Source organism: Mycolicibacterium agri (assembly GCF_002553505.1).
Classification (GTDB): Bacteria; Actinomycetota; Actinomycetes; order Mycobacteriales; family Mycobacteriaceae; genus Mycobacterium; species Mycobacterium agri.
The window spans coordinates 115,072-215,439 of the sequence record NZ_PDCP01000003.1; the positions used below are offsets into that span (position 1 = coordinate 115,072).

Sequence of the window (100,368 nt, forward strand, 5' to 3'; positions counted from 1 at the left end):
CTGGTCGACGGCGGCTATCGGGTGCTGCTGTGGGACCGGCCCAACTGCGGCAAGTCCGATGTGCAGTTCTACGGCCAGAGCGAATCCCACATGCGCGCCGAGACACTGCACGCGTTGATCACCGGACTCGGCATCGGGCCCTGCATCATCGCGGGCGGCTCGGGCGGGGCCCGCGACTCGATGCTGACCACGATGCTCTACCCCGAGATCGTGCGAAAGCTGGTGGTGTGGAACATCGTCGGCGGCGTATACGGCACGTTCGTGCTCGGCTCCTACTACATCGTGCCGAGCATCCTGGCCGTACGCGGCACAGGCATGGAGGGCGTGATCCGGGTCCCCGAGTGGCGGGAGCGCATCGCCGAGAACCCCGCCAACCGCGACCGGCTGCTGTCGTTCGACGCCGACGAGTTCCTCAAGGTGATGCTGCGCTGGCTCAACGCGTTCGTCAGCAAGCCGGGTCAGACCATCCCCGGTGTCGACGACGAGATGTTCGACAACATCAAGGTGCCGACGCTGATCATCCGCGGCGGCGAAAACGACCTGGACCATCCCAAGCGGACCTCCCTCGAAGTGAGCTGCCTTATCAAGGGGTCGACGTTGATCGACCCGCCATGGCCGGAGGATGCCTGGGAGCGCGCGGGCGAGGCCCGCGCCCGTGGAAAAGTCAAGCGCTTCAACATGTTCGACACGTGGGTGCAGGCCGCACCGGCGATTCTGGAGTTCCTGGGCAAGCGATGAAGCTAAGTCGTCCGAATGCGCACTTCGCAGTTGAGGGAGGCCTCGAGCGCGGTGTGGATGCGGCTTTCCGGAATGCGGTCCAGGTCGGCCTTGCGCAAGGTGACTTCGACGATGTCGAAGCCGTCGTCGCCGGCCGTCCGAGTGATCTCGCCGGTGAGGCCGAACCCCGCGAGCACCCCGTGCGCGTCGTCGTCGGTGCCCCTGCTGATGTAGGTGAGCACGCCGGGCACCGGGGCGGTGCCGAAGGCACCAAAGGCCTTGGTGCACAGTTCGACAGCCAGCGTCTTGAGCTGATCAGCGTCGTCACCTTCGATGAGGAGTTCGGCCTCCCGGCGGCTCGCGGCCATGGCGGCGATGTTGTTTGCGACCACCTCGATGCCGGCGTCGTCGGCCAGACCGCGGAGGGCGACCATGCCGTCCGTTAGCTGCTCGGGGGTCAGCCGCCCGGCTGGATCCACCAGCACACGCACCACCGCGGTTCTCATGTCTGCAACCCTATCCGCGGGCAGGAGGACGCCATGACCGCCACAACCGATCTCGCCGTTGCGATCTGGCCGGGCCTGCAGCCGCGGCTGCTGCACGACGGAGTCGAGGACTACGCCGACTACCGCGGCTCGGGTGGCTATCAACGCGTCGATGACGTCGACGCCCTGCTCAACCAGGTGGACCTGTCCGGTCTGCTCGGCAGGGGCGGTGCCGCGTTCCCGCTGGCGGTCAAGCTCAAGACCGTCCGCGACAACGGCCGACAAGCCGCCGGGGCGGTCGTCGTCGCCAACGGCGAAGAGGGCGAACCCACCTCGATCAAGGATCGCTGGCTGCTGCGCAACCGGCCCCATCTGGTCATCGACGGGTTACGGCTGGCCGCGCGGATGGCCGGGGCCAACAACGCCTACATCTACGTCTCCGACCACGCTGCAGCCGATGTCGTGCAGGCCGCGCTCACCGCGGTCGAGGCAGACGTGCTCGACGGCCTTACGATCTCCATGCTGACCGTCGATCCCGGCTACGTGGCAGGTGAGGAGACCGCCGCGGTGCGGGTCATCAACGGCGGGCCTGCCAAGCCGACGGACAAGCCGCCGCGGCCGTTCGAGGAAGGCGTCGGGGGGCTGCCGACGATGGTCAGCAATGTCGAGACACTCGCACTCATCCCCTATCTGCATCGGCACGGCGCCGAGGCGTTCCGCGCCGAAGGCACCTCGACATCGCCGGGCACATTCCTGGCCACCATCACCGGTGCGGGCAAACCGGCTGTGCTGTACGAGATTCCGCACGGTCTGGCCTTCACCGAGCTGTTGGAGTTGCACGGCGTGGCCGCCGATGATGTGCAAGGCGTGCTGATGGGCGGCTACTTCGCCGGGCTGCTCAACCGCGACGTCCTCGACATCACGCTCGATCACGAGTCGCTGCGCCGACTCGACAGCGGGCTCGGCTGCGGCGCGATCACCATCCTCACCGACGACTGCCCTGTGGCCGTCGCCGCATCGGTGATGGCCTATTTCGACCGGGAGAACGCCGGCCAGTGCGGGTCGTGCTTCAACGGCACCGCCGCGATGTCGGCGGTGACCGGGGCACTGCGCGACGGACTGGCCACCACGGAGGATCTGGCACGACTGGAGCGGTGGTCGGTGGTGCTGCGCGGGCGGGGCGCCTGCGCGACGCTGGACGCCGCGACCAACGTGGCGGCCAGCCTGCTGTCGGCGTTCCCGCAGGTAGTCCAGCGCCATCTGGAAAACGGCTGTGAGAGATGCCGACTCGGTGCGTTCACGGCGGTGCGACCCTACGAAGTCGAGGCGGTGGTGTCGGCATGAGAATTCGCCTCGATCGGACGATATGCGACGGGTTCGGCCAGTGCGCCAAGCATGCGCCGGAGTACTTCTCGCTCGACGACTGGGGATACGCCTCGCTGGTGGGCAACGGCGAAATCCCCGAGAAGGACCGCGACAAGTTGATGCGGGCGCTGTTGGACTGCCCCGTGCACGCCATCATCGAGATGGGTGCACGAACCGACCAGACGCGCGACACACCCGCGCAGGATGCGAGGAGTTGAGGTGGACATTCCACGCCGCCCGCTGCCAGAAGTCAACGCGCAGAACGAGTTCTTCTGGACCGCCGGGGCCGACGGGGTGCTGCGGATCCAGGAGTGCAATGACTGCAAGGCGCTCATCCACCCACCGCAGCCGGTGTGCCGGTACTGCCGCAGCCGCAACATGGGGGTGCGAGACGTGTCTGGCGAAGCCACCCTGTCGGCGTTCACCCTCAACCACCGCTTCGGGTTCCCCGACCTTCTGCCGCCCTATGTGGTGGCGCAGGTCGCCATTGTCGAGGATCCGCGGGTTCGGTTGACCACCAACATCGTTGATTGTGACCCCGACGAACTGCGGCTGGGTCAGACGGTGCAGGTCCAGTTCGAGAAGGCCGAGGACAAGATCGGCGCGGTCTGGTTGCCGGTGTTCAAACCCACCGCCGAGGCGAAGACCGGCCCGATGCCCGCCGACGAAACCGCACCGCAGGACTTCGGCAAGCATGTCCGCCCTATGCTGACCGAGCGCAAATTCGAAGAAGCCGCGGCGATCACTGGCATCGGCATGTCGAGGATCGCCAGGCGGCAGATGGTTCCGCCGCTGTCGCTGACCATCGACGCCTGCCAGCAGGCGGTGGCCGACGCGGGCTTGACGTTCGACGACATCGACGGGCTGTCCACGTATCCGGGTCTCGACATCGCCGGCATGGGCGAAGGCGGCGTCACCGCACTGGAGGGGGCGCTCGGTCTGCGGCCCACATGGATCAACGGCGGGATGGACACTTTCGGTCCCGGTGGCTCGTTGATCGGCGCGGTGATGGCCATCGCCACCGGCATGGCCCGCCACGTGTTGTGCTTCCGCACGCTGTGGGAAGCGACGTTCCAGCAGTTGATGAAGGAGGGCAAGGCGTCGCCGCCCGGCGGTTCGCGCACCGCGAGTTGGCAGATGCCCTTCGGCGCGACGTCGGCGGCTCACGTGCTTGCGCTGAACGCGCAGCGGCACTTCGACCGCTATGGCACCACCAGGGAGACGCTCGGCTGGATCGCGTTGAACCAGCGCGCCAATGCGGCGTTGAATCCCACTGCGATCTACCGCGATCCGATGACGATGGACGACTATCTGAATGCGCGGATGATCACGACACCGTTCGGGCTCTACGACTGCGACGTGCCGTGCGACGGCGCCGTCGCGGTGGTGGTGTCGGCCGTCGACGCCGCCAAGGACATGCCGCGCAAGCCGGTGTTCTTCGAGGCGGTCGGCACGCAGATCATCGAGCGCACCGACTGGGACCAGACCACGATGACGCACGAACCGCAGGTGCTCGGCCAGTCCGCGCATATGTGGACGCGAACGTCGCTGCGGCCCGAGGACGTCGACGTGGCCGAGCTCTACGACGGCTTCACGTTCAACTGCCTCTCGTGGCTGGAGGCGCTCGGCTTCTGCGGGATCGGCGAGGCGAAGGACTTTCTCGACGGCGGCAAGGCCATCGCCCGCGACGGCGTGATCCCGCTGAACACCCATGGCGGCCAGCTGTCGCACGGACGCACGCACGGCATGGGCCTCATTCACGAGGCCGTCGTGCAGCTGCGCGGCGACGCGGGCGAACGTCAGGTCAAAGATGCCCGTGTCGGCGTGGTCAGCAGCGGCGGGCTCACACCGAGCGGGGCGATCCTGCTGCGGACAGACGGGTGAGCGGGCCGCGCCCCCGCGTCGTCCTGGTCAACGGCGTGCCGATGTCGGCGTTGGTCGCCGAGGCGGCCGAGCCGAAGGCCGTCATCGTCGCGATCCACGGCGGCGCCACGTCGGCGGCGTACTTCGACTGTCCCGGCCATCCCCGGCTGTCGCTGCTGCGGCACGCGGCGGCCAACGGCTGCACCGCGGTCGCGTTGGACCGACCTGGCTACGGCGCCTCGGCCTTTTATCACGACAAGATGGCCGAGCCTGACGACCGGGTCGGTTTCGCGTGGGGCGCCGTCGACAAGATTCTCGGCGAGAGTTCCCGTGGTGCAGGTGTTTTCATTCTCGCGCATAGCGCGGGCTGCGAACTCGGTCTGCGCATGGCGGTGGAGCCGCGGGCCGGCGGCGTCCTCGGTGTCGAATTGTCGGGCACCGGCCTGCGCTACAGCGAGGAGGCCAAAGGGATCATCGGCGAGGCGACGGCGACGTCGCGGCCTGCGGGACTGCGCGATCTGCTGTGGCAGCCCACCGAACTCTATCCGCCCGAGGTGCTGACCGGAGGCCTGTCGGCGCCGGGGGTGCCGTACGAGGCCAAGGTCACCGCGAACTGGCCGCGCCGCGACTTCCCTGAGGTCGCCGCGCGGGTGACGGTTCCGGTCGAGTTCAGCGTCGCCGAGTACGAACGCGTGTGGGAGAACACACCGGAGGCGCTCCATGCCATCGGCGCGCTGTTCACGTCGTCACCCAACGTCGTGATCAACAGGATGCCCGGCAGCGGCCACAACATCAGCGTCGGTCTCAACGCCGACGCCTATCACGAACGCGTGCTGACGTTCCTCGACGAATGCGTTGCGGCACGAGAAAATTCAGAACGGGAGGCGGGTTGATGCGCGTCGGGTTCATCGGACTGGGCAGCCAGGGCGCCCCGATGGCGCGGCGGATCGTCGACGCCGGTTACGACCTGACGGTGTGGGCGCGCCGGGCCGCGACCCTGGAACCGTTCGCAGGCACTGCCGCCAAGACCGCGCAGTCGCCCGCCGAACTGGCCGCGGTCAGCGACCTGGTCTGCCTGTGCGTGGTGGGCGACGACGACGTCAGGGAAGTCGTGGGCGGCGACAGCGGCGTGCTGGCCGGGTTGGCCGCGGGCGGCATCGTCGCGATCCACAGCACCGTGCATCCCGATACCTGCCGTGAGATCGCGGTTGTGGCTGCCGCACAGGATGTTTCGACGATCGATGCGCCGGTGAGCGGCGGCGGGCCTGCCGCCGAGACGGGACGATTGCTCGTCATGGCAGGCGGCGAGGCGGACATCGTCGAGCGCTGCCGCCCGGTGTTCGCCACGTACTCCGATCCGGTCGTGCACCTCGGGCCGCTGGGCAGCGGCCAGGTCGCCAAGGTCTTGAACAACCTGTTGTTCACCGCCAATCTGGGCGTCGCCGACAGCACCCTGCAATTGGGTGAAGCGCTGGGCATCCCGCGGGACAGGTTGTGCGAGGTCATCACCCGCGGTTCAGCGAACAGCAAGGCGGTGGGCAGCATCGCCGGGTTCGGCGGCTCACTGGACCGGCTCGCGTCGATGGCCGGGGCGTTGCTGCAGAAGGACGTTCGTCATGCCGCGAGCATCGCCGAAGCCGCGTCGGCGCCGCTGGGAGCGGTGTTCGACGCCGCCGAAGCCGCGCTGGTCGCAATGGAACACCCTCGGTGACGCGGGTCGGCTTCGTCGGAGCGGGGCGGATGGGCGCGCCCATGGTGCGCCGCCTTGTCGAGGCAGGCCATGAGGTGAGGGCACTAGGCCGCACGCCCGAAAAACGCGCTGACATAAGCGCTCTGGGCGCTGACGCGGCCACGAACTTAGCGACTGTCGCCGACGGAGCAGACGCCGTGATCGTCTGCGTGTTCACCGACGACCAGGTGCGACGGGTCTGCCTGCAGAGCGACCTGGTCGATGCGATGCCTGCAGGGGCGGTTCTGGTGGTGCACACCACGAGCAGCCCGCGCACCGTCAACGCGATCGCCGCCCGCGGTGTCGACGTCATCGATGCCCCGGTCAGTGGGGGCCCGCACGACATCGCCGGGGGTGAGGTGACGCTGTTCGTCGGCGGCGACGACGACGCGGTGGCCCGCGTTCGCCCGCTGCTCAGCGCGTACGGGAACCCGATTCTGCATGTCGGCAAGCGCGGCGCGGGTCAACTGGTCAAGCTCGTCAACAACACATTGTTCGCGGCGCAGATCGGGCTGATCGCCGAAAGCGTGCGCCTCGGCGCGGGACTTGGCATCTCCGAGGCGGCACTGCTCGAGGCCTTACCGCACGGCAGCGCGAGCAGCAGGGTGCTGGGCAACGTCGCGCGGGCGGGCTCCGCGGAGGCATTCATCGACGCTGTCGACGACTTCATAGCCAAGGACATCGAGGTGGTGCGGCAGACGGTCGCCGAGCTCGGCGGCGATCTCGGGGCGCTCAACGAGCTCGTGAACGCCGGTCTCAAGGGATGAGACACATCAGGCGAGTGTCTCATTCTCTTTTGTGAAAACGGCATTACCGCTATGGTTACAACTCAACAGCCTCTCGTAATGCGTTATGAACCATTCCCACAGCTCAGGAGCCATTAATGACCAAGGCGAAGCTCGTTTTTGACCCGTTCTCCCAAGATTTCTTCAACGGGGCATACGAGACGTACCGCCGCATGCGCGACGAGGCACCGGTCTACTACAACGAGGAGCACGACTTCTACGCGCTGACCCGCCACGAGGACGTCGCGCCCGGCTTCAAGGACTTCGAGACCTACTCGTCGAGATACGGCGTCGACCTCGCATCGATCCGCAACGGTCTGCCCACCGAGGCGGGCCCGCGAATGATCATCTTCATGGATCCACCCGAACACCGGAACATGCGCAGTCTGCTGAACAAGGTGTTCACCCCGCGGGCCATCCAGGCGCAGCGGCAAAACGTCATCGACAAGGTCGAGAAGTACATCAGCCGCCTCGACCCCAACGGCTTCGACGCGGTGCAGGAATTCACCGCGCCGTTTCCCGTCGAGGTCATCACCACCATGCTCGGCGTCCCCGAGGAGCATGCACAACAGGTCCGGTACTGGATCGACGAGTCGCTGACCCGCGAGGTCGGCCAGGTCGAAATCGGCGAAAAGGCCATGCAGGCCAACGTGGAACAGGCGATGTTCTACTACGAGCTGGTGGCCAAGCGGCGCGCCGAACCAGGTAACGACCTCTTCACGAAACTTGTCGAGGCCGAACTCGAACGCGAGAACGGCGAGAAGGACAAGCTCGACGATATCGAGATCGCCGCATTCGCAGCCCTGCTCGGCGGTGCGGGCGCCGAGACTGTCACCAAACTGCTCGGCAACGCGGTGTACGTGTTCGGCAAGAACCCCGACCAATGGCAGAGGCTGCAGGAAGACCGCAGCAAGATCCCGGCCGCAGTTGAGGAGTTGCTGCGCTACGAGGCACCGTCGCAGTACCAAGTGCGCCGGGCGATGAAAGATGTGCATCTGCACGGCACCACGATTCCCGAGGGCAGCCCGGTGTTCCTCATCGGCGGGTCGGCCAACCGCGACGAACGCGCGTGGACCGACCCCGACACGTTCGACATCGACCGCGATCGCACCGAAGCGCAGAATCTCGGCCTGGGCTACGGGATTCACAGCTGCCTCGGCGCGGCGCTGGCGCGTTTGGAGAGTTCGATCGCGCTGGAGAGGCTGCTCGATTTCATGCCGCGGTTCGAAGTGGATTTCGGCAGTTGCACGCGTGTGCAAATGCAGAATGTGGTGGGTTGGAAGAACGTTCCGGTGAAGGTCCTGAAATGACGCAGAAAGTAGAAGTCGATTTCGGCTTGTGTGAGAGCAACGGCGTCTGCATGGGCATCATCCCCGAGGTGTTCGACCTCGACGAAGAGGACTACCTGCACGTCCTTCAGGACGAGGTGACTCCGGAGAACGAGGAGCAGATCCGCGAAGCGGTCCGACAGTGCCCGCGCCAGGCCATCTCCATTCGCGACGAGTGACGCGCCGCACGAACGCTTCAGATCCCCAACGCCCAAACCGACATTTGGGTCGCGACACGCCGCGAATTCGCGCCCAAATGTCGGTTTGGGCGTAAACGGACAGACAGGTAGGCGGGCGCTAGCCGAGGCCGTGCAGGATCGCGCCGTTGCAGTCGGCGGCGGCCTGCCTGAGCTTGGCCGCCTCCTGATAGGCGTCGGAGTTGTACCACTCGCGGGCCGCCTCGGGCGACTCGAATTCGAGCAGCACGGTCTGCGTGCCGTGCCACTGGCCCTCGATCTGCTCGGCGTTGGTGTCAAACGCGAGGATCTTCGCGTTCGCCATCGTCTTGCTGGCCAGCTTGGCGTATTCGGCCATGCCCGCGGGATCCTTGACATCCTCGGTGATGACCACGTAACCCTTCGGCACTGAATCTCCTAATCTGTCAATCTGTTTCGACGATGGCTTGTTCGGGACAGTTCACGATGGCCTCCTTGGCCGAGTCTTCCAGCCCGGCGGGCACTTCTTCGGGGTCGGCGACGGCATATCCGTCGTCGGTCATGCTGAACACATCGGGGCACAGCGTCAGGCACATGCCGTGCCCGCGACAGCGGTCCTCGTCCACCTTGACCCTCATCACGCACCTCCCGCGAGGTCGAATTCCAGATGCAGTTCGGTCAGGCCGCGCAGGATGTAGGTCGGAATGTATTGGTAGCGGCGGCTTCCCGTTGACCCGTGATGCGCCTCGCTGATGCGGATGTCGGTGGTCCGGTCGAGCAGCCGCTCCAACGCGACACGGGTTTCGGCCCGCGCGAGCGGCGCCCCGGGACAGCTGTGGATGCCGCGGCCGAACGCCAGGTGCTGGCGCGCGTTCTTGCGTTCGGGGTCGAACGTGTCGGGGTCGTCGAACCGGCGCGGGTCGCGGTTGGCTGCACCGTTGATCACCATCACCGTGCATCCTGCCGAAATCGCTTGCTCGCCAACGGTGGTGGGCACCCGTGACAGCCGGAAGTCACCTTTGACGGGGCTCTCGATGCGCAGGCATTCCTCGATGAAGTTGGGCAGCAGGCTACGGTCCTCGCGCAACCGCTGCTGGATGTCTGGGCGGTCGCCGATCACCTTCAACGCGGTGCCGAGCAGCCGCACCGTCGTCTCCTGCCCGGCAGAGAAGACGTTGGTGGCCACCCGCACGACGTCGCCGACATCGGGCGTCGAGCCGTCCGGGAAGTTGGCCGTCGCCAGCCCGGTCAACACGTCGTCACGGGGTTCGCGCCGACGGTCCTCCACATAGGTGGCGAAGACCTCGTAGAGATACTCCAGCGGGGTCTTGGCCAGGGTCTTGTCGGCGTTGCCGAGGCCGCTGCCGTGCGTGCCGCGCGCCAGCCGCTCCAACAGCTCGGGGCGATCCTCCTCCGGCACGCCGAGCAGATCGGCGATGACGCGCAGCGTGAAGGGACCCGCGAAACCCGAGATGAACTCGCCCTCGCCGGGTGCGAGGAAGGAGTCGAGCATGTCGTCGGCGATCTGCCACATCGCGTCCTCGTTCTCCTTGAGGCGCTTGGGCGTGATCAGCCGCATCAACAGGGCCCGGTGATTGGTGTGTGTGGGCGGGTCCAACGTCGGCAGCTGGTCGCTGAACGGGATCTCGTCGCGGTGCTTCTCGATCAGTTCGGTGACATCGTCGCCCTCGAGCGGTGCCGGAAAGCCGGGAAACGGCCCGGTCACCGAGATGCAGGAGGAGAACGTCTCCGCATCGTTGTAGACGTCGACGGCTTCCTGCCAGCCGGTCACCATGGTGACCCCGTAGTGCTGCTCGCGGGTGACCGGGCACTTGTTGCGAAGCGCCTCATAGAACGGGTACGGATCGTCCGTCAGCCGGCTGTCCCGAAAGAAGTCGACCGCGGTGAGGTCCTCCGCCATTGCTACTCCATGATCTCGATTTCAGAGAACGGGATTCTCATCTTCGGGTATTAGATTTCCATAGCGTGTCGTCGCCGTCAACGACGGGGGTCGCTACTCGATCGGCTCGTCACCCAGCACGGTTGTCCGCAGCAGCTCCCGCGCCGAGGAGGGGTCGTAGGGGGCCGCGCGGTGCAGCACGCCGCGGTTGTCCCAGATGACGGTGTCGCCGACGGACCAGGTGTGGCTGTACACCCTCTCGGGCGCGGTGGCGTGCTCGAGAAGGTCATCCAGCAGCGCCCGTCCGGATTCGTGATCCATGCCGACGACGTAGTCGGCCGAGGCGCCCAACACCAACGACTTGCGGCCGCTGCGATGGGTCCACACCAGCGGATGATCGTGCGTGCGCCGCGAGCGCCACTTCGCCAGCACCTCGGGCGACGGATGGGCCGTGACGCGGCGCTGCGACGCCTCCAGCGAGTGCACCACACGCAAGGCTCCGTATCGGTCCTTCTCGTCGGCGCTCAAGGCGTCGTAGGCCGCATACGAACTCGCGAACTCGGTTTCCCCGCCGCTGTCGGCGACCCGCATCGCGGTGAGCACGGTGGCCTTCTGCGGGAAGGTGTCCTCGATCGGAGTGCACCCGTCGATGTGCCAGTCGAATGTCGCGCGCAGGTAGTCGGCCGAGGCGTTCTTCGACTTGTCGAGCGTGATCGGATAGATCCCCGCGACGGGATGATGTCCGTCGGAGGAGTGGTCGACCTCGCCGAGGCGCCGGCAGAACGCCACCTGCGCTTCGGGTTCCAGGCCGAGCTTCGGAAACACCAGAACGCCGTTGTTTTCGAGCGCATCCAGCACCGCCGCGGCGAGCACGTCGTCGCCGACGAGCCGGTCGGCGTCCACGCCGATCACCTCGGCGCCGACGCTGTCGGTCAGCTTGTTGATCGTCAGCACACTCACGGCACCGGCTCCCCTACTCGATCGATTACGGCGTCAGCGGAGTCGGTGGGCTTCTGCTGGCCGAACACCTCGACGGCCATCGACACCATGATCATCGAGTAGACCAGGTGCAGCAGGTTGAGGACGTCGTCGGGCAGATCGTCGAGCGGGAACTTGTCGCAGTAGTCGATCGCCTCCTCCAACCGCGGCGCGAATGCGTCGTAGAACTCCCGCATTTCGAGCATCGGGGTGGCCATCCGCATGTCCCAACGCTCCCGCTCGGTGGCCAGGCACCATTTGTCGGCGAAAGGCTCGAGTTCGGCGAACGCGCTCGGTAGCTTCTTGTCGGTCACCGTCACACCTCCGCGGGCACGCGTTCGGACTGGTATTCCTCGACCCAGTCGACGACCACCTTGTGCAGGTGGCGCACAAGGATCTCCTGATCATTGAGCGGAAAGTCGTCCACCACACCGGTTTCCAACGCCGCCTGCGTGCCGCCGAGCATGCCTGCGTCCTGTAGGGCGAACTCCTTGAGCACGACGGCGGCCACCTCGTGTTCGATCCGCTCTCGCGCCGTTCGCGCCGGATGGAAAGCCGTGTACGCCTCGAACTTGTGTGTGTTGTGCGACGTCGGCCAGTAGCGATACAGCAGGTACCAGCCGCCGTAGATGAGGATCTCGAGGTTGGGGAAGATCTGGAAGTTGCTGATTCCCCACGATTCGATGTTGCCCGGGTTCAGTCCCGCCGGCAGAGGGGTTTCCGGTGTGCGCCACGGGCCGACCAGACCGCTGCGCGTCACGCGTTCGATCGGATACATGAATTCGGGCGGCATCTTCCAACGTCGTGTGCCCGACGTGCTCACCAGCCGGTGCGGTCCGTCGATCTGGAAGTGGGCGCACTCGAACGCCGCGTTGGGTTGACGCACCGCCGACGGCACCTGCTGGGGATGCAGCGATGGCACGTGGTAGTACTCCTGGAAGGCGTCGGCGAAGATCTTCCAGTTGCTGTTGTTGTGGGCGACGAAATCGTAACGCTCGGTGAGCTTCTCGAACGGGTAGCCGTCGAGGCCGGTGATCATCGGGCCGAGGAACTCGCGCAGGCTCTGGCGTGGTTCGGGGTCGAAGTTGATGAAGATGAACCCGTTCCACACGTCGCAGTGCACCGGCTTGAGCCCGTAGCGTGCGTTGTCGAGGCCGAAGAACTCGTCGGGCTGCTGGACGAACGTCAGTGCGCCCTCGAGGTCATAGCGCCAGCCGTGGTACTTGCAGGTGAACTGCCGACACGTGCCACTGGTTTCCTCATTCGGAAAGTCGTTCCACACCAGCTTGTTTCCACGATGGCGGCAGACGTTGTAGAAGGCGCGGATCTGCTCGTCCCTGCCTTTGACGACGATCACCGACACCTTGGCGGCGTCGATCTCCTTGGTGAAGTAGCTGCCGACGCGGGGCACCTCCTCGACCCGGCCGACGTTGAGCCACGCCCGCTTGAAGACCGCCTCGCGCTCCAGTTCGTAGAACTCCGGCGACGTGGAGTCCCGGAAGGACACCGGCCCGGTGCCGAGCTCCGGGTAGTGCTCGGTCCAGCTGCCCTCCGCCGGTTTAGGAAACCGTCCCATGTGAACCTCCCTGTCGTTTCACAGCACCTGCCCGCCGTTGACGCCCAACACCTGCCCCGTGATGAAGCCGGCCCGCTCCGAGCACAGAAACCCGACCGCGGCGGCGATGTCGTCGCCGGTGCCCAGGTGTCCGACCGGGATGCTGCCCGCCATCTGCTCATTCGGCGGCAGAAAACCGGCCGCCTGCGACTTGTGCTGCATCGGCGTCTCGATGCCAGATGGCGGAACGTTGTTGACCGTGATGCCCAGCGGGCCGTATTCGCGGGCAAGGGATTTCGTCAGCGACAGCAGCCCGCCCTTGGCGGCGGCGTAGTGCGCCATCTTCGGTGAGCCGCGCTGGGCGCTTGACGACGAGATCATCACGATGCGACCCCAGCCGGCCTCGACCATGTCGGGCACCGCGACCTGACAGCAGTGGAACGTACCGGTGAGATTGACCGCGATCAGGCGATCCCACGCCTGCGGGGTGATCTCGGTGAACGGCGCGAAATCCACCAAGCCCGCGCTGGTGACCAGGATGTGCACCGGCCCCAGCTCCGAGCGGACCTTGGCGAACGCCTCCTCGACGGCGGAGCGGTCGCTGACGTCGGCGACCACCGCCAGCGCGCTCGCACCCTCGTCACGCAGTTGACTGCAGACCCGTCGCGCGGCTTGGCCATCGATGTCGAGTACCGCGAGCTTGTGACCGCGACCGCCGAGTTCGTGGCAGATCGCTTCACCCATGCCGGACGCGCCGCCGGTCACCACCGCCACCCGACTCGACACCTCGGCCTCCTAGTAGTCGTAGGTGAACCGCACCGTCGGACTGGTCGGCAGCGCCTGACAGGTCAACACATAACCCTCGGCCACCTCGTCGTCCTCGAGTGCGTCGTTGTTCACCATCCGGGCACTGCCCGTGACGATGCGCGCCATACATGTTCCGCAGGAACCGGTTTCGCACGAATAAGGCGCCTGCAGACCGGCCGACCGCGCGGTCTGCAACAACGTGTCGCCCTTGCGGTAGGTCGCCGTCGTGGTCCGGCGGTTCAGGTCGATGACGATCTCCTCGGTCTCGTCGACCGCCGCCACCTCCTGGGCCGCCTCGACCGTCACGCCGGCCCCGGTATCCGCGCTCATCGCCACCAACATATCAAGTAACTTGTTATTAGTATCAACTACTTGTCACTCCGGCCCGATGTGGTCGGTGTGCAGCTTGTGCCCCGTGCCCTGCTCGATCACCCGGCCGAGCAGTTCGCGCAGCGTGTCCTGCTCAGCGCTGCTGAGCACGCCGAAGACCTTGGCGTGCGCGGCGATCGCGTCACTGACGACGGCTTCGGCGACCCTTCGCCCCTGGTCGGTGAGGAAGGCCTGCAGTATCCGGCCGTGCTGCGGGTCCTGTTTGCGTTCGACGAGGCCGCGTCGCTCGAGTTCCTTCAACGCCAGCTGCACCCCCTGCGGGCTGATCAGCAGGCGGCGGGCCAGGTCGGCGCCGGACAGGCCCGGCTCGGCGGCCAGTTGGCGAAGCATGCCGATCTGCGCGGTGCTCACGCCGTGCTCGCTGACCGCGTCGTTCACCGTCGTCAACGAGAAGTACCACGCCTGCTTGAGCAGCCAGAGAAGGTTGTCGGTCTGTTCCATGCTCGCCTCCTTCCTCTATCGCTTGTGCACCACGCCGTTTTTCATCACGAACCGCACGTCGAGCGTGGCACCGATGTCACGCGAGGGATCGCCGCCTACGGCAACGATGTCGGCGAGATATCCGGGCGCGATGCGGCCCAATTCATCGTCGGCCTCGATCAACTCCGCGCTGGTGATCGTCGCGGCCTGCAGCGCCTGCATCGGCGTCATCCCCCGCTGCACCAACGCGCATAGCTCTTTCGCGTTCTGCCCGTGCGGAATTGCCGGGGCATCGGTGCCGCAGGCGATCCGCACGCCCGCCGCGATCGCCTTGGGCAGCATGGCCTGCGCGCGCGGAAAGACCTCCTCGGCCTTCTTGCGCAATTCTGGGGCGATGCGGTCGACGGCCATCGCCTCGGTGAGGTAGGTCGTCGAGACCAGAAACGTGCCGTGGTCGACCATCATCTGGATGGTTTCGTCGCTGGCCAGGAAACCGTGCTCGATGCAATCGATGCCGGCGCGGATGCAGGCACGGATCGCGCTGTCCCCCACCGCATGCGCGGCGACGCGGACACCTGCCCGGTGCGCCTCGTCGGCGATCGCGGCGAATTCCTCGTCGGAATACTGCTGTGCGCCCGGCGCGGTGCTGTGCGACATCACCCCACCCGACGCCGACACCTTGATCAACTTGGCACCGTGCCGAATCTGGTAGCGCACGCACGCGCGGACGTCGTCGACGCCGTTGGCGATGCCCTCGGCGACCGACAGCGGCATGATGCCCGGCGCGAGCCGTTGAAACACGGTCGGATCGAGGTGTCCGCCGTACGGCGTCACGGCGTGGCCGGCCGGATAGATGCGCGGACCGGCGTGCCAACCCTGGTCGATGGCGCGCTGCAACGCCACGTCGAGCAGGTAGCCACCGGTCTTCACCATCAGCCCGAGGTTGCGCACGGTGGTGAACCCCGCCTCCAGCGTCGTGCGCGCGTTCACCGCACCGCGCAGCGTGCGGTAGGCGGGGTCGTCCTGCACACCGTGCATGGGGTTGGGCAGGCCTTCCGGTCCACCCGGCCCGCCGATGAGCAGGTTGAGCTCCATGTCCATCAGCCCGGGCAGCAGGGTGACGTCACCCAGGTCGATTTCGGTCGAATCGGGCGGCACCGCAGACGGATTGACCGCTGCGATCCGCTCACCGTCGACCACGACCACCGCCGGCGAACGCACGTCGCCGGACCCGACGTCGGCCCAGCGCGCGGCGCGCAGGACGATGGATTCGCTCACGGCACGGGTTCAGACAGGCAGTCCAACGTCGCGGCCCCGGAGTCGGGGACGCGCGGTTGTTTCCAGCACTCGACCGGGAACGACACCATGATCGTCGAGTACAACAGGTGCATGAGGTTCAGGACGTCCTCGGGCATGTCGTCGAGCGGGAACTTGTCGCAGTAGGCGATCGCCTCCTCCGCCCGCGGCGTGATGGCGTCGTAGAACGCCTGCATCTCGGCCATCGAACTGGCCAGCCGCTTGGCGTAACGTTCGGCCTCGGTGGCCAGGCACCAATCCGAAAACCGTTCCAGATCGGCGAATTCGGTGGGCAGCTTCGCGGTCATCGTTTTCACACCCCCGCCGTCTTGCGCTGGTAATCCTCGACCCAGGCCGCGGTTTCCTTGTGCAGGTGGCGAATCAGCACTTCCTGGTCGCACAGCAGGAACTCGTCGATGACCTCGGACTCGATCATCGTCTGCGTGGCCTCCAGCGTGTTGGCGTCCTGCAGCCCGTATTCCTTGAACGACACCGCCGCCAACTCCTGCGCGATGCGTTCCCTCGGCGTGCGCGGCTGCGGGAAGTACAGCGTGCCCTCGAAGATGTGCGTGTTATGCGACGTCGGCCAGTAGTGGTAGGTCAGATACCAGCCCTGGCCCCAGATCAGGATCACGAAGTTCGGGAACAACTGGAACGAATCCAGGCCCCACGGATCGCATTTCGCGGGATTGACGCCGACCGGCATCTCACCGAGATCGGGTTTGTCCCACGGCCCGAACAGACCGCTCTGGCAGATGTCCTCGATGGGCTTGCGCATATCGGGATCCATCTCCCAGGCGCGCACGCCCGAGGTGCTGACCAACCGGTGCGGTCCGTCGATGCGGTAGTGCGGCGCTTCGAAGCCGGCCTCCGCGGCGGCCTTCGAGTACTTGGCCGGCGACTGGTTCGCGTGCAATACGGGCGCGTGATAGAACTCCTGGAACGCGTCCAGGTAGAGCTTCCAGTTCGCCTTGACCTCCGAGCGGTAGTGCCACCGCGAGTTCATCTGGCCGAACGGATACCCCTCCAGATCCGTGATCATCGGGCCGAGGAAGTCGCGCAGGCTCTGTTCGGGTTCGGGCGCGAAGTTGACGAAGATGAAGCCTTCCCACACGTCGCAGTGCACCGGGACCAACCCGTAGCGGCCCTTGTCCAGGTTGAAGAATTCCTCTTCCTGTTGGACGAAGGTCAGATTGCCGTCCAGGTCGTAGCGCCAGGCGTGGTACTTGCAGGTGAACTGCTTGCAGAAGCCGCTGGTCTCCTCCAGCGGCATGTCGTTCCACACCAGCTTGTTGCCGCGGTGGCGACAGATGTTGTGGAAGGCCCGAACCTCGCCGGCGTTGTTGCGCACCACGACGATTGACGTGTTGACGACCTTGAGCTCTTTGGTGAAGTAGCTGCCCTTGCGCGGAAGCTGTTCGGTGCGGCCGACATTCAGCCACGCACGCTTGAACACCGCTTTGCGCTCGGCCTCGTAGAACTCGGGGCTGATCGAGTCCTGGTAGGACACCGGATCGGTGCCCAGCTGGGGGTAGTGCTCCGTCCAACTGCCTTCAGCGGGTTTGGGGAATCGCGCCATCGCTACTCCTGTCGACTCGTGCGGAGCCTGCAGCGCCGACCGTATCCCCTCCGCCGAGCAATCGCAAGTAGTTGATATTCCTCTGGCGCCGCCTCCGCCCGCGCATGAACTCGCATGAAATAGCCGCCGCGCGAAATCGCGTTGCGCTCGGTATGAGCACAGCGCAAGGCGACATCTCGCAGTTCGGCCCCAACGCGCCCGGCTACACCTGGGTGTCGGCCGATGACGTCGAACCGAAGCGGCCGTTCCCCGGCATCACGGTCAGACTGCTGTGGGAGGGCGACAACGGCGCCAAGGCCGTCGTCACCGAGATCGGTCCCGGGGCCGTTTGGGGCAAAGAGGATCACCACAGTCCGGGGCCCGAGGAGGTCTACGTCGCCTCAGAGGTGTTCAACGACGGCGTGAACGACTACCCGGCCGGCACGTTCCTGCACGCTCCGGCGGGTTCCTGGCACGTGCCGCAGTCGAAAGAGGGCTGCGTGTTGTTCCTCTTCTATCCAGAGGGCTGACTGCGCGGTCTATCACGAACGCTGACTGCGCCGTGATCTCGCTCGAAGGCCAAAACCCCTCAGTCGAAATCACAACCGGGGCTGGGAGTGCTGTCCGACGTGGGTGCGCCAGTCGGGTCGACGTAGGTCACCTCGAGCACCAGGGGCGTCGCACCTTCGTTGCGACCGATGTGAACGTGATCGGGGCCGGTGGGATCGGTGATCGGCGTCCCGGCCCTGAACACGCCGTCGCGCCGGCAGTCCGCCCCGTAGTGGGTGAGCACACCACTTTTGACGATGCCGTAGATCAACCCCTGATGGGTGTGCCATCCGGTGCTGCCGCCCGGGGCAATCGTGATGTCACTGACGATGTAGTCCTTGCCGTCGGCCGTCTGCTTCGACAGCACCACCGCGCTCACGCCCCTCGTCGGGGTGGCGTGTGCGGTCGCCGCAAACCCCGCCGCGCAGGCGAACAGCGCCGAAGCGGCGAACAGCGACGGCAAGGACAGCGACGAAACCTTAGACAGTGTTCCCACAGAGAGCCTTTCGCGTCGGACGGTCACGCACTTCTGCAGGTATAGAACGTCTGTAGAGAACGAAACCTTCGGATCAGATGACGGGCAGCAGCGCGCGCAACACCGCACACGACGCCGCGGCGACCTCGCCGGCGAACTGGTCGAATTCGAAGCTGGAATCCTCACCGGCCAGATCGGACAGCGCTCGGATCACCAGCCAGTCGGCTCCGAACGCCTCGGCGACCTGGGCCACGGCACCGCCCTCCATCTCGACGGCTCGGCCGCCGAACTGGGCATGCAGCCGGTCCCGAGTCGACGCGCTGTGCACGTATTGATCACCCGAAAGTACTGTGCCGTAGGCGATCTGCGCGGGCCGACCCCGCCCTCCCGCACGCGCGGACAGCGCGGGCAGGCTCAAGCCGTCCAGCGCGCCTCTGACCTTGTCGAGCAGCACCTGGGCCACGTCGTAGCCAAGGCGGTCGGTCGGGTTGATAAACGGCACGTGACCAGCTTGATAAGTCTGCAGCTGTTCGTTCTCGATCAGGCCCGTATCGTGCTGAATCACCCGATCGGCGACGACGACATCGCCGACGTTCAGCTTCGGGTCCAGGCCGCCGGCGACACCGGAGAAAACGATTGTGCGGCAATCGAAGCCGTGGACCAGCAAGGTGGTCACGAGAGCGGCATTGACCTTGCCCATGCCGGTGCCAGCAAGCACGACATCACAGCCGTCAAGCACGCCGATCTGGAAACTCGTGTGGGCGTGGCGAACAACGTCGACATCGCCCATAGCGTCGCGGAGGTGGGCCAGTTCCTGCGGCAGCGCGCAGATCAAACCTATTGGCACAAAAGAAGTTTACGCCGCTAAGTATCTTCCGCTCCGGGGGGAGAATTCCGACGCTGATCGACGTTCAGCGCCGGTCGCAGACCTCGCGTGCGCGCTCCCCCACGGATCGTTTACGAAGTGGTTACGCGCAGGGGTTGTCGACGACCCACCCGCGCTCTAGGTTGTTTGGCATACCAACTCGGTATACCAAATGAAGGGGATTGGTATGTCCAACACCCGGTGGCGGATGTTCGCCCTACTGCTCCTGTTGGTCACGGTCAACTATGTCGACCGGGGTTCTCTGTCGGTGGCGCTGCCCAAGATCAAGGAAGATTTCCACATCAGCGCCGAGGTCACCGGCCTGCTGCTGTCGGCGTTCTTCTGGGCGTACGCCGCGATGCAGATCCCGTCCGGGTGGCTCATCGACCGCTTCGGGCCGCGCAAGCTGATCACCGCCGCATGCACGGGATGGGGCACCGCGACCGCCTTTTCGGGCATGTCGCCGAACATCGGGACCATGGCCGTCGCACGCGGCCTCATCGGTGTCACCGAGGCGCCGATCATGCCCGCGGGCGGCAAGCTCAACGCGGCGTTTCTCACCGAGAAGGAGCGCGGGCGCGGCGCGACGATTCTCGACGCCGGTGCGCCGTTGGGTTCCGCCGTAGGCGGCATCGCGATCGCCGGGCTGATCGGTCTCACAGGCAGTTGGCGCTGGTCGTTCATCATCGCCGGCGTCGTCACCGTGCTGCTGGGCATCTGGGCGTGGCGAGCGATCCGCGACACTCCCGAGGAGCATCCGAAGGTCAATGACGCCGAACGCGAATACCTGGTGTCGGCGTTGCGCGAGGAGAGCGAACGCCACCAGTCCACCGGTGAGCGCGCAGGCCTCATCTACTACATGAAATACCGCAGCTTCTGGGCGATGTGCGCCGGCTGGCTCGGCTTCAACGGCGTCTTCTACGGCCTGCTGACATGGGGCCCGCTCTTCCTCTCGGAGAGCAAGGGTTTCGAGCTCGAAGCCATCGGGTGGTCCACCTTCGCGATCTTCGGTTCCGGCTTCGTCGGAGAGATCATCGGCGGCCAACTCGCCGACCGCCTCAAGGAGAAGGGCTACGGCACCAATCGCGTGATGCGCTCCCTGTTGGGCTTCGCCGGGACGTGCGTGGTCGCCGGCCTGGTGGGTGTGGTGCTCATGCCCAGCCCCCTCGCGGCGGTGCTGCTGTTGTCGACCGTGCTGTTCTTCCTGCGCTGGGTCGGCCTGTTCTGGTCGGTGCCCGCGACCCTGGGTGGCCGCGAAGACGCCGGCGTGCTGGGCGGCGCGATGAACCTGGCGGGCAACATCTCCGGTTTCGTCACCCCGATGGCGGTCGGGTTCATCGTCGGCGCGACCGGCGCATACACGTGGGCCCTGCTGTACTTCGTCGGCGCCGGAATGATCATGACCGCCGCGGTCCTCGTCCTCGACTACTCGAAGCGGCTGGCGCCCAAGGCCACACCGCTGTCCACCGCGAAGGGAGCGTCCGTATGACCCGCATCGGCATGATCGTCCCGTCCTCGAACACCTCGCTCGAACCGGCCACCACCCGGCTGCTGGCGAACCGGCCCGACGTCACGATCCACTACACGCGAATTCCCGTGCGGGCCATCACGCTCGACGGCACCGGCGCGGCGTTCGACGCCGACACCATGGTCGCCGCGGCACGGCTGCTGGCCGACGCCGAGGTGGACTGCATCGCGTGGAACGGAACGGCGGGCTCATGGCTCGGCCTCGAGCACGACCAGCAGTGCTGCGCCGCGATCAGCGAGGCCACCGGAATTCCGGCGACCACGTCCACCCTGGGGATCCTGCAGGCGTGTCACGATTACGGGATCTCCGCGCTGGCCTGCGCGACGCCGTACACCCGTGACGTCGTCGACGCGATCATGCGGGAGTACGCACGCCATGACGTCACCGTCGTCTCGCACGCGGAATGGGAACTGACCGACAACCTTTCGTTCGCGAAGGCGGGCGCAGACGCCGTCGCCGAACTGTTGGTGGCGGCGACAAAGAACGCGACCGCCGAACCGGCGCCGCAGGCGGTCGCACTCATCTGCACCAATGTCGACGGCACCACAGTGCTGAATGAGGTGGAGAAGACCCTCGGCACCCCGGTGTTCGACAGCATCGCCGCGACGCTGTGGTGGGCACTCGAACTCACCGGGTCCGACGCGCGCATTCCAGGAGCCGGGCTGCTGTTGGAGCAGGGATCGCTGCGCCACCGCGTCAAGGAGATCGTCACCGAACTGCGCGAACGCACCGGATGCGACCGGACGACCGCGCGTATCGACGACGCAGAACTCGGCCTGCATGTGGACCTGTGTGCGGCCGAATCCTGCGCTCCTGGAGTGCGTTCCATCCAGCACGATCCGTCGCTGGACCAACGCAAGCTGGAGACCGTCAGCTGGTTGGAGGCCAATCGCAAGGTGCTGGTGCAGCCCACCTTCGCCGAACCACCGTACCCGCCACAGGCGTTGCGGGAGGTGTACGGGGTGAGCGCGCAGGTGCTGGGCCCGGTCGAACGCGGCGACGAGATGGCGGCCTGGTTATCCGCGCACAGCATCAGCGAACGGCCTTGGTCAGATGACGATCTCGCGGCGATGACCGATGCGCAGCACAAGCTGCACGCAGTGCTGAACAACAAGTGAGGAAATCACATCGTATGACAGACAAGAAGATTCAGGTTTGTGTCGGAATCGACGTCGACTCGTGTGCGGGCTGGCTGGGTTCCTACGGTGGCCAGGACTCGCCGAATGACATGCAGCGCGGCGTGTTCGCAGGCGAGGTCGGAGTTCCGCGCCTGTTGAAGCTGCTCGAACGCCGCGACATCGTATCCACGTGGTTCTGGCCGGGTCACTCGATCGAAACTTTCCCCAAGCAGGCCAAGATGTGCTTCGCGGCCGGACATGAGATCGGCGCCCACGGCTACAGCCACGAGAACCCACGGTCGCTGTCCCCCGAACAGGAACGCGCCGTGATGGCCAAGAGCGTCGAACTCGTCGAAGCGCTCACGGGCGCACGCCCGAAAGGCTATGTCGCCCCGTGGTGGGAGATGAGCGAACACACCGCATCGATTCTGAAGGAATACGACTTCTCCTACGACCACTCCCAGAACTACAACGACTTCGTGCCGTTCTATGCGCGCGTGGGTGACGAGTGGACCCCGATCGACACCAGCAAACCGGCCGAGCACTGGATGAAGCCGCTCAAACACGGCCACGAAATCGACCTCGTCGAGTTCTGCGGCAACTGGTACGTCGACGACCTGCCGCCCATGATGTTCATCAAGAGCCACCCCAACTCACACGGTTTCGTCAACCCGCGCGACATCGAGCAGATGTGGAACGACCAATTCGATTGGGTGTACCGGGAACTCGACTACGCCGTCATCCCCATGACGCTGCACCCCGACGTCTCGGGTCGCCCTCAGGTGCTGCTGATGCTCGAGCGTCTGCTGGATCGGTGGGCGGGTTTCGACGGCGTCGAGTTCGTCACGATGGCCGACGCCGCCGACCAGTTCCGGTCGCGCTTCCCGCTGGATCAGCCGACACGCCCTGATTGCGTAGGACGCTGAGGTTCGCATCGGCGTCTGCCTGCGACGCCCGATGGCTAAGCTGAGGGCACCATGTCCTCGACGCCGACAGCCGATGAAGGCTCGCCCAGCAACCTGCTGCTGCGCGCCCGGCTCATCGACGCGCTGCGGTCCGACGTCATCCGCGGCCGGTACCCAGCCGGGTACCGGCTGGTGGAGCGGGATGTGGCGGACACTTACGGGGTTTCGCGGCTCCCCGCGCGCGAGGCACTGCAGGCCCTGAAGGCCGAAGGCTTTCTGGAGGTGCGCAAGACGCGCGGCCTTGTGGTTCGCGGCTGGACCGAGCGGGATGTCATCGAACTTTTCGACATCCGGCAGGCCCTCGAGGCGATGGCATGCCGCGAAGCGGCAGGAAACCGGACCGACGAGGATATCGCCGCACTTCGCGGCGCGGCCGATGCCGCGGACCGCGCCGTCGAGCGCAACGACGCCACGGCGGCTCACGACGCGAACGCGCTCTTTCACCAGTTGCTGGTGACGGCGTCGCACAACCGGACGCTCGGCGAGATCATGGCGCCGATTCACTACCGGGTGCAGTGGCTGGTCCGACAGATCCCCGACCCCCACGCCGTCTCGGACGATCACCACCGCCTCGCCGACGCCATCGCGGACCGCAATGCGCGCGCCGCGGAGAAGCTCGCGAAAGAACACGCCGACCGCAACCGCACCACGACACTGCAGACCTTGTTCGGCACGCCTCGGTCACGGTTGGGCTGAGCAGCCAGCAGAACTGACCTTCGGATGTCGCGGTGTCAGCCGCTCAACGCGCCGGAAGGCCGAGAACGTGCTGGGCGATGATGTTGCGCTGGATCTCCGAGGTGCCCCCGGCGATGGTTCCCGCGAAGCTGCCGATGTAGCGGGTGAACCAGCCCGCGGTGAATTGCCCTGGGCTGTAAGGGTTGTAGGGCGCCGTCATGGCCCGGTCGCCAAGGCCGTCGCGACCCGCGTCTTGCAACGCCTGCAGGTAGGCGTTCTGCTCGGCCTCCGCACCGAGTACCTTCAGCACCGAGAGACCCGGCACGTCGGTGTCCCCGCGCGCCGCCTTCGCCAGGGCCGCCGATCCGAGAAGGCGCAACGCCTGATAGTCCATTGCGATACTCGCGTAGGCATCGCGGCCCAGAGCTTTACCGGGCCGGAAGCTTTCGAGCGTCTGCCCCAACCGGTTGGCGAACTGCAACCACATCATCGTGCGCTCATGTCCGAGCGAGCCGTTGGCCACCTTCCAGCCGCCGTTGACCGGCCCGACGAGATTCGCCGCAGGCACCGCGACATCGGTCAGGAAGACCTCGTTGAAGTCGAGTTCGTTGCGGTCGTACACGCACGCGAACGGGCTGCACGTCACGCCGGGACTATCGGTCGGAATCAGCAGTGCGCTGATCCCATTGTGCTTGGGCGCCTCGGGGTCGGTGCGCACGAACGTCAGGATCACATCGGCGTCGTGCGCACCGGAGGTCCACACCTTCTGGCCGTTGACGACGAAATGGTCCCCGTCCAACACCGCACGCGTGGCGAGCCCGGCCAAATCCGAGCCCGCGCCCGGTTCACTCATGCCAAGCGAGGCCGTCATCTCGGCGCGCAGGATCGGCACCGCCCATCGCCGCTTCTGTTCGTCGGTGCCGAACGACAGCAGTGAGGCCGCGATGATGCCGACGCCCTGCGGGTTGAACGCGTGGTAGATGCGCCGGCGCGCGAGTTCCTCACGGTGCACGAGCTGTTCGAGCACACCCGCGTTGCGCCCACCGAATTCCGGCGGATTGCCCGGCAACAGCCAGCCGTGGTCGAACTGCAGCCGCTGCCACCGCCGCGCCCATTCGGGCACGTGGGACGTGGACCGCGAGCGCTCCGCGGCCGCCTCGGCTTCCGCAGGAAGATGCTGGTCGAGGAACGCGATGAACTCGGCGCGGAAGGCCTCGACGTCGTCGTCGAACCGCAGCTGCACGCCCCCAACATATCAAGTACTTAACATTTGGGCGCGGATGCGTTAAGACTGATGGGTGCTCGACGGAGAGAAGGTGCTGATCACCGGCGCCACCGGCAAGATCGCCTTTCCGATCGCGCGCGTGCTCGCCCCACACAACGAGGTGTGGGGCGCGGCTCGCTTCACGGATCCCGGCACTCGCGACAGACTGGTCGCGGCGGGCATCACGCCGCACACGCTCGACATGGCCGATCCCGACTTCGCCACGTTGCCAGACGATTTCACATATGTCTTCCACGCTGCGGTCGATCCGGGGACCGGCGACTGGACGCGATGCGTGCAAACCAACGCACACAATTCCGGTGCGCTGCTTGCCCATTGCCGCGCGGCCAAGGGCGTCGTGTTCTGCTCGACCGGATCGATCTACGGCTACCAAGGCAGACGTCCGCTGCGCGAAACCGACCCGCCAGGTGTCCCGCTGCGGCCCAATTACAGCTTCTCGAAGGTCGCCGCGGAAGCGGTGTGCAGTTGGGTCGCCGACCGCTACGACATCCCGCTGACCATCATCCGCATCTGCTCGACCTACGGGCCTGAAGGTGGGGCACCCGCCGACAGGCTGGAAGCGATGTTGGCGGGCAGGCCGATTCGGCTGCACCCCGATGCGCCCAACAACTACAACCCGATCTACGAAGACGACTACGTCGAGTTGGGCATCCGAGCCATGGAGGTGGCCGACAGGCCGCCGGTCGTCGTCAACTGGGCGGGTAGCGAAACCGTCAGCATCGAGGACTACTGCACCTACATGGGCAAACTCGTCGGCGCTGATCCGGTCTTCGAATACAGCGCCGACGCGCGCCCGCCGTTGTGGCCGGACGTGACCCGCATGCATCGACTCCTGGGCCGCACGAAAGTGCCTTGGCGCCAGGGATTTCGGCGCATGATCGCCGCCCGCCATCCCGAAATCGACCTTGCGCAAGGAGTGACGTGATTCTGCCGGGAACTCCCTCCGATGAGGTCGACGGCGTACTGGCCACCGGTCGGGGCGACATCTCTACCCTGTTCGTTTCCATGGCTCGGTGCCACCCGGACGGCCGCGACGCTGATTACCTGTGCTGGCACACCCTCGACCACCGACCCGAACAGCACCGTTTATCGGCCGTGCGCGCCTCGCTGCGGCTGGTGTCGACGCCGGAGTGCCGGGCCGCCCGAGCGTGCAGCCACGAACGCTTCGACGCCGTCGATCACGTGATGACCTACTTCTTCACCGATCAGGGCGGGCTGACGCCGTTCCTCGAACTGTCCTCTGCGCTGGGAGGTGCGAACCGCAAGCTGCCTCTGCTGCCTCCGGTTCAACGCGACGTGTACGCCGTCGAGCAGAAGGCCGCGGCACCGCGGATCAAGGTCGGCGCCGACGTGCTGCCGTGGTGGCCGGCCGTCGGTTTCTATCTGCTGCTCGAGTCCGACGCGACGCCGCCAACCGATCTCATCGAGGTCGACGGGGTGGCCGGCTTGTGGTCGGTGGCCTCACAGGACGTCGACGAACATCTGGCCAGCGCACCCCCGGGCCAGCTGCTCACCTACTGCTTCCTCGACGACGATCCCCTGGCGACCGCCGAGCGGCTGCGTCCCGCGCTCGAACGTCGCTGGCAGGACGGCGGAATCACGCCGATGCTGGCCGCACCATTCCATGCGGTCGTGCCGCATCAGTGGAATCGCTGTGTGCCGTAGGAGGTTTGCATGCGCGTCGGGTTGATGGGGCGACCGCTACTGAAAAACATTTGCGGGCATAACTGCCGCCTCTCGCGCCGCTTCGCGTAGTCCACCTGCGGTCACGCGTCCACTTCCTCCCGCAAATTATCAAGGATGAAGTGACGCAAGTATTTTAGGCAACGTGAAACACGGTTGCTGGACAACATGTGTGATCCACATCACTTACGTAGCCAAACTGTGACCTGCTTGACACTGGGCTGACCTGCTGCCTAGCATCCAAGTCGCCGATAGGACGGTCCACGCTCGCCCCTCCGCGCTCCACCGCGGAACCGGGCAGGCATCCCGCGGATCGCACCTCCCTGGTTCTGACCGCCGTTTGCCCAAATGGCGGCATTCCGTACAGCGGGAGGCCAGCAATGAAACGACTGCTGCGCATGGCAGCTGCAATCTTCTTGATCGCGCTGACGGTCGGCGCATGCAAAGGATCTTCGTCGAGCACCGGTGCCGGCGCCTTTCCGGACAAGGACCTCACGCTCATCGCGGCAAGCGATCCAGGCGGCGGATTGGACCTGGCGGCTCGCGCCCTTCAGGAGGCTATGCAGAAGGAGCACCTTCTGAAAGTCGGTATGACCGTTGAAGGGATTGGTGGTGGCGGCGGGAATCCCGCTCGAGCCGCGCTACTGAAACGCCCCTCGGACGGATACAGCGTTGTCGCCGAATCGAACAGGGTGTTTCTCAACCCGCTTACCGGCACTACTGACATGCAGGCTTCAGAATTCGTGCCGGTGGCGAAGCTGATGACCGAATACCTGGTTTGGGTGGTCAAAGGCGACTCAAAATGGGCTTCTGCGAGTCAAATCCTCGACAATCTCAAGACCGATCCGCGGGCTGCCACATTCGGAGTAGCAACCGTGCCGTCGGACGACCAATTCAACGTGCTAGGTCCGATACAGAAGGCGGGCGTCGACGCATCGAAAGTCAATGTCGTGACATTCAGCGGCGGCGGTGATTTGCTGACCAATCTGCTGGGTGGTCGCGTCGATGTCGTGTCCACGGGCGTTGGAGAACTATCGAGTTTTGCGGGCACCGACAAGATTCGAATCATCGCGGTTTCATCGGCAGAGCGTCAGCCGGGCCTATTGGCCGATGTTCCGACCTGGAAAGAGTTGGGCGTGGACTTCGCCTTGGACCACTGGCGAGGAATCTTCGGCCCAGCTGACATGCCGAAGGACGCAATCGATTGGTGGGCAACATCAATCGAGAAGACGTCCCAGACGCAGACATGGAAGGACATACTCGCAAAGCACGGTTGGACACCGGACTTCCAAGGCCCTGATGAGTTCGCGCAAACCGTACAAGCCCAGCAGGCGAACGCGGACGAGCTGATCAAGTCTCTCGGGCTTGGCGGATGATCGCAACTCTCAAGCGAGACACCTGGATCGGCCTGGTGACGATCGTTCTGGCCGCTGGGTATCTGACACAGATTGGAAGCATTCACGTCCGCCCAGGTGCCGATGTGACCGGGGTGGGGCCCCGCACTTACCCGACGCTCCTTGGCTGGGTCTTGCTCCTCACCGGGATCGCACTGGTCGTGACGTCTGTGGTGGGCACCTTGCGAAGAGCCGCAGACGCAACGGCCGGACCGGACCAATCGTCCGCCGAGGTAGCACCTTCGCAGCGGCGGCGACTCATTCAAGGGGCCGCGCTCGCCGGTCTCACCGTTGTGTATCTGCTGATGCTGGAACCGCTTGGCTTTCTCATCGCAACCGTGCCCTACATCGCCGGGGCGATGGTCATCGTCGACGCAGGAGCACACTATCGCGGTCGCCAGCTCTGGGTCCCGCTTGTGACCGGTGCGCTTCTCAGCCTTGCGCTACACGCCTTGTTCCACGGTGCCCTCGGCGTACCCCTCCCGCCAGGACCCTTCGATCCGGCGTGGGGTATCTGATGGACATCCTCAGCCAGCTTGGCGACGGCTTCGCCAACATCATGTCCAATCCGCACTCTTTGTTGGCTGCGCTAATTGGATGCTTGCTCGGAACAATCGTCGGGATCCTGCCGGGGCTGGGTCCGTCAACCACGATCGCCCTGCTTATACCGGTTGCGCTAACACTGGATCCGCAGACCGCCTTGGTCATGGCCCTGGCGATCTATCTCGGTGCGATGTATGGCGGAACGCTCACCAGCGTATTGCTGAACATCCCCGGAGAGCCGTCGTCGGTCATGACCGCTCTTGACGGCTACCAGTTAGCACGCCAAGGCAAAGCCGGCGCGGCGCTTGCAGTCGCGGCGATCGGCTCGTTTATCGGTGGCACTCTCTCTGTCGTCGCCCTGATGGCATTGGCGCCGCCACTGGCAAGTGCCGCACTCGCCTTCGGCCCAGCCGAGTACTTCGGTGTGCTCGTGCTGGCCTTGGTGCTCAGCGCTTCACTGATCGGCAAATCGGTGTTCCGCGGACTGATTTCAATCATGTTCGGATTGATGTTGGCCACGATCGGCACAGACCTGCAAACGGGAGTGCCTCGGTTCACGTTCGGTGAGTCGGGTCTACTCGAGGGCATCGATTTGATCATCCCGATCATTGGGGTGTTCGGCGTCGGCGAAGTGCTCTGGTCACTCGTGCATCCGGAGGAGGCGCCTAGCAAGGCACTCAAGATCAGAGGGAGGATTTGGCCAAGCCGGGAGGACAGCCGCCGGTCGGCAATGCCCACACTGCGTAGCTCGATCATCGGATTCTTCGCCGGTGTGCTACCGGGCTCGGGCTCGACGATGGCGTCGTTCATCTCGTACACAGTGGAGAAGCGAATCTCGACGCGACCGGACAAGTTCGGAAAAGGCGCGATCGAAGGAGTCGCTGCTGCCGAGACAGCTAACAATGCTTCGACAGGTGGCGCGTTGGTGCCGATGCTCACGCTGGGCATCCCCGGTTCCGGTGCGACCGCAGTACTCCTTGCCTACCTCATCATGTACGGCATCCAGCCAGGTCCGGGATTTTTCACGCAGAATGCCTCACTGGCTTGGGCGCTGATTGCGTCGCTGTATGTGAGCAACGTGATCTTGTTGATCCTGAATCTGCCGCTGATCCCCCTGTTCGTGAAGCTCATCGATGTGCCAGCGCGGTTCCTTTTCCCGGCAATCATGGCCGTTGCGGTCATCGGTGGGTACGCCGGCAGCAACTCGTTGTTCGACGCCGGGCTGGTCGTGTTGTTCGGGATAGTCGGCTACCTGATGCGCGAGGCGCGACTGTCACCTGCACTACTCGTCATCGGGCTCGTCCTTGGACAGATGCTCGAAACACGATTTCGTCAGGCGCTCGCGCTGGACAACGGCAGCGTTGTCGGCGCACTCACTACGCCGATCACCCTGGTATGCCTCGGTATTGCAGCGTTGCTTATCGCCTTGGACGTACGTCGCACGCTCATGGAGGCGAGACGCAGGGCTCGCACCAAAGATCGTGACGCGCCCGAATCCGTAATCGTTCCTGGATAGATCAAAGCGACCATCCAGACATCCACCCCGACTTCTTCGCCGAAGTCGCTGGTTAGTCATGTCAATCACTGAAAGGAAACGCAATGCCCGAGTACCAGTCCCTCGCTTACGACATTGGCGACCGAGTCGCCACCATCACGTTCAACCGGCCCGAGCGGCGCAACGCTCTTGATACCCAGGTATGCGGTGAGCTGATCGACGCTATGCACACTGCGGAGGCTGACCCAAACATTTTGTGCGTCGTTCTCACTGGCGCCGGAAGCGTTTTCTGCGCGGGGCAGAATTTGAAGTTCACTCTCTCTTCGGACCCCGAAGCCTATGACGAGTACCGCAGGATCAACCGTCGTATGCGGGACACCATCCAGCGGCTCGACAAACCAGTGATCGCGCGTGTGCAGGGTGACGCCATCGGAGGTGGCACCTACATCGCCACCTGCTGCGACCTGATCGTCGCGGTACCGGAAGCCCGCTTCGCGATGCGGGAGATCAACGCCGGCATACATTCTGGCGGCGCGCACCTGTTCACGGTCGGCCGCGCCCGATCGATCGAGATGAACATGTTGGGCCGCCACATCGACGCGGTTGAGGCCGAACGGTGGGGACTGATCAACAAGGTAGCGCCAGGCGAAGAGCTCGACGCTGCTGTAGATGAATACGTGCAGACAATTCTTGCGTTACCACCACTTTCGGTGCGGTACACCAAATTCGCCACCAACATGCTGTTGGACATGGCGGGCTACTGGGCCTGGCTGGATGCGCACGTCGGCATCCATCCTTCGCTGTCTTGGACTGAGGACGGCAAGGAGGCCAAGCGCGCCTTTATCGAGAAGCGCGCGCCCAAGTTCACCGGCCGGATCTCCGCACCATGACCTACCGTGCACTGACACCACTGAGGGTGCTGGAGTTCGGCCGAGACGTTGCCGCGCCGCTATGCGGAAAGATCCTGGCCGACTATGGCGCCGAAGTCATCAAAGTCGAACCGCCAGAGGGTGACCCGGCACGCCGACTGGACCCCGTTACCGGCGCCGGCGGGCCGGAGGCAAGCGTGGCGTTCGCGTACCTCAATACGAACAAGCGCGGTGTCTGTATTGACCTCGATCACCCCGATGGCCGATACCTCGCCACCGAACTCGCCAAAGTCAGCGATGTCGTGATCGAAAACCTCGAGCCTGGCCGACTGATGGAATGCGGCCTCGGCTATGAGGACCTCGCCACGGTCAATCCTCGTCTGGTGTACACGAGCATCTCGCCATTCGGCCGTACCGGACCATATGCTGACCTACCCTCATCGGAGATCGTGATCGACGCGCTGGGCGGTTGGATGTACGGCCTGGGCGATGCTGATCGCGAACCGCTGCGCCCACCAGGCCGGCAGTCGGAGGTCCTCGGCGGCCTCTGCGCCGCGATGGCCTCGCTGGGAAGCTATATAGGGGCCCGTTCGTCGGGCATCGGCGATCACCTCGACGTCTCGTGCCAGGAAGCCGTGGCGTGGTTCTTGATGAACCCGACGACGGTGTACGAGTACAGCGGTGCGGTATGGGAACGAACTGGCGGCACCAGCCCTACTAATTACCCACAGGGGTTGATGGCCTGTCGCGACGGGATGATAGCCGTCAACGTCATGTACTTTGCCGAATGGAACCGGCTATGCGATGTCCTCGATCAGCCTGGCTGGCACACCGATCCACGACTAGCAACGCCGGTGGACCGGGCACGCAACGCTGCGGTTATCGATGCGGTGCTGTTGCCGTGGCTGTCAAAGATGACCGTCGACGAGGCCTACCATTTAGCCCAGGCGCACAAGCTACCGTTCGCTCGAGTCAGCACGGTATCTGATCTGCTGAACTCGGAACAGCTTGCAGCGCGAGGCTATTGGACCTGCCAACGGCACCCAGTCCTCGGCGAGTTCGCGCAGCCGGGTCCACCGTTCAAGATGAATGGCGTCGAACGTGATGACGACCGTCCCGCACCGCTGTTGGGCGAGCACACCGATGACGTATCACGAGAACTCGGTCGCCTACAGGGAGTGATGTGAGGTGACAAAGTTACCGCTTGAAGGCATACGGGTGGTCGACCTGACAATGGCTTGGGCTGGGCCGCTCGCTGTCCGAGTGCTCGCCGAGCATGGCGCCGAAGTGATCAAGATCGAGGGTGCCGGCCATATGGATCGCTGGCGCGGTGGGACGAGCCCGCAACGGGGCACCGACCGTTACCCCGACAACGATCCTGGCGATGTGCCGTGGAATCGCAACGCGTTCTTCAATACCCAGAATCAGAACAAGCAAAGCCTGGCACTTGACCTGAAGTCCGCCCAGGGTCGCGACATTTTCCGTAGGCTCGTTGCGACCGCAGACCTCGTGATGGAGAACTTCGGTGCGGGCGCGATGGGTCGACTCGGACTGGACTATCCCGACCTGGTGCGAATCAAACCCGATCTGTCGATGGTATCGATGCCGGCGTTTGGCAGGACCGGCCCTGAGAGTTCATATGTCGCGCACGGCCCGACGATCGAGGCGGCTGCAGGAAACGTTGCACTGCAGGGCTATCCAGGCGGGCCACCGTCACCGTCTGGTGTTCTTGCTTGGGGAGATCCGGTCGCCGGCATTACGGGCGGCGTAGCAGCGCTGGTGGCACTGACCTATCAGCGAATCACGGGTTGTGGAACCCATGTCGACCTTTCACACCTGGAAGCAGCCATCCCGTTCAACTTTCAAGCGTTTCTCGAGTTCAGTGTCAATGGCGTCGAGCGAAAACGCCTCGGGAATACCGAGGGCGGCGGGATTCTGCAGGGCTGCTACCCCTGCAGCGGTGACAACCAATGGGTCGCGATAACATGCCCGGACCGTGAGACATGGGTGCGGTTGGCCGAGATCGTCGACCTCGTCGAATCATCTTCCAGAAGTATCGATCACCAAATTCGTGCGTGGACTGCAGCACGAAATCGTGACGAAGTCGTACGCCGGCTTCGTGACGCCGGTATCCCCGTCGGGCCCGTGCTCAGCGCGGCTGACTTGCTAGCGGACCCACATCTCAATGCACGTGGTTTCTTTCGTACAGTCACCCACCCGCAAGCCGGAACGCACCGTTACCCAGGCATGCCTTGGCTCCCGGCGAACAGGCCGTGGCGGCCACCGACACCAGCGCCGTTGTTCGGTGAACACAACGAGAGCGTGCTCACATCGCTTCTCGATCTGAGTCCGAACGAGGTGGAGCGCCTCTATAGCGAAGGCGTGATCGCTCATCGTCCGCTGGCACAAGGCGATTGAACAAATGGAGAAAACATGCGATTAGTGATGTACAGCGCACTGGAAGCACCCCGGCTGGGTGCAGTGTGTCAAAACAACGTTGTCGACCTCAACCGTGCCCACCACGCCTATCTGGCGGCGAGCGGCGACGACTGTGAAAGCCGTGATCTTGCTGACGCACTGGTACCTACCGACTCGTTGGAGTTTCTCAGGGGTGGACGCAGATCGGCTGAGGCGGCGACTACCACCCTCATGTGGGTTCTGGAGCAATTGCGCGCAGGCAATTTCCCCACCGGCGTGTGGGGTGAGAAGCTTGTTCAGCCGCTGAGTGGCGTCCGGCTCGCCGCGCCTGTGCTACGCCCACGCAAGATCGTCTGCGTAGGGCTCAACTATCGTGACCACGCCGAGGAACAGAACGCCAAGATTCCCAAGAACCCGATCTTGTTTGCCAAGTTCGATCGTTCGCTCATTGGGCACGGCGAGGACGTCGAATATCCTGCCGTCACGGAGCAACTCGACTACGAGGCCGAGCTGGCCATCGTCATCGGAAGATCGGGTCGACACATCCCGGTGGCTACCGCAATGGACCACGTGGCGGGGTACGCCGCATTCAATGACATCACGTCCCGGGACGTCCAATTCGCCGATAGACAGTGGTTGCGTGGCAAGATGGGCGATACCCACGCTCCGTTCGGTCCGTATCTGGTGACAGCCGACGAAGTCCCGAACCCAGGCGCGCTCAAAATCCGGCTGTGGCGAAATGACGAACTACTGCAGGATTCGTCTACGTCACAGTTGATCTTCGGAATCGCCGAGCTGATCGCGTTCACGTCCGCGTCGGTGACTCTGGAAACCGGTGATGTAATCGCCACCGGCACTCCCGGCGGTGTTGGGTTTGCCCGCAACCCGCCAGTCTTCCTGCAGGCAGGCGATTCGGTGCGCGTCGAGATCGACGAGGTCGGTGTTCTGGAAAACCGGATCGTCAAGCGGAGCTAGTGTCAATGCCCGCGTCCCGCAGGCCTTCTTGATATCGCCGGACCAAGTCGCGGTAGCACTGCACAAGTGCTCGCTGCGCTGGACCCCAATAATTGCTTTCCACCACGGTCACGAAACGAGCTGGCTCTTCCCTCAGGTCCTGGCCCGTTAGTCGACTCTCCACCCACTCGCGGTTGACTTCGGTGGTCAGAGCCACGGACGCTCGCTGAACCTTGTGTGTTCTCAGGTCGACGAGGACCACCATGCTCAGGTTCTCGTGCACATCACGGGTCGCGGTGCCCTTCGGCATCATCGAATGCCCGATGACGATCACCTCATGATCCACATTTCCTCCATCATCCCCGGACTGACTCTTATTCTGCATGTCGAGCTCGCCTGCGGAATGTTCGGTCGCCTTCAGCTGTCAGCGGGGGTGCAACAAGCTTCGCAGCGGCCGCACGGTGCGCTGGCGTAGTAGTCCGTCAATTGATGTCGAGCGGCGCTGCGGACGTATCCGACTTCGGTAGCGTGTTGAGCGTCCCAGAAGAGCTGGGTTGCAGGGTGACCTCGTAGCCGTCGGGCCGCCAGGATGTGCTCGAGGATCGCGCGCACCAAGCACCGTTCCATGCGGTGGCGCCGTATCAGTGGAATCGCTATGTGCCGTAGAAGGTTTGCATGCGCGTCGGGTTGATGGTCGGCTCCGACAAGGAGCGTCCTCGCGGCGAGCGACTGACCGGGCTGCTGGCCGACGGGCAAACAGCCGAGGCTCAAGGTTTCGCATCGTTCTGGATCCCGCAGGTGCCCGGCTATCTCGACGCGCTCACGGCCGTCGCGCTGCTCGGCCAGGTCACCGAACGCATCGAGATCGCAACGGCCGTCGTCCCCCTTCAGACGCGTCATCCGCTCATCCTCGCGCAGCAGGCGTTGACCACGCAGGCCGCGTGCGGCGGGCGGTTCACGCTCGGCGTCGGCCCGTCGCACCACTGGATCATCGGCGACCAACTCGGCCTGCCCTACGACAAGCCGGCCCGGCTGGTCCGCGACTACCTCGATGTCCTCGATGCGGCGTTTACTGGCCCCGGCACGGTGGCGGTCGACAACGAGCACTATCGGGTGCACAGCCCGATCGACGTCATCGATGTGGGCGAGATGCCGCTGCTGATCGCGGCGCTCGGACCGACGATGCTGCGGATCGCGGGCGAGCGGACGGCGGGCACCATTCTCTGGATGGCCGACGAGCGGGCGATCGCCGATTACGTGGTTCCGCGCATAACCGCAGCCGCAGATGCCGTGGGACGCTCCGGAATCCGTGTCGTGGCGGGCGTTCCAGTCGCACTGTGCGCACAAAGCGACGTCGACGACACCCGCGCCTACGCCAGCGAGGTGCTCGGGCATGCGGACTTCTCCCCTAATTACGTGCGGCTGCTCGAACACGGAGATGCCGACGACGTCGGCGACACGATGGCCGCAGGCGACGAGTCGGCAGTCATCGCCCGGCTGCGCCGGTACCGCGACGCGGGCGTCACCGATCTGGCGGTCCGCGTCGTCCCTCTCGGCGATGATGCGGAGCAGCGCAGAGCGTCGCGGCGGCGCACTCAGGAGTTCGTCGCGTCGCTGGTATCAGGGTTCGATAGTTAGACGCACGTTAACTATTTCCAAGCCCGAATTGGGCTGCTAGGGTCCGTTTGTGCCCAGAACCAGTGCGGTCGAAGCGCCTGACGGTAGTCAACGGCGGGCCACCTTCCAGCGGGCACGGTCGCACGAGACCAAGCGCGCGCTGGTGCAGGCCGCGATGGCGCTGTGGCGCACCAACGGCTACGCGAAGACGACCGTCGCCGACATCTGCCGGGCCGCAGGCGTCTCCCGCGCGCTGTTCTACTTCTACTTCCCCGCCAAGGAAGACGTGCTGTTCGAAGTGGGCCTGCTGTCCACCCGCGCCGCACGCAAGACCATCCACCAGCACCTGTCCGGCGACTACGACGTCGACGCCGTCATCGCCTCGGCGCTGCGCAGTCTGGAGCGTTCGATGGCCCGCAACCCGCGCGACCTGATCGTCGAGACGATCCTGGAGGGCTACCGCCAGGAGCAGCGCATCCTCGCCGGGGAGCGTGCCGCCGACCCCGACGCCGACATGTTCGGTGAACTGTTCGCAAGGGCCAAGGCCGACGGGAAACTGGCGGACAGCATCGACACCGACCACCTGTCGAGATTGGCCCAGATGCACGTCAGCGAAGGCGTGCGGCATTGGGCGCTAAGCGGTTTCGGCGATCGGTCGTTCGCCGAAGTGGTGGCCCGTGACATCGCCGCGTTGATCGCCGGATTCAACCACGGCGCGAAGTAGATCGAAGGAGACGAACGATGGCGTGGGACTTCGAAACCGACCCCGAGTACCAGAAGGTGCTCGACTGGGCCGACGAGTTCGTCCGCGAGGAGATCGAGCCCCTCGACCTGGCCTTCCCCAACCAGCAGTTCACTCCGCTGGACGACAACCGCCGCAAGGTCATCGACCCGCTCAAGGAGGAGGTCAGGCGCCGCGGGCTGTGGGCCACGCACCTGGGGCCGGAGTTGGGCGGACAGGGCTACGGGCAGCTCAAGCTGGCACTGCTCAACGAGATCCTCGGGCGGTCACAGTGGGCGCCGATCATATTCGGGTGCCAGGCGCCCGACACCGGCAACGCGGAGATCATCGCGCACTACGGCACCGAGGAGCAGAAGCAGAAGTACCTGCGGCCGCTGCTCGACGGCGAACTGTTCTCCTGCTACTCGATGACCGAACCGCATGCGGGTGCCGATCCGACGCTGTTCACGACACGAGCGGTGCGCGACGGCGACGACTGGGTGATCAACGGCTGGAAGTTCTTCTCGTCCAACGCTAGGACAGCGTCGTTCCTCATCGTGATGGTGGTGACGAATCCCGAAGTCAGCGCCTATCAAGGAATGTCAATGTTCCTGGTGCCGACCGACACACCGGGCGTGAAGATCGTCCGCAACCTCGGCCTGCACGGCGAGCCCGAGGGTGAGGGTTCGCACGCACTGATCCACTACGACAACGTGCGGGTGCCCGCCGATGCGCTGCTCGGTGGCGAGGGTCAGGCGTTCGTGATCGCGCAGACCCGGCTCGGCGGGGGCCGCATCCACCACGCGATGCGCACCATCGGGCTGGCCCGCGCCGCGCTCGACATGATGTGCGAGCGCGCACTCAGCCGCGAGACTCAGGGCAGCCGGCTGTCCGACAAGCAGTTCGTGCAAGGCTACATCGCCGACTCCTACGCCCAGCTATTGCAGTTCCGGCTGATGGTGCTCTACACCGCATGGGAGATCGACAAGTACAACGACTACAAGAAGGTCAGCAAGGACATCGCCGCGGTCAAGGTCGTGATGCCGGCGGTGCTGCACGACATCGCCTGGCGGGCAATGCAAGTGCACGGCGCGCTCGGCGTCACCGACGACATGCCGTTCATGGCGATGGTCACGGGCGCCGCGGTGATGGGCTTGGCCGACGGTCCGACCGAGGTGCACAAGGCCACCGTGGCCAAGCAGGTGCTGCGGGACTACCAGCCCAGCGGTGACACGTGGCCGACGGAGTGGATACCGCGTAAACGCGATGCGGCCAGGCAGAAGTTCGCCCAGTATCTCGAACACGAGGTGGGCAATCTGTGAGCGAGCCGGCCCTGGACACCGACCGCCTCGCCGATTGGATGGACGGCGCGGGGCTGCCCGGCAAGGGTGAGCCGCTGGACGCCGAATTCCTCTCCGGCGGTACGCAGAACGTGATCTTCAAGCTGCGCCGGGGCGACGACGCCTGTGTGCTGCGGATGCCACCGCGCGACGCCCCACCCGACCGGGACAACGGCATTCTGCGGGAGTGGCGCATCATCGAAGCGCTCGACGGCACCGATGTCCCGCATACCGCCGCCGTCGGTGTCTGCGAGGACGCGACCGTTCTGGGCCGTCCGTTCTACCTGATGGGTTTCGTCGACGGGTGGTCGCCGATGGATCTGCAACAGCGGCGCTGGCCCGCACCGTTCGACACGGACCTCGACGCCCGTAAGGACCTGGCGTACCAGTTGGCCGAGGGCATCGCGCTGTTGTCGAAAGTGGATTGGAAAGCCAAGGGGCTGCGCGACCTTGGCCGGCCGGACGGGTTTCACGAGCGCCAGGTCGATCGGTGGACCGGATTCTTCGCGCGCATCAAGGGCCGTGACATCGACGGCATGGACGTGGCCACCGAATGGCTGCGCTCCCGCCGCCCGCTCGACTACATCCCCGGCCTGATGCACGGCGACTACCAGTTCGCCAATGTGATGTATCGCCATGGCGCACCGGCTCGACTGGCGGCCATCGTCGACTGGGAGATGGGCACGGTCGGCGACCCGAAACTCGATCTCGGGTGGATGGTGCAGAGCTGGCCGGAAAGCGCGGACGCACCGTCGGCGATGAGCTATGTCGACATGCGCGGAATGCCCACGCGCGCCGAGGTGGTCGACCACTATGCCAAGGTGTCGGGTCGGCAGGTCGACGATCTGGACTATTACCTTGTGTTGGCGAAATGGAAGCTGGCGATCGTCCTCGAACAGGGCTTCCAGCGGGCGGGCGACAACGAGAAGCTGTTGGCGTACGGTCCAGTGATCGTCGACCTGATGCGCTCGGCGGCCGATCTCGCCGAGTCGAGCGACTACGCGTGATTCGCGCTGTGGTGTGCCCCGAATACGGGTCGCCCGAAGTCGTCCGGATCGAGGACCGGCCGTCGCCTCCGCTGGAGGCCGGACAGGTCAAAGTCCGCGTTGCGGCAGCGGCGGTGAACTATCCAGATGTCCTGCTGGTGGCGAATCGCTATCAGATCAGTGTGCCGCCGCCGTTCGTCGTCGGAAGCGAGTTCGCCGGCGAGATCATCGAAGTCAACTCCGCAACAGGAGAATTCGACGTCGGCGACCGGGTGGCAGGCGCCGCCCTGTTCGGCGCGTTCGCCGACGAGGTCGCGGTCCCCGCCGCGGCGTTGAGCCCGATCCCCGACGGCGTTGACGACCGCACCGCGGCGGCGTTCGGGGTGGCGCACCGCACCGCATATCACGCGCTGCGCTCGAGCGCCGGCCTGCGCGACGGTGACCGGCTGATCGTGCTCGGCGCGGGCGGTGGTGTGGGCCTGGCCGCGGTTCAACTCGGCGTTGCGCTGGGCGCCGATGTCACCGCTGTCGCCTCATCGGCCGAAAAGTTGGGCGTCGCCGACTCGTACGGCGCTCGTCGTGTTGTCAACCACCGTCACGGTGAGCTGCGCTCGGCGTTGCGGGAGGCGCTGCCCGACGGCGCCGACGTGGTCATCGATCCCGTCGGTGGCGATTTGTCCGAGCCCGCGCTGCGATCGCTGCGGCGCGGCGGGCGCTTCGTCACCGTCGGCTTCGCATCCGGCGTGATTCCGCGCATCCCGCTCAACCTCGTCCTGGTCAAGGGTGTGCAGGTGGTGGGCTTTCAGTTCCAGGACGTCGCACCCGACGAATTCGCCCGCAACGAACCGGAATTGCGCGAGCTGCTCACCACCGGGAAGGTCAGGCCCCACATCGGGGCGGTCTTCCCTCTGTCGGAGACGTCGAGCGCCCTGCGGCACGTGGCCGACGGGAAGGCGGTCGGCAAGGTCGTGATCGACCTCAGTTAGACCTCAACTGGACGTCAGGTGGACGTCAGCTGGCAGGGATGAGATCGGCGGCGACAGAAGGCTTCACCATCACACCGCAGCGGAATGTCTCCGTCGTCGACACCGGCCAGGTGTCCGACGCGGCGGCCAGCGCCTGAGACTTGAACGCGCGTGCTGCCGCGGTGAGGCGGTGCTGAACCGGTCCCACGCTGTCGTCGAGTTCGGCAGGCCAGTGCTCGCCCCACAGCGTCACTTCGGTCATCCCCTGCTCGAGCGCACCTAACACACCGCGACGTACCCGCTCGTCGGTTTCGAACAGGTCGGCCGCGACGGCCACCGTCTGCGGGTGGGGTCGTTCCGCCCACAACGCAAGCGCCGACTCCAAATCGCCTGTGTCGACACCCAATATCTGCAGCGGCCGCTGGTCGCTGCCGTCGACGAGCAGCGCCGTGACGTCCCATCCGGCCATCACCCGGTCGCACATCCAGCCACCGGCGAACCTGACCGCATCGGCGACGTTGGCCGCCACCACGTCGAGCCGGTACCTCATGTCGGGCTCCCGGCTGCCAACTCGCGACCCAACGACTCCGCGTAGCCCTTGAACACCTCGGCCATGGGTATTGATGGATCGAGTAACCATAGGGTCTCCATTCCGTTGATGAACGCGAGGATCTCGACGGCCTTGGTGGCCGCGTCACAGTCCGGGCGGTACTTTCCGAGGCGCTGACCGCGCTCGATGAGTTCGCTGAGAATGTCGATGGCGGCGCGATACCGCTTGTGCAGTCGGTCGTGCAGTGGCGCGTCGGGCGCGATGTTCTCCACCAGCAGCACGGTGAACGTGCCGACGAGTTCGGGTGCCCGCTTCATCCGCTCCGGGACCCGCTTCAGTTCGGTGATCAGGTCGCCCGACCGGTAGTCGGCGTTGGCGGCATCGTCGGCGTCGCGGGCGTCGAGCACCGCGTTGAGCAATTGCTCCTTCGACTCGAAGTGGTGCAGCAGGCCGGCCGGCGTGACACCGGCCTCCTTGGCGATCTGCGCCAGCGAGGTGCTGCGCCAGCCGTTGCGCGCCAGCAGGCGCTCGGCCACGCTCAGAATCCGCTGCCTGCGGTCCTCACCCTTGGCGAGGAGCGTCGCATAGGGCCGCTCACGCTCGCGCGGTTCCGTCACCGATCTCCTTTGATCAACCAACCTAGTGAACACACAGTAGGTAGGTTCGGACGCTGTGACAAGGGTCTCACCGAAAAAGCTATTCAGACGCAGGTCACACCGTATTTCTGGGGGGCCACCACAACTGCGCCGAGTACATGGGGAGTCCGCGTGAAGCTCGTGCGTCCTATGACGGGCGGCCTTTCGACGTGGTGCACAGGTTGGGTACGACGCGCGTCGGCGAGGGGCACGCGGTGTGCGACGACCCTCGCGCTCGCCCGGGTATGAGCGCCGCGGAGACTATGCGCCGTGGATCATCGAGGAAGTGAAACCCGAACTGGCGTAGGCGCTTACAAGCCGAGCGACTTGGCGATGATCACCTTCATCACCTCGCTGGTGCCCGCATAGATGCGGGCCACCCTGGCGTCGGTGTAGAGCCGGGCGATCGGATACTCCATCATGTAGCCGTAGCCGCCGAACAGTTGTAGGCATCGGTCGACGACGCGTTGCTGCATCTCGGTGCAGAACAACTTCACGCGTGCCGCGTCGGCGCCGGTCAGCTCGCCGTCGACATGCAGCGCGACGGCCCGATCCAGCATCGCCTGGGCGGCTTCCACCTCGGTCGAGCATGCGGCCAATTCGAACTTGGTGTTCTGAAACGACGCGACCGGTGTTCCGAAAGCCTTGCGGTCCTTGGTGTAGTCGATGGCCGCTGCGATCGCCGAGCGCGCCTGGGCGACCGATCCGACCGCGACGGTGAGGCGCTCCTGCGGCAGGTTGTGGCCGAGGTAGCTGAACGCCTCACCCTCCTCCCCCAGCCGGTTGGCGACCGGCACACGCACGTCGGTGAACGACAATTCGGCGGTGTCCTGCACCTTGCAGCCCATCTTGTCCAACTCGCGGCCGCGGACGAACCCCGGCATTCCGTCCTCGACGACCAGCAGCGTGAGCCCGCGTCGACGGTTGTCCGGGTCGGTGGACGTGCGCGCGACAACGATGACGAGGTCGGCCTGCATCCCGCCGGTGATAAAGGTTTTCGCGCCGTTGACGATGTAGTGGTCGCCGTCTCGCACCGCGGTGGTGCGCACGCCTGCGAGGTCCGATCCGGTGCCGGGCTCGGTCATCGCGATCGCGGTGAGCAGTCGGCCCGCGGCCAAACCGGGGAACCATCGCGCACGCTGTTCCTCGTTCGCGTAGCGCAGGAAGTACGGCAGGATCACTTCCAGCTGGGTGCGCACCGTGGACAGCGTGACAAGCGCCTTGGCCGCCTCTTCCTGCATGACGACGTTGAAGCGGTAGTCGGCGATGCCGGCACCGCCGTATTCCTCCGGTATGGCCATCCCGAGCATGCCGAGCGAACCCATCTGCTCGAACACCTCGCGCGGCATCCTGCCGGCCTTCTCCCACTGCGGGTAGTGCGGTGCGACTTCCTTTTCCACGAAGTCACGGCACAACTCGCGGAACGCCTCGTGGTCTTCGGTGAAGAGGTTGCGACGCACGCGGCGTCCTCCCGTCTGCTCGAGTCCGTCGTCAGTCGATGAGCTCCACAACGGTGGCGTTGGCCGTGCCGCCGCCCTCGCACATGGTCTGAAGCCCGTAGCGAATACGGTTGTCCCGCATGTGATTCAGCATCCGCGTCATCAGCACCGCACCGGACGCGCCGAGCGGGTGCCCGAGCGCGATTGCGCCGCCGAGCGGGTTGAGGCGCTTCTCGTCGGCGCCGGTCTCCTCCAGCCACGCCAGCGGCACCGGGGCGAAGGCCTCGTTGACCTCGAACACGCCGACGTCGTCGATGGTCAGGCCCGCCTTGCGAAGGACTTTCTCGGTGGCCGGAATGGGACCGGTGAGCATCAGCACAGGGTCAGCGCCAGTGACGGCACCGGCGCGGTATCGGGCGATCGGGTTGAGCCCCATCGTCACCGCGTTCTCGGCCGTCGTCACGAGCAGCGCCGCTGCGCCGTCGGAGATCTGCGATGAGTTGCCGGCGTGGATAACGCCGTCCTGTTTGAAGGCGGGCTTGAGCCCGGCGAGTTTCTCGACGCTGGTGCCCCGGCGCACCCCCTCGTCGGAGACGACGGGCTCACCGCCGGTGAACACCGGGATCATCTGGGATTCGAAGGCCCCGCAGTCCTGTGCGGCGGCGGCGCGCTCGTGCGACACCACCGAGTACTCGTCGAGTCGGGTGCGGGAGAACCCCCACTTCTCCGCGATCATCTCCGCCGAGATCCCCTGGTTGAACGAGAAATCGCCGTAGCGGGCAAGCACTTTCGGCCCGTACGGCTGCCCGGTGGCGCGGGCGGCGCCGAGCGGTACGCGACTCATCACCTCAACACCGCCGGCGACGACGACATCCTGCTGACCCGACATCACCGCCTGGACAGCGAAGTCGAGGGCCTGCTGGCTCGATCCGCAGGCACGGTTGACCGTGGTGCCGGGTATCCGCTCGGGCCACCCCGCCGCCAGCACCGAGTAGCGTCCGATGTTGCTCGACTGGTCGCCGACCTGCGACACGCATCCCCAGATGACGTCGTCGATGATCTCCGGGTCGACGCCGGCGCGCTCCACGAGCGCGGTCAGCACGAGGGCGGACAGATCGGCGGCGTGCATTTCGGACAGTCCGCCGTTGCGCTTGCCGACCGGCGTGCGAACCGCTTCGACGATGACCGTTTCACGCATGTGTCGTCTCCATTTCCTCACAAGCGGTAGGCCGGACCGATGGCGCCCTGCTCACGCAGGTCGGCGATCTCGTCTCGGTCGAGGCCGAGTTCGACGAGGACGGCGTCGGTGTGCTGTCCCAGACCGGGCACCGCCCCCATCGGCGGATCGTATCCGGCGATGACCGGCGGCGGCAGCAGCGCGGTGATCGGGCCCTTTTCGGTGTCCACCGTGCGCCAGCGGTCACGCGCCTTCAGATGTGGGTGCTCGATCACCTCGCTGGGCACGTTGTAGCGCGAGTTGCCGATGCCCGCGTCGTCGGCGACCGTCTGTATGTACGCCAGATCGTGCTGCGCGCACCACTTTCCAATCGCATCATCGAGGATCTCCCGGTGCGCGCACCGGCCGCTGTTGGTGGCAAGTCGTGGATCGTCGGCGAGGTCGGGCCGGTCGATGATCTCCCTCGCCAGCCGCTGCCACTCCCGGTCGTTCGTGGTGCCGAGCACGACGGTCTGCCCGTCGCCCGTCGGATACACGCCGTACGGCGCCACCGCAGGTGAGCTCATTCCGAGCGGCTGCTGATCGACGCCGGTGTGCTGCGTGTAGGTCAGTTGGTAGCCCATGACGTCGGTGAGGACGTCGAACAGGCTCAACGCGACCGCGGGGGCAGGGCCCTCACGGCGATTGCGGGCGAACAACAACGCCAAGATCGACAATGCTGCGTACAGCCCCGTGGTGAAATCGGCCATCGCCGGCCCCGGCTTGGCGGGCATGTTCGGATAGCCGGTCACCGCGCACGACCCGCCTTCGGCCTGGACCAGCAGATCGTAGGCGCGTTTGTGCGAGATGGGGCCGCCAGGGCCGTAGCCGTCGATCTCGACGGGGATCACGTTCGGATGCGATACGGCGAGATCGGCGGGCGAAAGTCCCAGGCGCGCTGTCGATCCCGGAGCCAGGTTGGAGACCAGCGCGTCGGCGCGGTCGAGAAGCCGGTGCAGGATGTCCATGCCAGCGGGCGACTTCAGGTTCAGCGTGACCGATTCCTTGCCGCGGTTGGCCCAGACGAAGTGCGCCGCCAAACCGTCGGGGCCGTTGACGACGTCGTCGTAATCACGCGCGAAGTCGCCGCCGTTGGGATTCTCCACTTTGATGATTCGTGCGCCGAAGTCGGCGAGCACGCGAGTGCACATCGGGGCGGCGACGGCCTGCTCCATCGCCACCACGGTGATACCCGCCAGCGGTGGATTGCTCTGCGTCACATCACCATTCCGCCGTCTACCGGCAGCACCTGCCCGGTGATGTAGGACGCCGCATCAGACGCCATGAACACGAACGCCCCCGCGATCTCCTCCGGGGCGGCCCAGCGTTTCATCGGGATGCGGTTCATCATGTTGGCGGCGAACTTCTCGTTCGTCCTGATGGTCTCGGTCATCGGGGTGGCCGCCAGCGGCGCCAGCGCATTCACCATGATGTTTTTGGTCGCCAGTTCGCGGGCAAGCGATTTGGTGAACCCGATGATGCCCGCCTTGGCTGCGGAGTAGTTGACCTGACCGAGCGTTCCGGTGAGCCCGGCCGCCGAGGTCACGTTGACGATCCGCCCGGTGCCGTCGGTCGGGATGTGCGGCAGCGCGGCCTGGGTGACGTTGAACGCGCCCATGACGTGGATGTCGAACAGCAGGCGGAAGGACTCCTGCGTCGTCTTCTCGAACATCGCCGGCTTCGTGACACCCGCATTGTTGATGACGATGTGCAGTGCGCCGTCGGTCAAGGCCGCCGCCTGCGCCGCAGCGGCATCGGCGGACTCGCGGTCGGCGACATCGAGCGCGGCCGACTCGACCCGCCGACCGTCGGCGGAAATCTGCTGCGCGACCGCGGCGGCGGCGTCTTTGTCGATGTCGGTGACCAGCACGGCCGCACCGGCTTCGGCGAGCGCCGCCGAAACCGCTGAGCCGATACCGCCCGCGGCGCCGGTCACCAGCGCCGAACGGCCAGTCAGATCGAAATACCTACTGGGCATCAATAGCTCCTCGGCATGCCAAGAACGTGCTCGCCGAGGAAGTTGAGGATCATCTCCTGGCTGACAGGCGCGATCTTCATCAACCTCGACTCACGGAAGTAACGGGAGACGTTGTATTCCTCGGAGTATCCCATGCCGCCGTGCAGCTGCAGGGCGCGGTCGGCGGCGGCGAAACCGGCGTCGGCACACAGATATTTGGCCGTATTGGCTTCGCGCCCACAGGGTTTTCCGTTGTCGTAGAGCCACGTCGCCTTGCGCAGCACCAGCTCTGCGGCGTCGAGCCGTGCCAGCGAGTCGGCCAGCGGGAACTGCAGCCCCTGATTCATGCCGATGGGCCGGTTGAACACCACGCGCTCGTTGCCGTATTTGACGGCCTTCTCCAGAGCGACCCTGCCGATACCCAACGCCTCGGCGGCGATCAGCATCCGCTCGGGGTTGAGCCCGTCGAGGATGTACTTGAAGCCCTTGCCTTCGTCGCCGACACGGTCGGTGACCGGCACCATCAGGTCGTCGATGAACACCTCGTTGGAGCTCACCGCGTTGCGGCCCATCTTGTTGATCGGCCGGATGTCGACGTGGTCGCGATCCAGGTCGGTCAGAAACAGCGTCATGCCGTCGGTCTTCTTGGTCACCTCGTCGTACGGGGTGGTGCGCGTCAGCAGCAGGATCTTCTCCGACTCCAACGCCTTGGAGATCCACACCTTGCGCCCGTTGACGCGGTAGTGGTCGCCCTCTCGCTTGGCGAACGTGGTGATACGCGAAGTGTCCAGTCCGGCACCGGGTTCGGTGACGCCGAAGCAGACGTGAAGGTCACCGTTGACGATCCGGGGCAGCGTCGCCTTCTTGAGTTCCTCGCTGCCGTGCTTGACGACGGGCTGCATGCCGAAGATCGACAGATGGATGGCGCTGGCGGCGTTCATCGCGCCGCCGGAGCGGGCGACTTCCTCGAGCAGCAGGGTCGCTTCGGTGATGCCGAGGCCATGGCCGCCGTACTCCTCGGGGATGGTCATGCCCAACCAGCCGCCCTTGGCGATGGCGTCGTAGAACTCCTGCGGGAATTCGTGCGCCTGGTCCTTCTGCATCCAGTAGTGGTCGTCGAACTTGCCCGCCAGCTCGGCGACCGACTTGCGGATCAGCTCCTGATCCTCGGTCAGCTCGAAACTCATCCCGCCCGACACAGCGTCATCTCCTTCATATCGCGCAGATCAACGCGCCGGTGCGGGAACGGTTCTCGCACCGGCGCACTCCCTCGACCAGCCGCGCGAGCGACTTAATCCGACCTAATCCTTGTTGCCGGTCAACTCCTTGGCGCTGGCGGCGAAGTCCGCGAAGTTGGCGCCGGTCTTGTCCTTCTTGGACAGCGCCCGGATGGAGACATCGTGGTCGCCGGCCGCCTTGCGCAAGGCGCCGACGGTGGCCTGTTCGCGGGTGATGTGGGTGAACGGGTCCCAGTGATACCAGCGCATGGCGTTCTCGAACGTCATCTTGTTGATGTCGTCGTCGGCCACGTTGTTGGCCTTGAGCACCGCGTCGAGCTCCTCCGGCGCATTCGGCCACATCGAGTCGCTGTGCGGGTAATCGGCTTCCCAGCAGATGTTGTCGATGCCGATATCGTGGCGCAGCGCGACGCCGACGGGATCGGAGATGAAGCAGGTCAGGAAGTGGTCGCGGAACACCTCCGACGGCTTCTTCTTACCGAAATCCTGGCCGGTCCACGTCGAATGCATCTCATAGGTGCGGTCGGCGCGCTCCAGGAAGTACGGAATCCAGCCGGTGCCGCCCTCCGACAGGGCGATCTTGAGGTCGGGATACTTCTTGATCGGCTTGGACCACAACAGATCCGCCGCCGCCTGCACGATGTTCATCGGCTGCAGCGTGATCATGACGTCCATCGGCGCGTCCGGCGCGGTGATCGCCAGCCGGCCCGAGGAACCGATGTGCACGTTCATCACGGTGTCGGTGTCCACCAGCGCTTTCCACAGCGGATCCCAGTAGTCGTCGTGGAAGCTGGGATAGCCCATCGCGGCCGGGTTCTCGGTGAAGGTCAGTGCGTGCACACCGCGTTTGGCGTTGCGACGCACCTCCTTGGCGCAGGCCTCGGCGTCCCAGATCACCGGCAGGCACATCGGGATGAAGCGGGCCGGATACTCCCCACACCATTCCTCGACGTGCCAGTCGTTGTAGGCCTGCAGCAGGGCCAGCGAGAACTCGGGGTCTTCGGTGGCGAAGAGTCGACCGGCGAAACCTGGGAACGACGGGAAGCAGATCGACCCCAGGATGCCGCCCGCGTTCATGTCCTTGATGCGTTCGTCGACCTTGTAGCAGCCAGGCCGGATCTCATCCAGCCCCTGCGGCTCCAGGCCGTACTCTTCCTTCGGCCGACCGGCCACCGCGTTCAGCGCAACGTTGGGAATCACCACGTCCCGGAATTGCCAGGTGTCCGAGCCGTCGGGGTTGTGCACCAGCCGTGGCGCGTCGTCGAGGTACTTCTTCGGCAGGTGATTTTCGAACATGTCCGGCGGTTCGACGATGTGATCATCGACGCTGATCAGGATCATGTCGTCTTTGTTCATGGGACTCCCTTCCCTCTACGCCTCACCGTAGTCTCCACGCTGTTCTCTATCTAGGGAAACTATCTTCTCGTAGTAAGAGAATCAATGTCCGAAGCCGGTTTGCCAACGATATCGCAGGTGGGCAGTCGGCTTCGGTTGTGTTGCTGGTCACCGCCCATTGACCGTTGAGACAAAACATGGAAATGTATTAGTCGGAAATGAGAACATGATTCTCACACCCGAGAGGACACCGAGAGGAGAGGCCCCGTGCGAGTGCCCCCGCTGCCCGCGGACCAGTGGGACGACGCCGTCGATCGGGCGCTCGCCGTCATGCTCCCCGAAGAGCGGCGCAACCCCGACAATGCGAGCAACATCCTCTCCACCTTCGTCAACCACCCGGCCTTGACGAAGGAGTTCCTCCGCTTCAACGTGCACCTGCTCTTCAACTCGACGCTGCCGCCCAGGCTGCGCGAGCTAGCCATCCTGCGGGTCGCGCACCGCACCGATTCGCAGTACGAGTGGGTGCAGCACGTCAGAATGGGCATGGCCGAGGGTCTCACCGAAGACGACATCGCAGGCGTGCAACGCGGCGAGGCCTCCGACCCGTTCGACCGCACGGTGCTGGCGGCCGTCGACGAGCTTCTCGACAAATACGAACTGTCCGATGCGACGTGGTCGGCGCTCGGCGAGCGATTCGACACCCGGCAGCGGATGGACTTCGTCTTCACGGTCGGCTGCTACGTCACCGTGTCCATGGCTTTGAAAACCTTCGGCGTTGAGCTCGAACAGGAGAGGTAACCAACGTGGCATTCTTCCCGAAACCAGCCGCTGGCAGCTGGACCGAGAACTGGCCGGAGCTCGGCACCGCCCCGGTCGACTACACCGACTCGGTCGATCCCCAACAGTGGACACTCGAACAGCAGGCCATCTTCCGCAGGTGCTGGCTGAATGTCGGCCGCGTGGAACGACTTCCACGCAAGGGCAGCTACTTCACCAAGGAGATGCCCTCGGCCGGAGAAGGCACTTCGGTGATCATCGTCAGGGGCACCGACAACGAGATCCGCGCCTTCTACAACATGTGCCGTCACCGCGGGAACAAGCTGGTGTGGAATGACTATCCGGGCGAAGAGGTGTCGGGCACCTGCAGGCAGTTCACCTGCAAATACCACGCCTGGCGCTACTCCCTCAAGGGGGATCTCACCTTCGTGCAGCAGGAAGGCGAGTTCTTCAACCTCGACAAGAACGACTACGGGCTCGTCCCCGTGCGCTGCGACGTCTGGGAAGGCTTCATCTTCATCAACTTCGACAACGACGCCGAACCGCTGATCGACTACCTCGGCGAGTTCGCGAAGGGGCTCGAGGGTTATCCGTTCCATGAGATGACCGAAACCTACTCGTACCGAGCCGAAGTCAACGCGAACTGGAAACTGTTCATCGACGCGTTCGTCGAGTTCTACCACGCGCCGGTCCTGCACATGAAGCAGGCGGTGAAGGAAGAGGCCGAGAAGCTGGCCAGCTACGGGTTCGAGGCGCTGCACTACGACATCAAGGGCAAGCACTCGATGATCTCGTCGTGGGGCGGGATGGCGCCGCCCAAGGACATCAATATGGTCAAGCCCATCGAACGCGTGCTGCACAGCGGGTTGTTCGGGCCGTGGGATCGCCCCAAGATCAAGGGCATCCTGCCCGATGAGCTGCCGCCCGCGGTCAACCCGTCGCGCCACCACGCCTGGGGCCAGGACTCGTTCGAGTTCTTCCCGAACTTCACGCTGCTGCTGTGGGCGCCGGGCTGGTATCTGACCTATCACTACTGGCCGACCGATGTGGACAAGCACATCTTCGAATGCACGCTGTACTTCGTGCCGGCCACCAACACCCGCGAGCGGCTCGCGCACGAGCTGGCGGCGGTGACGTTCAAGGAGTACGCGTTCCAGGATGCGAATACCCTTGAGGCCACCCACACGATGATCAAAACCGGTGTGGTCAAGGAATTCCCGCTGTGCGACCAGGAGATCCTGCTGCGCCATCTGCACAAGACAGCGTGGGACTACGTCAACGCGTACAAGAAGGAGAAGGGTCTGGACAACGGCGCGGGTAACGGCCAATCCGCCGCCACGAGCAAGAGGGACAGCGTCAATGCCTAAGTTGCCTCCCGAATTCGCCGATCTGGAGCGGTTCACCGACTGGTGCCTGCCCACCGAGGAAGAGCGCTACCAGAAGCGGCTGTCGTCGACCATGGAAGAGATGCAGGAGTTCTATGACGCCGCGATGCCCCGGCTCGAGGCCGTCATGGAGTACTGCGACGCCCGGTTCCCGCTGGACGGGATGCCGGACGACGCCAAGGCACTCATCCACATGATGCAGTCGCTGGTCAACGTGTCGTTCCCAGTCGAGGTGTGGAAGCAGCCGCGCGTCATCGACAGCGGCGCCACATACATCACCTGCATCGGGGAGCCGGTGGTCTAGGGGTGCTGACCCTCAAGGCGGCTGGGCTGCTCGACGTCGACGCCGGCGAAATCGTCCGGCCCGGCGTCGTGCACATCGACGGCGACCGGATCGCGGGCGTCGGCGACGACGGCGCTGCGGAGTCGGAGACCGTGCTCGACCTCGGTGACTCGATTCTGCTTCCGGGCCTGATGGACATGGAGGTCAACCTGCTGATGGGCGGTCGCGGTGAGAACCCCGGCCTGTCCCAGGTGCAGGACGACCCGCCGACGCGGATGCTGCGTGCGGTCGGCAATGCCCAGCGCACGCTGCGCGCCGGCTTCACCACCGTCCGCAACCTCGGGCTGTTCGTCAAGACCGGCGGATTCCTGCTCGACGTCGCGTTGAGCAGAGCGATCGACAAGGGCTGGATCGAAGGGCCGCGGATCGTGCCCGCTGGCCATGCGATCACGCCGACCGGCGGGCACCTCGACCCGACGATGTTCGCCGCCTTCATGCCCGGTGTGCTCGAGCTGAGCGTCGAAGAGGGCATCGCCAACGGCGTCGACGAGGTCCGCAAAGCGGTGCGCTACCAGATCAAACATGGCGCGCAGCTGATCAAGGTGTGCTGTTCCGGCGGCGTCATGTCGCTGACGGGAGAGCCTGGCGCACAGCATTATTCGGATGAAGAGCTGCGCGCCATCGTCGACGAGGCGCACCGCCGCGGACTACGGGTGGCCGCCCACACCCACGGCGCCGATGCGGTCAAGCACGCCGTCGAATGCGGCATCGACTGCATCGAGCACGGCTTCCTGATGGACGACGAGGCGATCAAGATGCTCGTCGAAAACGACCGGTTCCTGGTGTCCACCAGGCGGCTGGCCGAAGCCATGGATGTGTCGAAGGCGCCGAAGGAGTTGCAGGACAAGGCCGCCGAGATGTTCCCGAAGGCACGGACATCGATCAAGGCGGCCTACGAGGCAGGGGTGAAGATCGCCGTCGGCACCGATGCGCCTGCCATCCCGCACGGACGCAACGCCGACGAACTCGTGACGCTGGTCGAATGGGGCATCCCGGCCGACGCCGTGTTACGCGCGGCCACCGTCGTCGCGGCCGACTTGATCAAGAATCCGGATCTCGGTCGCATCGCCACGGGCTATCTCGCCGACGTCATCGCCGTGCCCGGCGACCCGGTGGCCGATATCAGCGTTACACAGCGCGTCAACTTTGTAATGAAGGGGGGTAAGGTCTTCCGACATGACGCAGTCACGAACTGAGGACCTCGTCGAGATCCAGCAGCTTCTCGCGAAGTACGCCGTCACCATCACCCAAGGCGACATCGACGGGCTGATCTCGGTTTTCACCTCTGACGGCACGTACAGCGCATTCGGGTCGACGTACTCGCTGGCACGCTTCCCCGAACTCGTCGAGGCCGCCCCCAAGGGGCTGTTCATGACGGGCACGTCGCTGGTGAACTTCGACGAGAGCGATGCCGACAAGGCCACCGGCACGCAGCCGCTGTGCTTTATCGAACACTCCAAACACGACATGCGCATCGGCTACTACAACGACACCTATGTCCGCACCTCCGATGGTTGGCGGCTGAAAACCCGTGCCATGACGTTCATCCGGCGCAGCGGCGACCACGACTCGGGTCGGCCGCACGCCATCGGAAGGCCGGAAGCCGGATGACCGAGTCGTTCGAGCCCTCCGAATTTCGTGCGAAGTTGGTGTCCTGGCTCGACGCCAATGACCTGGCCCCATCGCCGGACGACAATTCGCTGGACGCGCATCAGGCTCAGCACCAGCGAGTGCTGGGTGCGCTGTACGACGCGGGCTGGATGCGGTACGGGTGGCCGGAGTCGGTGGGCGGCCTCGGCGGTCCGGCGATCCTGCGGGCCATCGTCGGCGAAGAGGTCGTCGGCCGCGGACTCGACCATCCGGGGCCGTACTCGATGCTCGAGGTGCTGACCCCGACCATGATCGATTACGCGCGACCCGAATTGGCCGCCGCGATGGTGCCTCGGTTGCTGTCGGGTCGCGAGACCTGGTGCCAGGGGTTCTCCGAGCCGGGTTCGGGCAGCGATCTGGCGTCGCTGACGACACGCGCCGAGCAGCGCGGCGACGACTGGGTGATCAACGGGCAGAAGGTGTGGACCAGTTACGCGCAATACGCCTCGCGGAGCGTGCTGTTGACCCGCACCGGCGATCGGGACACGCCGAATCACGAAGCACTGACTGCGTTTTTCGTCGATCTGGACAGCCCAGGCGTCACGGTGCGGCCGCTACGCACCATGCACGACGTCGACGAATTCTGCGAGGTGTACTTCGACGACGTGGTGGTGCCCGCCGATCGCATGCTCGGCAGTGTCGGCGACGGCTGGCGGCTGGCGATGGACCTCCTGCCGTATGAGCGCTCGACGTGTTTCTGGCAGCGCATCGCCTACCTGTACTCGCGATTCGACGCACTGATAGAAGCCGTGAAACGGGTCGGCACCGCAGTGGATTCGGATCTGGGCGAAGCCTATCTGGCGCTGCACACGCTGCGGTGCAGGTCGCGGGGCACGCAGCTGCGGCTGGCCGACGGCCAGAAGCTGGGGCCCGAGACCTCCATTGATAAGGTATTGCTTGCCGGCGCCGAACGCAGGCTCTACGACACCGTACGTGATCTGCTGCCGGGCGTGATCGAGCTCGAGGGAACGCCTTGGCGCACCGAGTTTCTGTATTCGCGTGCCGCTTCCATCTACGGGGGGACCGCTGAAGTGCAGCGCAACATCATCGCCCGGCGCCTGCTGGATCTCGGGAAGGAGTGATCGTGGACACCCAGTCACTCGCGATGCTCGAAGACAGCCTGCGCAAGGCGATGTTGTCGAGCTCGGGCGCCGAACTCGATGCGGCGCTGGCCGACCTCGGCTGGGCCGACATGCTCTCGGACATGCCCGACGTGGCGATACCGCTGGTGTTTCGGTTGCTCGGCGAAACCGGCTCGCACGCATCGGTTCTCAACGATGTGCTGCTGGAGACCATCGGCGGCCTGCCTGGCGGGACACCACCGATGCCCTACACCGGCAACAACTGGGTGGTGTGGGAGCGTACGCCGACCACTGACACGACGTTGGGTGGCCTGCCGCTGCGGCGGGTGCCCGACGGCGAGTTGATGCGGATGGGCGAGGCGCGGCGGGCCATCGGCTGGTGGCTGGTGGGCGCGGCTCGCGCGATGCTGGCCTTGGCGCGCCAGCATGCGCTCGACCGCATTCAGTTCGGCAAGCAGATCGCATCGTTTCAGGCGATCCGGCACCGGCTGGCCGAGACACTGGTCGCCATCGAGGGCGCCGAGGCGACGCTGAGCCTGCCGGGCACCGAAAGCGGCGACCTGACCGCGATGTTGGCCAAGGCCGCCGCGGGTCGGGCCGCATTGGTCGCGGCCGAGCACTGCCAGCAGGTGCTCGGCGGCATCGGCTTCACCGCCGAGCACGAGATGCACCACCACGTCAAGCGCGCCCTGGTGCTCGACGGATTGCTCGGCAGCGCAAAGGAACTCACCCGCAAGGCCGGCGCGGGTCTGCGGGCCCGCGGCTCGGCTCCCCGCCTGGCCCACCTCCCCTAAATCCCCTCACGTTTTTCCGCGAGCGTGCGTGTCTGCGGGCGACACGCCGATCAAATCACGGAGTTTGCGCACGCTCACAGGAACTTTTGCGCACGCTCGCGGGAAATAAGGTGCGGGACTATGGGATCGAACGCATGGCCGCCACCGTCGGTGTTGCTTTCGCGAGCGTGCGCTATCGCTCCCGCGAGCGTGCGCAAAATTGGCTTTTCTATCGCGTGTCGCGCTGCAGACACGCACGCTCGCCGCAAAAAAAGGCTCGCCGCAAAAAAGGGGCTCGCCCTCAAGAGGGAGGGCTCGCCCAAGGAACTACTTGAGGTTGGCCTTCATTTCGTCCAGGTTCACCAGCACCGGCCAACCGCCGACGCTGAGCGCGTTGCCGTGTCCGGTCTGGTGGATGTCGAACACCGACTGGATGGCCGCGTAAAACCCCTGCACGTCGAGGGTTTGGTTGACCGCGCGCTTGGCCTGCCGCAGGGCGAACGGCGGCATCTTGGCGATCTGCGAGGCCAGCGCGCGCGTTTCGCTGTCGAGCTGATCACGAGGCACCACCTTGTTCACCATCCCGGTGCTCGCGACCTCGTCGGCGGTCATCGCTCGGCCGGTGAACAGAATCTCCTTGGCCTTGCGCGGCCCGAGTTCCCAAGTGTGACCGTGGTATTCCACGCCGCCGATGCCCATCAGCACCACGGGATCGGAGAACTGCGCGTCGTCGGCGGCGATGATCAGGTCGCACGGCCAGCACAACAGCAACCCGCCGGAGATGCACCTGCCCTGCACGGCGGCGATCGACGGCTTCGGCACATTGCGCCACCGCAGCGTGTACTCCAGATAGCGCCTGGCCTCGTGCTGGATGACGAACTCGAGGGTGATCTTGTCGGGCACCGGTCCCCCACCCCGCAGGTCGTGTCCGGCCGAGAAGTGTTTGCCGTTGGCCCGCAACACAATCACCGCGACGTCGTTGTCCTCGGCGGCGCGGGTCCAGGCGGCGTCGAGCTCGTCGAGCAGTTCCGGGTTCTGGGCGTTGGCCGCCTCCGGCCGGTTGAGCGTGATGGTGGCGATGCGGTCGCTGACGTCGTAGTCGATGTACACGGCTGGATCCTTCTAGTTGCGGGGCAGTCCCAGCAGCCGCTGGGCGATGATGTTGCGCTGGATCTCGGATGTGCCGCCGGCGATCGTGCCGCCGAAGGTGCGCAGATAGCGCTCGAACCATCCGGACCGGTAGAGGTCGAGGTGATACGGCGAGTACGGGCCCGAAACGCTCGGATGGCTTAGCGCGTCGGCGCCGACGGCCGCCAGCGCGCGGTCGCTGGCTATCTGCGATGCCTCCGAACCGAACAGCTTGAGCACCGACGCCGCGGACGGGTCCTCGGCGCCACCGGCGGCACGGGCCAACGCGATCGAGCCCATCAGCCGCAGCGCCTGGTTGTCCATCACCAGCCTGGCGAAGTCGTCTCGATCCAGCACCGTGCGCCGAGGATAGTCTTCGATGAGCTCCTGAAGGCGGTCGGCGTAGCTGAGCCACAACATGTTTCGCTCGTGGCCGAGGGACCCGTTGGCCACCCGCCAGCCTTCGTTGAGCGGGCCGACGAGATTGCCTGCGGGCACCCGCACGTCGTTGAAGAACACCTCGTTGAAATCGAGGTCGTCCTGCCCGCATGCCGAAGCGAACGGCCGTCGCACCACGCCGGGCAGATCGGTGGGGATGATCAGAGCGCTGATGCCCTTGTGCTTGGGCGCATCCGGATCGGTCCGCACGAACGCCAGCAGCACGTCGGCGTCGTGGGCGCCCGACGTCCAGACCTTCTGGCCGTTCACCACGAAGTAATCGCCGTCGAGCACCGCCCGCGTCCGCAGCGACGCCAGGTCAGAGCCCGCCCCCGGCTCGCTCATGCCCAGCGAGGCGGTGATCTCGGCGCGAAGGATTGGCACCGCCCAGTCCCGCTGCTGCTCGGGTGTGCCGAAGGAGATGAGCGAGGCGGCAATAATCCCGACGCCTTGCGGGTTATACGTCTGGTAGATCCGACGTCTGGAGAGCTCGAGCTGATATGCGTACTGCTGCAGAAGGGTGGCGTCACGGCCGCCGAACTGGGGCGGGTAGCCCGGCACCAGCCAGCCCTTGTCGAACATCAGGCGCTGCCAGCGGCGGGCCCACTGCGGGATGTCGCTGCTCGACCACGACCGGTCATGCGCTTGCGCCTCGGGCGGCAAATTCTCGTCGAGGAATGCCACGAACTCGGCGCGGAACGCCTCCACGTCGGCATCAAATGTCAGCTGCATGCGCTCCCAGCCGGTCGCCAGAATCGGTAGGACTTCCGTTATCAATAGGATGAGAATAGTATTCTCATAGTGAGAAAGTTACAATCTCCGACACGATGGCCGCGAGGGGGTCGAGGACCGCAATGGCAAGACGTTCTCCGGTACAGTCAGTTCATGCTCTCAATAACCGGCAACCCCCCGAGCCGCCGGTGACAAGCCCGAGCGAAGAGCCTGCCTGGAAGCAGCGCGCGGTCGAACGTTCGATCAAGACAGCGAAGCTCCGGGCCGCGCAACGAGTCCAGCGGTTCCTGGATGCCGCGCAGGCGATCATCATCGAAAAGGGCAGCACCGACTTCACCGTGCAAGAGGTCGTCGACCGCTCGCGGCAGTCACTGCGCAGCTTCTACCTGCAGTTCGACGGTAAGCACGAACTGCTGCTGGCGCTGTTCGAGGACGCGCTGAGCCGCTCGGCCGACCAGATTCGCGCGGCGACGGCCAACCACGACGATCCGATGGAGCGGCTGAAGGTCGCCGTCCAGTTGCTGTTCGAGTCGTCGCGTCCTGACCCGAACGCCAAGCGTCCGCTGTTCACCGACTTCGCGCCGCGCCTGCTGGTCTCGCATCCCGCTGAGGTCAAGGTCGCGCACGCGCCGCTGCTCGCGCTGCTGACCGAACTGATGGAGGACGCCGCCGCGGCGGGCCGGCTTCGGCCCGATATCAACCCCAAGCGGATGGCCGCGATGACCATGCAGACGGTGATGTTCGTCGCACAGTCCAGCGGCGACACCGACGAAGCGACCAGCCACCCCATCACGGCAGACGAGGTGTGGGACTTCTGCTCGCGCGGCTTTGCCGCATAGTCGAGAACCCGATTCTCAAGGTCTTAGAACGCGCCTTACACTGACGGGCGTGCCCGCAATCCGGGTTCCTGGTCAGACGATCCACGGGTCCGAGCTACCACGGCAAAAAACCGAAAACCGCGGCCGCTTCTTCACAACCATATGAGAAGCTGATTCTACCAAACAGAGAGTTCAAATCGCGAAAACGGAACGTCCCATTGACACCCCTGCAACGCCGGTGCGAGAGTTTGTGAGACACGTGACATCCATCTGTCTTACGCCGTCCTGGTCTCCGCGAAAGGCGACACCGTGACACTCGATGCGCCCAGAACCGCCACCAGCGACGTCTACTTCGACCCGTACGACGTCGGCATCAACGCCGACCCGTACCCGACGTTCCGGCGGCTGCGTGAGGAAGCACCGCTGTACTACAACGCCAAACACGACTTCTACGCGCTGAGCCGCTTCGCCGACGTGAACAGGGCGCTGGTCGATCACGAGACCTTCAGCTCCGCGCGCGGCGCCATCGTCGAATTGATCAAAGCCAACATCGAGATCCCGCCGGGCACGGTCATTTTCGAGGATCCACCGATCCACGACATCCACCGCAAGCTGCTGGCCCGAATGTTCACCCCCCGTAAGGTGAACGCGCTGGAACCGGTGATCAGGGAGTTCTGCGCACAGTGCCTCGACCCGCTGATCGGGGCGGAGCGCTTCGACTTCGTCGCCGACCTCGGCGCGCAGATGCCGATGAGGGTGATCAGCGCACTGCTCGGCATCCCCGAAGACGATCAGGAGATGATCCGCGACCACGCCAACGCGCAGCTGCGCACCGAGGCGGGCCAGCCGATGAAAACCGAGGGGGCCGGCATGGCGTTCGGCGAATTGTTTCAGACCTACATCGACTGGCGGGCCGAGCACCCGTCGGACGACATCATGACCGAACTGCTCAACGCGGAGTTCGTCGACGAAACCGGCACCACCCGCCATTTGACGCGCCAGGAGTTGCTCACCTACCTCAATGTCGTGGCCGGCGCAGGCAACGAGACGACGACGCGGCTGATCGGTTGGGCGGGCAAGGTTTTGGCCGATCATCCCGACCAGCGCCGTGAGCTCGTGGAGAACCCGTCGCTGATTCCGCAGGCGATCGAGGAGCTACTGCGTTTCGAACCTCCCGCGCCGCACGTTGCCCGCTACGTGACCCGCGACGTGGAGTTCTACGGCCAGACCGTGTCCGAGGGCAGCGTGATGATGATGCTGATCGGCTCCGCGGTGCGCGACCATCGCCAATTCCCGCCCGACGGCGACGTTTTCGACATCCACCGCGAGGTGCGCCAGCATCTGGCCTTCAGCGTCGGCACCCATTACTGCCTCGGCTCGGCGCTGGCCCGCCTCGAGGGACGCGTCGCGTTGGAGGAGATATTCAAACGGTTCCCGGAGTGGGACGTCGACATGGCCAACGCGTCGCTGTCCCCGACATCAACTGTCCGCGGCTGGGAATCCATGCCGGCTGTGCTCAAGTGAAAACCCACCCGCTATCGACGAATTGAGGTTGCGAATATGGCAGGACGTGTAGAAGGCAAGGTCGCATTCATCACCGGCGCCGCGCGCGGGCAGGGCCGCGCCCACGCCGTGCGGTTGGCCGAAGAAGGCGCCGACATCATCGCCGTCGACATCTGTAAGCAGATCGACAGCGTCCGGATTCCGCTGGCCACCCCCGAGGATCTGGCCGAAACAGCCGACTTGGTGAAGGGGCTTAACCGCCGCATCTACACCGCCGAGGTCGACACCCGCGACTTCGAGGCCCTCAAGGCCGCCGTCGACGCCGGCGTCGAGCAGCTCGGCCGGCTGGACATCATCGTCGCCAACGCCGGCATCGGCAACGGCGGTGCGACGCTGGACAAGACCAGCGAGGGCGACTGGACCGACATGATCGACGTCAACCTCGGCGGTGTCTGGAAGACGGTGAAAGCCGGTGTGCCGCATATCCTTGCTGGTGGCCGCGGCGGGTCGATCATCCTGACCAGTTCGGTCGGGGGCCTGAAGGCCTACCCGCACACCGGGCACTACGTCGCCGCCAAACACGGTGTGGTGGGCCTGATGCGGACATTCGCTGTCGAACTCGGCGCGCAGAACATCCGGGTGAACTCGGTGCACCCGACCAATGTGAACACCCCGCTGTTCATGAACGAAGGCACCATGAAGCTGTTCCGGCCCGATCTGGAGAACCCGGGTCCCGACGACATGAAGGTCGTCGCGCAGATGATGCACACGCTGCCGATCGGCTGGGTGGACCCGGAGGACATCGCCAACGCCGTGCTGTTCCTCGCCTCCGACGAGGCCCGTTACATCACCGGTGTGACCCTTCCGGTCGACGGCGGCAGCTGCCTGAAGTAGCGGCGCCCCGTGACACTTGCGGAGCTGTCGATCCCGCAGAGCTGGGAGGCGATCACACCTGAGTGGATGACGACGGCGCTCGGTTCTCACCATCCCGGCGTCGTCGTGGACCGGGTGCGGGTCGCACTTCGCGACGACGGCACCAACCGGCGCGCGCGCCTGGAGCTGAGCTATGCGGCAGGCTCGGGGCCCGCGACGGTGTTCGCCAAGGCGGTCGACCCGGCGCATGCCGAACTCGTCGCGCTGACCAGTGGCCTGTACCACGAGCCTCGACTGTTCGCGTCGGAAGTGCCGCTGCCGCTTGATCATCCGGCGGTGTACGTGGCGCTGATCGACGAGGAGCGCGCCGACTTCCTGATGATCATGGAGGACGTCGTCGCCCGCGGCGGCGATCCTCGCGACTCCACCCGGCCGATGACCGTCGACCAAGCGGCCAGCGGGGTCCGCGGTCTTGCCCGGTTGCACAGCCAGTACTGGGGTGACCGGCTGACACGCCATCCCGCACTCGGCTGGGTGGAACCGTTCGTCGCCTTCGACGGGCTTCAGTACGCGCCGTTGGACATCGCTCGCGAGCGGTTGGGCGACGCAGTGCCCGCCGAAATCCCCGCGTTGAGCGGCGAGGAGTTGTTCGTCGACATCTGGGCCCGCTACATCGCGACGCTGACCGGACCGTCGTCGCCCCAGACGCTGCTGCACGGCGATCCGCACATCGGCAACACCTATGTGCTGCCCGACGACGAAGCCGGCTTCCTGGACTGGCAGATGGTGCGCCGCGGCAACTTCTCGCTCGATCTCGGCTACTTCCTTCAGGGCGCACTGACCATCGAGCAGAGGCGTCGCAGCGAGCGGGAGTTGCTCGAGGAATACCGCGACGCGCTGACGCTGCCCGCCGAGGAGATGCCCAGCGCCGCGGAAATGCTGCTGCGATACCGCGCGTCCGTCGCCCACGGGCTGGCGATCTGGATGGCGACGCTGTCGGGCGGCGACGCATGGCAGCGTCCGGAGATCTGCCTGGCCCTGGTGCAGCGCTACGCGCAGGCCTTCGTCGACCTCGACACCCGTGCAGCGATCGACGCCATCGCCTAGTTGCCCGGCCGCGGGATAGTCTCGCGCAGTGGAGACATTCGAGGGCCGCGGCGCAGTCATCACCGGCGGGGCGAGCGGAATCGGTTTCGCGTGCGCCAGGCAGTTCACCCGCCGCGGGGCACACGTCGTGCTTGCCGACATCGATCAGGCAACGCTCGACTCGGCCGTCGAGCAACTGCGCGCCGAGGGCGCCGACGCGCACGGGGTCGTCTGCGACGTCACCAAGCTGGACGCCGTCGAGCACCTCGCCGATGAAGCGTTTCGGCGGCTCGGCGAGGTGAACCTGGTCTTCAACAACGCCGGCATCGCCTATGCGGGGCCGATCGCCGATGTCACCCCCGGCGACTGGCGCTGGGTGATCGACGTCGATCTGTGGGGTCCGATTCACGGCGTCGAGGCGTTCCTGCCGCGCCTGCGCGAACAGGGCGGCGACCGCCACATCATGTTCACGTCGTCATTCGCCGGGCTGGTCGGCAACGCCTACCTCGGCCCGTACTCCGTCGCGAAGTTCGGTGTGGTCGCATTGGCCGAAGGCCTGTCGCGCGAGCTGAAAAGCGAGGGCATCGGGGTCTCGGTGCTCTGCCCGATGATCATCGAAACCAACTTGATCGCCAACTCGCAGCGCATCAGAAGCGGCGACTACGGCGCCCGCAGCGAGCAGACTGAGGAGACCGCGCAGGATCTGTCGGCGCTGGCGGCACCGACCGACAGCAGTGTGGACGTCGACGCGGTGGCACGGCTTACCGCCGACTCGGTCGTCGCCAACCGGTTGTACATCCTTCCGCACCGCGCGGCCCGGGAATCGATCCGGCGGCGCTTCGAGCGCATCGATCGCACCTTCGACGAGCAAGCCGCCGGGGGCTGGAGCCACTGAGCCTCCGGTTCAGCCGAGTATCGGGAAGCGCCGCTTGTCGGCCAACTCGTCGAGCGCGGCCTGCATGACGTGGCGGACATGCGCGTCGACCGCGTCGATGTCGGGATTGTCGCCGAACTCCTTCACCACGTCGATCGGGTCGAGCACCTGGGTGACGATCTTCGTCGGCAGCGGCACATTCGGCGGGAAGATCATCGAGAACCCGAACGGGAACCCGAAGCTGATCGGCAGGATTTCCAGCCGCGCACGCTTCAGGCCCAGCCGTCGGGCGATCGAGTCGCCGCGGATCAGATACAGCTGGTTCTGCTGCGCGCCGATCGACACCATCGGCACGATCGGCACACGGGATTCGATGGCCGTCCGAACGTATCCGGTGCGGCCGGCGAAGTCGATCGTGTTCTCCTGCAACGTCGAACGGTACGAGTCGTAGTCTCCGCCGGGAAACACCAACACGAGTGCACCGGTGTGCAACGCCTTCGCCGCGTTGTCCCGGCTGGCTTCGATGACCCCGACGCGATGCAGCCAGTCGTTCATCGGCCCGATGAACAGCCCGTAGTGGGCGAGGGTGTACAGCGGACGGTCGTAGCCGAATTGGTTGTAGAACGCCGGCGCGAAGATCAGCACGTCGGGCGTGAACATCCCGCCCGAATGGTTGGACACCAGCAGCGCGCCGCCCTGGCGGGGGATCGCGTCGAGGCCGCGCACCTCGGCCCGGAAGTACCGCCTGATCGCGGGGCCGACCCACGTGTTGACGCGTTCGGTGAAGGCCGGGTCCCATTTGGTGGCCGGGTCCGTGCCGATGTCGTCGACGCCGTTGTCGCCCATGTGTTTCCTTCGTCCGCGCTGGGATGCCCATACCCACAGCGGGCGTCGGCCACACCCCGAGCGACGAGTTCAGCGCTCGTGGCCGGGGCCCAACTGGTAGTCACCGGTGCGCGGGTTGTGGTACCACCCGTCTGCCGCCTGCGTTCCGCCGTCGACGTGGATGGTCTGCCCGGTGATGTAACTGGACATGTCGGAGGCGAGAAACACCGCCGCGCCCGCCATTTCGTCGACGTGCCCGACGCGGCGCATGGGGATCATGCGGCTGGCCGTGGCGAGCACGCCGTCCTGCGCGATCCGCGTCAGCCCTTCGGTCACTGTCAGGTCCGGCGCCAGCGCGTTCACCCGGATGCCGTGGGTGGCCAGTTCGAGGGCGGCCGTCTTGGTGTAGTTGATGACGCCGGCCTTGGCGGCCGCGTACGCCGCGTAACCGGGCGCCCCTCGCCATCCTTCGATCGATGTCACGTTGATGATGCTGCCGGGCAGTTCGGCCTCGACGAGGCACCGGGCCACCCGCTGCGTGCACAACAGCACATGGCGCAGGTTCGATCGGTACAGGGCGTCCCATCCGTTCTCGGTGGTCTCCAGCAGTGGTGAGGCGAACGTCCCGCCTGCGTTGTTGACCAGAATACTCACGGGGCCAAGCTCATTGGCTGTCTGCTCCAGCGCGGTGTCGACCTGGGTGCTGTCGCGGACGTCGGTGACGATGCCCAGAGCGCCGACGGCGTCGGCGGCCGCCGCGCAGGTGTTCGGGTTGCGTTCCCAGATGGCGACTCTGGCGCCGAATGCGGTCAGTCCTTGCGCGATGCCGCGCCCGATGCCCTCTCCCCCGCCGGTGACGACGGCGACGCGCCCGGTCAGCAGGATGTTCGACGGATCGATGGCCATGTGCGTTACCCCGTCTTGGTGGTGCGGATGCCAAGGCCTGCGGGTGCGGTGCCGATGATGCCGTGATCTTCGAGTTCGGCGATCTCCTCATCGCTCAGCCCGAGGCCGGACAGCACCTCGCGGTTGTGCTGGCCGAGCAGCGGCGCGGGTGCGCGGTGGTGGCGCCGCGGCCCCGAGGAGATTCGCATCGGGAGCGTGCTGTGACGAGCGGTCGGGTTGACGGGGTGGTCGACGTGTTCGTAGAAGCCGCGGTGCACGAGTTGCGGAAGGTCGCCGACGCGGTGCGGCTGCATCACCTTTGCGACGGGCACGCCTGCGGCCCAGAGGGTCTCGACGATCTCGTCGCCTGTTCGTGTCGCGCACCATCGGCTGAGGTGTTCGTCGATCTCGTCGTGGCGGCGGCGTCGTCCCGCGACGTCGGACAGCTCGTCGTCGGCCCAGGACGGGTCACCGAGGGCCGCCACCAGGCCGGCCCACTGCTCGTCGGTGGTCACCGCGATCGCCACCCAGTCGTCGGGCCTGCTGAACTCGTCGAGTTGGCTGGTGCGGTAGAGGTTTTGCGGTGCGGCGGCGGGTCCGCGGTTGCCGTCGCGCTGCAGCAGGTTGCCGTACGCGGAGTATTCGATGATCTGCTCGGCGGCGACGTTGACCGCGGCGTCCACCATCGCGGCCTCGATCCGCACGCCTTCCCCGGTGCGGCGCCGATGCGCCAGCGCCAGCAACAGTGCGTTGAGGCCGTGCACACCGGCGTTGGGGTCGCCAACCGCGTACGGTTCGACGGGGTTCTGGTCGGGATACCCGGTGAGCCAGGTGATTCCGGAGGCATCCTCGATGACGTATGCGAACGCGGGCTTGTCGCGCCACGGGCCGTCCAGCCCGAAGCCCGGCATGCGCATCATGATCGCGTCGGGCCGCAGCCGGTGCACGGCCTCGAAGTCGAGCCCGATCTGGTCGAGAACCCTTGGTGTGTAGTTCTCGACAATGACGTCGCAGGTCTTCACCAGCCGCCTCAGCAGCTCGACGCCGCGCTCGGAGCGGATGTCGAGCGTCACGCTCTTCTTGTTGGTGTTGAGCCCGGAGAAGATCGGCGAACGCTCCCACCATTGCTCCTCGGTGGTCGGCACGCCCGCGATCAGCCGGGTGCCGTCGGGCCGCGCCGCGGACTCGACGTGGATGACTTCGGCGCCGAGTTGGGCGAGCACGTGGGTGCACGACGGCCCGGCCCAGAAGCTCGTCATGTCCAGCACGCGCAATCCCTCGATCCCCAGCCCCGCCCCTTCCTGCGCCGAAACCGACATTTGGGCGGAAAAATCGCCCTTTTTCACGCCCAAATGTCCGTTTGGGCGATACAGGTTGGTGTGTTGGCCGAGGCGGGGAGCCGGTTGCGGGGCCCGCAGCAGCGACGGAGTGGTGCGGTACGGCGGGCCGGGCTGGGTGAACCGGTCGCGTGGGTTCTCGACGAAACTGCCCCGCGCGGCGAACTGGTCGAACGATGTGACGTTGGCGCCGTTGCCGACGGGCGCGTTCGGAATGCGGAACGCGGTGGACAGCTCCAGGATGTCGTCGACGCGGTTCTCCCGCACCCAGCGGTAGATGTCGTCGGCGTGAATGTTGGCCTGTTCGGTGATGGACAGGTCCGACTGCTCGTCGATCCAGTCGTCGTGGCCCGTCATCGCACACAGGTCGAACCACTGCTGCGCGGTGCCGCAGCCCAGCGCCACCAAGCCGTCGGCCGCGGTGGCGACGCCGGGAACGGTCAGCCTGCGCTGGTCGCGGAACGGCCGACCGAGCGCGTCGTGGAATGACACGGAATAGTAAGTCAGACACAGGATTTGCGCTTCGAGCATTGAGACGTCGACCAGACCGGGCGACGACGCGAGAGTGCCCGCGGCGGCGAACGCGCCCGCCAGCCACTCCCCGATCTGGCCCGCCACATGCACCGGCGGGCGGTCCTGGGCGCCGCGGCCGAGGCCGATGACGCCGCCCGACCACGCCTGGGTGGTGAATTCCGTCGCGGGCTTGTCCGACCACGGGCCGTCGAGGCCGAACGGCGTGATCGCCGTGACCGTCAGGTGGGGATGAGCCGAGGCTATTGCGGCCGGGGCGAACTCGTCACGCCCGACGACGGCCGACCCTCGCGACCACACCACCGCGTCCGCGCCCGCCAGCATGTCCCGCAGTAGGTCGGTGTCCTCGGCGCGGTCCGGGTCGACGACGACGCTGTGCTTGGAGCAGGCCAGGAAGCTGAACAGTGCGCTGTCGCCGTCGGCGATGCCGGCGCCCGACGCCGACCAGCGTCGCAGCGAATCACCTTCGGGCGATTCGACTTTGATGACGTGCGCGCCGCCGTCGGCGAGAAGCTTCGTGCAGTAGCCGCCGGCGATGCCGCTCGACAGGTCGACGACGGTGAATCCGTCCAGCGCCGCCACTACGGCTGCTCCTTGCGGTTCTTCTTGCTCAACCGGAACTCCGGAGGAAACTTCGCGTCGTTCTCGTTCACGGCGTCGGCGAGGCCCGCGTCGATCGCATCGCCGAGCATGAAGTCGTCCGCGTCGGGGCGAGCGGCACCGCCCATCGATTCGAACGCCGCCGACAGCAGACTGCCCAGATACTCGCCCTGGAACTGCTTGACGACCTCGAAGAACATCTTCTGCTGAAAGATGCTGTCCACGGGGCGGTTACGCGCGCACGCCAGCGCGTACTTCGATACCTCGGCCTCGAGTTGGTGCCGCGGCACCACCTTGTTGACGAAGTGGCAGGCCCGCATCTCCTCGGCGGTGAACGGTCGCCCGGTGAACACCATCTCCTGGAACGGGCGCAGCCCCATTGTCAGCACCCAGGTCCACATCCGCGGTCCCCAGCCGAAGTAGCGGAACGACGGATGGCCGAACAGTGCGTCGTCGGAGGAGATCACCAGGTCGGCGTCGGCGCACTGGTAGAAGTGCCAGCCGTAGCAGTAGCCCTTGGCCTCGACGATGCTGATCTTCTTGAGCTCCTGCAGCGCCCGGTTGCCCGCGGCCACGTTGGCGTACCACTGCCCCATCGTCGCGCCGTGCCGAAACGACTCCTTCGGCGGATAGGTGACATCGGCGCCCTCGAGCCGCAATTCGGCCAGCCGTTCCTCGTCGGAGGACGCCATGAAGTCCGGCAGGTCGGCCCCGCTGCCGAGATTGTCTCCGACACCGCGGATCACGACGACTTTCACGTCGTCGTCGACGGTGGCTGCGCGCAGCAGATCCGCGTATCGCAGCCGCGCCTCGGCCGTCGGCGCGTTCAGCCGCTCGGGCCGGTTGAATGTGATGGTCGCGATCTTGGTCGCCGGATCCTTCTCGTAGAGGACGATCTGTTCGGCCGGCGGCCGCGCATCTGACGCCATCTGCCCGGCTCAGGCCGTCGCCGATACGGCGCCGTACGTCGGGCTGGACGTGAGCACCTCGGCCCCGTCGTCACCGATCAGGATGGCGTCCCTGCTGAACACCGCGCCGACGCCGGGTTCCCACACGTAGCCGGTGACCGCGAGCACCATGCCGGGCTCCAGCTTCTCGTCGCCGCACGTCGCCGGCAGGTCGGCGGAGATGACGGGCGGGTCGAAGCCGAGGCCCAGGCCGTGCGCAACGGGCGTGGCGGGCAACGGCTCGCCTGCGGTTTCGTAGGCGTCCAGCAGTGCAGTCGCGGCGGCGCCGGGTCGGCATGCGGCGATCAGCTTGTCCCACAGGGCTTCCGACCGCCGATACAGCGCGTCGGCGCCTGCCACGTCGCCGACCGGCCAGGTCCTGCCGACCTCGCCGACGTAGCCGTCGGCCAGGGCGCCTGCAGAGAACGCGACCAGGTCGCCTTCAGCCACGCGGCCGTCGATCGCGCCTCGGCGCCACGAGTGGTCCTTGGGCGTGATCCAGGCGCCGTCCTGGGTCGCGGGTGTGGTGACACCGCCCGCGGCCATCGCCTCCAGCATCGCGCCGGTGAGCGTCTGCTCGGTGACACCGGCCGCCAGTTCGGCGCGGGCCGCATCCAGTGCGCGTTCGGCGACGCCCAGCGCCCCGCGCAGCACGGCGATCTCGTCGACCGTCTTGATCCGCCGGGCCGCCCGTAGCGCCGGTTCGGCGTCCACGATCTCGGCGTTGGGGAACGCCATCGGCAGCAGTTGCGCGAATGTCGGTGTCAGGGAGTCGGTTCCGACGCGACGGAAGCTCTCGGCGCCCGGCAGCTTCTTGAGCACGTCGATCAGCGTCATCGGATTCCACGCCAGCCCGTAGAGGTGATCGTGACCGATCTCGTCGGGGATGCCCTCGTCCCACGTGCTGTTGAGGTGGATCTCACCGGTCGAGCGGATCACTTCGCAGATCGGCCCGAACGGGCGGGTGCCCGCCACCCACAACTGCGGCGCGCCGGTGACGTAGCGGACGTTGGCCTGCCTGCCGAGCACCAGGATGTCGATGTCGTTGGCGGCCATCTGCGCCAGCGCGCGTTCGCGCCTGCCGCGGCGCAATTCGGCTGGGTCGGGAAGGATTTCGAGCGCCATCAGTTCCGTCCGTACGGCGTGTAGGGGTAGTCCGTGATCGATTGATAACCGTCGTCGGTGATCACCACGATCTCCTCACTGCGATAGCCGCCGGTGCCGTCCTCCCACACCACGGGCTCGAGCACCAGCAGCATCCCTGCGGGGAAGACGAAGTTGTCGTCGAACTCCTCACCGAGATCGGTTCCGATCATCGGCATTTCGGCGGCGTTGGTGCCGATGCCGTGACCCAGATAGAAGTGCGGCAGCCACGGTTTGGCGCCGCCGTTGGCGGCGATCGCGGCGCGCGCCAGGTCACCGCTGGTGGCACCGGCCTTGGTGACCGACAGCACCGCGGACAGAATCTCCTGCCATTTCTCGAATTGCGCGTGCTGGCGGTCGGACACCTCGTCGCCGACGAGCCAGGTGCGGCCGAAGTCCGAGCAATACCCCTTGTAGGTGATGCTGACGTCGGTCCACAGCACGTCGCCGCGTTCGAGTTCCCGCTCGGTGGTGAGCAGCGGCAGCGCCAGGTCGCCGGTGGTGGTCCACACCGAACCGCTCGTCTTGGTGGTGGGCATCACCTGCCATATCGCCTCGAGCATGTTGGCGGTGGCGCCGAGTTCGAAGGCCCGGCGCACGAACGCCGCCGACAGGTCGACCTGGCGCACCCCGGGTGCGAGCGCCTTCTGCACGTCGACCATCGCTTCCTCGGTGATGCGGCAGGCGTTGCGCACGCACGAGATCTGGTCGGGCGTCTTGACCAGCTTGGCGGTGCCGACGACCGGCGCGGCGTCCGACGGCGGTCCGGACGCGAACAGCCGCGCCTGGGCCCTGCGCATGGCGCCGGTCAACTCGTCGACGGCGACCTTTGCGCCCGCGGGCAGCAACTCGGCCAGCACCGACTCGAAACGCGCGACGCCCTCGTCGAATTCGAGGTAGAGCGGCGGATGGATGTGGTCCTCGGGCACTTCGGTTTCCGACGCCGAGCCCTCCCGCAGCGGCATGAACACGTGCGGGTGCTCGTCGTCGGCCAGCACGACCGCGACCGGTCGTTCGACGTGCGACAGACCCGCATCCAGCAGCGGCCAGCTGATGCCGGTGGCGTACACGACGTTGCCGTTGCCCAGCAGGATGACCGCGTCGACGCCCTTCTCTTTCATGGAATCGCGAAGACGTGCCCCGCACTCCAGGTACATGCGGGCGGTGTCGGGCAGATCCGGGATGTCGATCGCGGAGCTGCCCCTGGTTGCGAATGTTGTCATCTAGATACCCAGGAACCTCTTGATGTTTCCGCTGACGATCTTGGCGGCGTCGTCTGGGCCGACCGCGTCGACGACCGTGGCGAGCGACTTCTCGGAATACCCGAAGGTGCTCTCGTTGTGCGGGTAGTCCGACGACCAGAACACCCGCTCCACGCCGATGCGGTCGATCAGCTGCAGGCCGAGCGGGTCGACCATGAACGACGCGCTCATGTGGTTGTCCCAGTAATAGCGGACGTCGTGCTGCAGGTCGTGGTTGAACATGTGCCGGTAGGACGCGAGCAGGTGTTCGGCGTCCTGCAGAGCGGTTGGCACCCAGGCGATTCCGCCTTCGAACCAGCCGATCTTCAGCTTCGGGTGGCGATCCAGGATCCCGGAGAAGACGTACTTGGCGAACTGCTCACGGAACGAGTCGACGTTGATCATCATGCCGACGACGACGCTGTTGTGCTGGCACGGCGTCTTCGGCGGTGTCTCGCCGATGTGGTGGGTGACCGGAAGCCCGGCGTCTTCGATCTCGTCCCAGACGGCGTCCATCGCGCTGCTGCCGTAGTCGTAGATGTTGCCGTCGTCGTCCTTACCCGGATTCAGCGGAAGCAGAAACGTCTTCAGGCCCAACGACTTCAACTGCTCGAGGGTGCTCCTCGTGCCCTTGGGATCCCACCAGTTGATCAGCCCGACGCCGTAGAAGTGGCCGTTGCTGCGCTCCTGCAGCTCGGCCATCGTCTCGTTGTAGATGCGGAAAACCCGCTCACGCAGCGTCCTGTCCGGGTAGTGGAAAAGCGCCAGCACCGCGTTCGGGAAGGCGAGTTCCTTGTCGACGCCGTCGTCGGCCAGTTCCCGGATGCGCGCTTCGATGTTGTTGGTGGCCGCGCCCGCCATGTCGTCGTACTGCATCAGCACGCGGCCGAAATCGCCGCCGACCCACGACTTGCCGTTGATGCCGACCATGTAGGCACCGTCTTCGTACCAGATGCGCGGCGCCTGGCCCTTGAGTTCCTCGGGGAAGCGTTCATAGAAGATGTCGTCGGCGACCGAGATGTGGTTGTCGGCGGAGAAGATCTCGGTGCCCGAGGGCAGGCCGAGTTGGGCGCTCAGGCTGCCGTTGGCCTCCGCGGCCGCACGCGCATGCCGGTGCTTGGGGGCGCCGAAGCCTTCCGGCGGATAGAGCGTCGCTGTGGGAGCGGACATCGTCGGTACTCCAATCGGGCTGTGGGACAGGGCTGTCGGTGCTACCAGGTCACCGGAAGTTCGTAGACGCCGTAGGCGAGGCGGTCGTGTTTGAACGGCACCTCATCGATCGGGATGGCCAGCTTCAGCGTCGGGATGCGGCGCAGCAGCGTGTGGAACACGATCTGCAGCTCGGCGCGTGCGAGCTGCTGACCGACGCACTGATGGCGGCCGTATCCGAAGCCCAGCTGCTGACCGGCGTCGCGGGTGAGGTCGAGCTTGTCGGGCTCGGGATAGGCCGACGCATCCCAGTTCGCCGGTGCCAGGTCGAGGATGATGCCCTCGCCGGCGCGGATGGTCTCGCCGGCGATCTCGATGTCCTCGATGGCCACCCGGCGCTGGCCGTTCTGGATGATCGACAGGTAGCGCATCAGCTCTTCGACGGCGTTCGCGATGAACTTGGGGTCGTCGGAATCCCTTAGCAGTGCGGCCTGTTCGGGGTTTTCCAGCAGCGCGAGCACACCGATGCCGATCATGTTCGCCGTCGTCTCGTGTCCGGCGATCAACAGCCCGGTGCCGAGTTGGGCGGCTTCTTTTATGCTGATCTCGCCGGCGTTGACGCGTTCGGCGAGATCGGACACCGCGTCCTCGGACGGGTTCTCCATCTTCGCCTTGACGAGGTTGATCAGGTACTGGGCCAACCCCATCGCGCCCTTCTGGCCGTCCTCCGCGGTGGCGTAGCGGGCCAGCCCGACGTTGGCGTGGTGTTGGAAGAACTCGTGGTCTTCGTATGGCACGCCGAGCATTTCGCTGATCACCCTGGTGGGTACCGGCAGCGCGAGCTTGGCGACGATGTCGGCAGGCTGCGGGCCCGCCAGGATCTCGTCGATGCACTCGTCGGTGACCGACTGGATGGCCGGGCGCAGCCCCTCGACGCGTTTGAACGTGAACGGCTTGGACAGCATGCGCCGGAACCGGGTGTGCTGCTCGGCGTCGGAGGTGAACACCGATCGCGGCCGCTTGTGCACGGTGGAGAGCATGTGCTCGTTCCAGTGCGGGAAGCCCTCGCGCCGGTCGTCGACGCTGACCCGCGAGTCGGCGAACAGTTCCCGCGCGACCGCGTGCCCGGTGACCAGCCACGGGGTGCTGCCGTCCCAGATCCGTACGCGCGAAAGCGGTCTGGCCGAACCCATCTCGAGCACCTTGGGTGGAGGCGCGAACGGGCACCGGGGATCGCGCTCCATCGGATACTCGGGAATCTCGGCGTTGACGCCGGACGGGTTCTCGGTCAGTGTCTCGGACATATCCTCGGGTTCATTCCTCGATGTCGATGGCCAGGGCCGGGCAGGCCGCAGCGGCATTGCGGACGTCGGATGCCTGTTCGTCGGACGGGCTGTCGTTGAGCAGAACGACGACGCCGTCGTCGTCGCGCTGGTCGAACACCTCGGCGGCGTTCAGCACGCACTGTCCCGACGACACGCACTTGTCCTGATTCACAGTCACTTTCATTCAGGGGTGCTCCGTGACAGGTGCGCGCCACAACCCGACGATGGCATCGATCAGACCGCTTGCGACCGCGCTCCACGTCGTGCGTGGCACCGGTTCGCCCTCGGCGAAGGCGCGCTCGAAATCGGCGCAGGTATGCATCAGCAGGTTGCGCACCATGATGTTTCGTTCGGTGACCACGGCCATGGGCAGATCGGGCAGGCACCGCGTGATGCCTTCGACGACCCGCACCAGCGCCGGCGACGCGAGGGCGTCCTTGACCACGACCTTCTGATACGCCGGGTCGGCCAGCGCCTGTGCGGCGAACCTCGCGTACCACGTCGGGTTGCCCAGTTGCGCCAGGTGCTCGGTCAGCGAGCACACCATGCACGTGATCCAGTCCCGCAGCTCGGTCGAGTCGCCGATTTCGGCGACCATCCGCTCGAGCAGTTGCTCGATCGACGCCCGGTGCTTCTGCTCGATGGCCCGCACCAGATCGGTTTTGGTGCCGAAGTGGTAGCCGACTGCGGCGTTGTTGCCCTGCCCGGCAGCCTCGCTGACCTGGCGGTTCGACACCGCGTACACACCATGTTCGGCGTACAGCCGCTCGGCGGCCTTCAGGATTGCTTCTTGCGTGCTGCTCGCCCGATCGGCGCGCAGTGGCCTGGCGGTGGTCACGGTCACAGTCAACTCGCCAGAGCCGATTAAGTCAAGCGACTGATTTAAATTCCAGGTCCCGCGAGTGGGCGTGTCTGCGTCGGACACGCCGGGAAAATCCCTGATTTCGTGCACGCTCGCGGACCAGAGACGTCATGGTCTCGGCGCGCGCGGGATGACCTTGCCCGCGACGGTGCCGCCGTCGACGGGAAGCACGGTGCCGGTGACGTACCGCGATCGGTCGGTGGCGAAGTACAGCGCCGCCTCGGCGACGTCCTCCATCGTGCCCTCGCGCTTCAACGGTCGGTCGTTGCGCATCTGCTCGCGGATCTTGTTTTCGAACTCTTCGAGCTTCTTGAGGTCCTCGCCCGACGCGGACTTGCGCACGATCGCGGTGCGAATGTTGCCGGGCGCAATCGCGTTGACGCGAATCTCATAGTGCGCCAACTCGATAGCCGCCGACTTCGTGAATTGAATGACGGCCGCCTTGGAGGCGCGGTAGGTCATGACGCCGCCGCCGGCCTGAATGCCGCCGATCGATGTCAGGTTGATGATCGAGCCGCCGCCGTGGTCGCGCATGTGGCGGGCGGCGTCACGGGTGCCCGCCATCACCGCGCGCACATTGGTCCGCATGACCCGGTCGAAGTCTGCGAGGTCGTCGTCGAGGAAGCGGCGGTGCATGGCGCCCGAGATGCCGGCGTTGTTGACCATCACGTGCAGGCCGCCGAACCGCTTGACGGCCGTCGACACCAAACCGCTGACCTGCTCCATGTCTGCGACGTCGGCCTCGACGAAGTGCGCGGTGACACCGATGTCGGCGGCCAGCGCAGCGCCGGCGTCACGGTCGATGTCGCCGATCAGCACCTTGGCGCCCTCGGCGGCGAACCGTCGCGCCAGGCCTTCGCCCAACCCCGACGCACCGCCCGTGACGACGGCGACCTTGCCCTCCAGTTCGTTGCTCACTTAAGCACTCACCTCGTCGAGAAACGCCAACAGCAGCTCGTTGACGGCGTCGGGTTGTTCGATCTGGGGGCAGTGGCCGGCCTGCTCGATCACCGCCGAGCGGCCTTTCGGAATCTGCGCGGCGATCTCGGCGGCCCATCCGTCGGGCAACAGCTTGTCGCACGCGCCTTCCACCACCAGCGTCGGCACCTCGATGCGTTCGTAGGTGCGCTTGCTCGACGGCAGCGGCGGCGCCTCCAGGCCGGGGCGGCGAAATCTAGCCGCCGCCAACGCCTCCCATGCACCGGGCGCGATGCTGGACTCGTAGCGGCGTTGCACGTAGGCCTCGTCGTTCGGGTATGCCGGATCGTGGAACAGGGCCTCGACGATACGCCGCATCCCCGCCAATGTGGCGTCGTAGTCGTACAGCGCGGCGGAGTGCTCGTTGCGCTGGATTTCGCCGCCGCCGCAGATCATTACGAGGCTGCGAGCGGGCAGCAGCGGCGATTCCGACGTGGCGTCGACGAACAGGTTCACCGCGCCCATCGAGTTGCCGACGAAATGCGCGGACTCGATCCCCAGCGTTTCGCAGAACCGCGCGATGTGTCGGATACGCATCCCGCGGCCGTCGTTGAAGTCGATGACCTTGGCCGACTGCCCGAAGCCGAGCATGTCGAGTGCGAGCACCCGGTATCGCGACGCGAGCGCGGCGATGTTGCGCTCCCAACCGATCTGCGCGCTGACACCGAATTCACCGCCGTGCAGCAGAACGACCGGATCGCCCTCACCCGCTTCGAGGTAACCCGTGACGAGCCCGTCGACCGACAGCGTCTTGGACGCGGGCTCGGTCACGCCGTTTCCCACGCGGCACGGGCGAAGGTCAGCACCTGGGTGGCCAGCATGTCGAGCTGGTTGCGCACGGAGTCGTCAACCAATTCCCCGTCGGCGCCCCAGATCCTGTCCGCGGAGTTGATCGCCACACCGAGCGGGGTCGGCCACGCTCGCAGCGCGTGACCGATGCTGCGCAACTGTCCGAGCGTGCCGACGGCGGCCTGCCATCCGTAGGCACAGCTGATGCAACCCCACGGTGTGTTGTCGAGATACACGCGTGGGCTGTCACGGAGGTCCTCGATGTAGTCCAGCGCGTTCTTCACCAATCCCGACACCGCGCCGTGGTAGCCGGGTGAGCCGACGACGACGGCGTCGGCCTCGCGCAGCGCGCCGACCAGTTCGAGGGCCCGCGGTGTGCGCTCCAACTCATGCGGCGCATACATCGGCAGGTCGAGGTCTTCGGCGGCGAACAATCTGGTCCGCCCGCCCTGGCGTTCGACCGATGCCAGGCAGTAGCGCAGCGCCCGTTCGGTCGACGAGTTGGCCCTCAGCGTTCCGCCGAGGCCGACGACGAGCGGCGCAGGTCCGGTGGTTGTGCTAGCGGTCATCCTTGACACCTATTTGATTGCAATGGGATTCACTGGCGATCCGACAGCGCCGGTGATCCGCAGGGGTGGTGCTATCAGCTGGAACTCGTACACACCGTCGGCCGCGCAGTCTGCGGCCAGCGCGCTGAGGTCCCAGTACTCGCCGAGCATCATGCCCATGTCACGCAGGCACAGCATGTGCATGGGCAGGATCGCGTCGTCGACCGCCGACACCGGGTTCTCCACCATGAGGTTGTCGGCCGCGACGGCGGCGACCTCGTGGTCGTGCAGCCACGACGCGCAGGTCCAGTCCAGCCCCGCGCCGGGCTCGGCACCGTCGCCGGTTTCGAGAAATCGCGCCCACCAACCGGTTCGCACCAGCACGATGTCGCCGCGCTGCACGGTGACGCCTTGTTTGCGCGCGGCCTCGTCGAGTTCGCCCGGTGTGATCGGGTCGCCGAGTTCGCAGAACGTCTCCACACCACGCAGGCGCACGATGTCGAGCAAAACGCCACGCGATGTGATGCCCTTGACGTCCACCTTGTCGATGCCGCAGTGGAATGCGCCGAGGCTGGTGACCGACGTGGCCGGAAACCCGTTGTACAGCTTGTCCTCGTAGTACACGTGGGACAGCGCGTCCCACTGTGTGGCGGCCTGCAGCGGCATGATGATCATGTCGTCGTTGAACCGCATCGGGCCGCTCTCCGAATAGCCGCTGAGCTGAACGGCGGTCGGGTTCTTCAGCCATTTGGGCCCGAATTCGCGCAGCGCCTCGGCGTCACCGCCGTCGATCGTCATCACGTGGGTGGGGTTCTGCCGGTATTGGAACGCGCCCTGTGGCCCCGACGACCCGAAGTCCACTCCGAGCGGGAACACCTTGCCGTGCTTGACGAGGCTGGCCGCTTGCTGCACCTTCTCGGCAGTGATGAAGTTCAACGTGCCGAGCTCGTCGTCGTCGCCCCACCTGCCCCAGTTGCAGACGTCGTTGGCAGTACGCCGAAAATCGGTCATGCTAGCCATGTTTCGCCCCTCTTTCGACGTGGCGGGCATCGGCGATGTCGCCGAATACACGCTCTGCGACCGAGCCGCCGTCCACCCAGATGACCTGGCCGGTGATGTATTTGGCCGCCGCGCTGTTGAGGAAGACAAGCACGCTGGCCTGCTCGTCGGGCTCGGCGGCACGACCCAGAGGCGTCTTGAACGAGTCGAGGAACTCCTGCCCGTACGCGCTGCGCAGCTGGTCGAGGATCGGGGTGTCGGTGACACCCGGTGCGGTGCAGTTGATCCGGATTCCCTTCGCTCCGAGTGTGGTGACATTCGCCATCCCGTAGAGGATGATGGCCTCCTTCGACAGCCGGTAGCCACCGCCGTCGGCCACCGGCTCCGGATTGCTTCGACACCATTCGATGCCCTCGGCCATGTCGGCGGTGTCCAGCAGGCCCGCGGTCACGGTGGCGTTGGCCAAGTACGCCGACGCGGCCAGCGATGACACGTTGGCAATCGCCGACCCCGGCGGCATCGCCGGAATCAGTGCTTCGGTCAGATGCCGTGTGCCGAGGAAGTTGATCGTGACGACGCGCAGCGGATCACGAATCCCCGACGACACACCCGCGATGTTGAACAGCGCGTCGATCGGGCCGTCGATCGCGGCCACGGCCCGGTCGATGGACGCCGGGTCGGACAGGTCGACTTCGTGAAAGTCCTTGAGCTGCAGCGTGGGTGGGCGCAGGTCCAGGCCGACGACCTCGGCGCCCAACTCGGTGAGCTGGCGCGCCACTTCCGCGCCGATGCCCGAACCGCAGCCCGTGACGACGGCGCGGCGGCCGTCGTAACGCCAGAGGTCGTCGATCTGTCCCATGCCTACCGCTCACCGAACCTATTTCTTGCTCTGAGCGTCCGCTGAGGTCTTTGTGCTCCTCGCGTCCGCTGATCTATTTTTTGCTCCTCGCGTCCGCTGAAGGATTCCTGCTGTCCCATCCCTCCCCCGACTTCAACTTGGCCGCCGCCGCTTCGATGCCCGCGTTCATCTCCTCCATCGCGAGCGACACCTCGTTGGCGGTGTAGTTCTCACGGCCGGTGGGCAGCCCACCGAAGGCGTAGGTCTCGTCGAACTCGGGCGCCGTCGACGCGGGCCTGCGCGCCTCGACCTGTTCGAGCACCGGTTCGAGCCGTTTGGCCTTCTCGGCGGCGGCCTTCTCGTGGCGTTCGATGAATTCGGGCAGCACCTCCTTGCCCATCAGCTCGATGGACTCCATGGTCTCCTCGTGCCTGCGCGGCGTGAGCAGCAGGATCAACTCGTCGACACCGCTTTCCTCGTATCCGCGAAGGAATTTGCGAACGGTTTCGGGGCTGCCGATCGGTCCGCGGTCGGGGCCGTAGATGATGCTCGGATCCTTCTCGATCTCCTCGAGATGGCGCTTCCAGACACCTGTGCGTCCCGGAGTGTGCATACCGGTCATGTAGTAGTGCATGATGCCGAACGCGAAGAAGCCGCCGCCCTTGCCGAGCCGCTCGATGGCCTGCTCGTCGGTGGGCGCCACCATCATCGACAGGTCGCCGCCGATGGCGAGGATGTTGGGGTTCACCTGCGGCGTCACGGGCACGGCGCTCTCTTCGAACTCCTTGTAGTAGCCGTTGACCCGCTCGGCCAGCGGGCCGGGGCCCGTGTAGGCAAAACTCAATGCGCCGAGGCCCTTTTGCGCCGCCATGGACACCGAGGCCGGCCTGGTGCACGCCACCCACACCGGCGGATGCGGCTTCTGGAACGGCTTGGGGATCACGTTGCGCGGCGGCATCTCGATGTGTTCGCCCTTGAAGCCGGTGAACGGCTCCTCGATCATGCAGCGGATCGCCACCTCAAGCGCTTCCTCCCACATCCTGCGCTTGTCGGCGGGGTCGATGCCGAAGCCACCCAGCTCGCCCACCGACGAAGACTCGCCGGTGCCGAACTCGACGCGGCCGTTGGAGATCAGGTCGAGCGTCGACACCCGCTCGGCCACGCGCGCCGGATGGTTGACCGCGGGCGGCAGATGCATGATGCCGAACCCGAGCCGAATGTCCTTGGTGCGCTGGCTGGCTGCGGACAGGAAGATCTCCGGCGCCGTCGAGTGGCAGTACTCCTCGAGGAAGTGGTGCTCGGTCAGCCACACCGTCGAGAAGCCGGCCTTGTCGGCGGCCTCCACCTCGTCGAGGCCGTGCTGGAAAAGCTTGTGCTCGTCGTCGTCACTCCACGGCCGCGGCAGCGGAAACTCGTAGAACAGCGAGATCTTCATCTGGTTACCTTTCGATGTGAATCGAGTGTCGAATCGGTGCTATCGCCACCGGCGCCTGGCAGCTGGTCTTCGATGTGCTTGGCGGCCACATAGCCGAAGGTCATCGCCGGGCCGATGGTCGCGCCCGCACCGGCATAGCTGCGCCCCATCACCGCGGCCGAGGTGTTGCCGACGGCGTAGAGCCCCTTGATGACGCTGTCGTCGCTGCGCAGAACGCGGGCGAACTCATCGGTGCGCAAGCCACCCGATGTGCCCAGGTCGCCGAGGATGATCTGGAACGCGTAGTACGGCGGCTTACCCAACGGGTGCAGGTTGGGGTTCGGCAGCGTCGGGTCGCCGTAGTAGTTGTCGTACTTCGAGTCGCCGCGGTTGAAGTCGTCGTCGTGACCCTTGCGCGCCAGCTCGTTGAAACGGTCGGCCGTCCGCCGCAACTGGGCCGGCGGCACACCGATCTTGGTCGCGAGCTCCTCGAAGCTGTTGGCTTCGGCCACCACCCCCGACTCGAGCCATGCCTTCGGCACCTTCCATCCGGTGGGCACCGGGGCGAACGGCACCTTCGGAATCGGCAGATGCCCGGCCACCACGTACCGGTGGAAGGACCGGATGTCGGTGATCAGCCAGCACGGGATGTGGGTGACACCGGACTTCTGGCCCTCGATCATGGCGTGAGCGAAATCCATATAGGGCGCCGCCTCATTGATGAACCGCTTGCCGTCGCCGTTGACGACGAACTGGGCGGGCATCATCCGCTCGTTGAGCATGAACTGCAGGCGCCCGTCGGGCCAGCAGATCGCGGGAAACCACCACGCCTCGTCGAGCAGATCGGTCGAGCCGCCGACCTTCTCCCCCGCGCGGATGCCGTCTCCCATCGACGCCGGATTGCCGAAACTCCAATCCTTTTCGAGCGCCGGCAGATGTTGGCGGCGCCACTCCATGTCGTGCTCGAACCCGCCCGACGCCAGGATGACACCTCCGCGGGACTCGATGCGCAGCGGCTGGCCGTCGCGTTCCACCACGGCGCCGACGACAGCGCCCTCGACGTCGGTGATGAGTTCCGTCATCGGCGAGTTGAGCCACAGCGCGATGTCGCGTTCCTTCATGGCCAGCCGCAGCCGAGCGGCCAGCGACTGTCCGATCGCGGCCATCCGGTCGCCGAACACCCGTGCCCGGAACATCCGCCAGATCAGCTTCAGCAGAACCGCTTTGCCGCGCCAGTTCTGCCGCACCTGGTAGAACAGGCGCAGATCCTTGGGTGCGAACCAGATTCCGCGCGGCGCCAGCGCCAGCGGCTGCAACAGGTTCTGCTCCTCGTCGCCGAGCTTGCGCAGGTCGATCGCGGGCACGTTGATCGTGCTGCCGAGGGGCGATCCACCGGGCAGTTCCGGGTAGTAGTCGGCGTAGCCGGGCTTCCAGACGAACTCCAGCCAGCGGCTTCGTCCTTCCAGGAACTCCATCATCTTCGGCGCCGAATCGACGTATTGCCGTAGCCGCTCGTCGCTGACCAGGCCGTCGGTGATCGTCTTCAGGTACGTGAAGACGCCGTCGGGGTCGGGTATATAGCCCTCTCTGCGCTGCGACGGCGCGCCGGGCACCCAGATGCCGCCGCCGGACAGCGCGGTCGAACCGCCGAAGCGCGCCGACTTCTCGACCACGAGCGCATCGAGGCCCGCGGCCTGGGCGGTCAGCGCGGCGGTCATGCCGCCACCGCCGGAGCCGACGATGAGGACGTCGACCGTCTTGTCGAATCCGTTTGACGTCATGATGCCGGCACCGCCGTCCTGACGGCGAATCCGGCGATCAGCTCCGGAGCCGCGCGGTAGAACCGGTTCTCCGTCTGATACGCGCCCTGCGCGGCCATCGCTGCGAAGGCGGCGATCCAGGTACGCACTTCGTGCGCCGAGTTGCCCGCCTCATGCGCCATCCACGACGGAGACCAGCCGTCGACATCGGAAAGATGGCCGCTGTCAACGATTTGCAGGAAGCGGTCGTCCCATTCCGGGTTCAGTGGCTGCAACGTGCTCTCCCCGTGCGCGAAGTTCTCCGCCGCCTCGATGACGGCGACCTGACGTGCCTGGCGCTGCTCGTCGGACATCGGCTCGCCGAGCACGATCCGATCGAGCGCGGCAACTGGCGCGGTCTTCAGGGTCGGAACCGGAGGGTCATGCGAGAGACCGCCCGAGCCGATCACGAGGACGCGCTTGTCCAGTGTCTTCAGGAAATTGCCGACAGCGGTGCCCAGCGCCCGTGACCGTCGCACCGGCCCAAGCGGTGTGGCGACCGAATTGATGAAGATCGGGATGACCGGACGCGATGCGGCGTCGCCGAACAGCGTCTGCAGCGGCTGCACGGTGCCGTGGTCGACCTCCATGCTCGCCGAGATCGCGGCGTCGACGTCGGCGGCCAGCACCGCCTCGGCGAGCTCGGTGGCGATGTCCTCCGGCACGTCGAGGGGCCCGGCCTGGGTGCCGTAGTCGCCTACGCCGGTCGCCTTCGTGCTGATGCAGAACGGCGGCATCATGCGGTAGAAGACGCCGTTGTAGTGGTCCGGTGAGAAGATGACGACGAGCTCAGGGTCGAAGGCGCGCACGAAGTTTCGTGCGTCGGCGAGGGCGGCGTTGATCTCGTCAAGGAGATCCTGCGACGGTCCCGGAAGATTCAGCAGTGGGCTGTGAGACATACAGCAGAGATTCACTGGCACCGTTCCCTCCTTCCCAAGTCAGATGAAGAACCTTGAACAGTGATGCGCTGAGTTCGGCGGCCCGTTGCGCGATGCAGGCGCCTGCTATGCATCGGTCAGGGCGGAGGAACAGCACCGAGTCAGTGTGGGTGTCGAACCAGGCTTTGAGGGCGCCGGTGCGGTCACCGACAATGACGACGTCGGGGTCGTCGTAGCCGCGCCAGTGCAGTTGCGTCATCGGCCGCACCGCAACGAAGGTGGTGCCCAAGGCCTTCCAGCGGGCAAACACTTCGTCGCCGAGCAGAGCGCAGGGGTTGTTGCTCCAGCACAGCACCGAGAAGCCGGGCCCGAGGATGTCGTCGAGCAGAACGTTCTGCCGGTCGCGGGTGTCGACGCGCGGTTGGATGAACAGCGTTCCCGTCGGCGACGACGCCGACCGCGGCTCCCCGTGGTACACGGCTCCCTGCTCGTAGCGCGGCATCGGTTTGAAGCGCATCTCGAGCACGTATCTCTTCAGCGCGGGCACCACCGACGCGGCGTGGATGACCTTGTCTCGCAGCGTCGCCACGCGCCTGTTCGTCGGCGAGATCACCCGCCCGACCATGGTTGACAAGTCGATCATCGCCCGCGCGTGCTTGCGCCGTTCGATGTCGTAGGTATCCAGCAGCGCATCGTCGGCCTGTCCTTTCACCACCGCGGCGAGCTTCCAGCCGAGGTTCGCCGCGTCGCGGATGCCGCTGTTGTAGCCCTGCCCCTGCCAGACCGGCATCAGGTGGGCGGCGTCACCGGCGATCATCAGGCGTCCCTTCCGGAATGCGCCTGCGATGCGCGAGTGATGGGTGTACACCCGGTGCCGGATGATGTCGACGCGCTCGGGGTCGGGCACCATCTGGGCGAGCATGCGCCGCACGAATGCGGGACTGTCGGCTTCCTCGTCGGACTCGTGGCCGTGAATCATGAACTCGAAGCGGCGGATACCGTGCGCGATCGAAATCGAGACATACGGTCGCCTCGGATCGGCGCCCACTTCGCTGTTCGGGTGCCCGAGCGGGTCGTTCGCGCAGTCGACGACGAGCCAGCGGGTCGAGGAGGTGGTGCCGTCGAACGACACGCCCATGAGGTGCCGGGTGGCGCTGCGGCCGCCGTCGCAGCCGACGACGTAGCGGGTGGCGACTGGGGTGCGACGGTCGGCGAACGTCACGGTGACGCCGTCGGCGGTTTCGGCGCAGTTCTCCATCCGGTGGCCCCACCGGACTTCGACGTGGTCGAATCGGTCGAGTCCCGCCAGCAATTCGGCGTCGACCATCGGCTGGACGAAACCGTTGCGCTTCGGCCATCCGAATCGGGCGTCCGGCGGCGCCATCTCGGCCAGCAGCTTTCGGTTCGCGTCGAAGAACCGCAGGATCTGGTTGGGCACGGTGTGGGGCAGAATCTGCTCGACCAGTCCGATCGACTGGAATGTGCGCAGCGCCTCGTCGTCAAGCCCGACACCGCGCGGGTAGTCGATCAGGCTGTCCCGTTCGTCGACGACCAACGTCCGAACACCCTGCAGTCCAAGGATGTTCGCGAGAGTGAGCCCCACTGGTCCGGCCCCGACGATCACGATGTCGGGACTCGCGCCGGTATGTCCGTCGGTGTTCTGCGTCATGGTCACCGCCCCAGCAGAAAGTCCACGTGCAGCCGGTTGAAGGTCTTCGGGTCCTCGTACTGCGGCCAGTGACCGCAACCGGGCATCACCTCGAACCGCGCGCCGGGGATCATCGATGCGATCCGCCTGCCCTCGTCGACGTCGGCGGTGGGGTCGTCGCTGGTCCACACCACCAGCGTCGGCGCCTTGATCACACCGTATTCGTTGGGCCCGAGCAGGTTTCGCCCCCGGATCTCGGGATCCTGCAGCGCCATGATGTCGCGCATGGCGGCGATGAAACCCGGTTGCCGGTAGATGCGCTGCCTGCTGGCGACGATGTCGTCGTAGCCCTTTGTCTTGTCGGCCATCAACCATTTGATCCTGGCCTGCACCGTTTCCCATGTCGGTGCTTCGACCGCGGCCATGGACAGCGTAATGATCCGCTTCATCACCTCGGGGTCGGCCTGCGACCCGCCTGCGGTGTTGAGCACAAGCCGATCGACGCGGTCGGGATGGTCGATGGCGGCGCGTGAAACCACCCAGCCGCCCAGCGACTCGCCGCTCAGGTGTGCCCGCTCGGCGCCGATGGCGTCGAGGAAGTCCATCAGGTGCGAGACGTAGTGGCTGATCTCCAACGGGTGACCGGGCTTGTCTGTGTAACCGTGCCCGAGCATGTCGATCGCCCAGGTGGAGAAGTGTTCGGCGTGCGCCTCGAGGTTGCGGACGTAGGCCTCGGCATGGCCGCCGGAGCCGTGCAGCAGCACCAGAGTCGGACTGCTCGGGTCACCGGCGTGCAGGTAGCGGGTGCGGACACCGCCGGCGTCGAGATAGCCCTGTGAGAACGCCACGCCCTGCAGGTCGCTCCACACGCTTTCGTGCTCCGGCACCCGTCACCCTCTCTTGCCGACGAGAATCAAATTCTCGTGATTTGTAAGCACTCTGCTCATTTATCGCACATCTGCGTGCACTATAGTCAGAGCATCACTCTCAGCAATCGGTCTGTCAAGGAGGGCGCCATGCCGAGGGCCAGCGCCGCAGCCGGGCCGAACGGCGCGCCCGGCTCGCAGACCTTGGCGCGGGGCCTGGCCGCCCTTCAGCTGGTCGCCGCGTCCCCGAATGGCCTGACCGCACAGCAGGTCGCCGACGACATCGGTGTGCACCGCACCATCGCGTATCGGTTGCTCACGACACTCGCGCAGTACCGCTTCGTGGCCAAGGGTGAGGACGGCCGTTATCGGTCGGCGTCTGCGCTCGCGGTGCTCGGCGCGTCGTTCGACAACAACGTGCGGCAGCTGAGCCTGCCGACGCTGCGCGGTTTGGCCGACGAGCTCGGCGCCACGGTGTCTCTGCTCGTCGCCGAGGGCGATCAACAGGTCGCGATCGCGGTGATCGTGCCGACGAACGTCTACTACCAACTCTCGTTCCACGAAGGCAGCCGCTACCCGCTCGATCGCGGTGCCGCCGGGATCGCGCTGCTGGCCAGCATGCCGCCGCGACCGGGTGAGCGGGACCTGGTGCCGAAAACGCGCCAGCAGGGCTGGGTGATCACCCACGGCGAGGTGGAACCGAACACCTACGGCCTTGCCGTGCCGGTCCGACGCAGCCCGCCGTCGCCGCCGACGTGCATCAATCTCATCTCTCACCGCGAGGACGTCGTCATTCGCGGCAAAGACGCAGTCATCAAGGCGGCCAAGGAATTGTCCGAGATCCTCGCATGAGGATCGGCACGGAAAGGGGTGAGCAACGGGTGACGGATTGGCACAACGAAGTCGACGTCGTCGTGCTGGGCAGTGGCGGCGCCGGCCTGACGGCCGCCCTGGCCGCGGCGGCCAACGGCGCATCGGTCGCGGTGTACGAGAAGGCCGCAACCGTCGGCGGGACGACGGCGGTGTCCGGCGGCATCGTCTGGATCCCCGCACACAACCGCTCGCCCGACGGCGAACTCACCGAGGCCGACGCGCTGCGCTACCTCGAGGCGCAATCGCTGGGCGTGATGGATCGCGAACTTGTCGAGACGTTCGTGCGCACCGGCCCGAAGATGCTCGACTTCGTCGAGGAACACAGCGAGCTGCGGTTCGAAATCGCCGAGGGCTTCCCGGATTACAAGCCCGAACTGCCGGGCGGACGACCCACTGGTGGGCGCTCGCTGAACGCCAAACCGTTCGACCTGGCCCGCCTCGGCGACTGGAAGGACCGGATCACATCGTTTCCCGCCGACTTCAGCAACGTCGGCATCGACGCCGAGACGCGGGCACGCATCCATGCTTCGGTGGACGATCGAGACGGCGACTACTGCGTCGCGGGCGCCGCGCTGATCGCCGGTCTGCTCAAGGGCCTGCTGGACCGCGGCGTCACACCGCAGACCAACGCCAGAGCCGCTGAGTTGATCGCTGAAGACGGCGCCATCGCCGGTGTGCGAATCCAGCAGGACGGCAAGGACGTTCGCGTTCGCGCCCGCGCCGGCGTGGTGCTCGGCACCGGCGGCTTCGAATGGGACAAGGCGCTGGTCGAGGCGTTTCTGCGCGGGCCCATGCGCGGGCCTGTCTCGCCGCCCAACAACACCGGCGACGGGCTGCGGATGGCGATGGCGCATGGCGCCGACCTGGCGAACATGGGTGAAGCCTGGTGGGTGCCGGTCATTCAGATTCCCGGCGACACGTTCGAAGGAAAACCACGCAGTCGCAGCGTGCGCCTGGAGCGCACGCGTCCGAGAAGCATCATCGTGAACCGCCACGGCAAGCGATTCCTCAACGAGGCAGGCGAATACAACTCGATGGCAGGCCCGTTCCACCAGCTCGACCCGCGGTACGGCTACATCAACGACCCGGCGTGGATTGTCTTCGACTCCCAGCACCTCAAGCGGTACGGCTTCTTGGGAGTCGAACCCGACGGACCCGTGCCGCAATGGTTCTGCCAGTCGAAGGATCTGGCCGAACTGAGCGAGAAGACCGGCATCGACGCCGAAGGTCTGGCGCGCACGCTGCAATCGTGGAACGAGAACGTCGCCCACGAGCGCGATCCCGATTTCGGCCGCGGCTCAAGCGCTTACGACGGCTACTGGGGCGACACCACCGCGCCGACGACCGCGGGCAAGACTCTGGGCCCCATCGACACTCCCCCGTACTACGCGGTCCCGGTGACGGTGGGCGCGATGGGCACCAAGGGCGGGCCGCGCACCGACCGCGACGGCCACGTCATGCATGTCACCGGCAGGCCGATACCGGGGCTGTACGCCGCGGGCAACGCGATGGCGGGCGCGACGGGCAAGGCCTACGGTGGTGCCGGCGGAACCATCGGCCCGGCAATGGTTTTCGGCTACCGGGCCGGCTACGCCGCGGCCACGGGCAGATCGGTCCCCTAGCCGGCGGCACCAGATCGACTCGTTGCCTAGACCGCGCGCACCGGCACGTTGGCCCAACCGCACACGTTCGTCATGTGCACCCTCTTCAACCCGGATCGGTCGATCTCGTAGCGAGGAATCAGGTCGAGCAGCGTGTTCAGCGCGAGCCGACCCTCCATCCGCGCCAGCGCAGCGCCCAGGCAGCTGTGGATGCCGTAGCCGAAGTTGAGGTTGTAGCCGACCTTGCGCTCGCGGTCGATGTCGAACCGGTCCGGGTCGGGGAAGAACCGTTCGTCGCGGCTGGCGGCGCCGTTGATGAGCAGCACTGGATCGCCCTCGGGAATCGTGGTGCCGTGCAGTGTGATATCCCGTGTAGTGGTGCGGATCTGGTACTGCGACGGTCCCTCGTAGCGCAGCAGTTCCTCGAACGCCGCCGGGATCTTGCTGCGGTCGTCCAGCAGTTTCTGCCACTGGTCGGGGTTGTCGGCGAACACCACGACGGCGTTGCCGACGAGCTTGGTCACCGTCTCCGCACCGGCGCCGCCGAGCATGGTGCAGAACCCGGTGATCTCGATGTCGTCGAGCCGTCTGGCCTCTCCGTCTTCGACGACTTCGGCCTCGATGAGCCGGCTGATCATGTCGTCCTGCGGTTTCTTGCGGCGCTCCTGAATGAGCTCGTAGTAGTAGGCGGCCGATTTCATCACCGCCTCCATGCCTTCGGGCGTGGTGCTCATCGAGCCGGGTTCGCGCTCCAGGCTGGTGTCGAGCCACAGCCGCAGCTGCTGGCGGTCCTGCGCGGGCACCCCCAGCATGGACGTGATGATCTCCACCGGGAACAGGGCGGCGAAGTCGGCGACCGCATCGAACGACGGATCGAGTTGGCTCACATAGCGATCGATGGTTGCCTGCACCATCGACTCCAGTGAGGCGACGGCACGCGGCGTGAATACGCGGTTGACCAGCTTGCGCATCCGCTCGTGCTCCGGCGGATCCAGGCTGATGATGATCTTGACGCCGACTGGCTGCGAGTCCTTGGCCTTGACCTGGTCGAGTGTGACGCCTTTCGCCGACGAGAACGTCTCGTGATCCCTGATGGCCGCCGCCACGTCCTCGTAGCGGGTGAGCGCCCAGAAGTCGTATTTCTCGTTGTAATACACCGGTGCCTCGTCGCGCATCCGGCGATAGGTCTCGTACGGGGCGTCGAAGAAGTCAACCGAGAACGGATCGAAGACCACCGGGCCGTCCGAAACAGTTGAACTCGAAACACTCACAGCTGAACTCCGTTCGGTTGTCGCTTTCTCCACGTCATGGCTCCACGGTGATGGCGAACAGCTGTTCTGCCGCCGTGTAGGGATCGGACCGGCCGTCGGAGACCGCCTCAGCCAAGCGATCGAGGTCGGTGTGGCTGCGCAGACGGGTCTGCGCCAGTGACAGGATCTGCGCGCGCGCCCGCGCCTTGCGCCGCTCCGGGCTGTCGGCGCGGTGATGCGTCTCGATGGCGTCCACCAGTTCGGGAATGCCTTCGCCTTGTGCGGCGACGAGTTTCAGGATGGGGGCCTTCGTTTCGGCCCGCAGGTCGCGCACGGTCTGATCGGCGCCTTCGCGGTCGGCCTTGTTGACGACGACGATGTCGGCGACTTCCAGCAGACCTGCCTTCGCCGCCTGAATCGCGTCTCCCGCACCGGGATTGAGGATGACGACGGTCGGGTCCGCGAGCGCGACGACCTCGACTTCGGATTGGCCGACGCCGACGGTCTCGGCCACGATCAGGTCGTAGGACAGCGCGGCGAGCAGCCGAGTCGCCGCCGGTACCGCCGCGGCAAGACCGCCGAGATGACCGCGCGTGGCCACCGAGCGGATCAGCACATCGGGGTCGTTGATGTGGGCGGCCATCCGGATGCGGTCGCCCAGCAGCGCGCCGCCGCTGTAGGGCGACGACGGATCGACAGCCAGCACGGCCACCCGCATGCCGCGGTTGCGGTACGCCCCGACCAGCGCCGCCACCGTCGTCGACTTCCCCGCTCCCGGCGGGCCTGTCAGCCCGACAACGCGCGGCGGTGTCGTCGCGCCGAGCGCTTCGAGCACCTCGTCGCGCCGCGAACTCTCGACCAAGCTCAGCAGCCGCCCGGCTGCCCGCGTGGACCCGTTGCGGGCCGCGGTGATGAGCTCGTCGATGGTCATTGTGGCCCTATGGCGCCGGCACTTCGATCACTGTCGCCGAGCCCATCCCCCCTCCGGCGCACATCGCTGCAACGCCGATACCTCCTCCGCGCCTTCGCAGTTCGTGCACCAGGGTGACGAGCATGCGGGCTCCCGTCGCCGCCACCGGATGGCCGAGCGAGCAGCCGCTGCCGCTGACGTTGACGATGTCAGGGTCGATGTCGAGCAGCTTGATGGTGGCGACACACATCGAGGCGAAGGCCTCGTTGATCTCGAAGAGGTCCACGTCGGACAGCGAAAGCCGGGCGCGGCCAAGGGCTTTGGGTATGGCCTCGACGGGCGCCAGCCCGGTCGAGGCGGGGTCGACGCCGACGCTCGCCCATGCCTTGATGGCGCCGAGCGCGGGCAGCCCGAGCCGGTCGCTGGCGATGCCGAGCAGTGCGGCGCCGTCGTTGGCGCCGCACGCGTTGCCCGCGGTGATCGAGAAGCCCTCGATCTCGGGATGCAGTGGCTTGAGCGCAGCCAGCTTCTCGATGCTGGTGTCGCGGCGCGGATGCTCGTCGACCTCGAACAGCCCGTGGGGCGTTTCGATGGGCACGATTTCTTCTTTGAAGCGCCCCTCGTCGATGGCCTGGATCGCCTTGCGGTGTGAGCCCAACGCCCACTCGTCCATCTCCTGGCGGCTGACACCGGCCTTGACCGCGGCGTTCCACCCGACGGTGATCGACATGTCCATGTTGGGTGCGTCGGGCCGGTCGGGATGCGTGGGCGGGAACCAGTCGACCCACTCGGCGTCCTTTTCGCTGCTGGCCCTGCGCTTGAACCGCGGCGAGGTCGACGCCGAATTCACCCCGCCGGCCAGCACCAGCTGGTCCATGCCCGCGCGCACGCTGGCCGCGGCGCTCTGCACGGCGGCCTGGCCCGCGGCGCAGTGCCGGTTCTGGGCCAGCCCGGGCACCGAGGTCAGCCCCGCGGTGATCGCGGCGTGCCGAGCGACCACGCCGCCGCCGTAGAGGCCTTCGCCGAGGACGATGTCGTCGATCCCGCTTCTGCCGAGTTCAGCGACCGTGCTGCCGACCATGTGGTCGGCGAGTTGATAGGCGTCGGTGTCGCGCAGCGTGCCCTTCATCGCGGTCCCGATCGGCGTGCGCAGTGCGGACACGATGACGGCTTCTGGCATGAGGTGACTCCGTTTCATCCGGCGTGAGAATGCTATTCTCTCCGATTGAGAGTGCCAGTTGCAAGAAGGGGAACCATATGCAAATCGCCGGTAGCTCCGCGATCGTGGTCGGCGGCGCGGGTGGCCTCGGTGAGGCGACCGTGCGCCGGCTGCACGGCGCCGGGGCCAAGGTCGTCGTGGCCGACCTAGCCGACGACAAGGGCAAGGAACTGGAGAGCGAACTCGGTGTGCGGTACGTGCGCACCGACGCCACCTCGGAGGAATCCGTCAACGCGGCGATTGAGCAGGCAGCGGCACTGGCTCCGCTGCGGATCTCGGTCGACACCCACGGCGGCCCGGCAAGCGGCGGCAGGCTCGTCGGCAAGGACGGATCGCCTCTTGACCTCGACGGGTTCAGGAAGACGATCGAGTTCTACCTGACCGCGGTGTTCAACGTGATGCGGTTGGCGGCCGCCGCGATCGCGAAATCGGAACCGTTGGAAGAGGGCGGCAGGGGCGCGATCGTCAACACCGCGTCCATCGCCGGTTTCGAAGGCCAGATCGGTCAGCTCCCCTACTCCGCGGCCAAGGGTGGCGTGCTGGGCATGACACTGGTTGCGGCGCGCGACCTGTCCCCGCTGGGCATCCGCGTCAACACGATCGCGCCCGGCACGATCAACACGCCTGCCTACGGGAAGGCCGCCGACCAGCTCGAGCAGTACTGGGGGCCGCAGGTGCCGTTCCCCAAGCGCATGGGTCGCTCAGCCGAGTACGCGCAATTGGCGCAGAGCATCATCGAGAACGACTACCTCAACGGCGAGATCATTCGCCTCGACGGAGCGCTGCGCTTCCCACCGAAGTGACGCGGTGCGGCGACTTCCCTCGGCGAGCGTGCGTGTCTGCAGGCGACACGCCGGTCAAATCCCGGAGTTCACGCACGCTCGCCGGCCGCGGAGCTTTCAGATCGCCTCGAACGGCTCACCGTCGAGCGCAGTCGACTCGCGCCCGTCCGGCCCCTTCGGCACGTCGCCGACCAGCGTCACCCGGTACAGTCGGCGGTCGTGGTCGACTGTCAGGTCGGTCGGCGCGAGGTGCACAGTGGATCGGTTGTCCCAGAACGCGATACTGCCCGGCTCCCACTTGAGTCGCACCGTGTATTCGGGCCGCACCAATTCGTCGTAGAACACGTCGAGCAGTCGCCGGCTCTCATGCGGTGAGACGCCGACGATGTGCGTCGTGAAGCCGGGGTTGACGTACAACGCCTTCTCACCCGTCTCGGGGTGGACCCTGACGACAGGGTGTTCGGTGACCAAGGGGCGGCGGTTCACCCGACGCTGATAGTCCTCGGTTGCGGTGGTTCCCTCCGGCGGCGAGAACCGGTGCACCGCACGCAGTTTGTCGGCGAGGCGCTGCAGCGGCGCCGAGAGCCCCTCGTAGGCGGCGACGGTGTTGGACCACTGGGTATCTCCACCGTAGGGCGGGATCACCTCGGCCCGCAGGATCGACGCGGCGGGTGGATTCACCGCCGCCGTCACGTCGGCATGCCAGTGCGGCTTGTCGAAACCGCGGCTGCTGCCGTAGCGGGCCTTGAACCGGTCGCGGAAGATCGGGTAGATCGTCGGATAGTTCGGGTCTGGAATGGAGTCGAACAGCGGGTGCGCCGGCGTGGGCGCCCCGAAGGCCGACGCGAAACGCAGATGGTCGTCATGGTCGATGAACTGGTCGCGGAAGAACACGACCTTCCATTTCAGCAGGGCCGCACGGATTTCCGCGATCTGCTGACCGTGGAGCGGTTTAGTCAGGTCGACGCCGTGAATCTCGGCGCCCGTCCAGCCCGACTGCGGCCGCACGTCGATCGCTTGCGCTACTTGGGTCATGCTGACAGATCCCCTCTTTCGTCAGGTGTTGATGGGCTTGGGTGTCACGCCGTCGAGTTCGTTTTGCGCTATGACGATGTCGTTGAATCGGTCGTCGACATACGGCTTGAGGTCGACATGCGTCTTGGTGGTTCCGGTGTCGTACAACCCGTCGGCCACCCGCTGGAACAAAGCGGTCGACGCGTCGTCGATCGGGTAATAGGTCGCCAGACCGTCCTGCTCGTAGAGCGACTTGCCTTGGTCGAGGGTGATGCCCTGCTCTTTGACGTAGTACTCGTTGATCCACACGTCGACGTGTGAGTCCTTCCAGTTGTTGGCGGCGATCGCCCGCCCCAGGTAATCCCCGATGGCGGCCACCTTGGCCGGGTTGTCGAGAATGTCCCGGCGCACGATCAGCGTCTGGATTCCGGTGTTGATGCCCGTCCCGTCGCCGAGAACCGGCGGTTCCCCGAGTTGGTAGTACTGGTTGCCCAGCACGATGGCTGCATCGACGGCACCGGCCGCGAACGTCGGGACCACCTCTGCCCCAGCGAGTTCCACGGGTGATACATCGGTTTGCAGATCCAGCCCGTGCTTCTTGAGCAGTGCGGCGGTGATCATGTGGCGTCCCGAGCCTGGCGGATAGGCGACGCGCTTGCCGCGCAGATCCTCGATCTTGGTGATGCCGCTGTCGGGCTTGGCGACTAGGAAGTACCCGCCGCTGGTGCCCGGATTGGCCTGCAGCCCGATGGTGACCAGATCGGTGACGCCGCTGTCGACGGCGATCGGCACCGGCGCTTCACCGACCGAGCCGATGTCGGCAGCGCCCGAACGAAGCGCCTCGATCACCGCTGCGCCACCGCTGAAGTCGGCGAACTCGACGCTGTACGGTGCGTCCTTGCCAGCGTTGGAGAGGTTCCACGGCAACGACTGGGTGTCGTTCTGCTCCGCGACGACGAGTGTGGTGCCTGCGGGTACGTCCGACTTGGTGGCGATCTCCACCGAATCGATCGCTTCACCGGCTTCGTCGTCGGGCAGTCCGCAGCCAGCGGAGACCAGGGTGAGAGCCAGCAATGGAATTGCCTGCAATGCAGCGAATTTCAACTTGGCACGCGAGAACATGGTTATTCCTTGGCTAGGTGCCCTGCGGCACGGTTCAGAGCTGGACTTCTTCGGCGACGCCGAGTTCGGCGAGCAGTCGGCGCCGCAGCGACGCGAACTCGTGCGAATCCCTCACCCTTGGGACCGGAACGTCGACATTCACGTCGAGTGAGATGGCGCCGTCTGTCAATACGATCACCCGGTCGGCCAGCAGGATCGCCTCGTCGACGTCGTGCGTGACCAGAAGGACCGCCGGCGTGTGCCGTCGACACAGCGCGATCAGCAGGGCGTGCATCTTGATCCGCGTCAGCGCGTCGAGAGCGCCGAACGGCTCGTCGAGCAACAGCAATTCGGGCTCTCGCACCAGCGCGCGGGCCAACGCGACGCGCTGCGCCTCTCCGCCGGACAATGTGCGCGGCCAGACCTTGGCCTTGTCGGCGAGGTTCACCTCGGCAAGCGCAACCCGGGCCTGCTCCCGCACCGCCGCGGTCGCAGGCAGCCCGATGGTGACGTTGGTCAGGACACGCTGCCATGGCAACAACCGCGGATCCTGAAAGACGATCGCGCGTCGCTCAGGGACTCGTAGCTCGCCTTCGAAGTCGGGGTCGAGGGCGCCCAGAGCCCGCAGGAAGGTGCTCTTGCCCGAACCGCTGCGCCCCAGTAACGCGACGAACTCGCCGGACCGGATATCGAGGTCAAGGCCGTCGAGAACGACGTTGTCGCCGAAGCGCTTCCGGATGCCGCAGGCGGCGACGACGGTCTCGGCGGCAATCTCAGTCACCGTCATAGGCCCGCCTCCACGTCAGCAGCCGCGCCTCCAGGAAGCGCACGATGAGGATCGAGGTCAGCCCGAGAATCGCGTACACCGCGATCAGCACGAAGACGACGTCGATCTGGAAGTACTCGCGAGCATCGGTCATCATCCGGCCGAGCCCCTTCTTCGCGTTGATGGTCTCGGCGAAGATCAGCGACAGCCACGATGCGGTCAGCGCCAACCGCAGTCCCACCAGGAACCCGGGAAGCGACCCGGGAATGATGACGCGATAGATCAGTTCGCCCCGTCCGGCGCCGCATGATCGTGCCGCCTCGACAAGTCCGGCGTCGACGCTGCGGATCGCGCTGAACGTGTTGATGTAGATCGCGACGGCCACCGCCAGGGTGATCAGGGTGATCTTGGGTACCTCACTGATGCCGAACCAGACGATGAGCAGCGGCACCAGCGCGAAGTTCGGAACTGCCCGCAGCACTTCCATGTTCGCGTCGACGAAGTTCTCGCCGACGCGGGACAGGCCCGCGATGAGCGCCAGGCTCAGGCCGAGTGCGATCCCGAAGGCGATGCCGTAACCGACCCGCATCAGGCTGGTGATGAGATGCTCCTGCAGCGACCCCTCGGCGATCAACTGGATGCCTGCCTTGACGACGCGTGTCGGTGGCGGCACCGTTCGTTCGTCGAAAATGCCTGTTGTCGACAGTACTTGCCACAACGCGACCAGCAGTATCGGACCGAGCATCCGCTGAACCGGACGTGGTATCACCTGACGACGTTGGCTCTTGCCGATGACCGCGCGCGGGTCGACCAGCGCGCGGCCCTTCGTCTCGGCTGCCGGCTCCGTGCTCACCCGCGGGCGGGAGAGGACAGTAGCCATGTCACGCGGCTCCGAAGAACTCGCCTGAGATCGGCTCCGACCTGCGGCCGTCGGGTCCGACCGGAATGTCGCCCACCAGTGTGATGCGGTGCAGAACACGGTCGCCCTCAACATGTTCGAAGTCGCGAGGCGCCAGGTGCAGCGCGGCCCGGTTGTCCCAGAAGGCAACGCTTCCCGGCTCCCACTTGAACCGCACGGAATACTCGGGGCGGCGAATCTCCTCGAACAGCAGGTCGAGCACGTGCCGGCTCTCATGCGGCGCGAGGTCGACGATCTCGCGGGTGAAACCCGGGTTCACGTACAGCGCTCGTTCGCCGGTCTCAGGATGGACGCGGACGACCGGATGGATGGACGCCAGCGGGTTGGTGCGCACCAGGTCGCCGATCTTCTCGCCGCTGCGCTCAGCGCCCACGCTGGCCCCGAAGCGGTGTTCGGCTCGAAGCTCGTCGATGAACTCGCGCATCGGTTCGGAAAGGCCCTGATATACGGCAGCGACGTTGACGAACTGGGTGTCTCCACCGTACGGCGGCACCGTCTCGGCGCGCAGGATCGAATGCGACGGCGGATTGATCAACGGCGTCACGTCCGCGTGCCAGTTCGGTCCGTTCGGGCTCTGCCTCTTGCGGTATCTGGTGCCGTAACGGTGGTCGTACGCGGCTGGCGAGACGGTGTGGATCTGCGGGAAGCCGGGCGGCGCGGAGTCCCCCTCATACGGGTGGCCCGGCGTCACCTCGCCGAACTGCGCACCGAAAGCGATCTGCGATGCATGGTCGAGGTTCTGATCGCGGAAGAACACCACCTTCCACTGATGCAGCGCGTCTCGGATGGCGTCCTTCTCGTCGTCGGACAGCGGCGCGGACAGGTCCACTCCGGTGATCAGTGCACCGGTCCATCCGGACAACGGTTTCACTTGCAGCGCGGTTTCCGTCGCAACGGTCACTACTTCTCCCTTGAATCTGGTTGCGGATCAGTGATTCAGACGCTAACCCCGCTGCGCGGATGCGATACCGGTTTGAATCGACGTGAAAAGAACTGCGACCGCTCCGAGCAATGACCACGTCAAGTGCAGTAGTGCACTACTGAATCCACCAAGTTTCGCAGCGGCCACGATCGAACGATCACGCTCGCGACATCGAGGAGGGGCACTCAATGTTCGACAAGACTTTCGTTCGCCGGCTCGCCGTCGGTACAACGCTGGCCGCCGGAGTCGGCGTAGCGGCGATGGTCGGGGCGGGCACCGCCAGTGCGCTGCCGGGTATCTCCTACGACCGCGGCCCGGGCGACCCGATCGGAATCGGCGACAACTCGCCCAGCGGCGCCCAGGCGAATGCATCCGACGGCAACCGCGCACTGGCGATCAGCATCTTCCGGCCCGCCAGAGCCGAGGCGGTCGGCCAGAACAGGACGGGAAACCGGGTGTTGGCGGTCGACGGCAGCGCGGGCTTCCTCAAGGACTACATCGACCCGTACACCAACGACCATGACAACACCGTCATCGCGATCAACGGCACCGCCATGGTGCATGGCGGGTGGAACAACGTGATGGCCATCGGCGGCAAAGTCTCGAACAGAGTCCTCGTGACCTACCCCGATGGTTCGCAGCAGTTCGTGCCGAGCCACGGGGTACCGTTGCGCCCCAACACCGTTGTCGCGGTCTGCGGGCAGAGGCTCGCGGAGAAGCAGGACGTTTTCGAGACGTCCGGAAACTGCTTGCCGTAGCGGGTCTACTTGTCTTTGGCGATCAGCCCGTCGACGATCTTGTTGAAATCGGCGGTGCCGAACGACACGTACTCGGCGAGGTTCGCGTAGTCGAGCGAGGCCATCACCTTCTGCTCGAGCTGAAGGTTCATCAGTCGCTTGGTGGCCTCCACGGCCTGCTGAGGCAGCTCCATCAGCTTCTTGGCGCAGGTAATCGCCTCGGCCAGTGGATCTTCCACCACGTGATTCGCGAGCCCGAGTTCGACGGCGCGCTCGGCCTTGATCCGCACACCGGTCAGTGCGAACTCTTTGGCCTGCAGCAGGCTGATCTGTGAGCCCCACACCAGCGGCCCTCCGTCGGCGGCGACGAGGCCGATCTGCACGTGCGGGTCGGCGAAGTGCGCGCCCGGTGCAATGTAGACGACGTCGGACAGCGCTGCCAGGCTGCAGCCGAGGCCGACGGCGGGGCCGTTGACGGCGGCGATGACCGGTATCCGGCAGCGCAACATCCCGATCACCAGATCGCGGCCGTGCTTGATGGTCTTCTGCCGCAGCGCCTCGTCGTTGCGCAGCTCGTCGAGATAGTTGAAATCGCCACCGGCGGAAAAGGCCCGGCCCGCACCGGTGATGACGGCCACTCGCGCCGAGGCGTCTTCGTTGAGCTGCTCCCAGATCTTCGCGAGCCCGACGTGCAGGTTGTCGTTCACCGCGTTGAGCGCATCCGGCCGGTTCAGCGTGATGATGCGCAGTGCACCGTCGGCCTTGACGTCGATTTCGTCCGGCATTCCATACATTCAGACTCCTAATCCCAGGATGCGCGACGCGATGATGTTCTTCTGAATCTGGGACGTGCCACCCATCACGCTCTGCGCGCGGCTGTACATGTAGGCGCCGAACAACTCCTCGTCGCGGGTGCCGACGGTGGCCAGCGCGGCGTGGCCCACCGACTGCTCGACCCACGTCATCAACAGCTTGTCCAGCGAACCCTGCGGGCCATGGGTGAGGCCGTCGAGTTGTTCCGACAACCGCCGCCGCACATGCAGCCGCAACATCTCGGTCTGCACCCAGGCCCATGCGAGCTCACCGGGTGGCGGCCCATCGACCCGAGCAGCCAACTGGCGCACCAGCTTTCCGTACCGGGCCGAGAATCCCAGCGTTGACGGTTCACGCTCATGGCTGACGACCGTCATCGCCAGTTTCCAGCCTTCTCCCGGCTCGCCGACCATGTTCTCGGCGGGCACCCTGGCACCGTCGAACAGCACCTGCCCGAATTCCCTGGTGACGCCGCTGATCATCTTCAGTGGCCGCTGCTCGATGCCGGGCTGGTGCATGTTGACGATGAACGCCGAGATGCCCTTGTGCTTGGGCACGTCTTTGTCGGTGCGGGCCAGCAGCAGACACCAGTCGGCGATGTCGGAGTAACTGGTCCAGATCTTGTGGCCGTGGATGACGTATTCACCAGTGTCGGGGTCGAGCGTCGCCGTCGTGGTCAGCGATGCGAGGTCGGATCCCGCACCCGGTTCGGAGAATCCTTGGCACCACCTCTCCGTACCGTTGATCATCCCCGGCAGAAAGCGTTGCCGCAGTTCCTCGTTGCCGTGGTGGGACAGCCCGACAACGAGGTAACCCAAGCTGGGCCGGGCCGGGGCGCCCGCCTTGGCGATCTCCTCGTCGACGATGACGTCGTAGACCGGTGGCAGATCCTGACCGCCGTACTTCTTGGGCCACGAGGTGCCGAAGAAGCCGGCCTGATACAGCGCCTGGTGCCATTCGCCTTGGCGGGCCCAGTACTCGTCGCCCGAGGTGGGGAATCTGCCCTTCTGTTCGGTCAGCCAACCGCGCAACCGTTCCCGGAAGGCGGCCTCCTCCGGTGAGTCACGAAAGTCCAATGGACACCTCTTCGAGCTTGACGGGCCACGCCTCGCTGGCGGCCAACACCCTACGCAGGTAGACGTGGGCGAGGCATTCCCAGGTGTTGCCGATTCCGCCGTGCACCTGGATGGACGTCTCACATGTCGTCAAGGCCGCACGCGCACAATAGATCTTGGCCACCCGCGCAGCCTCGACCGCTTCAGCCGCAGGCAGTTCGTCGACCGCCCATGCGGCATGGCGAAGCACGCTGACGGAACCCTCGATCAGCGCAAGGCTCTCGGCCAGCAGGTGGGCGACGGCCTGATACGACCCGATCGTCGCCCCGTACTGCTCGCGCACCTTCGCGTAATCGCAGGCGAGTGCATGCGCGCCCCGTGCCGCGCCGACGATGTCGGCGCAGGTGATCGTCAGAGCGAGCGCCCGCCACCTGCCTGCGTCGTCGTCACTGAGCTCGCCGAGCTCGGGTGGTGACTCCACCACTTCGGCAAGGTCTCTCGTCAGATCCACCGTGCCTGGTTCGACCTCGGGCGGCGACGGTGCACGACCGATCCGGCGACCAAGGTCGTCCATCAGGACCGGACCGACGAAGGGCACGTCGACCAGTCCCCTGGCGAACTCCTCGGCGACCAGGGCCACCTCGACCCCGGAAGCACCGTCGGAGCGCAACGTGCGAAAACCTGTGTCGTCGATGGCCTTCTCCAGCCGCGCAATTCGGTCGGCGTCATCGAGGTCGGCCACCGAACCCGGGCCGAGGTCATCGGCCACCGCGGCGGCGGCGTCGCGCAACTGCCGCTGTTCAGCCGTCAGCCGGACGTCCATGCTCCTCCTTCAGCACTCGGCGCAACACCTTTCCAGAAGGCAGCCGCGGGATATGGGCAACGAAGACCACACGGCAGAGCTGCTTGTACGACGCCAGCCGGTCGGCGACGAGCGCTTTGAGTTCGTCCGCGTGCACCGATCCGTGCGTTGCGACGGCGGCGACGATCGCCTCACCGTCGGCCGGATGGTCGACACCGAAGACGGCGCAGTCGTCCACCGCGGGGTGTCCGTGCAACACGGCCTCGATCTCGGCTGGCGCAACCTGGAACCCGCGCACCTTGATCATCTCCTTCGCCCGATCCGTGATGCGCAGCCAGCCCTCGTCGTCGAGGTATCCGACATCGCCGGTCCGGTACCAGCCGTCCGAAAAGGCCTGCGCCGTCGCCGAATCAGGCAGATAGCCGGCCATCACCGAGTCGGACTTGACCTGGATCTCGCCGATCTCGCCCGTTGAGACGGGTTGGCCGTCGTCGAGCGAGGCGATGCGTACGTCGACGCCAGGCACCGGACGCCCAACGGTGTCGAGGCGCGCGCCCTTCAGTGAATTGCAGGAGATGACCGGAAGCTCGCTGGTGCCGTACGCGGTCACCCAGTTCACGCCCACCCGTTCGGTGACGGCCTCGGCGACACTCTGGGTGACCGGCGTCGCGCACCACATGACATACCGCAACGAGGTCATGTCATAGGAATCCAGCTTGGGATGCGCGGCCAGCGCCAGCGCGATGGGGGCGACGGCCATTTCGATCGTGATGCGGTCGGTTTCGATGTGATGCAGCATCTGGTCGATGTCGAAGCGGCGATGCAGCCGGATCCAGGCCCCGGTGTCGAGCGCCATCACGATGTTGAGCAGGCCGAGGATGTGCGACGGCGGCGTGACGATCTGCATGCGGTCGGCCGACGTCAGGCCCAGCGCGTCACGCCAATGGCGCACGGCCACCGCGAAGCCGCCGTGAGTATGGCGAACCGCCTTCGGCATGCCGGTGGTACCGGAACTGAACACGAACAGCGCGTCGGACTCCGGGGCGGGCGCAGCGAACGAACGCCGGGCCGGCGCGATGGGCTCGTCCAGCGACAGCATGGGCATCAGCTCGCCCAGCACCGGATGATCGCCGACGGCATGCGTCGGCGCTGTCAGCGCGAGCGCGTTGCGCACCTCGGCCTCCCGCCAGGCCGGGCTCAGCAGCACCGCGGCGGCGCCGAGCTTCCAGATCGCGCGCAACGCGATCACGAACTCGGGCCGGTTGGACGACATCAGCGCGACCCGATCGCCTGCGCCGACGCCGCGACCCTCGAGCGTTGTGGCCATGCCGTCAGCGAGTGCGTCGAGCTCGGCCAGGGTGTATTCACGCTCGTCAAATGCGAGGGCGGCCGGTTCGCTCATCGCGGCTCACCCACCCCTCTCGACGTTGCGGAACCTACCGAGAACACACTATCCTAGAGCGAGAATAGTATTCTCTTAGAAGCAGAATCTCAATGGCGCAAGGAGACGCTGGATGACCGTCGAGGGGACTGTCACGATCCTGCTCGACCGGAAGAAGGCTTCGGTGCCGCGCGTCGAGAACGAGACCCTGCTGGAGAGCGCCAGACGGGCAGGCCTGTCGCCGCCCTTCAGTTGCGAGGCGGGAAACTGCGGCACCTGCATGGCCCGACTGGTTGAGGGCAAGGCGACCATGCGCGTCAACGACGCGCTGGATGAGGACGAAGTGGCCGAGGGGTACATCCTCACCTGTCAGGGCGTGCCCGAGTCGGAGTCGGTGGTCGTCGAGTACGAGTGAGCCGCGCGGGCAGGACCGTGCTCGTCGAGCTGCGGCGGCGGCAGGTACTCGGGCTCGTAGCCGGACACCCGGATCGGGCTGCGCACGAGGCGGAATTCGCCCGCTGTCACGACCACCTCGGGCATCGCCTCGAGCGCATCCGGAAGTGAACGCACCGCAGCGGCCGGGATGCCGAGCGGGCGCAGCCGCGCCTCCCAACCCTTCGCGCTGTCGTTGGCCAGCGCCGCGGTCACGACCGCGAGCACCTCGTCGCGGTTGGCCGCGCGCTCAGCCATCGTCGGGAATCCCTCGATATCCGCCTCCGCGGCGAACGACCGCCAGAACGCGTCGTGGGTGATGAATAACGCGAGATAGCCGTCTGCGGTCGGAAACAGTTGCGCGGGAACGTAATACGAGTGCGCACCATATGGGTGGCGTTGCGGTGCCACGCCGTCGTTCAGCCATGCCGACGCGCGGTAGTTCAGTTGCGACAGCACCACGTCGCGCAGCGACACCTCGACCTGGCCGCCGCGGCCCGACACGATCTGCGACACCAGCCCCAGCGCCGCCGTCAGCCCCGTCGAATTGTCGGCAGCCGAATAGCCGGGCAGGGTGGGCG

General features: G+C 65.8%; 104 protein-coding genes and 2 pseudogenes (1 of these 106 only partly in view). 46 read left to right on the forward strand and 60 right to left on the reverse strand.

Annotated elements, in window-relative coordinates:
- Nucleotides 1-738, forward strand: the 3' portion of a protein-coding gene (locus tag CQY20_RS02785; RefSeq protein ID WP_097938129.1) for an alpha/beta fold hydrolase. It extends 183 nt beyond the left edge of the window; the window shows 738 of its 921 coding nt (coding positions 184-921); its start codon lies beyond the left edge, outside the window; it ends in the stop codon at nucleotides 736-738.
- 2 nt (nucleotides 739-740) lie between these two features.
- Here the strand turns inward: CQY20_RS02785 and CQY20_RS02790 are convergent, their stop codons facing one another.
- Entirely contained in the window at nucleotides 741-1,223 is a 483-nt protein-coding gene (locus tag CQY20_RS02790) for a hypothetical protein (RefSeq protein ID WP_097938130.1), read from the reverse strand.
- 33 nt (nucleotides 1,224-1,256) lie between these two features.
- On the opposite strand from CQY20_RS02790, the gene CQY20_RS02795 reads away from it, so the two are divergent.
- The 8 genes from CQY20_RS02795 to CQY20_RS02830 all read left to right on the forward strand — a co-directional run bounded on the left by CQY20_RS02795 (nucleotide 1,257) and on the right by CQY20_RS02830 (nucleotide 8,451).
- The gene (locus tag CQY20_RS02795) at nucleotides 1,257-2,546 is read left to right on the forward strand and encodes an NADH-ubiquinone oxidoreductase-F iron-sulfur binding region domain-containing protein (protein ID WP_097938131.1); all 1,290 of its coding nucleotides are present in this window, start codon (nucleotides 1,257-1,259) and stop codon (nucleotides 2,544-2,546) included.
- Nucleotides 2,543-2,785, forward strand: coding sequence for a ferredoxin (locus tag CQY20_RS02800; protein WP_097938132.1), 243 nt, complete (start codon nucleotides 2,543-2,545; stop codon nucleotides 2,783-2,785). The genes CQY20_RS02795 and CQY20_RS02800 overlap by 4 nt, the downstream gene beginning before the upstream one ends.
- A 7-nt stretch (nucleotides 2,786-2,792) precedes the next feature.
- Nucleotides 2,793-4,451: a thiolase C-terminal domain-containing protein gene (locus CQY20_RS02805; protein ID WP_234816079.1), complete on the forward strand. Its 1,659-nt coding sequence runs from the start codon at nucleotides 2,793-2,795 to the stop codon at nucleotides 4,449-4,451.
- 41 nt (nucleotides 4,452-4,492) lie between these two features.
- Nucleotides 4,493-5,323, forward strand: a complete 831-nt coding sequence (locus CQY20_RS02810; RefSeq protein ID WP_097938232.1) for an alpha/beta hydrolase — start codon at nucleotides 4,493-4,495, stop codon at nucleotides 5,321-5,323.
- Entirely contained in the window at nucleotides 5,323-6,141 is an 819-nt protein-coding gene (locus tag CQY20_RS02815; RefSeq protein ID WP_097938134.1) for an NAD(P)-dependent oxidoreductase, read from the forward strand. Before CQY20_RS02810 ends, CQY20_RS02815 begins: the two co-directional genes overlap by 1 nt.
- Entirely contained in the window at nucleotides 6,138-6,926 is a 789-nt protein-coding gene (locus CQY20_RS02820; protein ID WP_097938135.1) for an NAD(P)-dependent oxidoreductase, read from the forward strand. Before CQY20_RS02815 ends, CQY20_RS02820 begins: the two co-directional genes overlap by 4 nt.
- Nucleotides 6,927-7,042: 116 nt before the next feature.
- Nucleotides 7,043-8,254 carry a cytochrome P450 gene (locus CQY20_RS02825; protein ID WP_097938136.1) on the forward strand — a complete coding sequence of 404 codons (1,212 nt, stop codon included), beginning with the start codon at nucleotides 7,043-7,045 and terminating at the stop codon, nucleotides 8,252-8,254.
- Nucleotides 8,251-8,451, forward strand: a complete 201-nt coding sequence (locus tag CQY20_RS02830) for a ferredoxin (protein WP_097938137.1) — start codon at nucleotides 8,251-8,253, stop codon at nucleotides 8,449-8,451. Before CQY20_RS02825 ends, CQY20_RS02830 begins: the two co-directional genes overlap by 4 nt.
- Before the next feature lie 118 nt (nucleotides 8,452-8,569).
- Here CQY20_RS02830 and CQY20_RS02835 read toward each other — a convergent pair whose 3' ends face one another.
- The 12 genes and pseudogenes from CQY20_RS02835 to CQY20_RS02890 all read right to left on the reverse strand — a co-directional run bounded on the left by CQY20_RS02835 (nucleotide 8,570) and on the right by CQY20_RS02890 (nucleotide 17,352).
- On the reverse strand, nucleotides 8,570-8,857 hold the full coding sequence (locus tag CQY20_RS02835) for a DUF1330 domain-containing protein (protein WP_097938138.1): 288 nt from the start codon (nucleotides 8,855-8,857) through the stop codon (nucleotides 8,570-8,572).
- A 16-nt stretch (nucleotides 8,858-8,873) separates the two neighbouring features.
- On the reverse strand, nucleotides 8,874-9,065 hold the full coding sequence (locus tag CQY20_RS02840; protein WP_097938139.1) for a ferredoxin: 192 nt from the start codon (nucleotides 9,063-9,065) through the stop codon (nucleotides 8,874-8,876).
- The gene (locus CQY20_RS02845) at nucleotides 9,065-10,348 is read right to left on the reverse strand and encodes a cytochrome P450 (protein ID WP_097938140.1); all 1,284 of its coding nucleotides are present in this window, start codon (nucleotides 10,346-10,348) and stop codon (nucleotides 9,065-9,067) included. Before CQY20_RS02845 ends, CQY20_RS02840 begins: the two co-directional genes overlap by 1 nt.
- Before the next feature lie 93 nt (nucleotides 10,349-10,441).
- Nucleotides 10,442-11,287: a TauD/TfdA dioxygenase family protein gene (locus CQY20_RS02850; protein ID WP_097938141.1), complete on the reverse strand. Its 846-nt coding sequence runs from the start codon at nucleotides 11,285-11,287 to the stop codon at nucleotides 10,442-10,444.
- The gene (locus CQY20_RS02855) at nucleotides 11,284-11,619 is read right to left on the reverse strand and encodes a hypothetical protein (RefSeq protein ID WP_097938233.1); all 336 of its coding nucleotides are present in this window, start codon (nucleotides 11,617-11,619) and stop codon (nucleotides 11,284-11,286) included. Before CQY20_RS02855 ends, CQY20_RS02850 begins: the two co-directional genes overlap by 4 nt.
- A gap of 2 nt (nucleotides 11,620-11,621) precedes the next feature.
- On the reverse strand, nucleotides 11,622-12,881 hold the full coding sequence (locus CQY20_RS02860; RefSeq protein ID WP_097938142.1) for an aromatic ring-hydroxylating oxygenase subunit alpha: 1,260 nt from the start codon (nucleotides 12,879-12,881) through the stop codon (nucleotides 11,622-11,624).
- Nucleotides 12,882-12,899: 18 nt separating this feature from the next.
- Nucleotides 12,900-13,646, reverse strand: a complete 747-nt coding sequence (locus CQY20_RS02865) for an SDR family NAD(P)-dependent oxidoreductase (protein WP_097938143.1) — start codon at nucleotides 13,644-13,646, stop codon at nucleotides 12,900-12,902.
- 9 nt (nucleotides 13,647-13,655) lie between these two features.
- Nucleotides 13,656-13,934, reverse strand: a pseudogene (locus CQY20_RS02870) (2Fe-2S iron-sulfur cluster-binding protein); the annotation flags it as partial.
- A gap of 108 nt (nucleotides 13,935-14,042) precedes the next feature.
- Entirely contained in the window at nucleotides 14,043-14,498 is a 456-nt protein-coding gene (locus CQY20_RS02875) for a MarR family winged helix-turn-helix transcriptional regulator (RefSeq protein WP_097938144.1), read from the reverse strand.
- A gap of 15 nt (nucleotides 14,499-14,513) precedes the next feature.
- A complete protein-coding gene (locus tag CQY20_RS02880) occupies nucleotides 14,514-15,755 on the reverse strand; it encodes a metal-dependent hydrolase family protein (protein WP_097938145.1) in 1,242 nt (413 codons plus the stop codon).
- Nucleotides 15,752-16,081, reverse strand: a complete 330-nt coding sequence (locus tag CQY20_RS02885) for a hypothetical protein (protein WP_097938235.1) — start codon at nucleotides 16,079-16,081, stop codon at nucleotides 15,752-15,754. Before CQY20_RS02885 ends, CQY20_RS02880 begins: the two co-directional genes overlap by 4 nt.
- A gap of 5 nt (nucleotides 16,082-16,086) precedes the next feature.
- Nucleotides 16,087-17,352: an aromatic ring-hydroxylating oxygenase subunit alpha gene (locus CQY20_RS02890; protein WP_097938146.1), complete on the reverse strand. Its 1,266-nt coding sequence runs from the start codon at nucleotides 17,350-17,352 to the stop codon at nucleotides 16,087-16,089.
- A 152-nt stretch (nucleotides 17,353-17,504) separates the two neighbouring features.
- Between CQY20_RS02890 and CQY20_RS02895 the strand changes: the two genes are divergently transcribed.
- Nucleotides 17,505-17,861: a cupin domain-containing protein gene (locus tag CQY20_RS02895; RefSeq protein WP_097938147.1), complete on the forward strand. Its 357-nt coding sequence runs from the start codon at nucleotides 17,505-17,507 to the stop codon at nucleotides 17,859-17,861.
- Nucleotides 17,862-17,920: 59 nt separating this feature from the next.
- Here the strand turns inward: CQY20_RS02895 and CQY20_RS02900 are convergent, their stop codons facing one another.
- Both CQY20_RS02900 and CQY20_RS02905 read right to left on the reverse strand, forming a co-directional pair.
- Entirely contained in the window at nucleotides 17,921-18,376 is a 456-nt protein-coding gene (locus CQY20_RS02900; protein ID WP_234816070.1) for a cupin domain-containing protein, read from the reverse strand.
- Nucleotides 18,377-18,449: 73 nt separating this feature from the next.
- Nucleotides 18,450-19,202, reverse strand: coding sequence for a 5'-methylthioadenosine/adenosylhomocysteine nucleosidase (locus tag CQY20_RS02905; RefSeq protein ID WP_097938148.1), 753 nt, complete (start codon nucleotides 19,200-19,202; stop codon nucleotides 18,450-18,452).
- 205 nt (nucleotides 19,203-19,407) lie between these two features.
- On the opposite strand from CQY20_RS02905, the gene CQY20_RS02910 reads away from it, so the two are divergent.
- Genes CQY20_RS02910 through CQY20_RS02925 form a run of 4 tightly spaced genes read left to right on the forward strand, consistent with a single transcriptional unit; the run spans nucleotide 19,408 to nucleotide 23,527 of the window.
- Complete coding sequence (locus tag CQY20_RS02910; protein ID WP_097938149.1) at nucleotides 19,408-20,709, forward strand: MFS transporter; 1,302 nt, start codon at nucleotides 19,408-19,410, stop codon at nucleotides 20,707-20,709.
- A complete protein-coding gene (locus tag CQY20_RS02915; protein ID WP_097938150.1) occupies nucleotides 20,706-21,866 on the forward strand; it encodes a maleate cis-trans isomerase family protein in 1,161 nt (386 codons plus the stop codon). The genes CQY20_RS02910 and CQY20_RS02915 overlap by 4 nt, the downstream gene beginning before the upstream one ends.
- A 14-nt stretch (nucleotides 21,867-21,880) precedes the next feature.
- Nucleotides 21,881-22,792 carry a polysaccharide deacetylase family protein gene (locus CQY20_RS02920; RefSeq protein WP_097938151.1) on the forward strand — a complete coding sequence of 304 codons (912 nt, stop codon included), beginning with the start codon at nucleotides 21,881-21,883 and terminating at the stop codon, nucleotides 22,790-22,792.
- A 51-nt stretch (nucleotides 22,793-22,843) separates the two neighbouring features.
- Nucleotides 22,844-23,527 carry a GntR family transcriptional regulator gene (locus tag CQY20_RS02925; protein ID WP_097938152.1) on the forward strand — a complete coding sequence of 228 codons (684 nt, stop codon included), beginning with the start codon at nucleotides 22,844-22,846 and terminating at the stop codon, nucleotides 23,525-23,527.
- 43 nt (nucleotides 23,528-23,570) lie between these two features.
- Here CQY20_RS02925 and CQY20_RS02930 read toward each other — a convergent pair whose 3' ends face one another.
- Nucleotides 23,571-24,749, reverse strand: coding sequence for an acyl-CoA dehydrogenase family protein (locus CQY20_RS02930; RefSeq protein ID WP_097938153.1), 1,179 nt, complete (start codon nucleotides 24,747-24,749; stop codon nucleotides 23,571-23,573).
- Between the two features lie 55 nt (nucleotides 24,750-24,804).
- On the opposite strand from CQY20_RS02930, the gene CQY20_RS02935 reads away from it, so the two are divergent.
- From CQY20_RS02935 to CQY20_RS02975, 9 genes are all read left to right on the forward strand, one after another.
- On the forward strand, nucleotides 24,805-25,716 hold the full coding sequence (locus CQY20_RS02935; RefSeq protein ID WP_097938154.1) for an NAD-dependent epimerase/dehydratase family protein: 912 nt from the start codon (nucleotides 24,805-24,807) through the stop codon (nucleotides 25,714-25,716).
- Nucleotides 25,713-26,456, forward strand: coding sequence for a hypothetical protein (locus CQY20_RS02940; protein WP_097938155.1), 744 nt, complete (start codon nucleotides 25,713-25,715; stop codon nucleotides 26,454-26,456). The genes CQY20_RS02935 and CQY20_RS02940 overlap by 4 nt, the downstream gene beginning before the upstream one ends.
- 398 nt (nucleotides 26,457-26,854) lie before the next feature.
- Nucleotides 26,855-27,850, forward strand: a complete 996-nt coding sequence (locus tag CQY20_RS02945) for a Bug family tripartite tricarboxylate transporter substrate binding protein (RefSeq protein WP_097938156.1) — start codon at nucleotides 26,855-26,857, stop codon at nucleotides 27,848-27,850.
- Nucleotides 27,847-28,386 carry a tripartite tricarboxylate transporter TctB family protein gene (locus tag CQY20_RS02950; protein ID WP_097938157.1) on the forward strand — a complete coding sequence of 180 codons (540 nt, stop codon included), beginning with the start codon at nucleotides 27,847-27,849 and terminating at the stop codon, nucleotides 28,384-28,386. The genes CQY20_RS02945 and CQY20_RS02950 overlap by 4 nt, the downstream gene beginning before the upstream one ends.
- On the forward strand, nucleotides 28,386-29,927 hold the full coding sequence (locus CQY20_RS02955) for a tripartite tricarboxylate transporter permease (protein WP_097938158.1): 1,542 nt from the start codon (nucleotides 28,386-28,388) through the stop codon (nucleotides 29,925-29,927). The genes CQY20_RS02950 and CQY20_RS02955 overlap by 1 nt, the downstream gene beginning before the upstream one ends.
- An 83-nt stretch (nucleotides 29,928-30,010) precedes the next feature.
- On the forward strand, nucleotides 30,011-30,796 hold the full coding sequence (locus CQY20_RS02960; RefSeq protein ID WP_097938159.1) for an enoyl-CoA hydratase/isomerase family protein: 786 nt from the start codon (nucleotides 30,011-30,013) through the stop codon (nucleotides 30,794-30,796).
- A 26-nt stretch (nucleotides 30,797-30,822) separates the two neighbouring features.
- Nucleotides 30,823-31,962, forward strand: coding sequence for a CaiB/BaiF CoA transferase family protein (locus CQY20_RS02965; protein ID WP_163700676.1), 1,140 nt, complete (start codon nucleotides 30,823-30,825; stop codon nucleotides 31,960-31,962).
- A 1-nt stretch (nucleotide 31,963) separates the two neighbouring features.
- A complete protein-coding gene (locus tag CQY20_RS02970; RefSeq protein WP_097938161.1) occupies nucleotides 31,964-33,193 on the forward strand; it encodes a CaiB/BaiF CoA transferase family protein in 1,230 nt (409 codons plus the stop codon).
- A 15-nt stretch (nucleotides 33,194-33,208) separates the two neighbouring features.
- On the forward strand, nucleotides 33,209-34,168 hold the full coding sequence (locus CQY20_RS02975) for a fumarylacetoacetate hydrolase family protein (RefSeq protein WP_097938162.1): 960 nt from the start codon (nucleotides 33,209-33,211) through the stop codon (nucleotides 34,166-34,168).
- On the opposite strand, the gene CQY20_RS02980 is transcribed toward CQY20_RS02975, so the two are convergent.
- Nucleotides 34,155-34,493 (reverse strand): DUF3870 domain-containing protein, encoded by a 339-nt coding sequence (locus CQY20_RS02980; protein WP_163700681.1) that lies wholly within the window; start codon nucleotides 34,491-34,493, stop codon nucleotides 34,155-34,157. The genes CQY20_RS02975 and CQY20_RS02980 overlap by 14 nt on opposite strands.
- 329 nt (nucleotides 34,494-34,822) lie before the next feature.
- Here CQY20_RS02980 and CQY20_RS02985 point away from each other — a divergent pair, with 329 nt between their 5' ends.
- The 5 genes from CQY20_RS02985 to CQY20_RS03005 are packed head-to-tail and all read left to right on the forward strand — an operon-like array spanning nucleotide 34,823 to nucleotide 39,797.
- Nucleotides 34,823-35,785, forward strand: coding sequence for a TIGR03564 family F420-dependent LLM class oxidoreductase (locus CQY20_RS02985; protein WP_097938164.1), 963 nt, complete (start codon nucleotides 34,823-34,825; stop codon nucleotides 35,783-35,785).
- 49 nt (nucleotides 35,786-35,834) lie between these two features.
- Nucleotides 35,835-36,488: a TetR/AcrR family transcriptional regulator gene (locus CQY20_RS02990; RefSeq protein ID WP_174814667.1), complete on the forward strand. Its 654-nt coding sequence runs from the start codon at nucleotides 35,835-35,837 to the stop codon at nucleotides 36,486-36,488.
- A gap of 17 nt (nucleotides 36,489-36,505) precedes the next feature.
- Nucleotides 36,506-37,807, forward strand: a complete 1,302-nt coding sequence (locus tag CQY20_RS02995; RefSeq protein ID WP_097938165.1) for an acyl-CoA dehydrogenase family protein — start codon at nucleotides 36,506-36,508, stop codon at nucleotides 37,805-37,807.
- Nucleotides 37,808-37,845: 38 nt separating this feature from the next.
- Nucleotides 37,846-38,832, forward strand: a complete 987-nt coding sequence (locus CQY20_RS03000) for a phosphotransferase family protein (protein WP_371871097.1) — start codon at nucleotides 37,846-37,848, stop codon at nucleotides 38,830-38,832.
- A complete protein-coding gene (locus tag CQY20_RS03005) occupies nucleotides 38,832-39,797 on the forward strand; it encodes an NADPH:quinone oxidoreductase family protein (protein WP_097938238.1) in 966 nt (321 codons plus the stop codon). The genes CQY20_RS03000 and CQY20_RS03005 overlap by 1 nt, the downstream gene beginning before the upstream one ends.
- A 25-nt stretch (nucleotides 39,798-39,822) precedes the next feature.
- On the opposite strand, the gene CQY20_RS03010 is transcribed toward CQY20_RS03005, so the two are convergent.
- Nucleotides 39,823-40,326: a hypothetical protein gene (locus tag CQY20_RS03010; protein WP_097938167.1), complete on the reverse strand. Its 504-nt coding sequence runs from the start codon at nucleotides 40,324-40,326 to the stop codon at nucleotides 39,823-39,825.
- A complete protein-coding gene (locus CQY20_RS03015) occupies nucleotides 40,323-40,943 on the reverse strand; it encodes a TetR/AcrR family transcriptional regulator (protein ID WP_234816071.1) in 621 nt (206 codons plus the stop codon). The genes CQY20_RS03010 and CQY20_RS03015 overlap by 4 nt, the downstream gene beginning before the upstream one ends.
- A gap of 164 nt (nucleotides 40,944-41,107) precedes the next feature.
- Here CQY20_RS03015 and CQY20_RS35355 point away from each other — a divergent pair.
- A pseudogene (locus tag CQY20_RS35355) lies at nucleotides 41,108-41,233 on the forward strand (TIGR03619 family F420-dependent LLM class oxidoreductase); the annotation flags it as partial.
- 39 nt (nucleotides 41,234-41,272) lie between these two features.
- Here CQY20_RS35355 and CQY20_RS03025 read toward each other — a convergent pair.
- The 6 genes from CQY20_RS03025 to CQY20_RS03050 form a co-directional block, all read right to left on the reverse strand.
- Nucleotides 41,273-42,421 carry an acyl-CoA dehydrogenase family protein gene (locus CQY20_RS03025; protein ID WP_097938169.1) on the reverse strand — a complete coding sequence of 383 codons (1,149 nt, stop codon included), beginning with the start codon at nucleotides 42,419-42,421 and terminating at the stop codon, nucleotides 41,273-41,275.
- Nucleotides 42,422-42,452: 31 nt separating this feature from the next.
- On the reverse strand, nucleotides 42,453-43,598 hold the full coding sequence (locus CQY20_RS03030; RefSeq protein ID WP_097938170.1) for a thiolase family protein: 1,146 nt from the start codon (nucleotides 43,596-43,598) through the stop codon (nucleotides 42,453-42,455).
- Nucleotides 43,599-43,615: 17 nt separating this feature from the next.
- Nucleotides 43,616-44,836, reverse strand: coding sequence for a CaiB/BaiF CoA transferase family protein (locus tag CQY20_RS03035; protein WP_272938792.1), 1,221 nt, complete (start codon nucleotides 44,834-44,836; stop codon nucleotides 43,616-43,618).
- Nucleotides 44,833-45,594, reverse strand: coding sequence for an SDR family NAD(P)-dependent oxidoreductase (locus tag CQY20_RS03040; RefSeq protein ID WP_097938171.1), 762 nt, complete (start codon nucleotides 45,592-45,594; stop codon nucleotides 44,833-44,835). Before CQY20_RS03040 ends, CQY20_RS03035 begins: the two co-directional genes overlap by 4 nt.
- Nucleotides 45,594-46,760, reverse strand: coding sequence for an acyl-CoA dehydrogenase family protein (locus tag CQY20_RS03045; protein ID WP_097938240.1), 1,167 nt, complete (start codon nucleotides 46,758-46,760; stop codon nucleotides 45,594-45,596). The genes CQY20_RS03040 and CQY20_RS03045 overlap by 1 nt, the downstream gene beginning before the upstream one ends.
- 114 nt (nucleotides 46,761-46,874) lie before the next feature.
- On the reverse strand, nucleotides 46,875-48,167 hold the full coding sequence (locus tag CQY20_RS03050; protein WP_097938172.1) for an amidohydrolase family protein: 1,293 nt from the start codon (nucleotides 48,165-48,167) through the stop codon (nucleotides 46,875-46,877).
- 246 nt (nucleotides 48,168-48,413) lie between these two features.
- Here CQY20_RS03050 and CQY20_RS03055 point away from each other — a divergent pair, with 246 nt between their 5' ends.
- From CQY20_RS03055 to CQY20_RS03085, 7 genes are read left to right on the forward strand one after another with little or no spacing between them, the layout of a single operon-like run.
- Nucleotides 48,414-48,944 (forward strand): carboxymuconolactone decarboxylase family protein, encoded by a 531-nt coding sequence (locus CQY20_RS03055; protein WP_097938173.1) that lies wholly within the window; start codon nucleotides 48,414-48,416, stop codon nucleotides 48,942-48,944.
- Between the two features lie 5 nt (nucleotides 48,945-48,949).
- Nucleotides 48,950-50,290: an aromatic ring-hydroxylating oxygenase subunit alpha gene (locus CQY20_RS03060; protein WP_097938174.1), complete on the forward strand. Its 1,341-nt coding sequence runs from the start codon at nucleotides 48,950-48,952 to the stop codon at nucleotides 50,288-50,290.
- Nucleotides 50,283-50,612 (forward strand): hypothetical protein, encoded by a 330-nt coding sequence (locus CQY20_RS03065; protein ID WP_097938175.1) that lies wholly within the window; start codon nucleotides 50,283-50,285, stop codon nucleotides 50,610-50,612. The genes CQY20_RS03060 and CQY20_RS03065 overlap by 8 nt, the downstream gene beginning before the upstream one ends.
- Nucleotides 50,613-50,614: 2 nt before the next feature.
- On the forward strand, nucleotides 50,615-51,847 hold the full coding sequence (locus CQY20_RS03070; RefSeq protein ID WP_097938176.1) for a metal-dependent hydrolase family protein: 1,233 nt from the start codon (nucleotides 50,615-50,617) through the stop codon (nucleotides 51,845-51,847).
- On the forward strand, nucleotides 51,828-52,262 hold the full coding sequence (locus tag CQY20_RS03075; RefSeq protein WP_097938177.1) for a nuclear transport factor 2 family protein: 435 nt from the start codon (nucleotides 51,828-51,830) through the stop codon (nucleotides 52,260-52,262). The genes CQY20_RS03070 and CQY20_RS03075 overlap by 20 nt, the downstream gene beginning before the upstream one ends.
- On the forward strand, nucleotides 52,259-53,383 hold the full coding sequence (locus tag CQY20_RS03080; protein ID WP_097938178.1) for an acyl-CoA dehydrogenase family protein: 1,125 nt from the start codon (nucleotides 52,259-52,261) through the stop codon (nucleotides 53,381-53,383). Before CQY20_RS03075 ends, CQY20_RS03080 begins: the two co-directional genes overlap by 4 nt.
- Nucleotides 53,384-53,406: 23 nt before the next feature.
- Nucleotides 53,407-54,177 (forward strand): acyl-CoA dehydrogenase family protein, encoded by a 771-nt coding sequence (locus CQY20_RS03085; RefSeq protein ID WP_163701343.1) that lies wholly within the window; start codon nucleotides 53,407-53,409, stop codon nucleotides 54,175-54,177.
- A 306-nt stretch (nucleotides 54,178-54,483) separates the two neighbouring features.
- Here the strand turns inward: CQY20_RS03085 and CQY20_RS03090 are convergent, their stop codons facing one another.
- Together CQY20_RS03090 and CQY20_RS03095 are read right to left on the reverse strand one after the other, a co-directional pair.
- On the reverse strand, nucleotides 54,484-55,266 hold the full coding sequence (locus CQY20_RS03090; protein ID WP_097938179.1) for an enoyl-CoA hydratase: 783 nt from the start codon (nucleotides 55,264-55,266) through the stop codon (nucleotides 54,484-54,486).
- 12 nt (nucleotides 55,267-55,278) lie between these two features.
- The gene (locus CQY20_RS03095) at nucleotides 55,279-56,454 is read right to left on the reverse strand and encodes an acyl-CoA dehydrogenase family protein (RefSeq protein WP_097938180.1); all 1,176 of its coding nucleotides are present in this window, start codon (nucleotides 56,452-56,454) and stop codon (nucleotides 55,279-55,281) included.
- Between the two features lie 188 nt (nucleotides 56,455-56,642).
- On the opposite strand from CQY20_RS03095, the gene CQY20_RS03100 reads away from it, so the two are divergent.
- The 5 genes from CQY20_RS03100 (at nucleotide 56,643) to CQY20_RS03120 (ending at nucleotide 61,629) form a co-directional block, all read left to right on the forward strand.
- Nucleotides 56,643-57,293: a TetR/AcrR family transcriptional regulator gene (locus CQY20_RS03100; protein WP_174814668.1), complete on the forward strand. Its 651-nt coding sequence runs from the start codon at nucleotides 56,643-56,645 to the stop codon at nucleotides 57,291-57,293.
- Nucleotides 57,294-57,581: 288 nt separating this feature from the next.
- Nucleotides 57,582-58,796: a cytochrome P450 gene (locus tag CQY20_RS03105; RefSeq protein ID WP_097938182.1), complete on the forward strand. Its 1,215-nt coding sequence runs from the start codon at nucleotides 57,582-57,584 to the stop codon at nucleotides 58,794-58,796.
- Nucleotides 58,797-58,832: 36 nt separating this feature from the next.
- Nucleotides 58,833-59,669, forward strand: coding sequence for a mycofactocin-coupled SDR family oxidoreductase (locus tag CQY20_RS03110; protein ID WP_097938183.1), 837 nt, complete (start codon nucleotides 58,833-58,835; stop codon nucleotides 59,667-59,669).
- Nucleotides 59,670-59,678: 9 nt separating this feature from the next.
- Complete coding sequence (locus CQY20_RS03115) at nucleotides 59,679-60,755, forward strand: phosphotransferase (protein ID WP_097938184.1); 1,077 nt, start codon at nucleotides 59,679-59,681, stop codon at nucleotides 60,753-60,755.
- A gap of 28 nt (nucleotides 60,756-60,783) precedes the next feature.
- A complete protein-coding gene (locus CQY20_RS03120; protein ID WP_097938185.1) occupies nucleotides 60,784-61,629 on the forward strand; it encodes an SDR family NAD(P)-dependent oxidoreductase in 846 nt (281 codons plus the stop codon).
- 9 nt (nucleotides 61,630-61,638) lie between these two features.
- On the opposite strand, the gene CQY20_RS03125 is transcribed toward CQY20_RS03120, so the two are convergent.
- From CQY20_RS03125 to CQY20_RS03220, 20 genes are all read right to left on the reverse strand, one after another.
- Complete coding sequence (locus tag CQY20_RS03125; protein ID WP_097938186.1) at nucleotides 61,639-62,454, reverse strand: lysophospholipid acyltransferase family protein; 816 nt, start codon at nucleotides 62,452-62,454, stop codon at nucleotides 61,639-61,641.
- A 69-nt stretch (nucleotides 62,455-62,523) separates the two neighbouring features.
- The gene (locus CQY20_RS03130) at nucleotides 62,524-63,339 is read right to left on the reverse strand and encodes an SDR family NAD(P)-dependent oxidoreductase (protein WP_097938187.1); all 816 of its coding nucleotides are present in this window, start codon (nucleotides 63,337-63,339) and stop codon (nucleotides 62,524-62,526) included.
- 5 nt (nucleotides 63,340-63,344) lie between these two features.
- Nucleotides 63,345-65,768, reverse strand: a complete 2,424-nt coding sequence (locus CQY20_RS03135) for a CaiB/BaiF CoA-transferase family protein (RefSeq protein ID WP_097938188.1) — start codon at nucleotides 65,766-65,768, stop codon at nucleotides 63,345-63,347.
- Complete coding sequence (locus tag CQY20_RS03140; RefSeq protein WP_097938189.1) at nucleotides 65,768-66,715, reverse strand: enoyl-CoA hydratase/isomerase family protein; 948 nt, start codon at nucleotides 66,713-66,715, stop codon at nucleotides 65,768-65,770. Before CQY20_RS03140 ends, CQY20_RS03135 begins: the two co-directional genes overlap by 1 nt.
- Before the next feature lie 9 nt (nucleotides 66,716-66,724).
- Nucleotides 66,725-67,858, reverse strand: coding sequence for a M24 family metallopeptidase (locus CQY20_RS03145; protein WP_097938190.1), 1,134 nt, complete (start codon nucleotides 67,856-67,858; stop codon nucleotides 66,725-66,727).
- Nucleotides 67,858-69,099, reverse strand: a complete 1,242-nt coding sequence (locus CQY20_RS03150) for a M24 family metallopeptidase (protein ID WP_097938191.1) — start codon at nucleotides 69,097-69,099, stop codon at nucleotides 67,858-67,860. Before CQY20_RS03150 ends, CQY20_RS03145 begins: the two co-directional genes overlap by 1 nt.
- A complete protein-coding gene (locus tag CQY20_RS03155) occupies nucleotides 69,100-70,287 on the reverse strand; it encodes an amidohydrolase family protein (protein ID WP_097938192.1) in 1,188 nt (395 codons plus the stop codon). It abuts the gene before it with no gap.
- A gap of 41 nt (nucleotides 70,288-70,328) precedes the next feature.
- Nucleotides 70,329-71,570 (reverse strand): cytochrome P450, encoded by a 1,242-nt coding sequence (locus CQY20_RS03160; RefSeq protein WP_097938193.1) that lies wholly within the window; start codon nucleotides 71,568-71,570, stop codon nucleotides 70,329-70,331.
- A 10-nt stretch (nucleotides 71,571-71,580) separates the two neighbouring features.
- Nucleotides 71,581-71,775, reverse strand: a complete 195-nt coding sequence (locus CQY20_RS03165; RefSeq protein WP_097938194.1) for a ferredoxin — start codon at nucleotides 71,773-71,775, stop codon at nucleotides 71,581-71,583.
- Nucleotides 71,776-72,429: a TetR/AcrR family transcriptional regulator gene (locus tag CQY20_RS03170; RefSeq protein ID WP_234816072.1), complete on the reverse strand. Its 654-nt coding sequence runs from the start codon at nucleotides 72,427-72,429 to the stop codon at nucleotides 71,776-71,778. It abuts the gene before it with no gap.
- 132 nt (nucleotides 72,430-72,561) lie between these two features.
- Nucleotides 72,562-73,371 carry an SDR family NAD(P)-dependent oxidoreductase gene (locus CQY20_RS03175; protein WP_097938195.1) on the reverse strand — a complete coding sequence of 270 codons (810 nt, stop codon included), beginning with the start codon at nucleotides 73,369-73,371 and terminating at the stop codon, nucleotides 72,562-72,564.
- On the reverse strand, nucleotides 73,372-74,202 hold the full coding sequence (locus CQY20_RS03180) for an alpha/beta fold hydrolase (RefSeq protein WP_097938243.1): 831 nt from the start codon (nucleotides 74,200-74,202) through the stop codon (nucleotides 73,372-73,374). It lies immediately after the preceding gene.
- Nucleotides 74,199-74,789, reverse strand: coding sequence for an NADPH-dependent FMN reductase (locus CQY20_RS03185; RefSeq protein WP_097938196.1), 591 nt, complete (start codon nucleotides 74,787-74,789; stop codon nucleotides 74,199-74,201). Before CQY20_RS03185 ends, CQY20_RS03180 begins: the two co-directional genes overlap by 4 nt.
- 9 nt (nucleotides 74,790-74,798) lie before the next feature.
- On the reverse strand, nucleotides 74,799-75,788 hold the full coding sequence (locus CQY20_RS03190; protein WP_163700685.1) for a cyclase family protein: 990 nt from the start codon (nucleotides 75,786-75,788) through the stop codon (nucleotides 74,799-74,801).
- The gene (locus CQY20_RS03195; RefSeq protein ID WP_097938198.1) at nucleotides 75,781-76,626 is read right to left on the reverse strand and encodes a coniferyl-alcohol dehydrogenase; all 846 of its coding nucleotides are present in this window, start codon (nucleotides 76,624-76,626) and stop codon (nucleotides 75,781-75,783) included. The genes CQY20_RS03190 and CQY20_RS03195 overlap by 8 nt, the downstream gene beginning before the upstream one ends.
- 73 nt (nucleotides 76,627-76,699) lie before the next feature.
- Complete coding sequence (locus CQY20_RS03200; RefSeq protein ID WP_097938199.1) at nucleotides 76,700-78,040, reverse strand: LLM class flavin-dependent oxidoreductase; 1,341 nt, start codon at nucleotides 78,038-78,040, stop codon at nucleotides 76,700-76,702.
- Nucleotides 78,037-79,800, reverse strand: coding sequence for an FAD-binding protein (locus CQY20_RS03205; RefSeq protein WP_097938200.1), 1,764 nt, complete (start codon nucleotides 79,798-79,800; stop codon nucleotides 78,037-78,039). Before CQY20_RS03205 ends, CQY20_RS03200 begins: the two co-directional genes overlap by 4 nt.
- A complete protein-coding gene (locus CQY20_RS03210) occupies nucleotides 79,797-80,717 on the reverse strand; it encodes a 3-carboxyethylcatechol 2,3-dioxygenase (protein ID WP_097938201.1) in 921 nt (306 codons plus the stop codon). The genes CQY20_RS03205 and CQY20_RS03210 overlap by 4 nt, the downstream gene beginning before the upstream one ends.
- Nucleotides 80,665-82,365 carry a bifunctional 3-(3-hydroxy-phenyl)propionate/3-hydroxycinnamic acid hydroxylase gene (locus tag CQY20_RS03215; RefSeq protein WP_097938244.1) on the reverse strand — a complete coding sequence of 567 codons (1,701 nt, stop codon included), beginning with the start codon at nucleotides 82,363-82,365 and terminating at the stop codon, nucleotides 80,665-80,667. The genes CQY20_RS03210 and CQY20_RS03215 overlap by 53 nt, the downstream gene beginning before the upstream one ends.
- 2 nt (nucleotides 82,366-82,367) lie before the next feature.
- On the reverse strand, nucleotides 82,368-83,231 hold the full coding sequence (locus CQY20_RS03220) for an alpha/beta fold hydrolase (RefSeq protein WP_097938202.1): 864 nt from the start codon (nucleotides 83,229-83,231) through the stop codon (nucleotides 82,368-82,370).
- Nucleotides 83,232-83,360: 129 nt separating this feature from the next.
- Between CQY20_RS03220 and CQY20_RS03225 the strand changes: the two genes are divergently transcribed.
- Both CQY20_RS03225 and CQY20_RS03230 read left to right on the forward strand, forming a co-directional pair.
- On the forward strand, nucleotides 83,361-84,062 hold the full coding sequence (locus CQY20_RS03225) for an IclR family transcriptional regulator (protein WP_097938203.1): 702 nt from the start codon (nucleotides 83,361-83,363) through the stop codon (nucleotides 84,060-84,062).
- On the forward strand, nucleotides 84,059-85,705 hold the full coding sequence (locus CQY20_RS03230) for an FAD-dependent oxidoreductase (protein ID WP_420093240.1): 1,647 nt from the start codon (nucleotides 84,059-84,061) through the stop codon (nucleotides 85,703-85,705). The genes CQY20_RS03225 and CQY20_RS03230 overlap by 4 nt, the downstream gene beginning before the upstream one ends.
- Before the next feature lie 26 nt (nucleotides 85,706-85,731).
- Here the strand turns inward: CQY20_RS03230 and CQY20_RS03235 are convergent, their stop codons facing one another.
- The 3 genes from CQY20_RS03235 to CQY20_RS03245 are packed head-to-tail and all read right to left on the reverse strand — an operon-like array spanning nucleotide 85,732 to nucleotide 89,024.
- On the reverse strand, nucleotides 85,732-86,955 hold the full coding sequence (locus CQY20_RS03235) for a cytochrome P450 (protein WP_234816073.1): 1,224 nt from the start codon (nucleotides 86,953-86,955) through the stop codon (nucleotides 85,732-85,734).
- Nucleotides 86,956-86,989: 34 nt separating this feature from the next.
- Nucleotides 86,990-87,865, reverse strand: coding sequence for a methylmalonyl Co-A mutase-associated GTPase MeaB (gene meaB / locus CQY20_RS03240; protein WP_097938205.1), 876 nt, complete (start codon nucleotides 87,863-87,865; stop codon nucleotides 86,990-86,992).
- Nucleotides 87,866-87,872: 7 nt separating this feature from the next.
- Nucleotides 87,873-89,024: a thiolase family protein gene (locus CQY20_RS03245; RefSeq protein ID WP_097938206.1), complete on the reverse strand. Its 1,152-nt coding sequence runs from the start codon at nucleotides 89,022-89,024 to the stop codon at nucleotides 87,873-87,875.
- 77 nt (nucleotides 89,025-89,101) lie between these two features.
- Here CQY20_RS03245 and CQY20_RS03250 point away from each other — a divergent pair, with 77 nt between their 5' ends.
- The gene (locus CQY20_RS03250) at nucleotides 89,102-89,866 is read left to right on the forward strand and encodes an SDR family NAD(P)-dependent oxidoreductase (RefSeq protein WP_097938207.1); all 765 of its coding nucleotides are present in this window, start codon (nucleotides 89,102-89,104) and stop codon (nucleotides 89,864-89,866) included.
- A 96-nt stretch (nucleotides 89,867-89,962) separates the two neighbouring features.
- Here CQY20_RS03250 and CQY20_RS03255 read toward each other — a convergent pair whose 3' ends face one another.
- From CQY20_RS03255 to CQY20_RS03275, 5 genes are read right to left on the reverse strand one after another with little or no spacing between them, the layout of a single operon-like run.
- Nucleotides 89,963-90,880, reverse strand: a complete 918-nt coding sequence (locus tag CQY20_RS03255) for a TauD/TfdA dioxygenase family protein (RefSeq protein WP_097938208.1) — start codon at nucleotides 90,878-90,880, stop codon at nucleotides 89,963-89,965.
- Between the two features lie 21 nt (nucleotides 90,881-90,901).
- Entirely contained in the window at nucleotides 90,902-91,981 is a 1,080-nt protein-coding gene (locus tag CQY20_RS03260) for a PhnD/SsuA/transferrin family substrate-binding protein (RefSeq protein WP_234816074.1), read from the reverse strand.
- Between the two features lie 34 nt (nucleotides 91,982-92,015).
- On the reverse strand, nucleotides 92,016-92,747 hold the full coding sequence (locus CQY20_RS03265; protein ID WP_097938209.1) for an ABC transporter ATP-binding protein: 732 nt from the start codon (nucleotides 92,745-92,747) through the stop codon (nucleotides 92,016-92,018).
- Nucleotides 92,734-93,606: an ABC transporter permease gene (locus tag CQY20_RS03270; protein WP_097938210.1), complete on the reverse strand. Its 873-nt coding sequence runs from the start codon at nucleotides 93,604-93,606 to the stop codon at nucleotides 92,734-92,736. The genes CQY20_RS03265 and CQY20_RS03270 overlap by 14 nt, the downstream gene beginning before the upstream one ends.
- A gap of 1 nt (nucleotide 93,607) precedes the next feature.
- On the reverse strand, nucleotides 93,608-94,546 hold the full coding sequence (locus CQY20_RS03275; RefSeq protein WP_097938211.1) for a TauD/TfdA dioxygenase family protein: 939 nt from the start codon (nucleotides 94,544-94,546) through the stop codon (nucleotides 93,608-93,610).
- A gap of 209 nt (nucleotides 94,547-94,755) precedes the next feature.
- Here CQY20_RS03275 and CQY20_RS03280 point away from each other — a divergent pair, with 209 nt between their 5' ends.
- Nucleotides 94,756-95,325 carry a hypothetical protein gene (locus tag CQY20_RS03280; protein ID WP_097938212.1) on the forward strand — a complete coding sequence of 190 codons (570 nt, stop codon included), beginning with the start codon at nucleotides 94,756-94,758 and terminating at the stop codon, nucleotides 95,323-95,325.
- Nucleotides 95,326-95,330: 5 nt separating this feature from the next.
- Here CQY20_RS03280 and CQY20_RS03285 read toward each other — a convergent pair whose 3' ends face one another.
- The 4 genes from CQY20_RS03285 to CQY20_RS03300 are packed head-to-tail and all read right to left on the reverse strand — an operon-like array spanning nucleotide 95,331 to nucleotide 99,376.
- Nucleotides 95,331-96,098: an enoyl-CoA hydratase/isomerase family protein gene (locus CQY20_RS03285; protein WP_097938213.1), complete on the reverse strand. Its 768-nt coding sequence runs from the start codon at nucleotides 96,096-96,098 to the stop codon at nucleotides 95,331-95,333.
- Entirely contained in the window at nucleotides 96,099-97,193 is a 1,095-nt protein-coding gene (locus tag CQY20_RS03290; protein ID WP_097938214.1) for an acyl-CoA dehydrogenase family protein, read from the reverse strand.
- On the reverse strand, nucleotides 97,180-97,995 hold the full coding sequence (locus CQY20_RS03295; RefSeq protein ID WP_097938215.1) for an acyl-CoA dehydrogenase family protein: 816 nt from the start codon (nucleotides 97,993-97,995) through the stop codon (nucleotides 97,180-97,182). Before CQY20_RS03295 ends, CQY20_RS03290 begins: the two co-directional genes overlap by 14 nt.
- On the reverse strand, nucleotides 97,973-99,376 hold the full coding sequence (locus tag CQY20_RS03300; protein WP_097938216.1) for a class I adenylate-forming enzyme family protein: 1,404 nt from the start codon (nucleotides 99,374-99,376) through the stop codon (nucleotides 97,973-97,975). The genes CQY20_RS03295 and CQY20_RS03300 overlap by 23 nt, the downstream gene beginning before the upstream one ends.
- Nucleotides 99,377-99,488: 112 nt before the next feature.
- On the opposite strand from CQY20_RS03300, the gene CQY20_RS03305 reads away from it, so the two are divergent.
- Nucleotides 99,489-99,770: a 2Fe-2S iron-sulfur cluster-binding protein gene (locus tag CQY20_RS03305; protein WP_097938217.1), complete on the forward strand. Its 282-nt coding sequence runs from the start codon at nucleotides 99,489-99,491 to the stop codon at nucleotides 99,768-99,770.
- Here the strand turns inward: CQY20_RS03305 and CQY20_RS03310 are convergent.
- The coding region (locus tag CQY20_RS03310; RefSeq protein ID WP_207767240.1) for a CoA transferase at nucleotides 99,725-100,368 on the reverse strand (644 nt) is incomplete at its 5' end. The genes CQY20_RS03305 and CQY20_RS03310 overlap by 46 nt on opposite strands.

Bases quoted from the DNA above. Each gene is read 5' to 3' on its own strand.
- CQY20_RS02875 (WP_097938144.1), bottom strand. From the start codon at position 14,498: ATGGAACAGACCGACAACCTTCTCTGGCTGCTCAAGCAGGCGTGGTAC.
- CQY20_RS03110 (WP_097938183.1), top strand. From the start codon at position 58,833: ATGGCAGGACGTGTAGAAGGCAAGGTCGCATTCATCACCGGCGCCGCG.
- CQY20_RS03260 (WP_234816074.1), bottom strand. From the start codon at position 91,981: ATGTTCTCGCGTGCCAAGTTGAAATTCGCTGCATTGCAGGCAATTCCA.
- CQY20_RS02925 (WP_097938152.1), top strand. From the start codon at position 22,844: ATGTCCTCGACGCCGACAGCCGATGAAGGCTCGCCCAGCAACCTGCTG.
- CQY20_RS02960 (WP_097938159.1), top strand. From the start codon at position 30,011: ATGCCCGAGTACCAGTCCCTCGCTTACGACATTGGCGACCGAGTCGCC.
- CQY20_RS02860 (WP_097938142.1), bottom strand. From the start codon at position 12,881: ATGGGACGGTTTCCTAAACCGGCGGAGGGCAGCTGGACCGAGCACTAC.
- CQY20_RS03160 (WP_097938193.1), bottom strand. From the start codon at position 71,570: ATGTCCGAGACACTGACCGAGAACCCGTCCGGCGTCAACGCCGAGATT.
- CQY20_RS03095 (WP_097938180.1), bottom strand. From the start codon at position 56,454: ATGCAGCTGACATTTGATGCCGACGTGGAGGCGTTCCGCGCCGAGTTC.
- CQY20_RS03255 (WP_097938208.1), bottom strand. From the start codon at position 90,880: ATGACCCAAGTAGCGCAAGCGATCGACGTGCGGCCGCAGTCGGGCTGG.
- CQY20_RS03225 (WP_097938203.1), top strand. From the start codon at position 83,361: ATGCCGAGGGCCAGCGCCGCAGCCGGGCCGAACGGCGCGCCCGGCTCG.
- CQY20_RS02995 (WP_097938165.1), top strand. From the start codon at position 36,506: ATGGCGTGGGACTTCGAAACCGACCCCGAGTACCAGAAGGTGCTCGAC.
- CQY20_RS02945 (WP_097938156.1), top strand. From the start codon at position 26,855: ATGAAACGACTGCTGCGCATGGCAGCTGCAATCTTCTTGATCGCGCTG.
- CQY20_RS03305 (WP_097938217.1), top strand. From the start codon at position 99,489: ATGACCGTCGAGGGGACTGTCACGATCCTGCTCGACCGGAAGAAGGCT.
- meaB (WP_097938205.1), bottom strand. From the start codon at position 87,865: ATGACCATCGACGAGCTCATCACCGCGGCCCGCAACGGGTCCACGCGG.
- CQY20_RS03125 (WP_097938186.1), bottom strand. From the start codon at position 62,454: ATGGGCGACAACGGCGTCGACGACATCGGCACGGACCCGGCCACCAAA.
- CQY20_RS02825 (WP_097938136.1), top strand. From the start codon at position 7,043: ATGACCAAGGCGAAGCTCGTTTTTGACCCGTTCTCCCAAGATTTCTTC.
- CQY20_RS02830 (WP_097938137.1), top strand. From the start codon at position 8,251: ATGACGCAGAAAGTAGAAGTCGATTTCGGCTTGTGTGAGAGCAACGGC.
- CQY20_RS02795 (WP_097938131.1), top strand. From the start codon at position 1,257: ATGACCGCCACAACCGATCTCGCCGTTGCGATCTGGCCGGGCCTGCAG.
- CQY20_RS03300 (WP_097938216.1), bottom strand. From the start codon at position 99,376: ATGAGCGAACCGGCCGCCCTCGCATTTGACGAGCGTGAATACACCCTG.
- CQY20_RS02915 (WP_097938150.1), top strand. From the start codon at position 20,706: ATGACCCGCATCGGCATGATCGTCCCGTCCTCGAACACCTCGCTCGAA.
- CQY20_RS02815 (WP_097938134.1), top strand. From the start codon at position 5,323: ATGCGCGTCGGGTTCATCGGACTGGGCAGCCAGGGCGCCCCGATGGCG.
- CQY20_RS02790 (WP_097938130.1), bottom strand. From the start codon at position 1,223: ATGAGAACCGCGGTGGTGCGTGTGCTGGTGGATCCAGCCGGGCGGCTG.
- CQY20_RS02845 (WP_097938140.1), bottom strand. From the start codon at position 10,348: ATGGCGGAGGACCTCACCGCGGTCGACTTCTTTCGGGACAGCCGGCTG.
- CQY20_RS03195 (WP_097938198.1), bottom strand. From the start codon at position 76,626: ATGGGACAGATCGACGACCTCTGGCGTTACGACGGCCGCCGCGCCGTC.
- CQY20_RS03045 (WP_097938240.1), bottom strand. From the start codon at position 46,760: ATGAGTTTCGAGCTGACCGAGGATCAGGAGCTGATCCGCAAGTCGGTC.
- CQY20_RS03145 (WP_097938190.1), bottom strand. From the start codon at position 67,858: ATGGCGCTCGAAATCCTTCCCGACCCAGCCGAATTGCGCCGCGGCAGG.
- CQY20_RS02950 (WP_097938157.1), top strand. From the start codon at position 27,847: ATGATCGCAACTCTCAAGCGAGACACCTGGATCGGCCTGGTGACGATC.
- CQY20_RS03265 (WP_097938209.1), bottom strand. From the start codon at position 92,747: ATGACGGTGACTGAGATTGCCGCCGAGACCGTCGTCGCCGCCTGCGGC.
- CQY20_RS02910 (WP_097938149.1), top strand. From the start codon at position 19,408: ATGTCCAACACCCGGTGGCGGATGTTCGCCCTACTGCTCCTGTTGGTC.
- CQY20_RS03190 (WP_163700685.1), bottom strand. From the start codon at position 75,788: ATGGCTAGCATGACCGATTTTCGGCGTACTGCCAACGACGTCTGCAAC.
- CQY20_RS03165 (WP_097938194.1), bottom strand. From the start codon at position 71,775: ATGAAAGTGACTGTGAATCAGGACAAGTGCGTGTCGTCGGGACAGTGC.
- CQY20_RS03130 (WP_097938187.1), bottom strand. From the start codon at position 63,339: ATGGCCATCGATCCGTCGAACATCCTGCTGACCGGGCGCGTCGCCGTC.
- CQY20_RS02955 (WP_097938158.1), top strand. From the start codon at position 28,386: ATGGACATCCTCAGCCAGCTTGGCGACGGCTTCGCCAACATCATGTCC.
- CQY20_RS03140 (WP_097938189.1), bottom strand. From the start codon at position 66,715: ATGGCGTCAGATGCGCGGCCGCCGGCCGAACAGATCGTCCTCTACGAG.
- CQY20_RS03250 (WP_097938207.1), top strand. From the start codon at position 89,102: ATGCAAATCGCCGGTAGCTCCGCGATCGTGGTCGGCGGCGCGGGTGGC.
- CQY20_RS03155 (WP_097938192.1), bottom strand. From the start codon at position 70,287: ATGTCCGCTCCCACAGCGACGCTCTATCCGCCGGAAGGCTTCGGCGCC.
- CQY20_RS03280 (WP_097938212.1), top strand. From the start codon at position 94,756: ATGTTCGACAAGACTTTCGTTCGCCGGCTCGCCGTCGGTACAACGCTG.
- CQY20_RS03075 (WP_097938177.1), top strand. From the start codon at position 51,828: ATGACGCAGTCACGAACTGAGGACCTCGTCGAGATCCAGCAGCTTCTC.
- CQY20_RS03150 (WP_097938191.1), bottom strand. From the start codon at position 69,099: ATGACAACATTCGCAACCAGGGGCAGCTCCGCGATCGACATCCCGGAT.
- CQY20_RS02985 (WP_097938164.1), top strand. From the start codon at position 34,823: ATGCGCGTCGGGTTGATGGTCGGCTCCGACAAGGAGCGTCCTCGCGGC.
- CQY20_RS02975 (WP_097938162.1), top strand. From the start codon at position 33,209: ATGCGATTAGTGATGTACAGCGCACTGGAAGCACCCCGGCTGGGTGCA.
- CQY20_RS03050 (WP_097938172.1), bottom strand. From the start codon at position 48,167: ATGAACAAAGACGACATGATCCTGATCAGCGTCGATGATCACATCGTC.
- CQY20_RS02800 (WP_097938132.1), top strand. From the start codon at position 2,543: ATGAGAATTCGCCTCGATCGGACGATATGCGACGGGTTCGGCCAGTGC.
- CQY20_RS03210 (WP_097938201.1), bottom strand. From the start codon at position 80,717: ATGTCTCACAGCCCACTGCTGAATCTTCCGGGACCGTCGCAGGATCTC.
- CQY20_RS03085 (WP_163701343.1), top strand. From the start codon at position 53,407: ATGCTCGAAGACAGCCTGCGCAAGGCGATGTTGTCGAGCTCGGGCGCC.
- CQY20_RS03200 (WP_097938199.1), bottom strand. From the start codon at position 78,040: ATGAAGATCTCGCTGTTCTACGAGTTTCCGCTGCCGCGGCCGTGGAGT.
- CQY20_RS02810 (WP_097938232.1), top strand. From the start codon at position 4,493: ATGTCGGCGTTGGTCGCCGAGGCGGCCGAGCCGAAGGCCGTCATCGTC.
- CQY20_RS02890 (WP_097938146.1), bottom strand. From the start codon at position 17,352: ATGGCGCGATTCCCCAAACCCGCTGAAGGCAGTTGGACGGAGCACTAC.
- CQY20_RS03030 (WP_097938170.1), bottom strand. From the start codon at position 43,598: ATGCGTGAAACGGTCATCGTCGAAGCGGTTCGCACGCCGGTCGGCAAG.
- CQY20_RS02920 (WP_097938151.1), top strand. From the start codon at position 21,881: ATGACAGACAAGAAGATTCAGGTTTGTGTCGGAATCGACGTCGACTCG.
- CQY20_RS02840 (WP_097938139.1), bottom strand. From the start codon at position 9,065: ATGAGGGTCAAGGTGGACGAGGACCGCTGTCGCGGGCACGGCATGTGC.
- CQY20_RS02885 (WP_097938235.1), bottom strand. From the start codon at position 16,081: ATGACCGCGAAGCTGCCCACCGAATTCGCCGATCTGGAACGGTTTTCG.
- CQY20_RS03065 (WP_097938175.1), top strand. From the start codon at position 50,283: ATGCCTAAGTTGCCTCCCGAATTCGCCGATCTGGAGCGGTTCACCGAC.
- CQY20_RS02895 (WP_097938147.1), top strand. From the start codon at position 17,505: ATGAGCACAGCGCAAGGCGACATCTCGCAGTTCGGCCCCAACGCGCCC.
- CQY20_RS03245 (WP_097938206.1), bottom strand. From the start codon at position 89,024: ATGCCAGAAGCCGTCATCGTGTCCGCACTGCGCACGCCGATCGGGACC.
- CQY20_RS03215 (WP_097938244.1), bottom strand. From the start codon at position 82,365: ATGACGCAGAACACCGACGGACATACCGGCGCGAGTCCCGACATCGTG.
- CQY20_RS03080 (WP_097938178.1), top strand. From the start codon at position 52,259: ATGACCGAGTCGTTCGAGCCCTCCGAATTTCGTGCGAAGTTGGTGTCC.
- CQY20_RS03205 (WP_097938200.1), bottom strand. From the start codon at position 79,800: ATGACGTCAAACGGATTCGACAAGACGGTCGACGTCCTCATCGTCGGC.
- CQY20_RS03285 (WP_097938213.1), bottom strand. From the start codon at position 96,098: ATGTATGGAATGCCGGACGAAATCGACGTCAAGGCCGACGGTGCACTG.
- CQY20_RS03000 (WP_371871097.1), top strand. From the start codon at position 37,846: ATGGACGGCGCGGGGCTGCCCGGCAAGGGTGAGCCGCTGGACGCCGAA.
- CQY20_RS03230 (WP_420093240.1), top strand. From the start codon at position 84,059: ATGAGGATCGGCACGGAAAGGGGTGAGCAACGGGTGACGGATTGGCAC.
- CQY20_RS03295 (WP_097938215.1), bottom strand. From the start codon at position 97,995: ATGGACGTCCGGCTGACGGCTGAACAGCGGCAGTTGCGCGACGCCGCC.
- CQY20_RS03270 (WP_097938210.1), bottom strand. From the start codon at position 93,606: ATGGCTACTGTCCTCTCCCGCCCGCGGGTGAGCACGGAGCCGGCAGCC.
- CQY20_RS03185 (WP_097938196.1), bottom strand. From the start codon at position 74,789: ATGACCGCTAGCACAACCACCGGACCTGCGCCGCTCGTCGTCGGCCTC.
- CQY20_RS03010 (WP_097938167.1), bottom strand. From the start codon at position 40,326: ATGAGGTACCGGCTCGACGTGGTGGCGGCCAACGTCGCCGATGCGGTC.
- CQY20_RS03040 (WP_097938171.1), bottom strand. From the start codon at position 45,594: ATGCCCAGTAGGTATTTCGATCTGACTGGCCGTTCGGCGCTGGTGACC.